Source organism: Lentzea sp. NBRC 105346, from assembly GCF_030269605.1.
Lineage (GTDB): Bacteria > Actinomycetota > Actinomycetes > Mycobacteriales > Pseudonocardiaceae > Lentzea.
Window position 1 is genome coordinate 1 of the sequence record NZ_BSTQ01000019.1, and the last position, 115,343, is coordinate 115,343.

The 115,343-nt window shown below is 67.9% G+C and carries 96 protein-coding genes and 1 rRNA gene; 70 read left to right on the forward strand and 27 right to left on the reverse strand.

The genetic code is table 11. The features are described 5' to 3' along the window. Positions 1-10 precede the first annotated feature (10 nt). The 15 genes from rrf (at position 11) to QSK35_RS33520 (ending at position 14,535) form a co-directional block, all read left to right on the forward strand. Positions 11-127: ribosomal RNA gene (gene rrf / locus QSK35_RS33450) — 5S ribosomal RNA — on the forward strand. Positions 128-216: 89 nt separating this feature from the next. After that, positions 217-2,430 (forward strand): hypothetical protein, encoded by a 2,214-nt coding sequence (locus QSK35_RS33455; protein ID WP_285751662.1) that lies wholly within the window; start codon positions 217-219, stop codon positions 2,428-2,430. A gap of 7 nt (positions 2,431-2,437) precedes the next feature. Then, on the forward strand, positions 2,438-3,232 hold the full coding sequence (locus QSK35_RS33460; RefSeq protein WP_352244167.1) for an HAD-IIA family hydrolase: 795 nt from the start codon (positions 2,438-2,440) through the stop codon (positions 3,230-3,232). Between the two features lie 4 nt (positions 3,233-3,236). Further along, positions 3,237-3,404: a hypothetical protein gene (locus tag QSK35_RS33465; RefSeq protein ID WP_285751663.1), complete on the forward strand. Its 168-nt coding sequence runs from the start codon at positions 3,237-3,239 to the stop codon at positions 3,402-3,404. Between the two features lie 4 nt (positions 3,405-3,408). Further along, on the forward strand, positions 3,409-4,215 hold the full coding sequence (locus QSK35_RS33470) for a TlyA family RNA methyltransferase (RefSeq protein WP_285751664.1): 807 nt from the start codon (positions 3,409-3,411) through the stop codon (positions 4,213-4,215). Next, entirely contained in the window at positions 4,212-5,102 is an 891-nt protein-coding gene (locus QSK35_RS33475; protein WP_285751665.1) for an NAD kinase, read from the forward strand. The genes QSK35_RS33470 and QSK35_RS33475 overlap by 4 nt, the downstream gene beginning before the upstream one ends. 101 nt (positions 5,103-5,203) lie before the next feature. Next, positions 5,204-6,988 carry a DNA repair protein RecN gene (recN, locus tag QSK35_RS33480; RefSeq protein ID WP_285751666.1) on the forward strand — a complete coding sequence of 595 codons (1,785 nt, stop codon included), beginning with the start codon at positions 5,204-5,206 and terminating at the stop codon, positions 6,986-6,988. Between the two features lie 358 nt (positions 6,989-7,346). Further along, a complete protein-coding gene (locus QSK35_RS33485; RefSeq protein WP_285751667.1) occupies positions 7,347-7,955 on the forward strand; it encodes a hypothetical protein in 609 nt (202 codons plus the stop codon). Continuing rightward, positions 7,955-8,401: a hypothetical protein gene (locus QSK35_RS33490; protein ID WP_285751668.1), complete on the forward strand. Its 447-nt coding sequence runs from the start codon at positions 7,955-7,957 to the stop codon at positions 8,399-8,401. Before QSK35_RS33485 ends, QSK35_RS33490 begins: the two co-directional genes overlap by 1 nt. Next, entirely contained in the window at positions 8,398-8,886 is a 489-nt protein-coding gene (locus tag QSK35_RS33495; protein ID WP_285751669.1) for a hypothetical protein, read from the forward strand. The genes QSK35_RS33490 and QSK35_RS33495 overlap by 4 nt, the downstream gene beginning before the upstream one ends. Positions 8,887-8,901: 15 nt before the next feature. Next, positions 8,902-10,086 (forward strand): putative cytokinetic ring protein SteA, encoded by a 1,185-nt coding sequence (gene steA, locus QSK35_RS33500; RefSeq protein WP_285751670.1) that lies wholly within the window; start codon positions 8,902-8,904, stop codon positions 10,084-10,086. Beyond that, on the forward strand, positions 10,083-11,012 hold the full coding sequence (locus QSK35_RS33505) for a copper transporter (RefSeq protein WP_285751671.1): 930 nt from the start codon (positions 10,083-10,085) through the stop codon (positions 11,010-11,012). Before steA ends, QSK35_RS33505 begins: the two co-directional genes overlap by 4 nt. Before the next feature lie 817 nt (positions 11,013-11,829). Beyond that, positions 11,830-13,509 (forward strand): CTP synthase, encoded by a 1,680-nt coding sequence (pyrG, locus tag QSK35_RS33510; RefSeq protein WP_502881757.1) that lies wholly within the window; start codon positions 11,830-11,832, stop codon positions 13,507-13,509. Beyond that, positions 13,510-14,127, forward strand: coding sequence for an NUDIX domain-containing protein (locus QSK35_RS33515; protein ID WP_285751674.1), 618 nt, complete (start codon positions 13,510-13,512; stop codon positions 14,125-14,127). It begins immediately after the preceding gene. Between the two features lie 27 nt (positions 14,128-14,154). Beyond that, a complete protein-coding gene (locus tag QSK35_RS33520) occupies positions 14,155-14,535 on the forward strand; it encodes a DUF2752 domain-containing protein (RefSeq protein ID WP_285751675.1) in 381 nt (126 codons plus the stop codon). Here QSK35_RS33520 and QSK35_RS33525 read toward each other — a convergent pair. After that, positions 14,524-15,135, reverse strand: a complete 612-nt coding sequence (locus tag QSK35_RS33525; RefSeq protein WP_285751676.1) for an NINE protein — start codon at positions 15,133-15,135, stop codon at positions 14,524-14,526. The two genes, QSK35_RS33520 and QSK35_RS33525, sit on opposite strands and share 12 nt — an antisense overlap. Positions 15,136-15,188: 53 nt before the next feature. Between QSK35_RS33525 and ald the strand changes: the two genes are divergently transcribed. From ald to QSK35_RS33570, 9 genes are all read left to right on the forward strand, one after another. Then, positions 15,189-16,262, forward strand: coding sequence for an alanine dehydrogenase (gene ald, locus QSK35_RS33530; RefSeq protein WP_285751677.1), 1,074 nt, complete (start codon positions 15,189-15,191; stop codon positions 16,260-16,262). Beyond that, a complete protein-coding gene (gene xerD, locus QSK35_RS33535; protein WP_502881758.1) occupies positions 16,259-17,146 on the forward strand; it encodes a site-specific tyrosine recombinase XerD in 888 nt (295 codons plus the stop codon). The genes ald and xerD overlap by 4 nt, the downstream gene beginning before the upstream one ends. A 24-nt stretch (positions 17,147-17,170) precedes the next feature. Further along, entirely contained in the window at positions 17,171-17,491 is a 321-nt protein-coding gene (locus QSK35_RS33540) for an ArsR/SmtB family transcription factor (RefSeq protein ID WP_285751678.1), read from the forward strand. Between the two features lie 100 nt (positions 17,492-17,591). Further along, positions 17,592-18,527, forward strand: coding sequence for a ParA family protein (locus QSK35_RS33545; protein WP_285751679.1), 936 nt, complete (start codon positions 17,592-17,594; stop codon positions 18,525-18,527). Next, positions 18,524-18,838 (forward strand): hypothetical protein, encoded by a 315-nt coding sequence (locus QSK35_RS33550; protein ID WP_285751680.1) that lies wholly within the window; start codon positions 18,524-18,526, stop codon positions 18,836-18,838. Before QSK35_RS33545 ends, QSK35_RS33550 begins: the two co-directional genes overlap by 4 nt. Further along, complete coding sequence (locus QSK35_RS33555; protein WP_285751681.1) at positions 18,835-19,647, forward strand: segregation and condensation protein A; 813 nt, start codon at positions 18,835-18,837, stop codon at positions 19,645-19,647. The genes QSK35_RS33550 and QSK35_RS33555 overlap by 4 nt, the downstream gene beginning before the upstream one ends. Before the next feature lie 458 nt (positions 19,648-20,105). After that, entirely contained in the window at positions 20,106-20,906 is an 801-nt protein-coding gene (gene scpB / locus QSK35_RS33560; RefSeq protein ID WP_285751881.1) for an SMC-Scp complex subunit ScpB, read from the forward strand. Next, the gene (locus QSK35_RS33565; RefSeq protein ID WP_285751682.1) at positions 20,899-21,633 is read left to right on the forward strand and encodes a pseudouridine synthase; all 735 of its coding nucleotides are present in this window, start codon (positions 20,899-20,901) and stop codon (positions 21,631-21,633) included. The genes scpB and QSK35_RS33565 overlap by 8 nt, the downstream gene beginning before the upstream one ends. 143 nt (positions 21,634-21,776) lie before the next feature. Then, entirely contained in the window at positions 21,777-24,542 is a 2,766-nt protein-coding gene (locus tag QSK35_RS33570) for an nSTAND1 domain-containing NTPase (RefSeq protein ID WP_285751683.1), read from the forward strand. A gap of 219 nt (positions 24,543-24,761) precedes the next feature. Here QSK35_RS33570 and QSK35_RS33575 read toward each other — a convergent pair whose 3' ends face one another. Next, positions 24,762-25,661 carry an ArsR/SmtB family transcription factor gene (locus tag QSK35_RS33575; RefSeq protein WP_285751684.1) on the reverse strand — a complete coding sequence of 300 codons (900 nt, stop codon included), beginning with the start codon at positions 25,659-25,661 and terminating at the stop codon, positions 24,762-24,764. Between the two features lie 163 nt (positions 25,662-25,824). On the opposite strand from QSK35_RS33575, the gene QSK35_RS33580 reads away from it, so the two are divergent. From QSK35_RS33580 to QSK35_RS33605, 6 genes are all read left to right on the forward strand, one after another. Further along, positions 25,825-28,626: an nSTAND1 domain-containing NTPase gene (locus tag QSK35_RS33580; protein ID WP_285751685.1), complete on the forward strand. Its 2,802-nt coding sequence runs from the start codon at positions 25,825-25,827 to the stop codon at positions 28,624-28,626. 12 nt (positions 28,627-28,638) lie between these two features. Beyond that, the gene (locus tag QSK35_RS33585) at positions 28,639-31,464 is read left to right on the forward strand and encodes an nSTAND1 domain-containing NTPase (RefSeq protein WP_285751686.1); all 2,826 of its coding nucleotides are present in this window, start codon (positions 28,639-28,641) and stop codon (positions 31,462-31,464) included. 93 nt (positions 31,465-31,557) lie between these two features. Next, positions 31,558-32,301 (forward strand): ABC transporter permease, encoded by a 744-nt coding sequence (locus QSK35_RS33590; protein ID WP_285751687.1) that lies wholly within the window; start codon positions 31,558-31,560, stop codon positions 32,299-32,301. Continuing rightward, positions 32,298-33,065, forward strand: coding sequence for an ABC transporter permease (locus tag QSK35_RS33595; RefSeq protein ID WP_285751688.1), 768 nt, complete (start codon positions 32,298-32,300; stop codon positions 33,063-33,065). Before QSK35_RS33590 ends, QSK35_RS33595 begins: the two co-directional genes overlap by 4 nt. Further along, complete coding sequence (locus QSK35_RS33600) at positions 33,049-33,855, forward strand: ABC transporter ATP-binding protein (RefSeq protein ID WP_285751689.1); 807 nt, start codon at positions 33,049-33,051, stop codon at positions 33,853-33,855. The genes QSK35_RS33595 and QSK35_RS33600 overlap by 17 nt, the downstream gene beginning before the upstream one ends. A gap of 240 nt (positions 33,856-34,095) precedes the next feature. Continuing rightward, the gene (locus QSK35_RS33605) at positions 34,096-34,839 is read left to right on the forward strand and encodes an IniB N-terminal domain-containing protein (protein ID WP_285751690.1); all 744 of its coding nucleotides are present in this window, start codon (positions 34,096-34,098) and stop codon (positions 34,837-34,839) included. A 195-nt stretch (positions 34,840-35,034) separates the two neighbouring features. Here QSK35_RS33605 and QSK35_RS33610 read toward each other — a convergent pair whose 3' ends face one another. Beyond that, a complete protein-coding gene (locus QSK35_RS33610; protein ID WP_285751691.1) occupies positions 35,035-36,204 on the reverse strand; it encodes a 4-hydroxybenzoate 3-monooxygenase in 1,170 nt (389 codons plus the stop codon). Between the two features lie 181 nt (positions 36,205-36,385). Between QSK35_RS33610 and QSK35_RS33615 the strand changes: the two genes are divergently transcribed. The 5 genes from QSK35_RS33615 to QSK35_RS33635 all read left to right on the forward strand — a co-directional run bounded on the left by QSK35_RS33615 (position 36,386) and on the right by QSK35_RS33635 (position 42,041). Continuing rightward, a complete protein-coding gene (locus QSK35_RS33615; protein ID WP_285751692.1) occupies positions 36,386-37,396 on the forward strand; it encodes an ABC transporter substrate-binding protein in 1,011 nt (336 codons plus the stop codon). A gap of 227 nt (positions 37,397-37,623) precedes the next feature. Next, complete coding sequence (locus QSK35_RS33620; RefSeq protein WP_285751693.1) at positions 37,624-40,392, forward strand: sensor histidine kinase; 2,769 nt, start codon at positions 37,624-37,626, stop codon at positions 40,390-40,392. Next, the gene (locus QSK35_RS33625) at positions 40,389-40,811 is read left to right on the forward strand and encodes a roadblock/LC7 domain-containing protein (RefSeq protein WP_285751694.1); all 423 of its coding nucleotides are present in this window, start codon (positions 40,389-40,391) and stop codon (positions 40,809-40,811) included. Before QSK35_RS33620 ends, QSK35_RS33625 begins: the two co-directional genes overlap by 4 nt. A 16-nt stretch (positions 40,812-40,827) precedes the next feature. After that, positions 40,828-41,424: a GTP-binding protein gene (locus tag QSK35_RS33630; protein WP_285751695.1), complete on the forward strand. Its 597-nt coding sequence runs from the start codon at positions 40,828-40,830 to the stop codon at positions 41,422-41,424. An 86-nt stretch (positions 41,425-41,510) separates the two neighbouring features. After that, a complete protein-coding gene (locus tag QSK35_RS33635; RefSeq protein ID WP_285751696.1) occupies positions 41,511-42,041 on the forward strand; it encodes a snapalysin family zinc-dependent metalloprotease in 531 nt (176 codons plus the stop codon). An 86-nt stretch (positions 42,042-42,127) separates the two neighbouring features. On the opposite strand, the gene QSK35_RS33640 is transcribed toward QSK35_RS33635, so the two are convergent. The 5 genes from QSK35_RS33640 to QSK35_RS33660 form a co-directional block, all read right to left on the reverse strand. Continuing rightward, positions 42,128-43,972, reverse strand: coding sequence for a diguanylate cyclase domain-containing protein (locus QSK35_RS33640; protein ID WP_285751697.1), 1,845 nt, complete (start codon positions 43,970-43,972; stop codon positions 42,128-42,130). Positions 43,973-44,015: 43 nt separating this feature from the next. Beyond that, positions 44,016-44,816: an SAM-dependent methyltransferase gene (locus QSK35_RS33645; protein ID WP_285751698.1), complete on the reverse strand. Its 801-nt coding sequence runs from the start codon at positions 44,814-44,816 to the stop codon at positions 44,016-44,018. A gap of 104 nt (positions 44,817-44,920) precedes the next feature. Beyond that, a complete protein-coding gene (locus tag QSK35_RS33650) occupies positions 44,921-45,373 on the reverse strand; it encodes a hypothetical protein (protein WP_285751699.1) in 453 nt (150 codons plus the stop codon). Beyond that, complete coding sequence (locus tag QSK35_RS33655) at positions 45,351-45,971, reverse strand: RNA polymerase sigma factor (RefSeq protein ID WP_285751700.1); 621 nt, start codon at positions 45,969-45,971, stop codon at positions 45,351-45,353. The genes QSK35_RS33650 and QSK35_RS33655 overlap by 23 nt, the downstream gene beginning before the upstream one ends. A gap of 54 nt (positions 45,972-46,025) precedes the next feature. Next, complete coding sequence (locus QSK35_RS33660; protein ID WP_285751701.1) at positions 46,026-47,072, reverse strand: S8 family peptidase; 1,047 nt, start codon at positions 47,070-47,072, stop codon at positions 46,026-46,028. A 228-nt stretch (positions 47,073-47,300) separates the two neighbouring features. Between QSK35_RS33660 and QSK35_RS33665 the strand changes: the two genes are divergently transcribed. From QSK35_RS33665 to QSK35_RS33680, 4 genes are all read left to right on the forward strand, one after another. Continuing rightward, positions 47,301-49,880, forward strand: coding sequence for a CHAT domain-containing protein (locus tag QSK35_RS33665; protein ID WP_285751702.1), 2,580 nt, complete (start codon positions 47,301-47,303; stop codon positions 49,878-49,880). A gap of 86 nt (positions 49,881-49,966) precedes the next feature. Further along, positions 49,967-50,797: a DUF5753 domain-containing protein gene (locus QSK35_RS33670; protein ID WP_285751703.1), complete on the forward strand. Its 831-nt coding sequence runs from the start codon at positions 49,967-49,969 to the stop codon at positions 50,795-50,797. Positions 50,798-50,806: 9 nt separating this feature from the next. Then, positions 50,807-50,980, forward strand: coding sequence for a DUF397 domain-containing protein (locus tag QSK35_RS33675; RefSeq protein WP_285751704.1), 174 nt, complete (start codon positions 50,807-50,809; stop codon positions 50,978-50,980). Between the two features lie 4 nt (positions 50,981-50,984). Then, on the forward strand, positions 50,985-51,314 hold the full coding sequence (locus QSK35_RS33680; RefSeq protein WP_285751705.1) for a TfoX/Sxy family protein: 330 nt from the start codon (positions 50,985-50,987) through the stop codon (positions 51,312-51,314). Between the two features lies 1 nt (position 51,315). On the opposite strand, the gene QSK35_RS33685 is transcribed toward QSK35_RS33680, so the two are convergent. Beyond that, on the reverse strand, positions 51,316-52,812 hold the full coding sequence (locus QSK35_RS33685) for an Nramp family divalent metal transporter (protein ID WP_285751706.1): 1,497 nt from the start codon (positions 52,810-52,812) through the stop codon (positions 51,316-51,318). 136 nt (positions 52,813-52,948) lie between these two features. On the opposite strand from QSK35_RS33685, the gene QSK35_RS33690 reads away from it, so the two are divergent. Beyond that, positions 52,949-54,097 carry an endonuclease/exonuclease/phosphatase family protein gene (locus QSK35_RS33690; RefSeq protein ID WP_285751707.1) on the forward strand — a complete coding sequence of 383 codons (1,149 nt, stop codon included), beginning with the start codon at positions 52,949-52,951 and terminating at the stop codon, positions 54,095-54,097. Between the two features lie 23 nt (positions 54,098-54,120). Here the strand turns inward: QSK35_RS33690 and QSK35_RS33695 are convergent, their stop codons facing one another. After that, entirely contained in the window at positions 54,121-55,617 is a 1,497-nt protein-coding gene (locus tag QSK35_RS33695) for a S8 family peptidase (RefSeq protein ID WP_285751708.1), read from the reverse strand. A 164-nt stretch (positions 55,618-55,781) separates the two neighbouring features. Between QSK35_RS33695 and QSK35_RS33700 the strand changes: the two genes are divergently transcribed. From QSK35_RS33700 to QSK35_RS33710, 3 genes are all read left to right on the forward strand, one after another. Next, positions 55,782-58,124 (forward strand): immune inhibitor A domain-containing protein, encoded by a 2,343-nt coding sequence (locus QSK35_RS33700; protein ID WP_285751709.1) that lies wholly within the window; start codon positions 55,782-55,784, stop codon positions 58,122-58,124. A 10-nt stretch (positions 58,125-58,134) separates the two neighbouring features. Continuing rightward, positions 58,135-58,578, forward strand: coding sequence for a nucleoside deaminase (locus QSK35_RS33705; RefSeq protein ID WP_285751710.1), 444 nt, complete (start codon positions 58,135-58,137; stop codon positions 58,576-58,578). A gap of 64 nt (positions 58,579-58,642) precedes the next feature. Next, positions 58,643-58,981 (forward strand): hypothetical protein, encoded by a 339-nt coding sequence (locus QSK35_RS33710; protein WP_285751711.1) that lies wholly within the window; start codon positions 58,643-58,645, stop codon positions 58,979-58,981. Here QSK35_RS33710 and QSK35_RS33715 read toward each other — a convergent pair. From QSK35_RS33715 to QSK35_RS33725, 3 genes are read right to left on the reverse strand one after another with little or no spacing between them, the layout of a single operon-like run. Continuing rightward, on the reverse strand, positions 58,932-59,294 hold the full coding sequence (locus QSK35_RS33715) for an STAS domain-containing protein (RefSeq protein WP_285751712.1): 363 nt from the start codon (positions 59,292-59,294) through the stop codon (positions 58,932-58,934). The genes QSK35_RS33710 and QSK35_RS33715 overlap by 50 nt on opposite strands. Positions 59,295-59,310: 16 nt before the next feature. Further along, a complete protein-coding gene (locus QSK35_RS33720; protein ID WP_285751713.1) occupies positions 59,311-60,021 on the reverse strand; it encodes a heme oxygenase-like domain-containing protein in 711 nt (236 codons plus the stop codon). A 3-nt stretch (positions 60,022-60,024) separates the two neighbouring features. Next, positions 60,025-61,092: a carboxylate-amine ligase gene (locus tag QSK35_RS33725; RefSeq protein ID WP_285751714.1), complete on the reverse strand. Its 1,068-nt coding sequence runs from the start codon at positions 61,090-61,092 to the stop codon at positions 60,025-60,027. 24 nt (positions 61,093-61,116) lie between these two features. On the opposite strand from QSK35_RS33725, the gene QSK35_RS33730 reads away from it, so the two are divergent. Continuing rightward, positions 61,117-62,025 carry a DNA topoisomerase IB gene (locus QSK35_RS33730; protein WP_285751715.1) on the forward strand — a complete coding sequence of 303 codons (909 nt, stop codon included), beginning with the start codon at positions 61,117-61,119 and terminating at the stop codon, positions 62,023-62,025. Here the strand turns inward: QSK35_RS33730 and QSK35_RS33735 are convergent. From QSK35_RS33735 to QSK35_RS33745, 3 genes are read right to left on the reverse strand one after another with little or no spacing between them, the layout of a single operon-like run. Further along, positions 62,006-62,428, reverse strand: a complete 423-nt coding sequence (locus QSK35_RS33735) for a DUF4383 domain-containing protein (protein ID WP_285751716.1) — start codon at positions 62,426-62,428, stop codon at positions 62,006-62,008. The two genes, QSK35_RS33730 and QSK35_RS33735, sit on opposite strands and share 20 nt — an antisense overlap. 43 nt (positions 62,429-62,471) lie before the next feature. After that, entirely contained in the window at positions 62,472-63,191 is a 720-nt protein-coding gene (locus QSK35_RS33740; protein ID WP_285751717.1) for a SigB/SigF/SigG family RNA polymerase sigma factor, read from the reverse strand. A 12-nt stretch (positions 63,192-63,203) separates the two neighbouring features. Next, complete coding sequence (locus tag QSK35_RS33745; RefSeq protein ID WP_285751718.1) at positions 63,204-63,668, reverse strand: SRPBCC family protein; 465 nt, start codon at positions 63,666-63,668, stop codon at positions 63,204-63,206. A gap of 201 nt (positions 63,669-63,869) precedes the next feature. Between QSK35_RS33745 and QSK35_RS33750 the strand changes: the two genes are divergently transcribed. From QSK35_RS33750 to QSK35_RS33780, 7 genes are all read left to right on the forward strand, one after another. Further along, the gene (locus tag QSK35_RS33750; protein WP_285751719.1) at positions 63,870-64,643 is read left to right on the forward strand and encodes an ABC transporter ATP-binding protein; all 774 of its coding nucleotides are present in this window, start codon (positions 63,870-63,872) and stop codon (positions 64,641-64,643) included. Further along, the gene (locus QSK35_RS33755) at positions 64,640-65,428 is read left to right on the forward strand and encodes an ABC transporter ATP-binding protein (RefSeq protein ID WP_285751720.1); all 789 of its coding nucleotides are present in this window, start codon (positions 64,640-64,642) and stop codon (positions 65,426-65,428) included. The genes QSK35_RS33750 and QSK35_RS33755 overlap by 4 nt, the downstream gene beginning before the upstream one ends. Continuing rightward, positions 65,425-67,248 (forward strand): AMP-dependent synthetase/ligase, encoded by a 1,824-nt coding sequence (locus tag QSK35_RS33760; protein WP_285751721.1) that lies wholly within the window; start codon positions 65,425-65,427, stop codon positions 67,246-67,248. The genes QSK35_RS33755 and QSK35_RS33760 overlap by 4 nt, the downstream gene beginning before the upstream one ends. Then, the gene (locus QSK35_RS33765) at positions 67,241-68,128 is read left to right on the forward strand and encodes a branched-chain amino acid ABC transporter permease (RefSeq protein WP_285751722.1); all 888 of its coding nucleotides are present in this window, start codon (positions 67,241-67,243) and stop codon (positions 68,126-68,128) included. The genes QSK35_RS33760 and QSK35_RS33765 overlap by 8 nt, the downstream gene beginning before the upstream one ends. Next, entirely contained in the window at positions 68,125-69,225 is a 1,101-nt protein-coding gene (locus QSK35_RS33770; protein WP_285751723.1) for a branched-chain amino acid ABC transporter permease, read from the forward strand. The genes QSK35_RS33765 and QSK35_RS33770 overlap by 4 nt, the downstream gene beginning before the upstream one ends. A gap of 17 nt (positions 69,226-69,242) precedes the next feature. Then, positions 69,243-70,529, forward strand: a complete 1,287-nt coding sequence (locus QSK35_RS33775; RefSeq protein WP_285751724.1) for an ABC transporter substrate-binding protein — start codon at positions 69,243-69,245, stop codon at positions 70,527-70,529. Between the two features lie 101 nt (positions 70,530-70,630). Further along, on the forward strand, positions 70,631-70,924 hold the full coding sequence (locus QSK35_RS33780) for a hypothetical protein (RefSeq protein ID WP_285751725.1): 294 nt from the start codon (positions 70,631-70,633) through the stop codon (positions 70,922-70,924). Here QSK35_RS33780 and QSK35_RS33785 read toward each other — a convergent pair. Genes QSK35_RS33785 through QSK35_RS33795 form a run of 3 tightly spaced genes read right to left on the reverse strand, consistent with a single transcriptional unit; the run spans position 70,921 to position 74,474 of the window. Next, entirely contained in the window at positions 70,921-71,844 is a 924-nt protein-coding gene (locus QSK35_RS33785; protein WP_285751726.1) for a TolB-like translocation protein, read from the reverse strand. The two genes, QSK35_RS33780 and QSK35_RS33785, sit on opposite strands and share 4 nt — an antisense overlap. Further along, on the reverse strand, positions 71,841-73,043 hold the full coding sequence (locus QSK35_RS33790) for an MFS transporter (protein ID WP_285751727.1): 1,203 nt from the start codon (positions 73,041-73,043) through the stop codon (positions 71,841-71,843). The genes QSK35_RS33785 and QSK35_RS33790 overlap by 4 nt, the downstream gene beginning before the upstream one ends. Before the next feature lie 57 nt (positions 73,044-73,100). Next, positions 73,101-74,474, reverse strand: a complete 1,374-nt coding sequence (locus QSK35_RS33795) for a CBM96 family carbohydrate-binding protein (protein ID WP_285751728.1) — start codon at positions 74,472-74,474, stop codon at positions 73,101-73,103. Between the two features lie 160 nt (positions 74,475-74,634). Here QSK35_RS33795 and QSK35_RS33800 point away from each other — a divergent pair, with 160 nt between their 5' ends. Beyond that, positions 74,635-75,192, forward strand: a complete 558-nt coding sequence (locus QSK35_RS33800; RefSeq protein WP_285751729.1) for a hypothetical protein — start codon at positions 74,635-74,637, stop codon at positions 75,190-75,192. A gap of 10 nt (positions 75,193-75,202) precedes the next feature. Here the strand turns inward: QSK35_RS33800 and QSK35_RS33805 are convergent, their stop codons facing one another. Further along, the gene (locus QSK35_RS33805; protein WP_285751730.1) at positions 75,203-76,189 is read right to left on the reverse strand and encodes a PHP domain-containing protein; all 987 of its coding nucleotides are present in this window, start codon (positions 76,187-76,189) and stop codon (positions 75,203-75,205) included. Between the two features lie 340 nt (positions 76,190-76,529). Here QSK35_RS33805 and QSK35_RS33810 point away from each other — a divergent pair, with 340 nt between their 5' ends. The 5 genes from QSK35_RS33810 to QSK35_RS33830 all read left to right on the forward strand — a co-directional run bounded on the left by QSK35_RS33810 (position 76,530) and on the right by QSK35_RS33830 (position 80,812). Further along, positions 76,530-77,171 (forward strand): TetR/AcrR family transcriptional regulator, encoded by a 642-nt coding sequence (locus tag QSK35_RS33810; protein ID WP_285751731.1) that lies wholly within the window; start codon positions 76,530-76,532, stop codon positions 77,169-77,171. Positions 77,172-77,256: 85 nt separating this feature from the next. Then, entirely contained in the window at positions 77,257-78,024 is a 768-nt protein-coding gene (locus tag QSK35_RS33815; RefSeq protein WP_285751732.1) for an SDR family NAD(P)-dependent oxidoreductase, read from the forward strand. After that, the gene (locus QSK35_RS33820; protein WP_285751733.1) at positions 78,021-78,743 is read left to right on the forward strand and encodes an SDR family NAD(P)-dependent oxidoreductase; all 723 of its coding nucleotides are present in this window, start codon (positions 78,021-78,023) and stop codon (positions 78,741-78,743) included. The genes QSK35_RS33815 and QSK35_RS33820 overlap by 4 nt, the downstream gene beginning before the upstream one ends. A gap of 8 nt (positions 78,744-78,751) precedes the next feature. Continuing rightward, positions 78,752-79,174, forward strand: a complete 423-nt coding sequence (locus tag QSK35_RS33825; RefSeq protein WP_285751734.1) for a DUF3237 domain-containing protein — start codon at positions 78,752-78,754, stop codon at positions 79,172-79,174. A gap of 69 nt (positions 79,175-79,243) precedes the next feature. Further along, positions 79,244-80,812 carry an alpha/beta fold hydrolase gene (locus QSK35_RS33830; RefSeq protein ID WP_285751735.1) on the forward strand — a complete coding sequence of 523 codons (1,569 nt, stop codon included), beginning with the start codon at positions 79,244-79,246 and terminating at the stop codon, positions 80,810-80,812. Between the two features lie 88 nt (positions 80,813-80,900). Here QSK35_RS33830 and QSK35_RS33835 read toward each other — a convergent pair whose 3' ends face one another. Then, on the reverse strand, positions 80,901-82,121 hold the full coding sequence (locus QSK35_RS33835; RefSeq protein WP_285751736.1) for a serine hydrolase domain-containing protein: 1,221 nt from the start codon (positions 82,119-82,121) through the stop codon (positions 80,901-80,903). A 261-nt stretch (positions 82,122-82,382) separates the two neighbouring features. Here QSK35_RS33835 and QSK35_RS33840 point away from each other — a divergent pair, with 261 nt between their 5' ends. Beyond that, positions 82,383-85,157, forward strand: coding sequence for a helix-turn-helix transcriptional regulator (locus tag QSK35_RS33840; protein WP_285751737.1), 2,775 nt, complete (start codon positions 82,383-82,385; stop codon positions 85,155-85,157). Here QSK35_RS33840 and QSK35_RS33845 read toward each other — a convergent pair. Continuing rightward, positions 85,154-86,140: an MASE1 domain-containing protein gene (locus tag QSK35_RS33845; RefSeq protein ID WP_285751738.1), complete on the reverse strand. Its 987-nt coding sequence runs from the start codon at positions 86,138-86,140 to the stop codon at positions 85,154-85,156. The two genes, QSK35_RS33840 and QSK35_RS33845, sit on opposite strands and share 4 nt — an antisense overlap. A gap of 87 nt (positions 86,141-86,227) precedes the next feature. On the opposite strand from QSK35_RS33845, the gene QSK35_RS33850 reads away from it, so the two are divergent. From QSK35_RS33850 to QSK35_RS33900, 11 genes are all read left to right on the forward strand, one after another. Next, positions 86,228-86,977 carry a quinone oxidoreductase family protein gene (locus QSK35_RS33850; protein WP_285751739.1) on the forward strand — a complete coding sequence of 250 codons (750 nt, stop codon included), beginning with the start codon at positions 86,228-86,230 and terminating at the stop codon, positions 86,975-86,977. A gap of 9 nt (positions 86,978-86,986) precedes the next feature. Further along, a complete protein-coding gene (locus QSK35_RS33855; protein ID WP_285751740.1) occupies positions 86,987-89,125 on the forward strand; it encodes a molybdopterin oxidoreductase family protein in 2,139 nt (712 codons plus the stop codon). Positions 89,126-89,153: 28 nt separating this feature from the next. Next, positions 89,154-90,929, forward strand: a complete 1,776-nt coding sequence (locus QSK35_RS33860; RefSeq protein WP_285751741.1) for an AMP-dependent synthetase/ligase — start codon at positions 89,154-89,156, stop codon at positions 90,927-90,929. A gap of 1 nt (position 90,930) precedes the next feature. Next, positions 90,931-91,281 (forward strand): hypothetical protein, encoded by a 351-nt coding sequence (locus tag QSK35_RS33865; protein ID WP_285751742.1) that lies wholly within the window; start codon positions 90,931-90,933, stop codon positions 91,279-91,281. A 231-nt stretch (positions 91,282-91,512) separates the two neighbouring features. Continuing rightward, entirely contained in the window at positions 91,513-93,996 is a 2,484-nt protein-coding gene (locus QSK35_RS33870; RefSeq protein WP_285751743.1) for a LamG-like jellyroll fold domain-containing protein, read from the forward strand. Next, on the forward strand, positions 93,993-94,448 hold the full coding sequence (locus QSK35_RS33875) for a hypothetical protein (protein ID WP_285751744.1): 456 nt from the start codon (positions 93,993-93,995) through the stop codon (positions 94,446-94,448). The genes QSK35_RS33870 and QSK35_RS33875 overlap by 4 nt, the downstream gene beginning before the upstream one ends. Positions 94,449-94,774: 326 nt before the next feature. Further along, positions 94,775-99,676: a LamG-like jellyroll fold domain-containing protein gene (locus QSK35_RS33880; protein WP_285751745.1), complete on the forward strand. Its 4,902-nt coding sequence runs from the start codon at positions 94,775-94,777 to the stop codon at positions 99,674-99,676. A gap of 57 nt (positions 99,677-99,733) precedes the next feature. Continuing rightward, positions 99,734-106,363, forward strand: coding sequence for an RHS repeat-associated core domain-containing protein (locus QSK35_RS33885; protein ID WP_285751747.1), 6,630 nt, complete (start codon positions 99,734-99,736; stop codon positions 106,361-106,363). A 118-nt stretch (positions 106,364-106,481) separates the two neighbouring features. After that, positions 106,482-106,775 carry a hypothetical protein gene (locus QSK35_RS33890; RefSeq protein ID WP_285751748.1) on the forward strand — a complete coding sequence of 98 codons (294 nt, stop codon included), beginning with the start codon at positions 106,482-106,484 and terminating at the stop codon, positions 106,773-106,775. Between the two features lie 128 nt (positions 106,776-106,903). Next, positions 106,904-107,440, forward strand: a complete 537-nt coding sequence (locus tag QSK35_RS33895) for a hypothetical protein (RefSeq protein ID WP_285751749.1) — start codon at positions 106,904-106,906, stop codon at positions 107,438-107,440. Positions 107,441-107,540: 100 nt separating this feature from the next. After that, positions 107,541-108,014 (forward strand): hypothetical protein, encoded by a 474-nt coding sequence (locus tag QSK35_RS33900; RefSeq protein WP_285751751.1) that lies wholly within the window; start codon positions 107,541-107,543, stop codon positions 108,012-108,014. Here QSK35_RS33900 and QSK35_RS33905 read toward each other — a convergent pair whose 3' ends face one another. Genes QSK35_RS33905 through QSK35_RS33925 form a run of 5 tightly spaced genes read right to left on the reverse strand, consistent with a single transcriptional unit; the run spans position 108,015 to position 113,013 of the window. Further along, the gene (locus tag QSK35_RS33905) at positions 108,015-108,998 is read right to left on the reverse strand and encodes a LacI family DNA-binding transcriptional regulator (RefSeq protein WP_285751752.1); all 984 of its coding nucleotides are present in this window, start codon (positions 108,996-108,998) and stop codon (positions 108,015-108,017) included. A gap of 34 nt (positions 108,999-109,032) precedes the next feature. Beyond that, positions 109,033-109,854, reverse strand: a complete 822-nt coding sequence (locus QSK35_RS33910; protein WP_285751753.1) for an ABC transporter permease — start codon at positions 109,852-109,854, stop codon at positions 109,033-109,035. Further along, positions 109,851-110,741: an ABC transporter permease gene (locus QSK35_RS33915; RefSeq protein ID WP_285751754.1), complete on the reverse strand. Its 891-nt coding sequence runs from the start codon at positions 110,739-110,741 to the stop codon at positions 109,851-109,853. The genes QSK35_RS33910 and QSK35_RS33915 overlap by 4 nt, the downstream gene beginning before the upstream one ends. Next, the gene (locus QSK35_RS33920) at positions 110,738-111,808 is read right to left on the reverse strand and encodes an ABC transporter ATP-binding protein (RefSeq protein ID WP_285751755.1); all 1,071 of its coding nucleotides are present in this window, start codon (positions 111,806-111,808) and stop codon (positions 110,738-110,740) included. The genes QSK35_RS33915 and QSK35_RS33920 overlap by 4 nt, the downstream gene beginning before the upstream one ends. Continuing rightward, positions 111,808-113,013 (reverse strand): extracellular solute-binding protein, encoded by a 1,206-nt coding sequence (locus tag QSK35_RS33925; protein ID WP_285751756.1) that lies wholly within the window; start codon positions 113,011-113,013, stop codon positions 111,808-111,810. Before QSK35_RS33925 ends, QSK35_RS33920 begins: the two co-directional genes overlap by 1 nt. 198 nt (positions 113,014-113,211) lie before the next feature. Between QSK35_RS33925 and QSK35_RS33930 the strand changes: the two genes are divergently transcribed. Next, positions 113,212-115,284 carry a PQQ-dependent sugar dehydrogenase gene (locus QSK35_RS33930; RefSeq protein WP_285751757.1) on the forward strand — a complete coding sequence of 691 codons (2,073 nt, stop codon included), beginning with the start codon at positions 113,212-113,214 and terminating at the stop codon, positions 115,282-115,284. Positions 115,285-115,343: the final 59 nt, after the last annotated feature.

Genomic DNA, 115,343 nt, shown 5'->3' on the forward strand with positions numbered 1-115,343 from the left:
TCCATAGTGTTTCGGTGGTTATAGCGTTGGGGAAACACCCGGTCCCATTCCGAACCCGGTAGTTAAGCCCTTCTGCGCCGATGGTACTGCACTGGTGACGGTGTGGGAGAGTAGGTCGCCGCCGAACTTTACTTCCCTGAAGGGGCTTGCGATGGGGGCACACTAGGAGTGCTCTTGTATCGCAAGCCCCTTTCAGCGTGTCCATAGGAGGATTTGGTGTCTAGGTTCGGGGATCGTCCCGGCGACCGTCAGCGTGGCCAGGGAGACCGACCGCGCCGTTCCGAGGGTGGCCGCTCAGCAGGCGATCGCAAGTTCAGCAACAACGACCGCGGTGGCTCCTACAACCGCGATGACCGCAAGGGTGGCGACGACCGGGGCGAGCGCCGTCCGTTCCGTCGCGACGACCAGGGTGGATACCGCCGGGACGACCGTCCGGCCGGCGACCGCGGTGGCTACCGCTCGCGTGACGACCGCGGTGGGGACCGCCGCGACGACCGTCCCAGCGGCGACCGGGGCGGCTACCGCTCCCGCGACGACCGCGGTGGCGACCGGGGTGGATTCCGCCGTGAGGGCGGTTCCCGCGACGACCGCGGTGGGTTCCGGGGCCGTGACGACCGTGGCGGTTTCCGCCGCGGTGGCTCCTACAACCGCGATGACCGCAAGGGTGGCGACGACCGGGGCGAGCGTCGTCCGTTCCGTCGCGATGACCAGGGCGGATACCGCCGGGACGACCGTCCGGCCGGCGACCGCGGTGGCTACCGCTCGCGCGATGACCGCGGCGCGGACCGTCCCAGTGGTGACCGGGGCGGCTACCGCTCCCGCGATGACCGCGGCGGGGACCGTCCGACAGGTGACCGGGGCGGGTACCGCTCGCGTGACGACCGCGGTGGTTTCCGTTCGCGGGATGACCGTGGCGGCTCGTACAACCGCGATGACCGCGGTGGTGACCGCGGCGGTTTCCGCCGCGACGACCGTCCCGCCGGTGACCGGGGCGGCTACCGCTCCCGCGATGACCGCGGTGGCGACCGGGGTGGCTTCCGCCGCGACGACCGTCCCAGCGGCGACCGTGGTGGTTTCCGCCGTGAGGGCGGTTCCCGTGACGACCGCGGTGGGTACCGCGGCCGCGATGACCGTGGCGGCTCCTACAACCGTGACGACCGCAAGGGTGGCGACGACCGGGGCGAGCGCCGCTCGTTCCGTCGCGATGACCAGGGCGGATACCGCCGGGACGACCGCCCGGCCGGCGACCGCGGTGGCTACCGCTCGCGCGACGACCGGCCCGCCGGTGACCGGGGCGAGCGTCGCTCGTACCGCCGCGACGACGAAGGTGGCTACCGTCGCGAGGACCGCGGTGGCTTCCGTGGTGACGACCGCCGGGACGACCGCGGTGGCTACCGCCGTGACGACCGCCAGCGTGACGACCGCCGCGACCAGCGCAGCCGTGAACGTGCTGCGCGGTTCCAGGAGCGCGCCGCGGAGCAGGACCAGGACAGCACCGTCGAGACCGTTGAGCAGGACGAGACCGCTGCCGTGGTCGAGGCGCCGGCGGCCGAGCTGACCGACGAGCAGGCCGAGGTCGCCGAGGAGACGTCCACCGACGAGGTCGACGAGGACGCCGTCGACAGCGACACGGACGACAACGACGACGCCGACGAGCCCGAGACCCAGGAGCCCGAGACCCAGGAGCCCGTCGCCGCGGAGCCCCAGCAGGACGACGAGCCCGCCCCGGTGCGCGGCCGTGCGCCCGAGCTGCCCGAGGACGCGGACCTGTCGCTGCTCGACCCGGAGATCCGCGGCGAGCTGCGCAGCCTGCCGAAGGGGCTCGCGGAGATCGTGGGCCGGCACCTCGCGGCCGCCGGTCTGCTGATCGACAGCGAGCCCGAGCTGGCGCTCGAGCACGCCCGCCATGCCCGCACGAAGGCGGCGCGCGTCGGCGTCGTGCGCGAAGCGGCCGGCCTGACCGCGTACTACGCGGGCGAGTGGGCCGAGGCGCTGTCCGAGCTGCGGGCCGCGCGGCGCATGACGACCGGCCACGGTCACCTCGCGATCATGGCGGACTGCGAGCGCGCGCTCGGGCGTCCGGAGCGGGCCATCGAGCTCGCCCGAGAGGCCAAGGGCCAGCAGCTGCCCGCCGAGGAGGAGATCGAGCTGCGCATCGTCGCGGCCGGCGCTCGCCGGGACATGGGTCAGCTGGACGCCGCGGTCGTGGCGCTGCAGGGCCCGGACCTCGACCCGAGCAAGCGGACCGAGTTCAGCGCGCGCCTCTTCTACGCCTATGCGGACAACCTGGCCGCGGCCGGGCGTACCGAGGAGGCCGTGAAGTGGTTCCTCAACGCCGCCGAGGCGGACGACGAGGGCGAGACCGACGCGGCCGAGCGTGCGTTCGAGCTGACCGAGGACACGCAGGACGCCGCCGCCGAGAAGGAATGAGCGCCTAGTGAGCGACGAGACGTTGCTGGACCGGTACGACGCGCTGCTGATCGACCTCGACGGCACGGTCTACCGGGGCGGTCAAGCGGTTCCCGGCGCCGCCGAGGCGGTCGCCGAGGCTCGCACGAAGGGCGCGGGCATCCGCTTCGTCACCAACAACGCCTCTCGCTCGCCTCAGTCGGTCGCGGCCCATCTCAACGAGCTGGGCTTCGAGACCGCCGAGGACGAGGTCAGCACGAGCGCCCAGGCGGGCGCCGCGATGGTCGCCGAGCGGGTGCCGCCGGGCACGAAGGTGCTGGTGCTTGGCACGAGCGCCCTGGTCGCGGAGATCGCGGCCCGTGGGCTGGAACCGGTGACCACCGCCGACGCGGAGGCGGTCGTGCAGGGTCTGTCGCAGGACCTCGGCTGGCGTGAGCTGGCCGAGGCCTGCGTGGCCATCCGCAACGGCGCGCTGTGGGTCGCGTGCAACGTCGACCGCACCCTGCCGACCGAGCGCGGGCTGCTGCCCGGCAACGGCGCGATGGTCGCGGCGCTCAAGGCCGCCACCGACGCCGAGCCGCTCGTGGCGGGCAAGCCGGCCACGCCGTTGCTCGAACAGGCGGCGAAGAGCCTGGGCGCCCACCGGCCGCTGGTCGTGGGCGACCGGCTGGACACCGACATCGCGGGTGCGGTGAACGCCGGAATGGACTCGCTGCTCGTGCTCACCGGGGTGTCGACGCGGGCGGAAGCCGACGCATTGCCGGAGGAGTGGCGGCCCACGTATGTCGGCGCCGACCTGTCCGTTCTGCATGGGCTACCGTGAAACCGTGAACTATCCCCTGCCCGGCCCTCCGCCGAACCCGGCGGACGCGATCGAAGGTGCGCTGCAGCGGCTCGAGGGACTCGACAATGTCGAGGTCGCCGAGCACGTCGCGCGGTTCGACGCGGTACACGCGACCCTCACCGACGCGCTGTCCAGCATCGACAAGGTGTGATCCGGTGCCACGCAGGGCTCGGCTCGACGCCGAACTCGTGCGCCGCGGCATGGCCCGGTCGCGCGAGCACGCCAGTCAGCTCGTCGCCGAAGGCCGCGTGACGATCCGCGGCACGGTCGCCACCAAACCGGCGACCGCCGTCGAGACGGACACGGCACTCGTCGTCAAGGAAGACCAGGACGACCCCAAGTGGGCGTCGCGTGGTGCGCACAAGCTCGTCGGAGCCCTGGAAGCGTTCCAGGTGAACCCGGAGCACAAGCGCTGCCTCGACGCCGGCGCATCCACTGGCGGTTTCACCGATGTGCTGCTGCGCAACGGTGCCCGGCAGGTCGTCGCGGCCGATGTCGGGCGGGGTCTGCTCGACTGGAAGCTGCAGACCGACGACCGGGTCGTCGTGAAGGACAAGACCAACGTCCGCAGCCTCACGCCCGAGGACATCGGCGGAAAAGTTGAACTCGTGGTGGCCGATCTCTCGTTTATCTCGTTGAGGCTGGTGCTTCCCGCACTGGCCGCGTGCCTCGACGAGGAGGGCGACCTGCTGCCGATGGTCAAGCCGCAGTTCGAGGTCGGCAAGGAACGGCTCGGCTCCGGCGGTGTCGTGCGCGACCCGGAACTGCGCGCCACCGCCGTCATCGAGGTGATCGAAGCCGCGCAGCAGCTGAACCTGCGGGCGTGTGGCGTCACGGCGAGTCCGCTTCCCGGACCCTCGGGCAACGTCGAATACTTCCTCTGGCTCAGGAAAGGCGATCCGGCCGACGCGGACGTGATCGCCGAGATGGTGCGAACCGCTGTCGCAGAAGGGCCCCAATGAGGGAAATCCTGCTGGTCGTCCACACCGGACACCAGAGCAACGTCGATCTCGCGCGTCAGGTCGCCGGCCGGCTCGCCGTCGGCGGCATCACCGTGCGCGTTCTCGACGAGGAGGCGTCCGACCTCGGACCGTCGTGCTGCACGGCGCTGGTCCCGGCCGACGAGCACGCCGCCGTGGGCACGGAGCTCGTGCTCGTGCTCGGCGGTGACGGAACCCTGTTGCGCGCCGCGGAGCTCGCGGTTCCCGCGGGCATTCCCGTGCTCGGCGTGAACCTCGGCCGCGTCGGCTTCCTCGCCGAGGCGGACTCGGACGCGCTGCACGAGGCGGTCAGCCACGTGCTGGCATCCGACTACTACGTCGAGGAGCGCATGACGCTCGACGTCACGGCGCGGGTGAACGGCGACGTGATCACGCAGACGTGGGCGGTCAACGAGGCCAGCGTCGAGAAGAGCATCCGGGAACGGGTGCTGGAGGTCGTCGTCGAGGTCGACGGCAGGCCGGTGTCGGCGTTCGGCTGCGACGGCGTGCTGTGCGCGACCCCGACCGGGTCGACGGCCTACGCGTTCTCCGCGGGCGGGCCCGTGATGTGGCCGGACGTGCAGGCGCTGCTGGTGGTCCCGAACAACGCGCACGCGCTGTTCGCGCGGCCGCTGGTCGTGTCGCCGAAGTCCGTGGTGGCCTTCGAGGTCGAACCGACCAGCCAGCCCGCGGTGCTGTCCGCGGACGGGCGGCGCACGTTCGAGCTGCCGCCGGGTAGCCGGATCGAGATCGTCGAGGGCAAGCTGCCGCTGAAGGTCGCGCGGCTGCGCAAGGAGCCGTTCACCGACCGGCTCGTCGAGAAGTTCACGTTGCCTGTGAAGGGGTGGCGGGGACCATCGGCAGGCTGATCTCACCGCTGGGCTACGCCGCGTTCGCGAGCAGTGTTTTGCGGGACACCCGCACCCGGCCGAGCGAAAGACTGTCAGGGGAGGCAAGTATCGTTCGCCCTGTGCTGGCCGAGATGCGCATCAAAGGCCTTGGCGTGATCGACGAGGCGACGCTCGAGCTCGATTCCGGGTTCACCGTCGTCACGGGCGAGACCGGGGCGGGCAAGACCATGGTCGTGACGGGGTTGCACCTGCTCGGCGGTGGTCGGGCCGAGGCGTCGCGCGTCCGCACCGGGGCCGACAAGGCGGTCGTCGAAGGCAGATTCCACGCGCCCGCGGGCAGTCCGGCGGCCAAGGTCGCCGACGAGGTGGGTGGCGAGCCGGACGACGACGGCACCGTGATCGCAGTGCGGACCGTCGGGTCGGACGGCCGGTCCCGCGCGCACCTGGGTGGCCGGTCGGTGCCGGTCGGCGTGCTTTCCGAGCTGTCCGAACAACTTCTCGCCGTGCACGGGCAGAACGACCAGCTGAGGTTGTTGCGTCCCACCGAACAGCGCGCGGTCCTGGACCGCTTCGCCGGCGACGACGTGTCCGAGCCGCTCGGCCAGTACCAGCGCATCCGCGAGGAGTGGCTGCGCGTCGCGGCCGAGCTGACCGAGCGCACCGAACGTTCCCGCGAGCTCGCGCGCGAGGCGGACCTGCTGCGCCACGGTCTAGGCGAGATCGACGCGGTCGACCCGAAACCGGGCGAGGACAACGAACTGCACGACGAGGCCCGCCGCCTGGCCGACGCCGACCAGCTCCGCGAGGCGGCGCAGGGCGCGCAGTACGCGGTGAGCGGTGCCGTGGACGGCGACCCGGACAACCCCGGCGCGCTGGGGCTGATCTCCGAGGCGCGGCGCCGGCTGTCCACTTCGGAGGACCCGAAGCTGCGCGAGATGGAGCCCCGCCTGGCCGAGGCCGCGACGCTGCTCGCGGACGTCGGTGCGGAGATCAGCGGCTACCTCGACCACCTGGAGGCCGACCCCGGCCGCCTGGAGCAGGTGCTGCAGCGCCAGGCCGAGCTCAAGGCGTTGACCCGCAAGTACGCCGCGGACATCGACGGCGTCATCGAGTGGGCGACGCAGGCGCGCGAGCGACTCAACGGCCTCGACACGTCCGAGGAGGCTTTGGCCGAACTGGCTTCCCGGCGCGACTCGTTGGCCGTAGAGCTCGCGGCTTACGCCCAGCAGGTGACCGAGGCGCGCCTGGAAGCCGCTTTGGAGCTGGGCAAGGCTGTCACCGAGGAGCTCGACGGCCTGGCGATGCCGCACGCCACGGTCGAGGTAGCGGTCCGCCCGCGCCCGGCCGAGCCCAACGACCCGCACGCCCTGCTGGTCGGCAAGCAGCAGCTGCATGCGGGCAACAGCGGCGTCGACGACGTCGAGCTGCGCCTGATCTCGCACCCCGGCGCCCCCGCGCTGCCCGTGCACAAGGGCGCGTCCGGCGGTGAGCTCTCACGGGTCATGCTGGCCCTCGAGGTCGTGCTGTCGCACTCCGACCCGGTGCCCACCCTGGTGTTCGACGAGGTCGACGCCGGTGTCGGCGGCCGGGCCGCGGTCGAGGTGGGCCGGCGCCTGGCGCGCCTGGCCCGCAGCCACCAGGTCATCGTCGTGACGCACCTGCCGCAGGTGGCGGCGTTCGCCGACCGGCACCTCGTGGTGGACAAGTCGGCCGACGGGACGTTCACCCGCAGCGCCGTGCGCAAGCTCTCCGAGTCGGACCGGGTGATCGAGCTGGCGCGCATGCTGGCCGGCATGGACTCGACCGACACCGGGCGTGCGCACGCCGAGGAGCTGCTGGCGGCGGCGAAGGCGGACAAGGAAACCGCGCCCGTGGTGCGCCGCAAGGGCAAGAAGAAGTCCTAACCGAGGGCGCGGCCACGCATCCATCAGGTGGATGGGTGGGTTCTCGCCAGGTGGATAGGTGGGTTCTCGCCGGGTGAGTCGTACGTTCCCGACCGGTGAGTCGTACGGTCCTACCGCCTGGGTTGTGCGTTCGCCCCGCAGGTCAGGCGTTCGAGCAGCGGGTCATGCGCTCCTAGAGCCCGGTTTTCGCGCATCCCCCATCGCGGCATCCGCGCACCCCACCATGGCATCCGCGCGGCCCTCCGCATGCTCAAGCGGGCGTCCCCCCGACCAGGGGGTCCCCCGTTTTTAATTCTCCCAGAAGGCACCGACAATTCCGGGGCCGTCGGGCACCCACGCCACCTGACACACTGGTGCGGTGATCACTCGCAGGGCACTCGGGTCGGTGCTCGTGGTGGTCGCGGCCGGTCTCGCGGTCGCGGCCAGCTTCATGTTGCTGTACTGGCAGTCGTTCGGCGCCGACATCGGTGGCCTGGAGGGCGGGCAGGGGCCGACGGCCTGGGAGTGGGTCATGGACAACTCCCCGTTCGATCCACAGGTGCACCCGACGCGGTATGGCATCCCGATCGTCGTGGCGGCCGCGCTGCTGGTCGGGTCCGCTGTGCTGGCGTTCCGGTCGCCACGCCTGTCGGTGCTGGCCGCGTTCGTCGCCCCGCTGGGCGCAGCGCTGCTCACCGGGGCGGTGTGGTCTGCGGGCGAGGACGTGCTGAGCGTCCAGAGCTACATCACGGCCGGGGGACCGGCGCCGCCCAACGCGGTCTTCGAGGTCGGGCAGGGGCTGTGGGTGCTCATCGTGGCGTCCGTGACGGCGCTCGCCGGGGCCGCGCTGATGATGCAGCCGCTGCCGCCGCGCGAGAAACCGCAGGTCACGGGGCCGGTGGTGATCCATCGCATCGAGGACGACGAGATCCCTCCTGACGACACGGACACGCCGCCGTACGGTATGCCGCGACAGGAGGACACCTGATGAACCGGGCGACGGCGGCTGCTCTGCTGGCGGTGGGCGTGGTGCTCACGGTCGCGGCGCTCGTGCTGCCGTTGTACTCGTCGGCGTATCCCGGCGGCGTCGAGGTGATCGTCCGGGCCTGGGGCACCGAGATCGTCAACAAGCCGGGGGACTGGCCGCCGGGTGAGCTGTCGCCGCTCTACGCGATTCCGCTGACCGTGACGGCCGCGGCCCTCGCGGCAAGTGTGTTCCTCCGCCGGAGGCTCGCCGCGTACACGGCGCTTGGCGGTGCGGCGGCGCAGGTCGGGGCGGTGGGGATTCTGCTGACGCTGCTTCTCTCGGAGAAGGGGCACGTCGACGAGACGGCTGGACAGTCGTTCTCGCCTGGGATCGGCGTGATGTTGCTGGTCGTGGGCACGGTCGCGGCCGTCGTGGGTGCGATCGCGCTCCAGAGGGAGGCGGCGTGATCCGGCGGATCGCGAGCATCGGCGCGCTCGTCGGGGCGGCCGGCCTCGCGTTGTTCGGGACGACGCGCCCGTTGTCGCACCTCAGCATCGCGCTCACACCGGACGAGCCGCGCAAGGACTTCATCACCACCGGGTGGCGCACGGACTTCGCCGGCACTGTCGACCAGCACAGCCCGCTGTTCGGGGTGCCCGTGGCGGTCGCGGTGCTGGTCATCGCGGTAGCGCTGGCCTGGCCCCGGCAGACGAAACGCCTGGCGTTCGCCGGCAGCGCCCTGCTCGCGGGGGTGCTCGGGATGCTGCTCGTGTACCTCGGCAACGCGATCCGGTTCCACCGCGAGGGCAACCTCGCGATCGACCCCGGTCTGCAGGCCGGGTTCGGTGACGGAGTGTGGTTTCTCGCATCGGCCTTGCTGATCGCAGTGCTGGGAACTGTGCTTCACCCGACTCGGGCACGGCGTGCCTCACCTGTCCCGCGTGCACCGTGAGTCACTATCGGACGCATGAAGCTCTCCGGGTTGCTCAGCCGCTCCAGCACCGAACTGCCTGGCGTCACCGGCGTTGCGCGGGTGGACCGGAAGGCGAGCGACCTGGTGCGCCGGGTCAGTCCCGGCGACGTGGCCGTGTTCGACCTCGTCGACCTCGACCGGCGGACAGCTGAGGCGCTGGTCGCGGCCGAGGTCGTGGGCGTGGTCAACGCGTCGCCGTCGATCTCCGGGCGGTTTCCGAACCTGGGGCCCGAGCTGCTGATCGAGGCGGGCATCCCGCTGATCGACAGCGTCGGCGCCGCGGCGCTGCGGGAGATCAAGGAAGGCACCAAGCTCCGCCTGCACGAAGGCGTCGTCTACGCCGGTGAGCGCGAGCTCGCCAAGGGCATCGAGCAGAACGCCGAGTCCATCGCCGACGCCATGATCGAGGCGAAGGCGGGCATGTCGGCGCAGCTCGAGGCGTTCTCGGCGAACACCATCGAGTTCCTGCGCCGCGAGCGCACGCTGATCCTCGACGGTGTCGGCGTGCCCGAGGTGTACGTGCCGATCCGCGACCGCCAGGTGCTGGTCGTCGCGGGCGGGCCGTCGCACGCCGAGGAGCTGCGTCGGCTGCGCAAGTACATCCGCGAGTACCGGCCCGTGCTGATCGGCGTCGACACCGGCGCCGACACGCTGCACGACGCCGGGTTCAAGCCGGACATCGTGGTGGGCGACCCCGATGGCATCGGTACGGCGTCTTTGAAGGCTGCGGCCGAGGTCGTCGTCCCCGCGCAGACCGATGGTCACGCGCCCGGCCTCCAGCGGATCCAGGATCTCGGGATCGGCGCGGTGACGTTCCCCGCGTCCGGCAACGCCGAGGACCTCGCACTGCTGCTCGCCGAGGCGCACGGCGCGTCCCTGGTCGTCACGGTCGGCCTGCGCGCGACGCTGCGCGAGTTCCTTGACCGTGGTCACTCGGGTTCGAATCCCTCGACCTTCCTCACCCGGCTCAAGCTCGGCAGCAAGCTCGTCGACGGGGAGGCGGTCGCGACGCTGCACCGCAGCCGGGTCTCGCTCGGCGTGATCGTTCTGCTGGTGGTCGCCGCTGTTGTTGCGATGGTGTCGGCGCTGGCTGTGTCCGGGGTCGGTCAGGCGTACGTCGACATCGCCGTCGACGGCTGGAAAACCGTAGTCGACTGGTTCGGGGGGTTGTTCTCGTGATCTCGCTGCGCTACCACATCGTGTCGATCACGGCTGTGTTCCTGGCGCTCGCCGTGGGCGTGGTGCTCGGGTCTACCGCTATCAGCGGGCGGCTGTTGTCGGGGTTGTCCAACGAGAAGAACACGCTTGGGCAGCAGGTGTCCGATCTGCAGGACGAGCGCAACGCTCTGAACGCCCGGTTGGCCGAGGCTGATCGGTTCGCTTCCTCCGTCGGGCCGCTGGCCGTGAAGGATCGGCTTGCTGAGCGGACCGTCGTGTTGGTCACGACGTCCGATGCGCGGCCTACCGATCGGGATCAGCTCGTTGCGTTGATCAAGGCGGCCGGCGGGATCGTTACTGGCGAGCTGCAGCTCACCGAGTCTTTTTCTGATCCCAACAAGGCTGATCAGTTGCGGGACCTGGTGGCTCGGTTGCAGCCTGCCGGGACTTCGCTGCCTACCGCTGCTGATCCTGGGACTCGGGCTGGTGGGTTGTTCGGGACGCTGCTGTTGTTGAACAAGGACAATCAGCCTCAGGCCTCGGCTGACGAATCTGCCTCGGCTTTGGCTGGGTTGGCCAATGCTGGGTTTGTTCGGGCTACTCAGGGGGTTAAGGCGGCTCAGCTGGCCGTGGTGCTCACCGGTGGGGCTGCCGTGGGGGACTCGGCTGGGGATCGGGCTGCGACCATTGCCCGGTTTGCTACGCAGATGGATCGGTCCGGGGCTGGGACTGTGCTTGCCGGGTCCGACGGGTCGGCTACTGGGTCCGGGGCTATTGGGGTCGTGCGGGCGGATACTGCCGCCACTTCGATTCTGTCTACTGTGGACAATCTTGATACTGCTGCTGGGCGGGTGGTTACTGTGCTCGCTTTGCGGGAGCAGCTGGAGGGGCGGTCGGGGCGGTACGGGGTGGCTGGGAATGCGGAGGCTCCCTCGCCTGCGGCGTAGTCCTGGGCTTCGCGAGTCCTCAGTTCAGCCCGGCGAGTCCTCAGTTCACGCTCTGGGGCGCGAGTCGTACGTTCCCGACCTGTGAGTCGTATGTTCGTGGGGCCTGAGGTGTGCGTTCGTGGGTCCTGAGGTGTGCGTTCGTGGGCTGTGGGTGGTGCGTTCGCGGGCTCCTGATCTTGTCGGTGGTGCGTGCTTGGATATGTGCAAGGGGTGCTTCGCTCGGGGGGACCTCTGGCTTGCCTTTCCCGGTGGTCGCCTTCCTCGGGTGTTGCGTTGTGGTCGCGTTTGCTCGGCTTGCGTTTGTGTTGACGCGGCGGCTTTTGTGGTGGGTCGCTAGTGCGACGCGCTGACTTTCCTTGGCTGCCGGTTGCGTGCGTGGTTGCGCCTTGGCTGTCGGTTGCGTGCGTGGTCGCCTTTTACTGCTCGGGGCTCCGCCCCGGACCCCGGCTCAGCTCAAAGAGGGGCCCTCCCCGTGGTCCGGTTTCGTAGTGGGTCGCCTTGGGGTGGTGGGCCCTCCCGTCGCATCGCACCAGAGGCAGCCACATCCGGGATCCCAGGTCAAGCGAAAAGCGTGCTTGACCTGGGATCCCGGATGCGGCAGGGCGTTCGCCTGCGATGCGACGGGAGGGCCCACCACCCGCTGTGGTGTGCGCTGGCGCGCTGGGCGTGGGGGACTCGCGCTTCGCGCATCGTGGCTCGGCCAAGTGGGTGATGTTTGTCTGTGGGGCTTGGTGCGCTGAGTGACGGGTCTCGTGTTAGCGTTAGGGCCCGTGGACGTGAGGGAGGACCCTCACCGGATGTCACGGGAGCCCCGTTGGTGCAGCAGGCACGTACGACCAAGCACGTCTTCGTCACGGGAGGCGTCGCCTCCTCCCTCGGCAAGGGACTCACCGCCTCCAGCCTCGGCCAGTTGCTCACGTCGCGTGGCCTTCGGGTGACCATGCAGAAGCTGGACCCGTACCTCAACGTCGACCCCGGCACGATGAACCCGTTCCAGCACGGCGAGGTCTTCGTGACCGACGACGGGGCCGAGACGGACCTCGACATCGGCCACTACGAGCGGTTCCTCGCGCGGGACCTGAGCGCCGACGCGAACGTCACCACTGGCCAGGTGTACTCCGAGGTCATCGCCAAGGAGCGGCGCGGGGAGTACCTCGGCGACACGGTGCAGGTGATTCCGCACATCACGGACGAGATCAAGCGGCGGATCCGGGCTATGGCCGAGCCGGACGCCGACGGGGTTACGCCGGACGTCGTCATCACCGAGGTCGGTGGCACCGTCGGTGACATCGAGTCGCTGCCGTTCCTCGAGGCGTGTCGGCAGGTGCGGCACGACGTGGGGCGCGACAACGTGTTCTTTCTGCACGTCAGCCTGGTGCCGTACCTGGCGCCCAGCGGCGAGTTGAAGACCAAGCCGACCCAGCACTCGGTGGCGGCGCTGCGGAACATCGGTATTCAGCCTGACGCGATCGTGTGCCGGGCGGATCGGGAGATTCCGGACGCGCTCAAGCGCAAGATCGGCCTCATGTGTGACGTGGACACGGACGCGGTCGTGGCGGCCGTGGACGCGCCGTCCATCTACGACATCCCCAAGGTGCTGCACGGGGAGGGGCTTGACGCGTACGTCGTGCGGCGGCTTGGGCTGCCGTTCCGTGACGTCGACTGGACGGTGTGGGGCGACCTGCTCGACCGCGTGCACAACCCGTCGGAGACGGTGAAGATCGCGCTGGTCGGCAAGTACGTTGACCTGCCGGACGCGTACCTGAGCGTCACTGAGGCGTTGCGTGCGGGTGGGTTCGCGCATCGCGCCAAGGTTGAGATCAAGTGGGTGCCGTCGGACGAGTGTCAGACCGCTGAAGGTGCGGCGCGCTCGCTTGCCGGGATGGACGGCGTGCTCATTCCCGGCGGGTTCGGGGTGCGCGGTATTGAGGGCAAGATCGGGGCCATTACCTACGCGCGGACGCGTGGCGTGCCGATTCTCGGGTTGTGTCTTGGGTTGCAGTGCATGGTCATTGAGACCGCGCGCAACCTCGCGGGCATTGCGGACGCCAACTCCGCGGAGTTCGAGGAGGGCGGCGCGCCTGTTATCAGCACGATGGCTGACCAGCAGGACGTCATCTCCGGCGAGCGCGACATGGGCGGCACGATGCGGCTCGGCGCGTACGTTGCGAAGCTGACGCCCGGCTCGCAGGTTGCGAACGCCTATGGCGCGAGTGAGGCGTCCGAGCGGCATCGGCACCGGTTCGAGGTGAACAACGCCTACCGCGGCAAGCTCGCTGACGCGGGGCTCGTGTTCTCCGGGGTGTCGCCGGACGGGCGGCTCGTCGAGTTCATCGAGCTGCCGCAGGAGGTGCACCCGTTCTTCGTCGCGACGCAGGCGCACCCGGAGCTCAAGTCGCGGCCCACCAAGCCGCATCCGCTGTTCGCGGCTTTCGTGCGGGCCGCGATCGACTACCGTGTCGCGGAACGTCTTCCGCTCACGGCAGGAGCCAAGTAAGTGAGTGATCGTCACGAGTTCAAGGTCGCCGGCTCGCAGGACGTCCACGTCGGTCGCGTCGTGGCGCTGCGGATCGACGACGTCGAGATGCCCGGCGGGGAGCACGCCAAGCGCGAGATCGTCGAACATCCCGGCGCGGTCGCCGTGGTGGCGCTGGACTCCGAGGGTTACGTGACGTTGATCCACCAGTACCGGCACGCGCTCGGGCGGCGCCTGTGGGAGTTGCCCGCAGGGCTGCTCGACTCGGCCGGGGAGTCCCCCGTGGACGCCGCACGGCGCGAGCTCGGCGAGGAGGTCGGGCTCGCCGCGCAGTGGTGGTCCACGCTTGTGGACGTCGCGGCCTCGCCCGGTTTCACCGACGAGGTCGTGCGGGTGTTCCTCGCGCAGGGACTGTCCGAAGTGGACCGCGATCACCAGGGTGAGGAGGAGGCGGATCTGGAGATCCACCGCTTCCCGCTGTCCGACGCGGTCCGCATGGTGTTCTCGGGCGAGATCGTGAACTCGTCGGCGATCGGCGGCCTGCTCGCCGCTCGCGAGGTGGTCGAGGGCCGGGCGTCCGCCCGGCCCGCCGACGCCCCGTGGCAGGACCGCCCCACCCGCTTCGCCGCCCGCGGCTGAAGTTGATCTTCCATGAGGGGAGCCTTCATGTACCTGAGGTCCATGAAGGCTCCCCTCATGGTTTTTGCCGCCGCGGCGGCGGGCTGCGGGGTGCTGATGTTCGTCAACCCGAACTCGCCGGACTCGTGGTTGCCGCGCTGCCCGTTCAACTGGCTGACCGGGTTGGACTGTCCGGCGTGCGGCTCAACGCGAATGGTCCACGCGTTGCTGCACGGCGACGTCGTGGCGGCGTGGCATTTCAACGCCGTCATGCTCGTCGCCGGGCTGCCGCTGATGGCCTGGCTGTGGCTGCGCTGGTTCAACGCCTCCCGCAAGGGGGAGAAGCAGAAGCCCGTGCCCAAGTCCGTCGGGGTGACGGTCCTGGCCACGGGCCTCGTGTGGATGGTCGTGCGGAACCTAGTCGCGTAGCTTGCGGCCCTGGGCGTCCGTGCCGCCGTTGACCAGGATGATGATCGCGTCGACCAACGCCCAGATGCCGCAACCGCCGCACGTCAGCAGCTGGGCGACCGCGATGCCCGTGTCGCCCATGTAGAAGCGGCCCACGCCGAAGTGGCCGAGGAACAGCTGCAGGATCCCGGCGACGACCTTCGACTTGTCCGACAGCGGCATCCCCGTGAGCGGGTCGTAGCCGTACGGCGCGTAGACGTTCGCCCCGTACCCGGTCGCTCCGTACCCGGTCGTCCCGTAACCAGGCGGGGGAGGGGGCGGCGGAGGCGTCGCGAACCCCGGAGCCGGCGTGTACGGGGGCGGTGGCGGCGGCGCCATCGTCATCGTCGGGAACGGCGGCGGCGTGGGCGGGGCCAGGAACGGCGGGTGCGGGTGCGGCAGGTCGCTGAACAGGTCCGCCAGCTCCTGATATGTCTGCGCTGTGGTCGCGCGGGTGACCCGGTTCTCGTACTCGCTGATGTCGACTCGCCCGGCCGCGAAGTGGTCGTTCAGGGCGTTGATCGCCTCTTCGCGCTGCTGGTTGCCGATTCTGTGGTGCTCGGGTCCGAAAGGTTGCGACACGACGCGGAACGCTATCCGATGCACCGGACCGGTGTGCGGAATACGCTGCGACGATGTTGGTCGGAGTCCCCAAGGAGATCAAGAACCACGAGTACCGGGTCGCCATCACCCCGGCCGGCGTGGTCGAACTGGTGCGCCGCGGGCACGACGTGGTCGTGGAGACCGGCGCCGGTGCCGGATCGTCCTTCCCGGACCAGGACTACGTCGCGGCGGGCGCGCGGATCGCCGCGACCGCCGACGACGTGTGGGCGCGGGCCCAGCTGGTGCTCAAGGTCAAGGAACCGATCGCCGACGAGTACCACCGGATGCGCGCGGATCAGGTGCTCTTCACCTACCTGCACCTCGCGGCCAGTCCCGAGTGCACGAAGGCCATCGCGGACTCCGGTATCACCGCCATCGCCTACGAGACCGTGCAGCTGCCGGACGGCTCGCTGCCCCTGCTCGCCCCGATGAGCGAGATCGCCGGCCGGATGGCTGCCCAGGTCGGCGCGCACTGCCTCGAACGCGCGCAGGGCGGCCGGGGCGTGCTGCTCGGCGGCGCGCCCGGTGTCGCGGCGGGCAAGGTCGTCGTGATCGGCGCCGGTGTCGCCGGGATGAACGCGGCCACCATCGCGCTCGGGCTGCAGGCCGAGGTCGTCGTGCTGGACACCAACGTGAACCGGTTGCGGCAGATCGACTTCACCTACCGGGGACACCTGCAGACGATCACCAGCAACTCCTACGAGGTCGAGAAGGCCTGCCGCTGGGCGGATCTCGTGATCGGCGCGGTGCTCGTGCCGGGCGCGAAGGCGCCGATGCTCGTGAGCAACCGGCTGGTGTCCGAGATGCGACCGGGCAGCGTGCTCGTGGACATCGCGATCGACCAGGGCGGCTGTTTCGAGGATTCCCGTCCGACGACGCACGCCGACCCCACGTACCGCGTGCACGACTCCGTCTTCTACTGCGTCGCGAACATGCCCGGCGCGGTGCCGAACACCTCGACGTGGGCGCTCACCAACGTGACGCTGCCGTACGCGCTCGCGTTGGCGGACAAGGGTTTCGAGGCCGCGATCGCCGATGACCCGGCGCTCGCGAAGGGCGTGAACGCGGTCGGCGGGCGGATCGTCCTGGAAGGCCTGTCGGGGTGATCACCGAAGTCGTCGCCGGTTATCTGGATCATCTCGCGGTCGAGCGCGGCACGGCCCGCAACACTCTCGATTCGTACACCCGCGATCTGCGGCGGTACGAGGAACACCTGGCAGCACAGGGCGTGACGCGCCTCGACGGCGTGAGCGAGCGGCACGTGTCCGAGTTCCTGGCGGCACTGCGGGAAAGCGGGCTCGCCGCGTCGTCCGCGGCCCGGACGCTCGTCGCCGTGCGCGGGCTGCATCGCTTTGCCTGCAAGGAAGGTTTGGTCCCGCACGACGTCGCGCGCGCCGTGCACCCGCCGTCGCCGCCGAAACGGCTGCCGAAGGCGTTACCGGTCGACGACGTCCTCCGGTTGCTCGACACCGTGTCCAACTTGCGGGACAAGGCGTTGCTCGAGTTGCTGTACTCCACCGGAGCGCGCATTTCCGAGGTCGTCGGGCTCGACATCGATGACATCGACGCGGACGAGCGGACCGTCCTCTTGGACGGCAAGGGCGGCAAACAGCGGCTCGTGCCGGTGGGCCGGCCCGCGCTGGCCGCTGTGGACGCTTACTTGGTGAGAGCGCGACCGGCATTGGCCGCCAAGGGACGTGGCACGCCTGCGTTGTTCCTCAACGCGCGCGGCGGTCGACTGTCGCGTCAGTCAGCCTGGCAGGTCCTGAAAACGGCGGCGGAGGACGCCGGAATCCGCTCTCCCGTGTCACCGCACACGTTGCGCCACTCGTTCGCGACTCATCTGCTCGAAGGCGGCGCGGATGTTCGTGTGGTCCAAGAGTTGCTGGGGCATGCGTCCGTTACGACTACTCAGGTCTATACGTTGGTAACAGTTACGACATTGCGCGAGGTTTATGCGACCGCTCACCCACGTGCCACTGGAATGTGAGGCATCCACGGGTACGGTGTAAACGTGCCGAACTTGGACGAGCCGCTCCTCGAGGCGATCGACCTTCCCGCTGTGTTGCACGCGTTGAGTGATCCGACCCGGCTGGCCGTAGTACGGCAGATCCAGGTCGACGGCGAGCGCCTCTGTGGGGCGTTCGAAGTGGGGGTCGCGAAGTCGACGCTGTCACAACACCTGAGGGTGCTCCGGGAGGCCGGGGTGACGAGGACGCGATGCCGGGGCAACCAGCGATGGGTGTCGCTACGGCGCGAAGACCTCGACCGGTTGTTCCCCGGACTGCTCGACGTGGTCCTGTCGGCTGCCGCCCGATCGGATGTACCTGCTTGACCTCGTTGTGGACGTCCTCGGCGAGGCGCGTTGCCGCTGGCATGTGTGCCGCCTAGGCTGCGCCCGGAGAGACGACTACGAGCAGTGAGGTAAGCAGGCCATGTCGACACCCGAGCACGCCGAGCGCTACGCGCAGCGTCCTCCCGTCGACCTCAGCCTGGCGCCCCACGCCGCGCCCGTGGACGACGTCGCCCCCGAGCAGGTGGACGGCGTCGGCCCAGGTGGGCGGCCTCGTAGGTATGCCCCGGAGCCGCCGGCGATCGTGCACCACGGTCCGGCGAGGATCCTCGCGGTCTGCAACCAGAAGGGCGGCGTCGGCAAGACGACGTCCACCATCAACCTCGGTGCGTCGCTCGCCGAGTACGGCCGCCGCGTGCTGCTGGTCGACTTCGACCCGCAGGGCGCGCTGTCGGTCGGCCTCGGCATCCACCCGCACCAGCTCGACCAGACGATCTACAACGTCATCATGGAGAACGACGTCGGCGTGCGGGACGTGATCCGCAAGACCGTCGTCGACGACATGGACCTGCTGCCGTCGAACATCGACCTCTCCGCGGCCGAGATCCAGCTCGTCTCCGAGGTCGGCCGCGAGCACACGCTGGTCCGCACGCTGCGTCCGGTGATCGACCACTACGACTACGTGCTGGTGGACTGCCAGCCCTCGCTCGGCCTGCTCACGGTGAACGCCCTCGCGGCCGCGGACGGAGTGCTCATCCCGCTCGAATGCGAGTTCTTCTCGCTGCGCGGGGTGGCGCTGCTCATCGACACCATCGAGAAGGTCAAGGAACGTTTGAACCCCAAGCTGGAGATCACCGGCATCCTCGCGACGATGTACGACCACCGCACCCTGCACTCCCGCGAGGTGATGGCGCGCGTCGTCGAGGCGTTCGGCGAAGTCGTGTTCGACACCGTCATCAACCGCACCGTGCGTTTCCCGGAGACCACCGTCGCCGGCGAGCCGATCACCCGCTGGGCGCCGCGCTCGGCGGGCGCGCAGGCGTACCGTGCCCTGGCGCGCGAGGTGATCGCCCGGTGAACCGTCGCCCATCACTGCCGGGCGCGGCCGAACTGTTCCGGCTCACCTCGGCTCCTGACGTCTCCGATGTGCCCGCTCCTCCCGCTCAGCGGCGGGGTAGTGGCCGGACCAAACACACCACGAAGATCACCGTCTACGTGTCCGACGAGGAGCTGCTCGCTCTGGAGCAGGCGCGGCTGGAGTTGCGCGGGTCTCATGCGTTGGGTGTGGATCGCGGGCGGATCGTGCGTGAGGCCATTGCGATCGTGCTCGACGACCTCGAGGCTTCCGGCGCCGATTCGTTGCTTGTGCGTAGGTTGCGCGAGCAGTGACAGACGCTCTTCCTGATGACGGCAGATTCAAGGTCAGGCTGACGAACTTCGAAGGCCCGTTCGACCTTCTGCTGCAGCTGATCTCGCAGCACACGCTGGATGTCACCGAGGTGGCGCTGCACCAGGTGACCGATGACTTCATCGCGCATATTCGTGCCATGGGGGAGTCGTGGGATCTCGACGAGACCACCGAGTTCCTGGTCATCGCCGCTACATTGCTGGACCTGAAAGCGGCTCGTCTTCTGCCCGCCGGTGACGTGGAGGACGAGGACGACCTCGCTTTGCTGGAGGCCCGGGATCTGTTGTTCGCCCGGTTGTTGCAGTATCGGGCTTACAAGCAGGTCGCCGCGTTGTTTGCTGAGCTCGAGCAAGGGGCTTATCGGCGATATCCGCGATCCGTGGCTTTGGAGCCTCGGTTCCTCGGGTTGCTGCCTGAGGTGATGCTCGGGGTTACACCGAGTCGCTTTGCCGAGATCGCCGCGGCTGTGTTCCGGCCCAAGCCGCCCAAGACCGTGTCCACTTCGCACATTCACCAGCACCGGGTGTCCGTGCGGGAGCATGCCAACATGCTGCGCTCGCGGCTCTCCTCGTTGGGGACTGCTTCCTTCTCTGACCTGGTGGCCGACTGTTCGTCGACAATGGACGTTGTGGCTCGGTTCCTTGCGCTGCTGGAGTTGTACCGGGAGAAGGTGCTGGCGTTCGAGCAGCCTGATCCGTTGGGGCCGTTGCAGGTGACTTGGGTCGGTGGGGGTTTGGATTCGGCTTCGGTTGAGGCTTCGGAATTTGATGAGGACGAGGAATACGGATGACCGAGCCGACTGAGCGTCCTGAGTCTTCCGGCTCGTGGGACTTCGCCGCTTTGGATGCCGCCGGGGCTGCGCTCGCCGGGCGGGTTGGGGCGCGCGAGGCTGTCTCGGCGTCCGGGGCTCCGGCTGAGGCTGATCTTGAGGCCGCGGGGGCGCCCCCCGGTTCCAGTCTATCGGCGGGGTCTGACAATTCCGGGGCCGCTGACGAGTCCGAGCCCGAACCGGACGAGCCTGAAGTCACCGAGTCTGAACTGGTCGAGCCCGAACCGGTGGCGCCTGAACTGGCCGAGCTCGAATCGGCCGAGTCTGAACTGGCGGCGCCTGAACCGACCGAGCCTGAGTCCGCCGAGCCCGCCGGTGATTCCGATCTTGGTGGCGAGCCCGCGGGGGCGCCCCCCGGTTCCAGCGTATCGACGAGCACCGACAGTTTCGGGCCCGATCAGGGGTCGGCTGCCGAATCTGTGGACAACTCGCCCGAATCCGCCGCCGAGCCGGAGATCGAGCACGCCGAGCCCGAGCCTGAGCACGGTGAGCCTGAGCCCACGCCCGAGCCGGAGTCCGAAGCTCAGCCTGAAACCGAGCCCGCGCCTGAAACCGAGCCCGAACCCGACGCCGAACCCGGCCCCGACCCGGACGAGGCCGCGGTAGCCGCCGCCCTCGAAGCGGCGGAACTGGCCGACGCCAGCCCGGAGGAGATCGAAGACTCGGGCCTCCCGGACCTGACCGAAGACCGCGAGTTCGATGGCGCCCTGGAAAGCGTCCTCCTGGTAGTGGACAGCCCGATCCACGAGGACCAACTCAGCAGCGCCCTCGAACAGCCGGTTAAACGAATCAAGGAAGCACTGCGTAGGATCAGCGACCGGTACACCGAGTCCGGCAGCGGCATCGACCTGCGCAGGGTGGGTGACGGCTGGCGCTTCTACACGCGCGACCGCTTCGCTCCCTTCGTGGAGAAACTGCTGCTGGACGGCCAGCGGGCGAAGCTCACGCGTGCCGCGCTCGAGACGCTCGCGGTCATCGCCTACCGGCAGCCGGTCACGAGGGCTCGTATCGCCGCGGTGCGTGGCGTGAACGTGGACGGCGTCATCCGGACGCTCGTCGCGCGCGGTCTCATTGAAGAGACCGGCACGGACGGCGACACCGGTGGGATCCTGTACCGCACGACCGAACTGTTCCTGGAGCGGTTGGGGCTGCCGTCGCTCGCCGACCTGCCGCCGATCGCTCCCCTGTTGCCCGAAGTGGATGCGATCGACGATGTCTGACCAGGAAGGCGTACGGCTGCAGAAGGTGCTCGCCCAGGCGGGTATCGCGAGCCGCCGCGCCTCGGAGGAACTGATCGCGGAGGGGCGCGTCCAGGTCGACGGCAAAGTCGTCAGGGAACAGGGCCGCAGGATCGACCCACAAACGGCAGTGGTCCACGTCGACGGGGTCCGGGTCCAGATCCGCGAAGACGTCGTCACCATCGCGATGAACAAGCCGCTCGGCGTGCTGTCCACGATGGAGGACGACCTCGGCCGGCCGTGCGTCGGCGACTACGTGCGCAACCGCAAGGAGCGGCTGTTCCACGTCGGGCGGCTCGACGCGGACACCGAAGGGCTGCTGCTGCTCACCAACGACGGCGAGCTCGCGCACCGGCTGATGCACCCGTCGTACAACGTCATGAAGACCTACCTCGCCGAGGTGCCCGGACCGGTCGAGAAGGGCGTCGGCAAGCGGCTCAAGGCCGGGATCGAGCTGGAGGACGGGCCGGTCAAGGTCGACGCGTTCAAGCTCGTCGACTCGATGCCGGGCCGCGCGCTCGTCGAGGTCGTGTTGCACGAGGGGCGCAAGCACATCGTGCGGCGCCTGCTCGACGAGGTCGGGTACCCGGTGCGCAGCCTCGTGCGCACCGCGATCGGTGAGGTGCAGCTGGGCAACCAGCGGCCGGGCTCCATGCGGGTGCTGAACCGGCAGGAGGTCGGCGGGCTCTACAAGCTCGTTGGCCTGTAGGAGCCCCACCGACCCGTGCACCGGCACCGGTTCGGGGCGAGAGTGCCGGTGGTTCTCCCCCTGTACGAGATCAACGCTAGGGCGAACGGGTTGTTCAGCGGCCTTCCATGGACGCTGAACAAAGTTCTCTGAACAATGACGCCGTGCCCAGGCGCGAGCGCCCCCTCGACGCGGGCGAAAGCGAGTTGCTGCAGTTCGCGGCGGATCTGCGCAGGTTGCGGGAGCTTGCGGGAAGTCCTACTTACCGCGAGCTGAGCAAGCGTGCGCACTATTCCGCCGCGGCGCTCTCGGAAGCCGCGGGCGGACGGAAACTGCCGAGCCTGGCCGTCACCATTGCCTACGTACAGGCGTGCGAAGGTGACGCGCAGGAGTGGGAACGTCGGTGGCGCAACACCCTCGTGCACAACGGGCATGGGGACGGGCAGTCACCGTACGTGGGGCTCAAGCCGTTCCAGGCGTCCGACGCCGATCGCTTCTTCGGCCGCGACCGCCTCACCAGCGAACTGCTCGACCTGGTCGCACAGAAGCGGTTCATCGGCGTCTTCGGGGCGTCGGGCGTCGGCAAGTCGAGTGTGCTGAGGGCCGGGCTGATCGCGCGCACGGACCTGCCGGTGCTGCTGTTCACACCGGGCGCGGACCCGCTGGAGGAGTGCGCGATCCAGCTCGCGGCCCAAAGAGACGAGTCGGTCGTCGACATTCGCACGGCCCTGGAAGACCCGAAGAACCTGACCGAACTGGCCGACGGTCTGCTGGTCGTCGTCGACCAGTTCGAAGAGCTGTTCACGCTGTGCCGCGTCGAGCAGCAACGCGAGTGGCTCATCACCGCGCTCACGCACGGGCCGCACGTGGTCATCGGGGTGCGTGCGGACTTCTACGGCCACTGCGCGCGGTATCCCGGACTCGTGGACGCGCTGCGGGGCGGCCAGGTCATGGTCGGCGCGATGAGCGCTGACGAACTGCGGCAGGCCGTCGTCGAACCCGCCGCGCACGCGGGCGCGAAGGTGGAGACCGCGTTGCTCGCGCGGCTCATGTCGGACGCGGCCGGGCAGCCGGCGGTGCTGCCGTTGCTGTCGCACGCGCTCGCCGAGACGTGGGAGCGGCGCGACGGGATGACGCTGACCCTGCACGGATACGAACAGGCCGGCGGCCTGGAATACGCAGTCGCGCACACCGCGCAGACCGTCTACACGGGCTTCGACACCGCCCAACGCAAGCAGGCGCGGGAGATTCTGCTGCGGCTCATCGCGGTCGGCGAGGACACCGAGGACACCAAACGGCGGGTGCGGCGCAGCGAGCTGGGCGACGGCGGCGAGGTGCTCGACCGGCTCGTCGCCGCCCGGCTGCTCACGCTCGACGGCGACGGCGTGGAGCTCGCGCACGAGGCGCTGATCCGGTCGTGGCCGTTGCTACGCCAGTGGATCGAGCAGGACCGTGAAGGCCTGCGCGTGCACCGAACTCTTACCGACGCGGCCGACGCGTGGGAGTCGCTGGAACGCGATCCGGGCGCGCTCTACCGGGGTGTGCGGCTGGAACTGGCCCGTGAGTGGCACGCGCATTCGCACACCGAGCTCAACGAACGCGAACGGGCGTTCCTCGACGCGAGCGAGGCCGCCGACGCCGAGGTCGCCGCGGCCGCTCGCCGAAGAACCAGGCGCGGGCGCCAGCTGATCGCGGTGCTGCTCGTGTTGCTGGTGGTCGCCGTGTCGGCCACGGTCTACGCGTTGCGGGCACAGCAGACCGCGACCGAGGAACGGAACAAGGCGTTGGCGCTCAAGGCGGTCGGCGAGGCCACGGCGTTGCGCGCGAACAACCCGGCGCTCGCGCTGCAGGTCAACCTCGCCGCCTACGAACTGGCGAAGCTGCCGGAAGCCCGCAGCGGCCTGCGCTACGAGGCGTTCACCGGACAGATCCTGCGCAACGCGGGCAGCGAGGTCACCGCGATGGTGCTCAGCCCCACGCAGCAGCTGCTCGTCTCCGGGCACCGGGACGGCACCGTGCTCACCACCGACCTGCGCGACCAGCCCGGCACCCGCGCGTCCGTGCCCGCGACCAAGCACAACAGCGCGGTCGTCGCGATGGCGATCAGCCCGGACGGCCGCACGGTCGTCAGCGCCGACGCCGGCGGCGTGGTCCGCATCGTCGACATCGCGCTCGGCAAACCCAGCGAGATCGGCACCTTCCAGGCGCACGCCGCCGCCGTCACCGCCCTCGCGTTCCGCGGCGACACCCTGGTCACCGCGGGCCAGGACAACGCGGTGAAGGTGTGGGAGGGCGTGCCGAACGCCACGCAGAAGCTCGTCGCCACCTCCACCGACGTCGTCCCGAAGCTGCGGCACCTGGCGTTCGCCCCGGACGGCGCGACCATCGCCGCCGTGACGCTCGGCGGTGACCTGCTGATGGTCGACGTGCGCGCGGACTGGACGCTGCACGTCCGGGCGACCAGGCCACGCGTCGGCACCACGGTGTCGTTCAGCGACACGGGATCGCTGCTCGCGACGGCGAGCGGGAAAGGCGCGAACCTGTGGTCCACCGCGAAACCGGAACAGCTCGCCACCGTGGCCGGCGACGGCGGTCAGGTCTACGCGGCGCTGCTCAGCCGCGAGGGCAACACGCTGGCCACGGCCAACGAGGACGGCAGCACCCGGCTGTGGACGATCACCGATCCGCGTCAGCCGGTGGAGACCGCCCGGCTGATCGGCCACACCGGCCCGGTCACCGCGGTCGCGCTGATGCCGTTGGCGGACACCGTGATCACCGGCGGCGCGGACGGCACGCTGCGGCTCTGGAAGCTCGACGGGCGCGACCGGCTCGACCGCGTGTGCGAGCGAGCCGTGCCGCGGATGACAGCGGATGAGTGGCGGCACTTCTTCCCCGGACTGGACTTCCAGCCGCCGTGCCCGCCCCTGTAGATGGACGGGTGAGCCCTGGGGAAGCTCACCCGCCACGTTTTTCCCCTGCCAACCCCATATCGGACGGTGCCCCCCGACGGCAGCTCGTCCACCACCGAATGTAGGCGGGGTCGATCGGTTTGCCGAGCGTTTCGTGATCGCTCGAAACGTGGATTGCTATGAGGGGAGCTTTGCAAGCGCTGACCGCCATGAAGGGGCCCCTCATTGCAGATGCACGGGTCAGTTCAGCAGCTCCCAGCCGCGCTGGGTCAGGCGGTGTTTGACCGCTCGCCCGTCCCGTTGGGTGCTGACGAACCCCGCGCAGCGCAACGCCGTGGCGTGCTGCGAGGCGGTGGGCAGGCTGATCCCGACGTGCCGCGCGAGGTCCGTGGTGGACCGCTCGGTCGTCAACGCCCGCAGCACCTCGGTCCGCGTCCGCCCCAGAGCGCCCTCGAGGCTGACCTCGGTGGTCTCCGTGGCCGTGACCGGGTAGCACAGGATCGGCTGCGCCCCCGAGAACAGCGCCGCGGCCGGTCCGGCGGCATTCACCGACGGGACGACCAGCAGGCCCCGGCCGTTGAGGTGCACGTCGCCCTCCCACGACGACTCGACGTGCAGCACCGGCGCCTCCCACCGGATCGCCGGGTGCAGTTTCGCCAGCACCGCGCCGAGCCCGTCGGTGAACGCGTGACGCGCGCGGGACCGGATCTCGGCGTCGAACGTCTGCACGGTCTGGTTCCACGCGGGCGCGAGGCGCAGGCGGTGGTAGTTGTGCAACGCCGTCCGCAGCTCCATGCGGGCACGGGCGTCGCCGCGGGCGAACGACCGCAGCCACGGCGACGTCGTCCCCAGCGACGGCAGCCATGAACCCCCGGACGCGGCCTGCAGCACCTCGCCCACCGCGTCCACGAACTTCGGCTGCGGCGACGAGAAGAAATCCGGCACGCCGTGGCTCGGCCGGATCAGCTCGGCGAGCGGTGCGATCGCCGGCAGCATCGCGCGGTCGAAATCGCGGGCCCGTACTCCGAACACGAGTTCAAACATCGGCAACGGCGTTCCCGCGCAGCGCGTGTTCGCCAGGTCCTCCACGCCGAAGTGGATCCGCAAAGTGCGCGTTCCGCCGTTGATAATCACCGGCATCGACGGTAGGCAATGTGTCGACAGCATCTGAAGTCTCTCTCCCCCTGAGACGTGGACTCCCCGTTGGGTGGCGACGTTAGGGCGATCGGGTTGTTCAGTGTCAGGACGTGGACGCTGAACAACGGGGTCTGAACAATGAGAAGGGCGGAGGGGGAGGCGTCTCATGCCACGTGGCGAGCGCCCGCTCGGCGGCGACGGGGGAGCGTTGTCGCAGTTCGCGGGCGATCTGCGCAAGTTGAGGGACCGGGCGGGCAAGCCGTCGTACCGCGAGCTGGCCAGGCTCGCGCACTACTCGGCCACGGCGTTGTCCGAAGCCGCCGGTGGACGGAAGTTGCCCAGTCTGGCGGTGACGCTGGCGTACGTCAGCGCTTGTAACGGCGACGTCGAGGAGTGGGAGTCGCGGTGGCGGGAAATCGCGGCCGAGGAATCCCAGGAGATCGCCGCCGAGTCGCCGTATGTCGGCTTGTTGTCCTTTCAACCGGAGGACGTTGACCGTTTTTTCGGGCGTGAACGCCTGACCGTCGAAGTGGGTCTCGCGGTCCGCGAACGATCTTTCGTGGGTTTGTTCGGCGCTTCCGGATCCGGAAAGTCGTCGGTCCTGCGCGCCGGTCTCGTGCCCCGCCTGAACGCACCCGCCCTGGTGTTCACGCCGGGCCCGCGGCCGCTGGAGGAGTGCGCGACACGGCTGGCCGAGTACACCGGCACCTCGGCGGTCGACCTCAGGGAGGAGCTCGCGCGGGACCCCGCCAACCTGCGCCGGCGGATCGAGCGGCACTGCCCCGGACTCGTGCTGGTCGTCGACCAGTTCGAGGAGGTGTTCACCCAGGCCGCCGAGCCGGAACGGCAGTGGTTGATCAAGGCGCTGACCGGCGCGCCCAAGACCGTGATCGGCGTCCGCGCGGACTTCTACGGGCACTGCGGCAGACATCCCGAGCTGGTGGACGCGCTGCGCGGCGGCCAGGTGCTGGTCGGCCCGATGACGCCGGACGAGCTGCGCCGCGCGATCACCGAACCCGCCGCGCGGCTGGGCGTGAAGGTCGAGACCGCGCTGGTCGCCCGGCTGGTCGCGGACGTCGCCGGGCAGGCCGCCGCGTTGCCATTGGTGTCGCACGCGATGGCCGAGACGTGGCGGCGCAGGCGCGGCATGACGTTGACGCTCACCGCCTACGTGGAGGCGGGCGGCGTCGAACACGCCGTCGCGCGCACCGCCGAGGCGGCGTTCTCCTCGTTGTCCAACGACGAGCAGCGCTGCGCCCGGCTGTTGTTCCTGCGGCTCATCGCGCTCGGCGAGGGCACCGAGGACACGAAACGCCGGGTGCCGCGCGCCGAGCTCGACATCGCCGACTCATTGCTGGATCAGCTGGCCGCCGCCAGGCTGATCTCGCTGGACCGCGAGTCCGCCGAGCTCACCCACGAGGCGCTGATCCGGTCGTGGCCTCGGCTGCGCGACTGGATCGCCGAGAACCGCGACCGCCTGCGGACCCACCGGCAGCTCGTCGACGCCACCGCCGTCTGGGAGGCCGACGGCCGCGACCCCGACGCGCTGTACCGGGGCGTGCGGCTCACGCAGGCCGAGGCGCTCGGCGATCTGATCGGCTGCCGGGAGCGGGAGTTCCTGGACGCGAGCGCCGAGCTGGCCCGCGAGCACCAGGCGGAGGAACGGCGGCACACGCACCGGCTGCACCAGTTCGTCGTGATCCTCGCCGTCGTCGTGCTGCTGCTCGGCGGCACGGCGGTCTACGCGTTCCTCGTGCAGCGCGAGGCGACGAAGGCCGCCGACGCCGCGATGTCGCAACGAGGTGCGCTCGAAGCGACGCTGCGGATGGGATCCGAACCCCATGCCGCCGCCCGCACCGCGCTGGCCGCCTACAGCGCGGCGCCCACGGACCAGGCCCGCGACGCGTTGCTCAGCGCGTATGCCGCGAGCCGCCGGGCGCTGGCCGGACCGCCCGCGACCTTCGGCGGTGCCGCACCCGTCGTCGCGCCGGGCGGAAACTTCCTCGTGGCGCGGGACGGCTCCGGGATCCTGCGGCTGTGGAGCCTGTCCGGGTACAACCTCGTCACCCGCGGCCCGCTGGGTAACGCGAGTGAGCACATCGTGTTCAGCGCGGACGGCCGGTACCTGGCGGTGCACGACGAGAGCTACAACGTGCAGATCTGGGATGTCGGGGATCCCGACCACCCGCGCAGGATCCGCGACATCGCCGGGCCGATGGCCGTGTCCGGCCTCGACCTGGCGACCGGGGTGGTGGTCGCGAACCGCATGATCCGCGATGCCGATGGCAAATGGCAGCCGCGGTCCCCGGCGATGCTCTGGGACCTGCGCGGTCCCGAGCCTGAGCAGATCTTCGTCGGCGGGGACCTCGTCAAGGCCGTCGCGATCCACGGCGACCTGATCGCGGTGGTGCGCAACGACATGCGGGGCGCCGGCTTCTCGGTCGAGCTCCACCGGCTCGGCGGCGGACGCGTGCCGGAGCACCTGTCCTCGGTCACGGCGAAGATCCCGTACTTCGAGGCCGTCACGTTCAGCCCCGGGGGCCGGTTCCTGGTGGTGCAGGGCAACAATCAGGCCGAGGTCTGGGATCTGTCCGATGTGGACACACCGTGGCACTGGCTCGGACCCGCCGACGTGAGCGCCGGGGGGCCGATCGGGTTCGGCGCCGACGACACCACTCTGCTGGCGATGTCCGGCGACGTGCTGCGGCTGTACTCGCTGCGCGATCAGGGACAGCTGCGCGAGCTGGGGACGATCACCAGCACGATGAGCGGCTTCTGGCGGGTGACCGCGCAGTCGCCGACGAGTTTCGTCGCCCAGAGCACCACACCTTCGGGTGGCCTGCTCCTGTTCTCCACCGACGTGGACCAGGTGGTCCGGACGATGTGCGCGGACCCGTTCTACTACGTTTCGGAGGGGGACTGGGCGCGTCTGTTCCCGGACACGCCCAGGAGGTCGGTGTGTCGATGATGGGGGACGTGGGTGCCACGAGGGGAACGGCCGCTCGAGTCCGAGGACAGCGCGCTGCTGCGGTTCGCCGCGGACCTGCGCCGGATGCGGGAGAAGGCGGGCAGCCCGCCGTACCGTGAGCTGGGGCGCAGGGCCCACTACTCGGCCGCGACGCTCTCCGAGGCGGCGGGTGGGCGCAAGCTGCCGACCCTCGCCGTCACGCTGGCCTACGTCACGGCGTGCGGTGGCGACGCCGCCGAGTGGGAGGAGCGCTGGCGCGAGGTCGCGGCGGATCATTACGAACCCGCGGTCGCCGCTGAGTCGCCCTATGCCGGACTGGCCGCCTTCCAGGCGGCCGACGCCGACCGGTTCTTCGGCCGCGAGCAGCTGACCGCGAAACTGCGTGATCTCGTTGCGGCACAACGGTTCGTCGGCGTGTTCGGCGCGTCCGGGTCGGGCAAGTCGTCACTGCTGCGCGCCGGTCTGGTGCCGTCCCTCCCAAATGCGCTGGTGTTCACGCCCACCGCGGACCCGGTCGAGGAGTGCTCGGTCCAGCTGGCCGGGCTGATCGGCGAGTCTCCCGTCACGTTGAAACGCGAGCTCGCCGCCGACCCGGCGAACCTGTGGCTGCGCGTCCGGCAGCACGACCCGTCGCTGGTGCTGGTCGTGGACCAGTTCGAGGAGGTCTTCACCCTCGTGCCGCCCGACGCGCGCGGCTGGTTCATCGCGGCGCTGACCGGCGGGCCACGCGTGGTGCTCGGTGTGCGCGCGGACTTCTACGGCCACTGTGGACGGTTCCCCGAACTCGTGGATGCCTTGGCGGGCAACCAGGTTCTGGTCGGCCCGATGACACCGGACGAGCTGCGCCGCGCGATCGTCGAGCCCGCGACACGGGTGGGCGCCAAGGTGGAGACGGCGCTGGTGACGCGGCTCGTCGCCGACGTGGCCGGGCAGGCCGCCGCGTTGCCGCTGGTGTCGCACGCACTCGTGGAGACGTGGCGTCGCAGGCGTGGAATGACGTTGTCCCTGCAGGGATACGAGGAGGCGGGCGGCGTCGAACACGCGCTGGCGCGCACCGCGGAGTCCGTGTTCGAGAACCTTTCGGCGGTCGAACAGGAACAGGCGCGGCTGTTGTTCCTGCGGCTGATCGCGCTCGGCGAGGGGACCGAGGACACCAAGCGCTGCGTGGTGCGCGGTGAGCTCGACGTCGCGGACTCGTTGCTCGACCACCTCGCGGCCGCGCGGCTCATCACGCTGGACCGCGACTCCGTCGACCTGACGCACGAGGCGCTGATCCGCTCGTGGCCACGCCTGCGCGACTGGATCGCCGAGAACCGCGACCGCCTGCGCATCCACCGCCGGCTGATCGACGCCACCAAGTCGTGGGAGGCGACCGGCCGCGACCCCGACGCCCTCTACCGCGGCGTCCGCCTGGCCCAGGCGAAGGAGCTCGAAGCCGTGCTCAGCGAGCGCGAGAAGGAGTTCCTGCACGAGTCGCTCGACGCCGAGGTCGCCGAGCTGGCCGAGGCGCTGGGCCGTACCCGCAGGTTGCGGCGGCTCGTCGTCGCGTTGGCGGTCGTCGCGGTGTTGCTCGCCGCCAGCACGGTCTTCGCGGTGGTGTCGCAGCTCAACGTGTCGCGGGAACGCAACAACGCGCTCGCACTGCAGGCGGCGGCGCAGGCCCGCGCGCTCGGAGATCGCGAACGACAGACCGCCGCCAAGGTGGCGCTGGCCGGGTACCGGTTCAACCCGACACCCGACAGCCGCGACGCCCTGCTCAGCGCGGCGGCGCGCAGCCGGATGCTGCCGCTTCCGCCGGCAGCCAAGGGACAACCGCTCGGCATGGCCTCCCAGAACGGCGATGTCCTGATACTCGAGCACGAGGACGGCACGAGCTGGCTGTTCAGCGCCGACGCCCGGCCGCGCGCGTCCCTCGGGCAGATCTACGACTTCGGACTGATCAGTGCCGATCGCAAGACGCTGGTCGCGACCAGCCGGGCGGGGGTCAGCGAGCTCTGGGACATCGGCGACCTCGACCACCCGCAGCGTCGCGCGGTTCTGCCGGGCCTGTTCAAGGTGGTCGGACTGAGCGGCGACGGATCGCTCATCCTCGGTTTTCCCGGCCGGTTCGGGGCGACCCCGTCTCCCGCGCCGAGTGCCGACGTGATCGCCGTGCAGTCCACGCCGCCGGCACCGGTCCTGCTCGACGTGCGCGACCTGCGGCAGCCGCGGGAGATCGTCGTGCCGACGACGACCAAGTACTGGGCGTCGCTGCGCCCGGACGGCAAGCAGCTCGCGACGATCAAGGACGTCGACGGGCGGACCGTCGTCGAGTTCTGGCGCATCGAGAACGGCAACGCGGTGCCCGACGGCACTTTGCCCGGCCGGCTCGACTGGGCCGGGCAGGCGAACTACAGCGCCGACGGCCGTTACCTGGTGACCGCGTACGGCAAGTCCGGGACCATCACCTTCTGGTCGCTCGCCGGTGAGACGCCGGTCGAGTGGGCGTCGATCTCCGACGCCGACAAGCACATGAACGTGCTCGCGTTCGGACGTGACGATCGAGTTCTGCTCGCGTACGACGACAAACTCGAGGTGTGGGACGTCCGCAGGAAGGGCTCGCCCACGCGGACCGGCACGCTCGAGGGCTTCGGCGACTTCCCCACCGGCGAGTACCGGCCGGATACCGACGACTTCCTGGTGCGGACATCGCCCGTTCCGCCGCCGAAGTTGTTCCCGCTGGACCTGGATGTGGAGCAGGTCGTCCGGGAGATGTGTGCCAGGGGTGAGGGCGAGCTGTCCGACAGCGAATGGAGCCAGAACCTGCCGGGCGCCGACCCGATCAAGCTGTGTCCGTGACTATTGCTTCAGTGATGACAAAATTCGGTGTCACCGTGTGAACGTGTCCGCACACTCGTTGTGATTGCAAGATCCACTCTCTAGGGTGACCGAGTGCGTGTGTTCGCAAGGGGACTACTGGGCATCGCCGGATTTCTGGTGGTGTGGGAGCTTTTCGCACGCTCCCCATTGGTCCCCGGCGACGCGCTGCCGCCACCGTCCGTGGTGGCGGGGGAATTGTTCACCCAGCTGGGCGATGAAACCTTCCTCCGTCACGTGATCGCGACGGTCCTCGCGCTGCTCATCGCGGTCGTCATCGCCGTCGTGATCGCGGTACCCAGTGGACTCGTGCTGGGCAGCGTGCCCGCGGTGCGGCATGCGACGCGGGCCGTCATCGAGTTCCTGCGCCCGATCCCGTCCGTGGCGCTGATTCCACTGGCGCTGGTCATGCTGGGCTTCGGGCCGGAAACCAAGATCACGCTCGCGGTGTACGCGGCGCTGTGGCCGATCCTGTTCAACACCATTTACGCGCTGGACGAACTGGACCCGTTGCACGTGGACACGGCGCGGGTGTTCGGCTTTGGACGGACGCGCATCCTCCTGCAGGTCGCGTTACCGAGCGCGCTTCCCTTCGTGCTGACGGGAATCCGCCTCGCCGCGACGACCGCGCTGGTGGTGCTGGTCAGCGTGGAGCTGATGTCCGGCGGTGAGATCGGCATCGGCTACTTCATCATGGAGGCGCGCAGCGGTCCCGGTCGCATGGACCAGGTGCTGGTCGGGACGGTCGTCGCCGGCGTGATCGGGGTTGTCGTCAACCAGGGGCTCGAGCGCGTGCAGAAGCGGTGGGTGGCCTGGTGACCGGCTTCCTGCAGCGGTGGACGGTCTTCGGCGGCATCGTCGTGGGGTGGCAGTTGCTGGCGTGGTTCGGTGACAACCCGTTCTTCCCGCCGCCGACGGAAATTCTCACCGCCGCGTGGAACTGGTGGGTACTCGAACCGTCGAACATCACCGAGCACATCCTGCCCAGCATCGGACGTCTGCTCAGCGGATGGCTCATCGCGTCCGCCGTCGGCATCTCGCTCGGGTTGCTGCTGGGCCGGTCCGAGCGCGCGATGCAGTACGCGGGGCCGCTGCTGACGTTTCTGCGCTCGATCCCGCCGCCGGCGCTGGTGCCGGTGTTCCTGTTGCTGTTCAAGACGGGCACGTCGATGCAGCTCGCCACAATCGTTTTCGGCGTGCTGTGGCCGATCCTGCTGAACAGCGTCGACGGCGCCCGCTCGGTGGACGTCACGAAAGTCGACACCTCGGCGGTGTTCCAGATCCCGCGCTCCCAATGGGTTCTGGGCGTTGTGCTGCCCGCGGCGTCTCCGAAGATCTTCGCGGGACTGCGGGTGTCGCTGTCCCTTTCGTTGGTGCTGATGGTGATCTCCGAGCTCGTCGGCACGACCAACGGCATCGGCTCGCAGCTGATGGTGGCGCAGCGCGAGTTCGACTACACGCGCATGTGGGCCGGAATCGTGCTGCTGGGCGCGCTCGGCTACGGACTCAACACCGTGCTGCTCGCGGTGGAACGCAAGGCATTGGCGTGGCAACCGAGGAGTCTGAATGACCAACATGCTTGAGGTGGCCGATCTCGCCCACACCTATGGCGAGCACCAGGCCATCGCGGGTCTGTCGTTCAACGTGGGGGCGGGCGAGCTGGTGTGCGTGGTCGGACCGTCCGGCTGCGGCAAGTCCACCCTGTTGCGCACCATCTCGGGCCTCATCGCCCCCAGCAGCGGGTCGGTTTCCCTGGACGGCGACCACCTCGCCGTGGTCTTCCAGGACTACAGCCGCTCGCTGTTCCCGTGGCTTTCCGTGCAGGGCAACGTCGAGTTCCCCCTCCGCCGGTCCCTGCGTCGCGCTGAGCGGCGCGCACGGGCCCGTGAGGCCCTGTCGTGGGTCGGTTTGGAGGACGTGGGCCGCAAGTACCCGTGGCAGCTTTCCGGCGGCATGCAGCAGCGGGTGGCCATCGCGCGGGCGCTGGCGTACCGGCCTTCGTTGTTGCTGATGGACGAGCCGTTCGCGTCCGTCGACGCGCAGACGCGGTTCGAGCTGGAGGACCTGCTGCTCAAGGTGCGGCGCGAGCACGGTGCGACGGTTCTCGTTGTCACACATGACATTGACGAGTCGGTGTACCTGGGGGACCGGATCCTGGTGCTGTCCGGGTCTCCCGCGCGCCTGGTGGCGGATCTTCGCGTCGACCTGCCCGACGAGCGGGACCAGATCGCGACGCGGACGGACGAGACGTTCGTGGCGTTGCGTTCCAAGGTGGCGCGGCTGCTGAACCTCGGCAAGGCGCCCACTGTGGACATCGAGAAGTGGGCGGCGGCCGAACGTGAGGCGTTGTCCGAGGCCTTGGTCGACCGCTGAACGTAAGACTCGGGGGCCGGAGCGTAAGACTCGCGCGAGTCTTACGCTCCGGCCCCCCGAGTCTTACCTTCCGGCTCCGTGAGTTTTACGTTCGTGCACCGTGGCGTGCCCCTAAGGGCTCCCTAACGGTCTCGTTTGGCTCTGAACTGGGGCGAACTCCCGATGCTCGGGGGAGGTCCGGACCAATACGGTTCGTGACACATCCCCCGAGATCAACCTTCATCAGGAGTTAGGTTCCACATGAGCACCCAGCAGACCACGCTGCACGACTTCACCCTCAACCTGCTCGCGGACCCGGCTGCGCGCCTGGCGTTCCAGCAGGACCCCGAGGGCGTGCTTGGCGACGCCGGTCTGGGCGACATCACCGCGGGCGACGTCTACGACATCCTCCCGCTGGTTCTCGACTCGGCCTCGATCGTCAAGGTCGACGCCGTCGACAAGGTGATCGCCGAGGCCGGCGACATCACCGCCGTCGACCACCTGAAGCTGATCACCGACAACCTGAACGGTGTCGCGCCGGTCACCGACATCGTCGCCACCACGGGCATCACCGCGGTCGTCAAGGACTTCGCGGACGTCAGCGACGTCTCCAGCACCCTCGACGCGGTCGTGCAGCAGAACGACGTCGTCGCCAAGGTGACCGACAACGAGATCATCACCAAGGTCACCGACAACAGCGTCCTGACCAAGGTCACCGACGTGGCGGACGTCGACGTGCACGACATCGACGCCCTCACCGGTGACGTCGTCGCGAAGACCGCCGTGCTCAACGACATCGAGGCCATCACCGGCGACGTCGACGGCACCCTCAAGGCCCACGACCTCGTCAACGTCGGCGACACGGTCGTCCAGGACGTCGCGCAGGTCGGCGACGTGCACGTCGCCGACACCGTTGGTGACATCACCGTCGGCGAGATCGGCCACGTCGGTGACGTGCTCGACGGTGGCGTCGGCAACGGCAACGACATCGACCTGCACTTCTGATTCGCCCCTCCACAGGGAAACCAGCGGGCGCCCGGCTCTGCCCCCGAGCCGGCGTCCGCTGACACAGACGTACGACTCGCCGGGAACAAGCGGCGGCGGCCGGCGAGTCGTACACCCTCCCCCTCCCGCGAGCCCCGTGTGCGTTGTCGTCGGGGGACAACGCACACGGGGCTCACCCGCGTCTCAGGGCCGTTCTCAGGGGCCTACGTAGTTCTCGGCGAACGAGGCCGCGTACGCGGGGGAACTCGCCAGGTGCTCGAGCCTGGCCGCCGCGAGGCGCGCGTGGAACGGGTCGTTCGTCGGCGCGTGGATCATGCCGATCATCCACTGCGAGAACTCCTGAGCCCGCCACACCCGTCGCAGACAGTCATCCGAGTACGTCTTGAGACCGCTCTCATCACCCGTTTGGTAGTAGTCCGAAAGAGCGACGGACAGCAGTGCTGCGTCGTTCATCGCGAGGTTCATGCCCTTGGCGCCGACCGGGGTGATGATGTGAGCTGCGTCACCCAACAGGTACAGCCGGCCGTACGACATGGGCTCCACGACGTGGCTGCGCATGTCCAGCATGCGCTTCTCGATGATCTTGCCGGTGGTCAGCTTCCAGCTGCCATCGGCCAAAGAGAGCCTCTTTTGCAGCTCCATCCAGACGCGGTCATCCGGCCAGTTTTCCACACTTTCGGACGGGTCCACCTGGAGGTAATACCGACTCACCGTCGGGCTTCGCAACATATGTCCGGCAAAACCATCGGGGTGCATCGAGTAAATGATGGCTTTAGTGGACGGCGGGGCCTCCGCAAGAATGGAGAGCCACCCAATTCCATGGTGATGCACAAGTTCCTGAAGAACGCCTGAAGGAATGCTCGGCCGGGACACCCCGTGGAACCCGTCGCACCCCGCCACGAAGTCACAGGAGACCTGCTCGCGGACCCCATCGGCGCTGGTCCAGACCACGCGCGGGGCTACCGAGGCCAGCCCCTGCAGCGAAACGTCACTGACGGAGAACCGGATGTCCCCGCCGCCCTCCAGGAATGCGGCGATGAGGTCGGTTACGACTTCCTGCTGGGGATACACGTAGTGGGTCCGGCCGCCGTACAGATCCGAGTAGGCGACTCGGAAGGCGCGACCGTTCACCCTGAATTCGCAGGCCCCATGCCGGTCGGCCGAGGCGAGCAGCCGGTCGGCCAAACCATGCCTCGCAAGTAACTCTACGGAGCGGTGTTCCAGTACACCCGCACGAGGACGGGTTTCCACCTCGCGTCGACTCGCCTTTTCGAGCACCACGCAGGGGATACCTGACTGCTGAATCAAGTTTGCCAAGGTCAGACCGGCTGGACCTGCTCCGATCACCGCGACGGCGGTCTTCACGCGTTCCCTCCAACCACTAGACACCCTGTGCTTAGATCCTCACCGAAGGTAGTGGATAAGTACCTTCGCGCGTCGGCTGACTGGGGTCTTGCGGAGCAGCGTAATTACTCTGAGTGGCCCTCGGAGGCCGACTCTCCCCCGCAACCGCAAGCGACACCGCTCCGACAGGAGAGTGCTCCCGATGACTCTTAGAGTCAGCCGAACGATCTTGCGCGGCACCGCCTTGGCCGCGCTGCTCGCCCTCGTGACCAGCTGTGGCCTCCTCGGTGGCAAAGAGGACAAACCCGCTGCTCAGAACAACGGGCCGGTGGAGAAATCCAAGATCGTCGTCGGCGTACTGCCCATCCTCGACGTCGCGGCCATCCACGTCGCGAACAAGAAGGGTTACTTCAAGGAGGAGGGGCTCGAAGTCGAGCTCAAAACGATTCAGGGCGGTGCCCAGGCGATCCCCGGCCTGGTCAACGGCGAACTGGACATGAGCTTCGGCAACTGGGTCAGCTTCTTCGCCGCCGAGTCGAAGGGCGCGGCGAAGGCCGTCGACGGGATCAAGCTCGTCGCCGACGGCTACCAGGCCAAACCCGAGATGTTCCTGATCTTGGCGCCGGGTGACTCGGCGATCAAGAGCCCCAAGGACCTCGCGGGCAAGACCGTCGCGGTGAACACGTTCAAGAACATCGCGGAGCTCACCGCGAAGGCGTCTCTCGAGGCGAACAACGTCGACCCGAAGACGGTCACGTTGAAGGAGATGCCGTTCCCCGACATGCAGGCCGCCCTGCAGAACAAGACCGTTGACGCGGCCTTCATGGTCGAGCCGTTCATCTCCCGCGCGCAGCGCATGGCCGGCGCGGTCACGGTGCTCGACACGGCCTCCGGTCCGACCGCGAACATCCCCATCGCGGGCTACGCGACCAGCGGAAAGTTCGCCAAGGAGAACCCGAAGACCGTCGCCGCGTTCCAGCGCGCGATCGTCAAGGGCCAGAAGGACGCCGCGGACCGGCCGACCGTCGAGCCCCTGCTCGTGGAATACGCCAAGGTCGACAAGGAGACCGCCAGCCTCGTGCACTTCGGCGAGTTCCCGACCACGCTGGACGCCACCCGGCTCCAGCGCGTCGCGACCCTGATGAAGACCTACGGGCTGTTGCAGAACGACATGGACGTCAAGCCCATGTTGCTCACTCCCAGCGGCAGTTGACGAACCGAACGCGGGTGGCCTGTGATTATGCCGTGATCAAGGTCACCCGCGTCCGACTGTTGTAAGCCAAGTGAATTATCCGCGCACGGCCGTTTAGCCCTGCCGGTGACTGAATGAATTGTCAACCAGCGTCAATCGTCGTCCGGATGGCGGTATGACAGTGGAGTGCATTACACCAAGATCCACCAGGTTTGCAGGTATTTCTCGGGGCGGGGAGTGTGCTGACCGTGCGCGGTCGTAGGGGCCAGCAGCGCAAGGGCACTGGCGAGACGTTCAGTCGCTTCCGGCTACGCAACTGGAGGTTGCGCAGCAAGCTCGCGGTGGTACTGCTCGTACCGGCGCTGAGCACCGCGACCCTCGCCGGACTGCGACTCAACACCCAGCTCGACGACGTCGAGCTCTTCTCCAAGGTTCAGCGCGAGCTGGCGCTGAGCCAGCAGGCCGAACGGGTCGAGGACGCGCTGCAGACCGAACGCGACTGGGCCGTCCAGTGCGTCGGCGGCGGGCGCGCCAACAACTGTGCCGAGCACGTCACCCGCGCCAGCCGGACCGACGTCGAGCTGGCCAAGTACCGCGACGTCGCCGAGGCGAACACGGCCATCGATCCCGTTGTGGTGCAGACGTTCGACAAGTCGCTGCAGACCCTCGACGGCCTCAGCAACCTGCGCAACACGCTGCTCACCACGAAGTACCCCGACGTGTCGGTGATCAGCGCGTACAACCAGATGATCGAACCGCTGAGCCAGGTGCACCGCGTCGTCGTGAGCAGCCTCAGCGAGTCCGGCGTCACCCCGATCGCCACCGCCGTGCAGAAGCTCTACGCGGCCAAGGAGCAGCTGTCGCAGCAGAACGCGATGCTGGTCTCCGCCGCGCTGCGCAAGGGCTTCGCGCCCGGCCAGGCGGACGGTCTGCGGGCCGCGCAGTCCCGGCTCGACGCGGCGCTCGCCGAGTTCGACGCGGTCGCGGATCAGAACAACCGCCAGCGCTTCCAGGACATCGTGTCGGGCGCATCCGTCGACGGCCGCAACCGGCTGGTGAAGCTCGCGCTCGTGCAGGACGCCGACAAGCAGCCGCTGTCGATCACCGACACCGAGGTGCTCAAGATCGGTGAGGAGACCGCGGGTCTCATCCGCGACGTCCGGACGTTGCTGGAGGAACAGGCGAGCACGACGACCGTGACGCTCGCCGAGGCCGCCCGGCAGTCGGCGTGGCGCGACGCTGCCCTGGTCGCCGTCTCGATGATCATCGCGTTCACCCTGATGATCATCGTGGCGCAGTCGATGATCCGGCCGCTGCGCGTGCTGCGCCGCAGCGCGTTGGACGTCGCGCGCAACCAGCTCCCCGACGCCATCCGCCGCATCCGCACCCACCGCGACCCCGAGCGGGCCGCGCAGGAGGCGATCGTCCCGGTGCCGCTGCACACCACCGAGGAGGTCGGCCAGGTCGCGCGGGCGTTCGACCTCGTGCAACGCGAGGCGGTGCGACTCGCCGTTGAGCAGGTCGCCTTGCGCGCCAACGTCAACGACATGTTCATCAACCTGTCGCGGCGCAGCCAGGCACTGGTGGAGCGGCAGATCAGCGTCATCGACCGGCTCGAGCAAGATGAGCAGGACCCGGACGCGCTGGCCAGCCTGTTCGAGCTGGACCACCTCGCGACGCAGATGCGCCGCAACAGCGAGAACCTCCTGGTGCTCTCCGGCACCACGGTCAACCGGCGCGTCAATCGGCCGGTGGCCGTCAACGAGGTGCTCGGCGCCGCGGTGTCCGAGGTCGAGAAGTACGCGCGCGTGCAGATCGCACCCACGCCGGACCTGATGGTGCAGGGCCGCGTGATCAACGACCTCGCGCACCTCATCGCCGAGCTGCTGGACAACGCCACGGCGTTCTCCAAGCCCAGCACCAAGGTCACCGTGCGCACCATCGAGACCCGGCGCGGCGAGGTCGCGGTGCGCATCCACGACCGCGGTGTCGGCATGCAGGAAGAGGACATCGCCGAGGCCAACGCGAAGCTCGCCGACCCGCCCGAGGTGGACGTGTCGGTGGCCCGCGAGATGGGCCTCTACGTCGTCGGCCAGCTCGCCAAGCGGCACGACATCCGTGTGACGCTGGCGAACAACGACGACATCGAGGGCGGTGTCACCGCGCAGGTCGTGCTGCCGGTCTCCTTGCTGCACAAGGGCGCGGCGCCGGCGTTGCTCACCGACACGCCGTCCAACCAGGGGCTGGAGGGCGTGCCGAAGTGGACGCCGCAGCCCATCGAACTGCCCGCCCCAGAAAAAACGACCGAGTCGACCGGCAGGCACCGCATCGAGGCCTCGCCCGCGTCGGAGCTGTTCGTCGCCCGCACCGAGGCGACCGAGCTCAAGGTCGGGGAGGGCTACGACTACGAGCCGCCCGCCGAACGTCCGGCCGAGCGCGAATCGCACACCGAGACGATGCCGGCGGTCCAGGATCATCTTGGCCAAGAGGACTACCTGGGCGAACCGCTCTCGCGGTGGTTCCAGAACCCGCAGCCGGAAGTCTTCAACGGGTCCATTGAGGACACAACCGTTCAGCCGCCCGTCAGCGTCGACGAGGAGGTACCGCAGGAGCCGGAGACAGTGGCCGGGCTGCCGAAACGGCAGCAGCGAGCGACCGTCGACCACGAGAAGCCCGCACCGGAGACCGTGCCCAAGGCCGTCGCCGACTGGGCCCACTCCGACTGGGGCTCGGCCGACGACGGCTGGCGAGCCGCGGGCGCGCTCGTGTCCGCCGGCATCGAGACGACCGAGAACGGCCTGCCGAAGCGCGTGCCGCGCGCCCGGCTCGTGCCCGGCTCGTCCCCGAAGGCCACCTCACCCGTGCCGGCACTGGCGCCGGCGGGAGCCGGACGGTCGGCCGACCGGCTGCGCGCACGTTTCGCCACGTACCAGAAGGGTGTCCGGCTCGGGCGCGAGTCCCTGGTGGACTCGGCAGTCGGCCACATCCCCGTGATCGCAGAAAGGGAGCACCAGTGACCACCACCTCGGAAGAGCTGGACAACTTCAGCTGGCTGGTCGAGGACTTCGTCAGCCGGGTCGCTGGTGTGGCGCACGCCATTGTGGTGTCGGCCGACGGGCTTCTCCTGGCGACGTCTGACAGACTGCCTCAAGATCGGGCCGAGCAGCTGGCGGCTGTGGCGTCCGGTCTGGTCAGCCTGAACCTCGGAGCGGCGCGCTGCTTCGAGGCGGGTGAGGTGAAGCAGACGGTCGTCGAAATGGAGCGGGGGTACCTCTTCCTCATGTCCATCAGCGACGGATCCTGCCTGGCGGTGCTCGCCGCGCCCAACTGCGACATCGGGCTCATCGGTTACGCGATGACCCGGCTGGTGGAGCGGGTCGGTCTCCAGTTGACGCCGGAGATCCGTGCCCAGCTGCACGTTTCCATGCGAGCCTAAATAGAAGGAAGTTCCCATGAGCAACGGTGCTCCGGGTCGTCCGGGGTCACCTGGCGCCGACCTGTCCGTCGTGTCCGCGAAGATCGTCGTGGCGGGCGGGTTCGGCGTGGGCAAGACGACGTTCGTCGGTTCGGTCTCCGAGATCACGCCGCTGACGACCGAGGCATTGATGACCGAGGCGAGCGTCGGGGTGGACGACCTGTCCGCGATCCCGGACAGGGTCACGACGACGGTGGCGATGGACTTCGGTCGGGTGTCACTCGACCAGGACCTGATCCTGTACCTGTTCGGCACGCCCGGACAGCACCGGTTCTGGTTCATGTGGGACGACCTCGTGCGCGGGGCCATCGGCGCCGTCGTGCTCGTCGACACCCGGAGGCTGACAGACGCGTTCGCGCCGATCGACTTCTTCGAGGACCGCGAGCTGCCGTACGTGGTCGGCGTCAACTGTTTCGACGGCCTCATGCACCATCGTCCCGAGGAAGTGCGCGACGCCTTGACGATCGACCCGTCCGTGCCGATCATTCCCTGTGACGCCCGGAACAGGCAGTCCACCAAGCAGATCCTCATCAACCTCGTGGAGCACGCGCTTCGTCAACCGACGTTGGTCTGATCTGGTTGACGATTGACTCTTCTTGTGCCGCAAGGGATCGGCGATACAGTCGGATCGCAACTCCCTGCGTTGCAAAGGAGATTCTGTTGATCCTGCGCAAGACACTGGCCGTGCTGGCCAGCGCGGCCGCCCTGACCATCGGCCTCGCTGGCACCGCACAGGCGGCACCGAAGGTGCTGTACTACGAGAACAACGCCGCCGAGTTCAAGGCGGCGGTCGACGAAGGCGCCCAGGTTTGGAACGAGGTCGTCAAGAACGTCCGGCTGGCGCCATGGACTGCGGGCAAGCCCAAGAACATCGTGATCGTCGCGGACAACGGCTGGCCTCGCGCCCAACCGGGCTCGCTCGGCAACGGCCGGGTCTGGATGGGCAGGCAGGCCGTGCAACAGGGCCACTACCCGCCCCGCATCGCGGCCCACGAGCTCGGGCACATCCTGGGGCTGCCGGACATCAAGCCGGGTCCGTGCAGCAGCCTGATGTCCGGCGCCAGCGCCGGTACCACCTGCAAGAACAAGTACCCGAACGCGGCTGAGAAGGCGCGCGTCGAACGGGCCTTCGGCGGCAGCCTCGCGGCCTCCGAGACGTCCTGGAACCGCTACTTCATCGAGGTCGGCTGAACGTAAGACACACGGGGCCGGACGGTAAGACTCGCGCGAGTTTTACGCTCCGGCCCCTCGTGTCTTACGTTCCGGACCGGTGAGTTTTACGTTCCCGCCACGAAGTCGACGCCCAGGGCTCGGTGTTCGTCGAGATCGGCCCGGTGGCCGGCGATCACCTGCAGGCCCGCGCCGTGCAGCAGCGGCACCATGAGCGACAACGCCTGGTGCGCAAGACGTTCCGGCGGGGGAGTGGCGAGCCGGACGCCCCACAGCGGGTTGCGGTCCACAGTGGACATACCGGCGAACCCGCCGCCGAACTCGTGCAGCAGCACGCGAACACCCATGTCGTGCAACACTTCCAGGTTCTCCTCGCCGTCCGGCATCGCCCGGACGTCCAGTGCGAGGAACAACGACTGCGGCGGCAACATCGTGTCGCGCAACGTCCGGCGCACGATCGCCGCGAGGTCCGGGTCGCGCGACTGGTCCGGTGACAGCCGCACCAGAACCGGTTCCCCCAAGGAACAAGCGTCGGACAGCACCCAGCGGCCGATCCGCGACGCCAGTCCCAGTGCCTCCGCGTACCGGGCGCACTCGTCGTGCCCGAGCTCGCCCCACCGCAGGTGCGCCTCCTGCGCCAGCGTGGACCCGTCGGCCAGCCGCACCACCGGCCGGTACCGCACCTTGATGTCGCCGCTCTCGAACGCACCGGGCATCGACGCGATCCGCGCGAACCGCGTGCGATCCAGCACGTCCTGCGCCGCGTCGAAGATGCCCCACTGCCGCTTGCCGCCCGCCTCGGCCCGCCGCAACGTGCTGTGCGCACGGCGCAGCAGCGCGGTCGGATCCGTGCCCGCGCCGCCGTGCACGAAACCGATGGACGTCGACACCGCGACGCCGTGCCCGTCGATGAACACCGGCTCGGCGAGCTCGTCGTCGATCAGCTCGGCCAACGCCGACACGTCCGGCGCACCCTCGATCAGCACCACGAACTCGTCGCCGCCGATCCGGGCGATCACCGCGTCCGGCAACGCGTTGCCGAGCCGTTTCGCCACCTCGCGCAACACCGTGTCGCCGGCGCTGTAACCGAGGCCGTCGTTGACGATCGTCACGCTGTCCACGTCCAGGTAGCACAACGTGACCGTTTCGTCGGGCTGCGCCTTGTTGAGGACCTCCTCGAGCCGGTTCACGAAGCTCTGCCGGTTCGGCAGACCGGTCAGGAGGTCCGTGGATGCCTGACGCCGCAACACTTCCCGCAGCATCCGCTGCTCGGTCACGTCCTCCAGCACGGCGACGTAGTACCGCGGGGCGTCGTCGGCACCGCGCAACACCGACAGCACGACGTTCGCCCACACCGTGTCGTCCGGGCCGCGCGTCAGCTGTCTCTCCTGCCGGATCGTCTCCTCGGTGGAGACCAGCAACGTGCGGCAGTCCTTGAACAGCACCGCGAGATCCGGCTCGGCGAACAGCAGCTTCGGCTCGGGCGTCTCGTCGTGCCCCAGCATCTCGGCGAGCGCCGGGTTCGCCTCGACGACCTCGCCCTCCAGGTCGATGATCGCGATGCCCGCACCGGACGCCGTGAACACCTGCGCGAACCGCGCCTCGCTCTCCAGCAGCGACCGCTGCGCGTCCTCGACCGCCTTCAGCAGCGAGTTCTTGACCTTCTCCTGCTCGTCGAACAGCTGGTTGCGCGTCGCCCGCACGTACCCGGCCGCCAGCGCGCCGAGCATCGCCCACCACCGCGGGCCGGATTCGACGCCGCCGAGCACCTCGAGGGAGCGACGAAGGCTGTCCGGCCCGGTGAACCGCGACTTCACCAGCCACTCGCCGACCGCGTCCGCGGCCGAGTAGTCGTCCGCCTCCAGGGCACGCCGAAGCCGGGCGACGTGCTCGTCGAGCGTGCGCGTGATCTTGCCGCGGGACATCGGCGAGTACGCGCTCTCGATCAACACGGTCGCCCACCGGCCGGCAATGCCCGCGGACGAGGTCACTTGGTTACGGCTTCCGGCCCACCGCTGCGTAGAGGTTCGCCTTGCGCGGATCCTCACCGATGTCCTCCGGGGTCTCCGGGCGCCACTCGGGCGTGAAGACGATACCCGGTTCGATGATCTCCAACCCGGCCAGCATGTCACGCACCTGGTCCTTGGTGCGCGGCGTGATCGGCTCCGCCGTCTTGGCGAAGATCTCCTTACCGGCGGCCATCGCGGCGGGCATGCTGTCCGCGGTGAAGTGCGACAGCGCGACGTGGCTGCCGGACGCCAGGCGGTCGGCGTACCTCTGGATGATCTTCCACGGGTCGTCGGCGTCCGGGATGAACTGCAGCACGCCCACGATCAGCAGCGCGACCGGCTGCGAGAAGTCGATCTGCGCCTCGGCCAGCTGCAGAACCTTCTCCGGCTCGCGCAGGTCGCCCAGGACCGCGGTCACGTTCGGCTCGTTCTCCAGCATGAGCTCGGCGTGCGTGATCGCCACGGGCTCGAAGTCCACGTATACAACGCGCGCGTCCGGGTTCGCCTCGTGCGCGACCTCGTGCACGTTGCCGACGGTCGGGATGCCCGACCCGAGGTCCAGGAACTGGGTCATGCCCAGCTTCGACAGCTCGAGAACCACCCTGCGGAGGTAGGACCGGTTGCGGCGGGCCATGTCCCGCACCGGCAGCACCTTGATCAGTTCCTCGGCCGTGCGGCGGTCAGCGTCGAAGTTGTGGCCACCACCCAGCAGATAATCGTAGATCCGGGCCGAGCTCGGAACATCGACGTTGACACCTTCGGGAACCCAGCTGACTTGGTCGACCACTGCAGACACCTGCCACTCTCAAAAGGAATCCTGAGCGGCCTAACCCTACTGGCGGCACATGTAGGCCGAACGAGCTAATTCTGGGCTCACTCTTCCGGGTCCCGTTATAAACAAACCCAATCGGTGAGTATCGAACCGTCCAGGCGGAAACGGATCGGCCCGCGCGGCGGCGGGCCCATCAGGAAGCACCCGAGCTCGTCGGTGTCGGCCTCCTCACCCACGCCGGACGGCGTCAGCAGCTCGACCCGCGCGGAGCGCGGCGGCACCAGCTGACCCGTGATTCCTGCTTCGGTGACCTCGACCTGCAGCGACACGCCGTCCGCGTCGAACACCAGCTGTCGCGCGGTCATCGTGGCGCGCGCCCGCGCCATCAGTTCGTCGTCCAGGACCGAGTCGTAGGAGATGGCCAGCAGCTCGGCGTCGATGGTGCGCCAGGTGAACGCCGCGCGAGCCGCTTCGATGAACTCCGGAGGTACAGATACTTCTTCCGGGTGACCCATCACCGCGTCACGCAGGTCTTCGAGCAGTGACTCGTCACTTTCCCATGCTTGCCGCACCCAACACACCTCCTCTGCCCCCTGCTGGCGATCCCCCGATGAACCTGCCGATCGCGGCCGTCTTGCGCAGCTTGTCCAGGCATCGGATCCGGGTGGGACCGATGCTGCCGATGGGCATGGCGAGCTCTTCGCTGACGGTTTGGTAGCTGGGCGGAGGGTCGCTCATGAGCTTGGTGAGCAGTCGCTGACACTGTTGCGTCAGCTCGCGGAACCCGTCGCGCAACGCCTGCCGGCGTTCCAGTGCGACGAGTTCCTCCTCGAGGTCCACGGGATCCGCGGCGTCGACCGGCTCCTCCGCCGAGAGCGGGTCGTAGAGGTGGGTGCGCTGCTGGACCCGCAGCACGCGCAGGCACTCGTTGCGGGTGGTCGTCATGATCCAGCCGGGCAGTGCCTCCGGCTCGCGCAGCCGTCCGATCTGCTCCACGAGCCGCAGCCACAGCGTCTGGTTCACGTCCGCCGCATCCGCGGGGCGCAGCCGGTGCTTGTAGATCACCGACACCACCAGCGGCGTGTAACGATCCACGATCTCGTTCCACGCCTGCTGGTCGCCCTCGGCCGCCGCGCTCACCAGCGCGGCGATCGGGGATGCAGAGGTCACGTCCACTCCTTGCCGTCACAACATGCGGAGCACCGAGGTGCCCGCCAGATACAACTACTTGATGAAAACCCCGTATCCGGGGTGGAACTCCGGCCCCGAGTACAGGAGCTTGTCGCGTGCCTGCGGCGCCGTCAGGCCGTTGTCCACCATCGTCGCCGCGATACGACCTGAGACGTACGGGGCCGCGAAGCTGGTTCCCGCCCAGTACGCGAAGAGGTCGAACGGCGTCGGCGCCGGCTCACCCGGCAGTTGCCACTCGCCCTTGAGGTAGGTGCTGGTGCGGTTGCCGATCGCGCACAGATCCACCCAGTCGCCGTGGTTGCTGTAGCAGGCCGGGACGATCGAGCCGTCGCCATTCTCCGCGAGCGCCGCCACCGCGACCACCTGGCGGATCGCCGCCGGGTAGCTGCGGCGCGTCGTGCCCTGGTTGCCCGCGGACGCGACGACCACGACGTCGCGCGGCAGCTTGTTGATCGTCGTGCGCATCGGCTCGGACGCCACGTCGTCCTGGGTGAAGCAGCCCAGCGACAGGTTCAGGATGTTGACCGTCGGGCCGAGCGTCGCGATGAGGTTGACGATGGTCTCCTCGTCGCCGATGCCCTGCGGGTCCAGGCCCACCTCGGGGTTGAACCGCACGCCGGGCGCCGCCTGCTCGACCACGCCCGCGACGAACGTGCCGTGCCCACCCTGCAGCGCGAAGAAGTCCGCGTGGTCGTAGGCCAGGTCGATGTCGTCGGCCTCCAGCGCGTACCGGCCCGCGAACCACTCGGGGTGGTCGGTGCTGGCGTTCTTGGAGATGCCGGTGTCGATCACGCCGACGATGACCTTGCTGTACCTCTCGTCCGGCTTCGGCTTCTCCAGCGGCTTCGCCGGCTTCGGCCGGTCGCCGGGGTGGCCGTGCACGTTGCCGCCGTGGCCGACGACGCAGTGGTGCGGCTGCACGAACGGCACGCGCTCGCCGGGCCACGTGCGCGGGTCGCGCAACAGCCGGACGATGCGCGGGATGTCCTCGGGATTCTGCGGGAGGAGCAGGCGCGCCATTCCCGCGAAACCCTTGCCGACTTCGACCACGAAGCCGTTTTCCCGGAGCTTTCGGATCACGCGATCGCGATCCACCTCATTGACCAGTAGCTGTCCCGGACGGAAAAGAAACTCACGTCCCTGTTCAGCGAAAAGACTGACGTTCTCGTCTTTTGCGACATATTCGTCAAATGCTCTATCGTAAAGTTCCGCGCGTTCCCCTGATATCGACACAACGGCCTCACTAGCAGCGTTGACGGGCACCCCGACCGAGCTTGATCAAGCTACCACAGCCGATAAAGTGGCGAGGTGACCGAGTTTTCCGCGGAGGACGCGCTGGAGGCCAGACAGCGCAACCCCCGCGAGGCCATCGAGATGGCACGCTCCGTGCTTCGGCGAACCAGCGATACCGCCGAGGCGTCCACGGCCGAGCGCGCAATCGGGTTGTCCATGCGCGAACTGCACGACTTCGCCGGTTCGTTGCGGCATCTGCGCCGTTCCATCCGGATCGCCGAGTCCGGCGGGCACGCCCGGCTGGCCGCACTCGCGCGGGTTTCCCTCGCATGGGTGTTGTCCTACACGGGCAAGCACACCGAGGCATTGCGCGCCATCGACCTCGCCGTCCCGCAGCTGCGCGGGGAGGACGCCGACCACGCGGTGATGCAACGCGGCGTCGTCTTCCACTACCTCTGCCGGTACGAGGAAGCCCAGCGCGACTACACCGCCGCGATCGAGGGCGCGCGCCGCGCGGGCGACAAGCTCGGCGAGGCCCGCGCCCGCAACAACCGCGGCCTCGTGCGGTCCTACGTCGGCGGTCTGCGCGAGGCAGCGGCGGACTTCGCCGTCGCCGCGTCGTTGTACGAGGCGCTCGGCCAGGACCTCGCCGTCGCCGACGTCTGGTGGAACGCGGGGATCATGGCCACGCGCGGCGGTGACGTGCCGGGCGCGCTGACCAAATTCGACCAGGCCGACGAGGTGTACCGCCGGCTCGACGTGCCGCGGCCGGCGTTGCTCGTGAACCGCCTGGAACTGCTGGTCTCCGTGCCGCTGCTCGACGAGGCCCGCGTCGCCGCCGACCGCGCCATCACCGACCTCCGGTCGCGCAAGCTCTCGTTCGGCCTGTCGGAGGCCCTGTTCTTCCGCGCCCGCGTGGCGCTGCTCGACGGCGAACTGGACGACGCCTCGCGCTACGCGGCCGAGGCGCGCCGCGGGTTCCGGCGCGAGCAGCGGACCCTGTGGGAGGCCGGCGCGCGCTTCCTGGAACTGCACGCCGCCGTCCTGCGCGGCGACCGGACCCCGGCGTTGCGGCTGGCCCTGACCCGCGTGGCCGACGAACTGGACGCGCTGGACTGGCGGCTCCCGGCGCTGGAGGCACGCGTCGACGCCGGTCAGGTCGCCGTCGACCTCGGCCAGCAGAAGCGTGCGGACGAGCAGTTCTCACTGGCCGCGTCGGCGCGCCGACGCGGCCCGGCCGCGTTGCGGGTACACGGCTGGTACGCGGAAGCGTTGCGGCGCAAGCTCTCCGGCGACGTTCGCGGCACGTCGTCCGCTCTCCGACGCGGACTGTCCCTTTTGGACGAGTATCGCGTTTCCCTTGGCGCCACGGAGTTGCGTGCCGTCACCGGCGCGCAGGGCAAGGCCCTGGCCGCCGAGGGCCTGCGCATGGCCGTCGAGTCCGGCCGGGCCGAACGGGTGCTGGCGTGGGCCGAGTCGTGGCGCGCCGGCGCGTTGCGGATGACGCCGGTGTCTCCGCCCGACGACACCCGCCTGGAAGACGCATTGGGTGAGCTGCGCACGGTGTCGGCCGACCTGGAGGCCACCCTGCTCGCGGGGAAACCCGCTTCGGCGCTGCGTGCGCGGGTGGTTCGCCTGGAAGGACGGGTACGCGACCTGACGCGGCAGGTGTCCGGCGGGGGAGCGGTGCACAAGCCGCCGTCGCTGGCCCGGCTGGCGCTCGCCCTGGGTTCGTCGGCGCTGGTCGAGTACGTCCAGTACGACAACTGCTTGCTCGCCGTCGTGGTCGCCGACGGCCACGCGTCGCTGCACCGGCTCGGCCCGGTCGAGGACGCCGTGCGCGAGATCCGCCTGCTGCGCTTCGCCTTGCAACGTTTGGTGACGCTGCCCGAGTCCATGCCGAACCGCTCGGTAGCCAGGGCGTCCGCTTCCCATGCGGCCAAGTTGCTGGCTGCTCGTTTGTTGACCCCGCTGCGCCTCGAAGGCCGTTCGCTCGTCGTCGTGCCGACCGGCGCGTTGAACGGCCTGCCCTGGGCCGTTTTCGGTCAACAGGTGACGGTCGCCCCGTCCGCCACCGTGTGGTTGCGCGCCTCCTCGGAGAGTTTCGCCGGGGGCGCGTCGGTTCTCGCTGCCGGCCCCCGGCTGGACGCCGCGCCCGCCGAGGTCGAGGCGATCAGCGCGCACGTCCCCGACACCAAGGTGCTCGTCGACTCGTCGGCCACCGTGTCCGCAGTCGCGTCCGCGATGGACGGCGCGCGCCTGGCCCACGTCGCCGCGCACGGCAGTTTCCGCGTGGACAACCCGTTGTTCTCCGCTTTGGAGATGGCCGACGGGCCGTTGACCGTCTACGACCTCGAACGCCTGCACACCCCGCCGTCGCTCGTCGTGCTGTCTGCCTGCGACACCGGGCAGTCCGCCGTGCGGCCCGGTGACGAGTTGATGGGGTTCACCGCGGCACTCCTTGGTCTCGGTACCCGCACATTGATCGCGCCGGTCGTGCCCGTGCCGACGTTCGGTACCGCGCCGCTGATGGTGGAGTTGCACCAGAAGCTGGCCGCCGGCGTGAATCCGTCCGAGGCGTTGGCTTCTGTGCAGCGGGACGACGACGACGGCTACGCCGCCGGTGTCGGCTTCGTCTGCTTCGGCGCGGGGTAGTAGAAGGCCTCCATCCACCGCCTTTTCGGGTTGACCTGACGCGTCGGTGTGTTGTTCGGGCGCGAACGCGTCCTACTTTCGTTGCTATGCCACGGAGAAACTCCACGGTCCGAGGCCGCGAGTTCGGCACCGGACTGCGCGCAGCGGTAGGCCGCAGCGGCCTCGGCCATCACATGCTCGCCGACATGCTCGGCTGGGACTACGCCAAGATGTCCGACCTGATGAACGGCAAGGGCGGCACGAGCGAGATCGAGCTGGCTCAGCTGCTCGGCGTGTGCCGCATCAAGCCAGACGAGTGTGCCCACCTGCTCGAACTCTTCCGGGTGTCACGGGAGAAGGGCTGGTGGCAACTCCACGACGGAGTCATGCCGGTCAACGTACGCACGCTCGTCGAACACGAGGACGCGGCGATCGAGCTGATCTTCTGGAGCCTCAACATGATCCCGGGTCTGTTGCAAACGCCCGGCTACATGCGGGCGGTCATGCGGGTGTGGCCTTCCATTCCCCAGGGTGAGATCGAGCTGCGGGTGGACGCGCGCCTCGCGCGGCAGGAGATCCTCGAGCGGGGACGCGTCTGCACCTTCTACGTCCACGAGCAGGTGTTGCGAGCTGAGGTGGGCGGCCGTGAGGTGATGTCCGACCAGCTGCACCACCTGCTGCGGATGCTGGTGCGGCCGCACATCACCCTGCGGGTCGTGCCCGTGTCCATCGGTGCTCACGCCGGTATGGCGGGCTCGTTCCACCTGATGAAGTTCGCGAGGATCCAGCCGGTCGTCCATGTGGAAGGTGAGAACTCCAGCCAGTTTCTGGAGGACACGGCCTCGATCAAGGTTTACACGAACATCTTGGAGTCACTCGATCGGACGGCGTTGGATGCGGAACAATCGAGGAGGTTGATCACGCACCTCGCGACGTAAGGAGTCCCGATGACCGAGTGGCGCAAGAGCAGCTACAGCCCGAACAGCAGCGACTGCGTGGCGGTGGGGCGAGGCGTCGGCATCCGGGACACCAAGGCACCGGCCACCCACCTCCCGGTCAGCCCGTCGGCGTGGGCCGTGTTCCTCAACGCGGCGAAGTCGGGCGCACTCGACCTATCCTGAGGCCGTGGCGTTCGACGAAGGCCTGGCCCACCGGATCCGCGAGACGCTCGGCGACCTCCCGGACCTGGCGGAGAAGCGCATGTTCGGCGGCCTCGCGTTCCTCTGGCACGGAAACATGCTGGTAGGCGTGCGCGGTGACGACCTAATGGTCCGCGTCGCCCCGGAGACGACCGAGGATGCCTTGGCCCAGCCGGGCGCGCGGAGGTTCGACATGACGGGCCGGCCGATGAAGGGCTGGGTCGTGGTCGACGGCAGCGCCGTCTCCGAAGACGAGCAGCTGGCCGACTGGATCGACCGGGCCCGTGACTTCGTCGAGGCGCTGCCGCCGAAGTAGGTCAGAACTTCACCAGGGCGGCCCCGGTGACGAACTCGTAGACGAAGTTGACGAAGAAGAAGCCGAAGAACAGGAAGTTCAGCACCAGGATCACGTAGTGCCACGGCCGCGGCCGGGCCGCGCGCGGCAGCCTCGAGTTGAGGTACATCAGGGCGAACGGGAAGACCAGCGCGCCGAGGTTCGACATGTTCGCCGAGATCTGCACCAGCTCGGTCGGCAGCGCCAGGTGGATGGCGCCGGCGATGATCGCCAAGACGACCAGCATGTAGGGATAGTAGAACCGGCGCGGGTCGCCTTCGATCAACCTCCGCAGGCGGGGTGACGTGGCGTGCGCGGCGTCGGTGAAGTTGCGCACCAGCGCCTCGAAGATACCGAGCTGCGTGGAGAACAGGATCAGCACGCCCACGACGAGCATCAGGTAGAACATGCCCTGCCCATAGGTGGCGCCCAGCTGCGACGCCGCGAACGTCGGCACGTTCGCCGTCGTCGGTTGCTGGCCGCTGGTCGCGACGACGTGTGCCATGAGGACGGTCGGCAGCAGCATGCCGATCATCGCGCCGACGAAGAACACCGCCCACTGGTCGATCAGCAGCAGCCGGTACCAGCGCCGCCACAGCGACGTGTTCTCCGGTGTGTCCAGGAAGGTCACGCCGACCGGGCGTAGTTCCTGCCTGCCGCCGCGCATCCCGGACAGGTAGCCGACGCGGTGGCCCATGCCGTAACCCTTGTCGCGGTAGTGGTTCATCGCGTACCAGTTCAGGCCGGACGCGAGCGCGGTGAACCCGGCGAGGCCGCCGAGCTGCGTGGCGGTGATGCCGGACGGCGGTGCCGCGGGCGTCACGAGACCGCGGACTCCCTCCCACCACACCGATCCCGGCACGATCGCGATGGTGACGGCGAGCAGGATCAGCAGCAGTGTCCCGACGAGGACCCAGTTGGTGAGCTCCAGCGCGCGCGAGACCTTCTTGGCCAGCACGGTGATCAGGAAGACGACGAGCAGCAACCCGATGGCGAGCAGCCGCACGTACTCGATCTCGTCCGGCCTGTGCACGCGTCCGACGATCAACGCGAACAGTCCCTGTCCGGCGCCCGCCGCCCAGCCACCGAAGATGAACGCGAAGTAGAAGACGACGAGTGCGACCGGGACCCAGAACTTCCAGCCCGGTGGCACGCGGCCCCAGCCGACGATCGGGACCTCGCCGGTCGCGACGACGTACCGCGACACCTCGACGTTGTAGAACGTCTGCAGCAGCGCGGACACGGTGATCACCCAGCCGATGCCGACGAAGCCGAACTTCCCGACGGCCTGCGGGCCGAGCAGCCACTCGCCGCTGCCGATGGAGATCCCGAGCGCGATCAGGCTCGGGCCGATGACGAACTGGACGACCTGGAGCGGTCCGAGCTTGCGGACCTTGAACACGTCCTCGGGTTCCGGCAGGTCGGCCACGTCCAGTGGTGGCCTGCTCACTCCGAGCGGGTAGTGGGTTTGCGTCTCCATCGACGACCTCCCAGATGTGGACATTCCAGTGTCCCGAGGATGCCCGCGATCGTGCTACGTCATCTGGGTGATACCTGTAACTCTCTGTGATGTCCACGCGAGACCTCAATACCAACGGGTGAATCGGGGTGTCGCCATGACCGTCCGGCTGGCTTCGTACAACGTCGAGAACCTGTTCCTGCGTGCCAAGGCGCTCAACACGTCCACCTGGGCCGAGGGCCGGCCGGTGCTCCAGGCGTGGGGCCGGTTCAACCGCATCGCGCAGCACGAGAAGTACTCGGAGCGCGACAAGGAACAGATGCTCGAGGACCTGGAGACGTTGAAGATCCTCGTGCCCACCAGGGCGGGGCTCGTCATGACCAAGAAGCCCTTCGACGCCTGGGCGTTGCTGCGCGAGAACAAGGGCGACTTCATCAAGCAGCCGGTCCGGGGTCCCGCCGAGATCGTCGCCAACGGCCGCGGCGACTGGATCGGCTGGGCCGACCTGATCACCGAGAGCGTCGACGAGGTCGCCACCCGCATGACGGCCAAGGTCATCACCGAGCTGGCACCGGACGTCCTCTGCGTCGTCGAGGCGGAGAACCGCCCGGCGTTGGCGCGCTTCAACGAAGAGCTGCTCGACAGCCGCTACGGGCACGCCATGCTCGTCGACGGCAACGATCCGCGCGGCATCGACGTGGGGCTGTTCTGCACCTCCGCGATCGACATCAACTCGGTGTGCAGCCACGTGGACGACGACAACCGGCTGTTCAGCCGGGACTGTCCCGTCTACCGGCTCGGGCTGCCTTCCGGTGAAGAACTCGTCCTGCTGGTCAACCACCTGAAGAGCCAGTCGAGGACCGGCGGCGACCCGGACGCGCTGCGCACCCGGCAGAGCGCCCGCGTCCGCGAGATCTACGACGAGCTGCGCGTGCAAGGCGCTCGCTTCGTCGCCGTGCTGGGTGATCTGAACAAGGGGCCCACCGACGACACGCCGCCCAAGCACCCGACGCTCGAGGCGTTGTTCATGCCCGGCATCGTCGACGCGACGACGATCGACGGGTTCGACCTCGGCCCGAAGCCGGGCACGTTCGAGACGTGCTCACTGCGCAACCGGCTCGACTACATCCTCATGTCGCCCGAGCTCGCCGAGCACGTGACGGGTGGTGGCATCTTCCGGAAAGGCCTGTGGGGCAATCCGAAGAACCAGAACCCGCCACGCGACTGGGAGATCTTCGACGAGATCACCTCGGCCGAGCAGTCGGCGTCCGACCACGCGGCCATCTTCGTCGATCTCGACCTGTGAAGTGCCCTTCAGGGCATCACCTGTCAGGGGGTGGCGGCCAGCGCGTCGTGGGCGAACACCCAGCCGTGACCCGTGGCGTCGGCGCCCCACGTCTCCGTGAGCGGGGCGCCGGCCCGGTGGGTCACCGTGACCGAGCCGGGCTCGATGGGCGTCGCGGACGACTCCAGGATCCGTTCCAGCGCGCCCGGACCCCACGAGGCCGGGTCGTTCAGCACGCCGAAGGTGGCGTCCGCGTTGGACAGTGCCGGGTTCTTCTGCAGCATCAGCGCGACCACACCCGCGACCGCCGGGCTGGAGAACGACGTGCCGCTCATGAACAGGTACTGGAACGGCGCGGACCGGGCGTTGTCCGGCGTGGCCTTCGAGGAGCACGTGCGGACGTTCGTCCTCGACACGACCTGGCCGTCCTTGTAGAGGTTCACGCAGGGGTAGGGCAGCAGCAGGTAGCGGCCGGTGGACACGACGTCCAGGTACTGGCCCGTCTTCTGCCGGGACGAGAAGCCGGCGATGTACACCTCGTCGACGCCGGTCTCGGGGACGTCGCGCAGCCACCACGTCTTGTCGGGATACGGGGTCCACTGCCGCGTCCAGCCGCCCGCGCCGACGGACACGACCGGCTCGTACGCGGCGGGGAAGCCCATGCCCTCGTCGCCCTCGTTGCCCGCGGACGCGACGATCACGACACCGGCCTTGATCGCGGCGTCCAGGGCGGCCTTCTCCACGGCGTCGAGGCCGGGGCCGCCCAGCGACTCGTTGATCACGATCGGCTGGCGCGGGTTGGCCTTCTTCAACGACGTCACGTAGTCGACGCCCGCGTTGATCGCGCTGGGGAAGCAGCCGATCGGCTCGCACACCTTCACCGGGATGACCTTCGCGCCCGGCGCGACGCCCGGCACCCAGTACGTGCCCGGTGAGCCGGTCGCGTAGCCCGTGCCCCAGCCGCCCTCGTTGAGGTCGTCGACGAAGCGGTGGCCGGTGATCGTGGCGGCGGTGGCCATGCCGTGCGGGTCGCTGCCCGCGTCCCACTGTGAAGTGTTCTCGTTGCCGAGCACACCGGAGAACGCGCGTGCCTTGTCGGTGAGGATGTCGCTCTCGACGAAGTAGTCGCGCCAGTTCGGGTAGAAGCCGCTGTCGAGCACGGCCACCCACACGCCCGCGCCCGTCTGTGTGACGTTCTCCAGGTCGACGATGTCGTGCCAGTACGGGGTGCCCGGCAGCGCTGAGGCGCCCGGCGCGCCCGTCGCGGCGAGCCGGCGGGGCGTGTCGGCGTTCACCGAGGTCACGAACGGCAGCGCGCGCACGGCGGCGACCTTGGTGCTGGGGATGGCGGCGGCCGCGCCGCCGAAGTTCACGTAGGCGTGCTTGACCTGGGCACCCGCGGCGCGCAGCTGGTCGAGCTGGGTAGCCGTGAGCGGGGAGGCGCTGCCGATCAGGTAACCCGAGCTGGTGGGGGCGGCGAAGGCCGGAGCGCCGGCGGTAGCCAGCAGCAGGGCGGTGGCCATCGTCAGGAGACGTCGCATGTGGACTCCCGAGAGATCAGCCCCGACCCGCCATCGTTATACGCCGAGTGGCCGTCATCCAAAAGGTCTACGCGGTTGAACCCGACTTTCGGACGTGTTGCGCGGCCGTTCGACTACGTACGGTCCCTTCGGTTTGTCTTTTCACCCGTTAGTGAGGGGGATTCGTGCGAAGAGTTCTGGCCGGAGCGGCCGCTCTCGCGCTGTTGAGCGTGGGCGTCATGCCCGCCGTCGCGGCGCCGGCGCCGGTTGCGCAGCCCAACGACCAGCAGGCGGTGCAGGCGGTCGACGACGAGCTGCCCAACCCGCTGGAGGAGAAGCGCCGGGCGTCGCGCCAGGAGGCGCTCGCCGAGGTGCTCACCGGCGCGGCCACCGCCGAGAAGCGCGGCGCGAGCACCGTCGTCAAGATCGGCAAGGACAGCAAGCAGAAGAAGGACCAGTACGTCGAGCTCAAGCGCGAGAAGGTCGACAAGATCTTCGTCGTGCTCGCCGAGTTCGGCAACGAGCGGCACGCGGACTACCCGGACAAGGACACGGCTCCGAACGTGCCTGGTCCCAAGCGGTTCGACGGTCCGTTGCACAACCAGATCCCGGAGCCCGACCGCACGGTCGACAACACGACGATCTGGAACAAGGACTTCAGCAAGCAGTACTTCCAGGACCTGTACTTCTCGCGCGCCAAGGACGCCAACTCGGTCGCGAACTTCTACGACAAGTCGTCGTCCGGCCGGTACACCGTCGAAGGCACGGTGACCGACTGGGTGAAGGTCAAGTACAACGAGGCCCGCTACGGCCGGTCCAACGGCTTCCCGTGCGCGGGCAGCGTCTGCAACAACTCCGAGCAGCTGGTGCGCGACGCGGTCACGCAGTGGGTCGCGGACCAGAAGGCGGCCGGCAAGACCACCGAGCAGATCAAGGCGGAGCTCTCGTCCTACGACCAGTGGGACCGCTACGACTACGACGGTGACGGCGACTTCAACGAGGCCGACGGCTACATCGACCACTTCCAGATCGTCCACGCGGGTGGCGACCAGGCCGATGGTGACCCGTGGCAGGGCGAGGACGCGATCTGGAGCCACCGCGGCTACGCGTTCAAGAACTACAACACCGGTCCGGGCCACAACAAGCTCGGTGGCGCGCAGATCGGCGACACCGGCATCTGGGCGGGCGACTACACGATGCAGCCGGAGAACGGCGGCGTCAGCGTCTTCGCCCACGAGTTCGGTCACGACCTCGGTCTGCCGGACCACTACGACACCAGCGGTGGCGGCACGAACGGCGTCAACTGGTGGTCGCTGATGGGCCAGACCCGCGTGGGCCTGCCCGGCGAGCCGCCCGGCACGCGTCCCAACGAGTTCTCCGCGTGGGACAAGCTGCAGCTCGGCTGGCTGGACTACGAGATCGGCGTCGCGGGCCAGGAGAAGACGTTCGACCTCGGGCCGCACGAGTACAACTCGCGCAAGGCGCAGGGGCTCGTCGTGGTGCTGCCGGACGTCACCAAGACGTACGACTACGGCACGCCGCTCGCCGGCTCCAAGATGTGGTGGAGCGACAAGGGCAACGACCTCGACAACTCGATGACGACTCCGCTCAACCTGACCGGGAAGTCCACGGCCGCCCTGGCGTTGAAGACGAAGTTCGACATCGAGGAGGACTTCGACTACCTCTACATCGAGGCGTCCAATGAGGACGGCAGCTGGACGCAGCTCGACGGCACCGTCGACGGCAAGCCGTTCATCCGCGACTCCGGCGACGCGCCCGCCATCTCGGGCTCGTCGGGTGGCAAGTGGGTGGACGTCCAGGTTCCGCTGAACGCCTACGCGGGCAAGAACACCAAGCTGCGCTTCGCCTACCGCACCGACGGTGGCCTGGCGATGCAGGGCTTCTTCGCCGACGAGATCGTCGTGACGGCGGACGGTGCCCCGATCCTGCAGGACGGTGCCGAGGCCGCGGGCCCGTGGACGCTCAAGGGCTTCCGCGCCACCGCGGGCAAGGAGACCAAGACGTACGACCAGTTCTACGTGGCGTCCAACCGGACGTACGAGTCGTACGGCTACTACAACAAGACCGGTCCGTACCGCTACAGCTTCCCGGACAAGCCCGACTGGGTGGAGCACTTCCCCTACCAGGACGGCCTGCTGGTGTCGCTGTGGGACACCTCCCACCTCGACAACAACACCAGCGAGCACCCCGGTGAGGGCCTGATCCTCCCGATCGACGCCAACCCGGCGCCGATCTACAACATCGAGGGCAAGATGTGGTCGCCGACCGTCGGTGGCTACGACGCGACGTTCGGCCGGCAGAAGTCGGACTCCTTCACGCTGCACATCAACGGCAAGGAGTCCTACGTCCGCGGCCAGGCGGCGCAGCCGATCTTCGACGACACCAAGCAGTTCTGGTTCGCCGAGCAGCCGACCGCGGGCGTCAAGCTCCCGGCCGTCGGCGTGGGAATCAAGGTGATCTCCCAGGTCGGTACGTCCATGAAGGTGAAGTTGTTCAAGACTCGCTAGTGTTTCGGGCATGACCCCAGCGGACATGCTCGCCGTCGCCGTCGAAGAGGCGCGGATGGGACTCGCCGAAGGCGGAATCCCCATCGGCGCGGCACTCTTCGGCGGCGACGGTTCTTTGTGGGGCCGCGGCCACAACCGCCGCGTGCAGGACGACGACGCGTCCATGCACGCCGAGACCTCCGCGTTCCGGGCCGCTGGGCGCCGCAAGTCCTACCGCGGCACCACCATGGTCACCACGCTGTCGCCCTGCTGGTACTGCAGCGGCCTCGTGCGTCAGTTCGGCATCTCGCACGTCGTGATCGGCGAGGCGCGCACGTTCGTCGGCGGGCACGACTGGCTGGCCGAGCACGGTGTGTCGATCACGCTGCTGGACGACCCCGGGTGTGTGTCCATGATGGAGGAGTTCATCGCCAACCGGCCCGAGCTGTGGCTCGAGGACATCGGCAAGGACTGACCCGGCACACCGGCGTAGCACGGCGAAACACTCGTGACACACGAGTGGATCAAGATTGCCCGGCATGCGGATCGAAGCGGGTGAGCTGCTCCTCCCCGAAGACGTGGTCGCGATCGACGTGCCGATGAGCTGGGCGGGCGAGGTGAGCCACCAGCTGACGTTCGCCGGCCCACTCGGCCCCATCCTCGGCGTCGGCAACCGGTGGCTTTTCCTGGCGCGCTGGGACACGAGACCGCACACGCCGCCGCCGGACGTCCGCTACTGGCGCGACCGGGTGCCCGAAGGGCGCTGGGTGGTGCGGCCGAACGAGACGTTTCCGCTGGTCAGTGTGGTGAGGTGCGCGATTCGCGCGGTCAGCCCGAGTAGCGCTCCACCGCGAGCTCGACGGAGGGCACGATGGTGAACACCGAGTCCAGGCCGGTCGCCTCGATGGGGCGCAGGGGCGCGCGGGTGTCCGCGACCAGGATGAACTCGACGCCCGCGGAGGCGGCGCGTTGCTGACCGACTACCAGGGCCTCGAGGCCGGCCGAACCTAGGAAACGCACGCCGGACAGGTCGATCACCACGGCGCGGTTCGCCTCGACGACGTGTGTGTTGATCGGACTCGTCAGCTCGGCCGTGCTCGTCGTGTCGAGCTCGCCGGACACGTGCAGCACGACGACATCGGTCGCGATCCGGTCTACGACCACGGACGCCAGAGCGGTGGGGTCGGGCACTCCGGGCTCCTTTCCATCAACAACCCACGTTAATCCTGCCGGGCAGCGGTAGCCACCGGCCGCGTAGCGACGAACGCCCGGCGGACCAGGCCTCCATCACGTGCGCGCACAACAGTGCGTGCAATGAATGACATACACCGAAGCCGAACAACACGTCCTCACCGGGTGACATCGCGAGCTGGGCGTACGGGTCGCCCGCCAGGGTCTCGGCCGCGGTGAGGAAGCCGATGAGGGCGTCGACCAGACGCCGGTGCGAGCCGAGCAACGACACGGCGTTCGCGAGGGCCAACGTCGGTGCGGGCATCTCGTCGACCCCCGGCAGCGCGTCGCTGAACAGCACCGAGCCGTAGAAGTCGAGGTCGCGCATCGCCGAGCGGTACGTCCGGCGGGGGCGCCAGAACGACCGGTGCAGCTCCCACTCCGAGAACTGCGCGTCGGTGGACGTGCGCACGGCCGGGGCGTCGACCGCGCCGAGCGCGCGCAGAGCGGTCTCCCAGCGGACCTCCAGGGCGGCGCGGAACTGGGCCAGCGCCGGGTGGCCGTCCCAGCCGGGATGCGCGCCGTCGAAACCGCGGTAGCAGATCCACAGCGACAGCTGCAGGTCGTCGTCCGCCCACACGGGCCGGGTTCCGGTGCTCACGACCAGCGCCGGACGGTCGACGGGCTCGGACCGCAGCAGGGCGGTCAGCGCGGCGCTCGTGTGGCCGCGGGGTGCGGGCAGGCGCATGAGCTACAGGTCCTCACGGGTCTTGGCGATCAGCATGTCCACAAGCGACTCGGCGTCCTTCGCTCGGCGTTGACGGGCCGCGCCACAGCCCTTGTGGCGCAACCACTCCATGTGCCGCTCCACAGTAGACAGTTGATCACGATCCCGCAGGACGGGAGCGCAGTGCTCGATGAGCGTCGCCACGTGTTCGAAGCCGGGGGTCAGCGCGCCGGTGATCGGGTCGGCCAGCAGTCCGTCGACGCCGTCGCGCGCCGCCCGCCAGAACGCCGCGCGCAGCACGGAGTCCTCGACCCATTCCTCGGGCGCGCTGATCACGACGATCGCGCGGATCAGCTCCGCCAGCACGACGGCCTCGTGCGCCTCGATGGGAATGTCCGCCGCCCGCACCTCGACGGTCGGGTGCTTCGCCGACGGCCGGACGTCCCAGTAGACCATCGCCCGGTCGATCAGCGAACCGCACCTGACCAGCGCGTCCACCACGCGGTCGTAGTGCTCGGGCGACGAGAACTCCGGCGGCGGCCCGCTCACCGGCCAGCGCGACCAGATCATCGAACGCCAGCTCGCGTACCCGGTGTCCTCGCCCGCGGCGAACGCCGAGTTCGCGCTCATCGCCAGCAGCACCGGTAACCACGGGCGCAACGCGTTCGACGCGCGGACCGCCTCCGTGCGGTCAGCGACGCCAACGTGCACGTGCAACCCGCACGCGCCCTGGCCGATGATCAGCTTGCGGTGGGAGTACTCGATCCGGTGATAACGCGGGTCGTCCGTACCGGGTGGGGGACCGGCCTCGCCGAGCACCGGCATTCCTGCGGCGACCAACCGGCAGCCGACGGACTCCGCCGCGTCGACGAGCACCCGCCGCGCCGTGCGCACCTGGTGTTCGAGCTCCTCGGGGGTCTCGGCGATCGGGGTCGCGATCTCGATCTGGTACGGGGTGAGCTCGAACTGCACGTCGAACCCCTCGGGAGCGCGCGCCGCGGCGTGGACCTCCTCGGCTCGGCTCACCGGCCGCCGAGTCGCGGGGTCCACCAGCAGGAACTCCTGTTCCACGCCGACCGTGTAGTCGCTCATCGCGAAAGCGGGTACCCGGTGATCATGCGGATGAAACGCAGCGACCCGGCGGGCCCGGGATGGACGAGACGCCGTCGTGGCAAGGGGTTCACGTACCTCGACTCGGCGGGCGACCCACTCGGTGCCAACGATGTCGCGCGGTGCAAGGCGCTCGTGATTCCACCCGCGTGGCGCGAGGTCTGGATCTGCCCCTTCGAGAACGGGCACATCCAGGCCGTCGGCGTCGACGACGCGGGCCGGCGGCAGTACCTGTACCACGAGCGGTGGCGGCAGGAACGCGACGAGGAGAAGTACGACCGCGTGCTGCGCCTGGCACCCAAGCTGCCGGCCTTCCGGGAACAGATCGAGGCGGACATGAAGGGCCGGGGTCGCAAGCGGCGGCTGGCCATCGGTTTGCGCTTGCTCGATCTCGGCATCTTCCGGGTCGGCCACGAGGAGTACGTCGAGGACGGCACCCACGGCGTGGCGACGCTGCTCTGCCGGCACGTGCGGGTCCGGTCGACGAGCGTGTTCTTCTGCTTCCCGGCCAAGAGCGGCGTTGAGGTCGCCCAGGACGTCGACGACCCGGATCTGGCGCGGGCGCTGCGACCGTTGACGCGCGGGCTGGGGGAGGACGACCGCGTGTTCGACCTGACCGCCAACGATCTCAACGACCGGTTCCGCGAGCTGGTCGGCGACGAGTTCTCCGTGAAGGACCTCCGGACCTGGCACGCCACCGTCTACGCCGCCCAAGCGTTTGCGCGCGCGGGCAAACCCAGCAAGCGCGCGGTCAGCCGGGTCATGAAGGAGGTCGCCGAGGAGCTGGGCAACACCCCGGCCGTCGCGCGGAAGTCCTATGTGGATCCACGGCTGGTCGAGCGGTTCGAACGGGGTGAGGTGATCGGGACGCGGGGCGACCCGGAGCGCGCGACGCTCAGGATGCTGAAGCGCTGAGCTTGTCGCACTGTTTCATCCACACGGCGCCCTGCACGGCGGTCATCCCGGCGAACCCGGTCAGCAGGTGCAGCACGTTGCTGGGCACGTTGACGTTGAACACGTTGGTCGCCGGATCGTCGGCGGCGCCGATCCCGAACATGACGAGGTAGAGCCCGGCGAGCAGCACGGCGGCGGTCCCCAGCCGCTTCACCCCCGGCGCGACGATCATGAACGCGACGCCGGTGACGGCGTGCACCAGGTTGGCGAGCGGGTTGACCCGGAGACCCAGCACGGCCGTGTCGGCGTGCCCGGCGAAGTCGGCGAACCCCGTCACGAGGAAGCCGGCGAGGCCCCACAGCAGCAGAAAGCCGCCGGTGCCGAGAGCGAGCACCTGCGGCCAGCGCAGCCGGGAGAAGTTCATGAACTCAGTATTACCATTAGTGTGGCGCCGATCACATCCGAATTCATTCGTCTGCGAACAGGTCGCGACGCAACTGTTCGAGTGACTTCGTGATCAGGCGCGATACGTGCATCTGTGAGATCCCGACCCGGCGCGCGATCTCGGTCTGGGTCATGTGCCCGAAGAACCGCAGCATCACGATCGTGCGCTCGCGGCGGGGGAGCCCGCGCAGCATCGGCTGCAGCGCCTCGTGGATCTCGACACCCTCCAGCGCCGGATCCTCGACCTCGTTGTCCTCCAGCAGGTCGAGCGGTGCGGGGCGGGTGTTGCGCTCGACGCGCAGGCCCTCGTAGACCTCGCGGAGCGGGATGGAGAGGTGCCGGGCGATCTCCGTGGGGGTGGGAGATCGCCCGGTCCGGTGGGTGAGCTCGACCGTCGCGCCGTCGATGGCGTCGCACAGTTCCTTCAACCTGCGCGGTACGCGGATCGCCCAGCACTGATCGCGGAAGTGCCTGCGCACCTCGCCGGTGATCGTCGGCACGGCGAACGACAGGAAGTCGGTCTGCCTGCCGACGTCATATCGGTCGATGGCGTTGAGCAGGCCGACCACCGCGACCTGGGTCAGGTCCTCCAGCGGCTCGCCGCGCTCGGCGAACCGCCGCGCGATGTGCCGCGCGAGCGGCAGGTACTCGCGCACCAGCCGCTCGCGCAGCTCCTGCCTGCATGGCGAGCTGTCCGGCGTGCGCGCCAGCCGTTCGAAGGCGCGCTGTTGGTCGGGCGTCACTCCACGCTCGTCTCAGCTCTGCGGTGGCGGCGAGACGTCACCGCGCCACGCGCCGGTCTCCGAGCCGCGGTTCTCGATGAACTCCTTGAACCTCTTCATGTCCCCGTTGATCCGCTGCTGCACGACGCCGAGCGCCGTGCCCGCCTTCTCGGTCAGCGTGTCGGGGTCGTACTCCATCTGCAGGTGAACGCGGGTGGTCTCGTTGTCGATCCGGTGGAAGGTCACGACGCCGGCCTGCTGCGGACCGTCCGTTGTGCGCCACGCGACTCGTTCGTCGGGGTGCTGCTCGGTGATCTCCGCGTCGAACTCGCGCTGCACGCCACCGATCTTGGTGGTCCAGTGCGTGCGGGTCGGCGTCAGCTGCTGAATGCGCTCGACACCGTCCATGAACGCGGGGAACGACTCGAACTGGGTCCACTGGTTGTAGGCCGTGCTCACCGGGACGTGAACGTCCACCGACTTCTCAATGGTGGTCACGCAAACCTCCTGACTGTCGGTTGCGGTCACCAGAGGGAGTACCCGTGATCAGTCGAACTACACATCGTGTTGAGTCCACAATGGATGGTTACTCTGTGTGGTGAACCAATCGCCATCTGAACATCACAAAACTGCGCAGAGTGGTCGAAACGGCTGTGATCCAGGTCATACTGATCGCCTTCGATCCACGTGGAGGCGCCGGTGCTCGAGGCCAGCAACCTTGAGGTGGTCTACGACGACGTGATGCTGGTGCTCCGAGGCGTGAGCCTGCGGGTGCCCGCCGGGAAGATCGTCGCCCTGCTCGGGGCCAACGGAGCCGGTAAGACGACTCTGTTGCGAGCTCTCTCCGGCCTGCTCGACGTGCACGACGGCAAGGTCACCAAGGGGTCGGTGACGCTCGACGGTGAACCGATCCACCGGCTTCCACCAGCGAAGATAGCGGCATTGGGAGTCAAGCAGGCCCTGGAGGGCAGGCGGATCCTCGCCGAGCTGACCGTCGAGGAGAACCTGCGGGTGGGCGGGCACGTCGCCGCGTCCCGCGTCCGGGAGAACCTCGACCGGATGTACGAGCTGTTCCCGCGGCTGCGCGAGCGGCGAAGACAGTCCGCGGGGTACCTCAGCGGCGGCGAGCAGCAGATGCTCTCGATCGGCCGCGCGCTCATGTCCGACCCGTCCTACCTGCTGCTCGACGAGCCGTCGCTGGGCCTCGCGCCACTGCTCGTGCAGCAGATCCGGGACCTGATCGTGAAGATCAACTCGCTCGGGACGACCGTGTTGCTGGTCGAGCAGAACGCCAGCATGGCGCTGTCGATCGCGGACCACGGGTACGTCATGGAGACCGGCAAGGTCGTGATGGACAAGCCGGCCGCCGAGCTGCTGGCCGACGAGGACGTGCGCGAGTTCTACCTCGGGCTGACCACCGAGTCGTTCCGCTCCGTCAAGCACTACAAGCGGCGGAAGCGGTGGTTGTCGTGAGCGTGGTTCTGGAAGTGTCGAGCATTCGCCTCGCGTTCGAAGGCGTTGTCGCGGTCGACGACGTTTCGTTCAGTGTTGAGCAAGGCGAACTTTTCGCCGTGATCGGGCCGAACGGCGCCGGCAAGACGTCGATCTTCAACGTCCTGTCCGGCGTGTACCGGCCCCAGCAGGGGACCGTGCTCTTCGAAGGACAGTCGCTCGTCGGCATGCGGCCGCACCGGATCGCCGGCCTCGGTCTGGCACGGACGTTCCAGAACATCGAGCTGTTCTCGAACCTGACCGTCGTCGAGAACCTGATGCTCGGGCGGCACAACCACATGCGGTACGGCGCGCTGTCCGCGTTCGTCTGGGCGGGCGGGGCGCGGCGCGAGGAGCTGGCCAACCGCTCCGCGGTCGAGGATGTGATCGACTTCCTGGAGCTCGAGCAGTGGCGCCGGTTCCCGGTCGGGCTGCTGCCGTACGGCGTGCAGAAGCGGGTCGAGCTCGGCCGCGCGCTCGCGATGGAGCCGCGGCTGTTGCTGCTCGACGAGCCGGTGGCCGGCATGAACGTCGAGGAGACCGAGGACATGGCGCGGTTCATCCTCGACATCCGCGAGGAGCTCGGCATCCCGATGGTCATGGTCGAGCACGACATGGGACTGGTCATGGACCTCGCCGACCGCGTGATGGTCATGGACTTCGGCAAGCCGATCCGCACCGGCACGCCGCAGGAGGTCCAGGAGGACCCGGACGTGATCCGGGCGTACCTGGGGGAGCAGCACCGCACCGCCGGAGGTGTCTCGTGACGAAAACCGTCGTGACTCGGGTGCGTGACCGGGCCTCCTCGATGCCGGACCGGGTCGCGTTGCGCGCCAAGGACTTCGGCATCTGGCAGGAGGTGACGTGGGCCCGCTACTGGGCCAATGTCGAACTCGTCGCCCACGCCCTGTTGAAACTCGGAGTCCAACCGGGTGATCGTGTTGCCGTTCACTCAGAGAACCGTCGCGAGTGGCTCTACGCCGACCTCGGCACCGTGGCCGTCCGGGCGATCACCGTCGGGCTGTACCCGACGAACCCGCCGTCCGAGGTCGCCTACCTGCTCGGCCACTCCGGTGCGCGCGTGCTGATCGCCGAGGACCAGGAGCAGGTCGACAAGGTGCTCGCGGTCATCGACGAGCTGCCCGAACTGGAGTGGATCGTCTACCTGGAACCGCGGGGTATCCGGAACCGTTACGAAAACCCGAAGTTGCTCTGGTGGGACGACTTCCTCGCGCTGGGTGCCGCGCACCGCGACGAGTTCCCTGCCGAACTGCCCGCGCGGATGGCCGAAACGTCGCCGGACGACATCATGACGTTGATCTACACGTCCGGCACCACCGGGCCGCCCAAGGGCGCCATGCTGACCGTGGCGAACGTCGAGTTCGCCATCGGCGTCCTGGTGGAGGGCGGTGGGTTCACGTCACCGCCACCGTCCGAAAAGGACATGACGCTGTCGTACCTGCCGCTGTGCCACGTGGCCGAGCGGATCTTCACGACGTGGTTCAGTGCGTCGTCGGGCGTGCAGGTGCACTTCGCGGAGTCGATCGAGACCGTGCAGGCGAACCTGCGCGAGGTGCAGCCGACGATCCTGTTCGGAGTGCCCCGGATCTGGGAGAAGGTCCTGGCGGGGGTGACGATCGGCGTCTCGTCGGCGTCCTGGCTCAAACGGACCTCGACGCGGTTCTGGCTGCGGGTCGCGGACCGGATCGGTGCCGCTCTGGTCGAGTCCGGTGGCAAGCACACCGGTTCGTCTCGACTTCTGTACGGGCTGGGCTGGTTGTTCTGCTTCCGGGCGTTGCGCGCGCGGATCGGGATGCGGCGCGTGCGGTACGCGTCGTCCGGCGCCGCGCCGATCGCGCCCGAGGTGCTGAAGTTCTTCATGGGCATCGGGGTGCCGATGCACGAGGTCTACGGCATGACCGAGAACAGCGCCATCGCCACGGCGAACCGGCCGGGCCGCGTGAAGGTCGGCACGGTCGGCGAGCCGCACGACGGCGTGGAGCTCCGGATCGATCCTGAGACCGGAGAGATCCAGACGCGGCACGCCGGTGTGTTCGCGGGCTACTGGCGTGACACGGAAGCAACTTCCCGTGCCGTGTCGCCGGACGGCTGGTTGCACACCGGCGACGTCGGCGAGTGGGTCGACGGAACGCACGTGAAGATTACCGACCGGATGAAGGACATCATCATCACCGCGGGCGGCAAGAACATCTCGCCGTCCGAACTGGAGAACGCGCTCAAGACCTCGCCGTACATCAAGGAGGCCGTGGTGGTCGGCGACCAGCGCGCGTACCTCACCGCGTTGATCGGCATCGAGTACGAGACGGTCGGGCACTGGGCGCAGCAGCACCGGATTCCGTACACGACCTACCGCGACCTATCCGAGAAACCGGAGGTGCTCAAGCTCGTCCAGGAGATCGTCACCTCGGTCAACTCGCGGTTCGCGTCCGTGGAACAGATCAAGAAGTTCCGCATGTTCCCCAAGGAGCTCGACCACGAGGACGGCGAGCTCACCGCCACCCAGAAGGTGAAACGGTCTGCCCTGCACAAGATGTTCGAGCCGCTGGTGGAGGACATGTATGGGTGAGTTCCTGCAGTCGCTCGTGCGCGGCCTCGGCACCGGGTCGATCTACTCGCTGCTGGCGCTGGGCTTCGTGATCATCTACAAGTCCACGCAGGTGATCAGCTTCGCGCAGCCCGCCTTCATGCTCGCCGGCGCGGTGCTGGTCTCCTATCTGGCTCCGGTAACGGGGTTCTTCGGCGCGGTCGCGGTGGCCGCGGTGATCATCGCGTTCCTGGCGTTGGGTGTGGAACGCACGGTGTTGCGGCCGATGGTCGGCAAGCCGGTGTTCGTGGTCGCGATCATCACGATCGGCGTGGACGTCGTGGTGCGGGTGGTGACGAACGCGTTCATCGGGTTGGAAGTGCGGCAGGTCGGTGATCCCTGGGGACTGTCCACTGTGACTTTCCTCGGGGTCGACGTGCAGTCGCGGTACCTGGTGATGTTCGGGACGACGGCCGTGGTGACCGTCGCGCTGTTCGCGTTCTTCCAGTACTCGCGCGTCGGTCTCGCGATGCGGGCCGTGGCGTACGACCAGGAAGTCGCGCTGGCGCAGGGGATCTCGGTCGGGTCGGTGTTCGCGTTGTCGTGGGCGCTGGCCGGTGGGCTCGCGGCTCTGGCGGGCGTGTTCGTCGCGACCGGTGCCGGGGTCGACCAGCAGCTGTGGATCGTGGCGTTGAAGGCGTTGCCCGCGATCATCCTCGGCGGGCTGGAGTCGTTGGGCGGCGCGGTGATCGGCGGGCTCGCGGTCGGCGTGATCGAGTCTCTTGTCGGTACGTATCAGGGTTCCTTCGCGCCGTGGCTCGGGCCGAACTTCGCTCTTGTGGCGCCGTACGCGTTGATGTTGCTGGTGCTTCTGGTTCGCCCGTACGGGCTGTTCGGCAAGAGGGAGGTCGAGCGGCTGTGAGAGGACGTCCGGAGCTCTACACGTCTTACGCGCAGGACATGGCGTTCCTGAACACGCGGCCGAAACGGATCGCTTCCGGTGCGCTGCTGATCGTGGCTTTGCTGCTGCCGTTCATGATCACCGACGATCTGCTACAGCTGCTCGCGACCGGGTTCGTGGCGGCGATCGGCGCGATCGGGCTGAACATCGTGACCGGATACGCGGGTCAGGTGTCGCTGGGCCACGCGTTCTTCCTCGCGATCGGTGCGTACACGGGTGCGGCGCTGTCCGGGAACCCGAACGGCCGGGTGATCGGGTTCGGCATCACGTCGTTGCCGATCTGGTTGCTGGCCTCAGGATTGGTGGCGGCGTTGTTCGGCGTGCTGGTCGCGCCGCTGGCCGTGCGGTTGCGCGGGTTGTATCTCGCGATCGTGACGCTGGGCCTGGTCTTCCTGGGAGACCACGTCTTCCGGGAGTGGACCGAGCTGACGGGTGGGCCCGGTGTCGGCCGTCCCGCCGCGGTCCCGGAGTTGTTCGGTGTCAGGCTCGATCGCAACAGTGCCTTTTTGACGGGCCCGCAGCAGCTGTACCTGTTGATGTTCGTGCTGCTGGTGATCTTCGGTGTGCTGGCGCGGAACCTGGTCCGGTCGCGGATCGGCCGGGCGTTCGCGGCGGTGCGCGACCGTGACCTGGCCGCGTCGGTGATCGGCGTGGACCTGACGAAGTACAAGGTGCTCGCGTTCGCGATCTCGTCGTTCTACGCGGGTGTCGCGGGCGCGTTGTTGTTCGTGGTGAACGGGTTCTTCGATCCTGGCTCGTTCAGCTTGTTGTTGTCCGTGCAGTACATCGCGATGGTGCTCATTGGCGGCGCGGGCACCATCTCGGGCGCGATCATGGGTGCCCTGTTCATCACGTTGCTGCCACGCATCACCAGGGAGCTGCCCGCGGTGCTGCCGTTCATCAGTGGCGACGCCACCGGGAACTTCACGGTCTTCCAGCTGGAGGCCGTGCTGTACGGGGTGCTGCTGATCGTGTTCCTGATCGTCGAACCACGTGGGTTGTTCGGCATCTGGGTGCGTGTCCGCAACTACTGGCGCACCTGGCCGTTCTCGTACTGAGCAAAGGGAGAAAGCCCATGTCCCCCAGTCGATTGGCGGCAGTGTTCGTCGCGCTGCTCGCACTGGCTTCCTGTCGAAGTGGTGACGGCGCCCAACCCAATGAGGGTAAGGGCGGCATCAAGGTCGACGCCGGCGTCACTTCGGAAGCGTGTCCTCAGGCCAAAGACAAGTCCAAGGGCTGTATCTACCTAGGTACCATCTCGGACCTGACTGAAGGTCCATTCAAGACTCTCGCGGTACCGATCACCGACGCGCAGAAGGCGTTCTGGAAGCGCGTGAACGACCAGGGCGGCATCGGCGGCTACGAGATCGACGTGACGACGTACGTCAAGGACAACAAGTACAACCCGCAGATCCACAACCAGGTCTACCAGGAGATCAAGCCGAAGGTGCTGGCGCTGACCCAGACCCTGGGCTCGCCGACGACCGCGGCGATCCTGCCGGACCTGCAGAACACCTCGCTGGTGTCCGTGCCCGCGTCGTGGACATCGTTGTGGGGCCACGAAGAGGTCGTGCTGGAGTCCGGCACGAACTACTGCATCGAGTCGATGAACTCGGTCGACTACGCGGTGGACAAGATGGGCGTCAAGTCCGTCATGGCCGTGCACTTGGCCGGTGACTACGGCGACGACGCCGCCGCGGGCACCAAGCGCGCCGCCGAGAAGCGCGGCCTGAAGTTCACCGACGTCAAGACCCAGACGGGTCAGGACAACCAGGGCGGCGCGATCGACGCCATCGTGTCCGGCAAGCCGGACCTGGTGATCCTCACCACCGGCCCGACCGACGCGGCCGTGATCGTCGGCCAGACCGCCGCGCGCGGCTTCACCGGCCGCTTCATCGGCACGTCGCCGACGTGGAACCCAGGGCTCCTGAAATCGCCGGCCGCGCCCGCGATCAAGGCGCTGTACATGCAGTCCGCGCCGTGGAAGGCGTGGAACACCGAGTCCGTCGGCCACACCGCTATGCGCGCGGCCCTGCCCGGTGTGACGCCGAATGACGGTTACACCGCGGGCTGGGTGTGGGCGTACCCGTTGAAGGCAGCGCTGCAGAAGGCCGTCGACAACAAGGACCTCACGCGTTCGGGATTGCTGAACGCCGTTCGACAGCTCGACTCGGTCGACTACGAGGGAATGTTGCCGGCCGGTGCGGGCAAGCAGAAGGGCAAGCCCGACGAGAACGTCGTCCGACAGTCGTTGATCTACCGCCCGGATGACGGCGCTCCCACGGGTGTCACCCTGGTGGAGGATTTCTTCACCGGGTCCACCGCGAAGGACTTCAAGTTCGAGAAGCCCTGTTACCAGTGAACGTCACGGGGAGCCACCGGTGTGAGGTGGCTCCCTTTCGTTCCCGCGAACGGGTGAGTTGAGCTGGCCGTCGTTTGATCGCGAAGAGTACGTTGACGTTCGTGCATGTCGAGATCCGTCGTGCGACTGGTGGGTTACGGCTCTTCTTCCGCGAACCGGCTGCTCCGCAGTGGAGCGCCAGGTTGCCGTACCCGCGAGCCGGCCAATTGATCGAAGCCATCAACGGCGCTTGTCCCTGCTCCGTCCCGGAGTTCCGCTACGAGCCTCTCGCCGCGGGCGAGGCGACTCTGGTGTGCGGTGCGTCCGAGGTTCTGCTGGACGCTCTCGACGTGGAGACATTGCGGGACTCGTTACGCGCGCACATGCCGGACCGGATGAGGCCGCTGCCGGGTTAGAGCGGCGCGGGGGAGTTCGCCTCGGGGACCAGGACGCTGGGCGTTCCGGTGCCGTCGGCTGGCACGGCCCACACGTCGTTGACGCCGTCGCTGCGCTGCATGCCGTAGGCGATCGTGTGGTCGTCCAGCCACGCCGGCTGGTCGTCGACACTGCGGGTCTCCGCCGTCGCGGTGACCTTCTTGGTGTCGAGGTCGAGGACGCTCAGGCGCCAGCCCTTCTGTGGGTCGCCGTCGACCGCCGCCTTGTACGCGATGCGCTTGCCGTTCGGCGACAGCGAAGGGCATTCGACATTGTCGAACAGTTGCTTCGTTGTGCGCGCCGCGAAGTCGCCTTCGATCAGAAATCGGTGGCCCCCGGTCGACATTGTCGCGTAGAACCGGTTGTCGTCGTCGGCGAACGTGACGCCCCAGTAGTTGGTGTCGGTCGCCTGGTCGGGCGTGAGTTCTTCGAGACTCCTGACGAGCGTGCCGGTCTTCGTGTCGAGGATGCCCGCGCTGGTGGAGAAACCGTTGGCGGCGTAGGAATGCCCGTCGACGAACAGCGTCCACGCGACCATGCGCCCGCTCTTCGACACGCGGGCGCGGTTGGGGAACCCGGTCAGCGGGATCGTGCGCTGCTCCTTGAGGTTCGCGTCGAGCACGGCCAACTCGCCGGCCTTGAGCGCGCCCACCGGCCGCAGGCACGCGATCGTGCCGCCCGACGCGTACGCGCGGTCACAGCGCTGGTCGGTGATGTCGCGCGGACCGCCGGGATCTTGTCGGTTGACCGTGGAGAGCCGGCCGTTGCTGAGCACCATGAGCTGTTGCCCGGTGACTTTGACGGAGTCCGCGGTCGCCTTCGGGCCGGCGTTCAGCTTGGTGTAGCCGATGGCGACGGCCGCCAGGAGGACGGCCGACACCACGGCGATCACGATCTTCACTTGGTGCTCCTCAGCAGGGCCGCGGTGGCGGTTGCCGCTACGACCACGGCGGCCGCGGCGATCCGGGTCGCGGTCTCCGGTCCCCAGAACTGCCACGCGAGCCCGAAAAGCACGCTCGAACCGAGATAGGCGAGTGCCTGTCCACTTTGGATCAGCGCGATTCCGGTGGTGCGCAGGCGTTCCGGCAGCACCGGTCCCGCCAGCGCCATCAGCACGCCGTCCGTGGCCGCGTAGAAGACGCCGTAGAGGGCGATGACCATGACGACCAACGGCCAGCCGGTAATCGGGCCGTGGATCAGGAGATACGCGACGGCCAGCGCGCCGTAGCCGCAGAGCAGCATCTTCTTACGGCCGATGCGGTCGGCGAGCGCGCCGAGCGGTGCCGCGAGCAGCAGGTAGCCGAGGCTGGTGCCGACCGCGAGCAGCGGGAACCAGCCGATGGTGAGGTTCTCGCGCTTCTGGATGAGCAGGTAGACGAACCCGTCACCGATGGTCGCCATGCCTAGGATGCTCGCGGCGAGAACGAGTTTCTGAACCTTGCGATCCCTGAGCAGACCGAGTTTGAGGCGTTCCTTCGGTGCGGTGACGGCTTGCTTGTCCTGGACGAAGAGGATCAGGACGATGACGCCGAGCGTCGCGATGCAGAAGCTCGTGACGAACACCGAGTCGAACTGCTGGTTCGCCGCGGCGAGCACCGCGAGCGCCACGAGTGGTCCGGCGAACGCGCCGATGCCGTCCATGGCGCGATGCACGCCGAACGCGCGGCCGAGGTCCTTCTCCGGTGTGGACAGGGTGATGAGCGCGTCGCGTGGTGCGGTCCGCAGGCCCTTGCCCGCGCGGTCCGCGGTGATCACGAGGCCGAGGACGGTGGTGGCGTTGCCCGCGGCGAGCAGTCCTAGTTTGGCGACGGCGGAGAGCGCGTATCCGGTGCCCGCCACGGCTTTTCGCTTGGTGGTGCGATCGGCGACGTACCCGCCGACCAGACGCAGGAGTGTGGTGGCGCCGGTGTAGAGGCCGTCGATCACGCCGTACGCGGCGGGGCTGAGCTGGAGTCCGATGACGAGGTACAGCGGCAGGATCGACGCGACCATCTCCGACGACACGTCGGTGATCAGGCTGACCGTGCCGAGCGCGAAGACGTTGCCGCTGATGCCCTTCCAGTTGGTGGTCTTCGGCTTGTCCAATGTGGATAGATACACGCGGCGGCTCCTCCGGGGAACCGTGCCCCCGTTGGTCCGGGGGCACGGCAGCGGGTGTCAGTGACAGTTGGTGGTGCCGCTGTCGGAGTAGCTCTTGCCCGCCTCGGGGACGAACTGCCAGTCGAAACTGTTGCTGTGCAAGGTGAACTTCAGGACGCCGTAGGTGTCGCTGTTGCGCGCCTCGCTGTTGGGCTGGATGGTGCCGAAGGAGTAGTGGCTGGCGCCGCCCATGCCCGCGACGAAGCTGCGGATGCCGCGTGCGGTGTCGAGGCCGCCGGTCGGGTTCATCGGTGCGAACCGCTCGTACTGGTGGTTGTGCCCGGTGATCACCAGGTCGGCGTTGAAGTCGTACAACGCCTGGAAGAGCGGCCGGGTCGAGGTGGACGGCGCGTGGTTGGCGCCGCTGGTGTACAGCGGGTGGTGCCAGTACGCCGCGGTGCAGGGTTTGGTGCTGGCGGCGAGGTCCTGGCGCAGCCACTGCTCCTGCGCGGAACCGGCGGCCATGCTGATGTTGGAGTTGAGGCTGACGATGTGCCAGTTGCCGAGGTCGTAGGAGTAGTAGCCGTTGGCGCCGGCCACTGAGCCGAAGTAGTTGAAGTAACCGGAGGCGCCGCTGGTGTTGTAGTCGTGGTTACCGGGCGACGGCTTGGTACGCGCCTTGTGCCGGCCCCAAGTCGGGTTGTAGTAGGTGTTGAACTCCGTGGTGGTGCCGCTGTCGTAGACGTTGTCGCCCGCGGTGAACACCGTGCCCTGGATGTTGTCCAGGAGCGCCGCGGTGGCGCTGTCGCCGGAACCGGAGTTCGAGATGTCGCCCGCGCCCACGAGCACGGGGTCGCCGCTCGGCGGAGGCGTCGTGGTCGTCGTCGTGGTGCCGGTGGTGATCACCAGCTGCGGCGCGGTGGTGCCGCTTTCCCGGGAGTCGTAGTCGGCACCGTCACTGCTGGTGCTGGTGATGCCGAACGAGAACGTGCCGTTCGCGCTGACCTGGCTCGTGACGTCGACCTCGTACCAGGCGTTGCGCGCGACGCTGCCCAGGGTGCTGATCGTGGCCCCGTCGATCGCGGGCTGGTTGTTCCAGGTGACGCCGGTTTCCGACCACGCGGTGTCGGTCAGCGTCCTGAACGTGCCCCCGTTGGAGCTCTGGGAGCCCGCGACGTCGTCGGTGTGGAGACGCAGCTTGGCGCTCGTCACCGTGCCGCTGACGTTGGTGACGTTGAACTTGAGGAACGTCCGCTTGATCGGCGAGTTGTCCACGCCCAGCTGACCGGACGTGCCGAAGTTCGTTGAGGTTGCGGAGTTGTCGACGTAGGTGTCGGCGGTGGGGGTGAAGGTGGTGGCGGCGGCTTGGCTGTTCGAAGCGATCACGGTGATGGTGGTGGCGGTGAGCACGGCGGCGGCCAGCGTGGGGAGCAGGACCCTACGACCTAACATGCCTGTTCGCTTCCTGTTGCCGGACAAGGGCGACGGAGACGGTGACAGCTCCCGATGATCGCACGGGGGACCTGCGGTGAACACGCGGCGAACTGTCCGGGCTTCGCCCGTTCGGACTCAGAATCGATTTACCGTGTATCTGCCGCGGTTGCCGCTCCTCATGTCCGGCATGTTGGAGGTCCGCTCTCCGCGCTGGCAGTCGGCCGGCGCGTCGCTGGTCGTGCCCGTCGAGTCGTATGCGGGTGCGGGGATCGCAGAGATCCGGTCGCTCACCGATGTCATGGGTTCGGCGGCGCACGCCGTCGGCGCCGGCGCGCGGCGGATCCGCGTTTTTCCCGTGGGAGCCGATGCCGTCGACCTGATTCGGGCTTCGGTGTTCGTGCGGCGGATCGCCGAGGAGTACGCCGTCGACGTCGAGTTCTCGGTCACGACCCGCGCGGCGCTGTTGACGCGCCAGGAGTCGTTTTTGCGAACCTCACCGCTGGTCGTCGAGGCGGATGGAACCGTGGTGCCTTTGTGTGCCGGGATTTCGCGGCGGTACGCGCTCGGTTCGCTGGCGGATTCGCCGCTTTCGGATTTGGTCGCCGCCTGGGATCCGGAGCCGGTGCTGGAACTGTGCCGGGCGGCGTGGCGGCGGGCAGTGGAGCAACCGGGACCGCTGATCTCCTGGCACGACCACCTTTTGCAGGCGTCCACGGAAGCCGAAATCGCCTGCTGACCTCACCCCGTCAGCCGGTCAGCAACCGCGCCGCGGGCCGCGTGTTGATCACCCGATCGGCCTCCACGCCACACTCCTCGGCCCGTGCACACCCGTACCCGAGCCAGTCGAGCTGCCCTGGCGCGTGCGCGTCGCTGTCGATCGAGAACATGCACCCGGCCTCAACGGCCATCCGCAGCAACCGCCGCGGCGGATCCAGCCGTTCGGGCCGCGAGTTGATCTCCACCGCCGTCCCGTGCTCGGCACACGCGGCGAACACCGCGGCGGCGTCGAAAGTGGACTCCGGGCGCCCCTTGCCCACCACCAGCCGGCCGGTGCAGTGCCCGAGGATGTCGACGTGTGGGTTCGCGACCGCGGTCAGCATCCGCTCGGTCATCTCGGCGTGCGGCATGCGGAGTTTCGAGTGGACGCTCGCGACCACGACGTCCAGTCGCTCCAGCAACTCGGGGTCCTGGTCGAGGCTGCCGTCGTCGAGGATGTCGACCTCGATCCCGGTCAGGATCATGAACGGCGCCAGTTCGACGTTCAGCTCGGCGACCACCTCGAGCTGTTTCAGCAGGCGATCCCGGGACAGGCCGTTCGCGACGGTCAGGCGAGGGGAGTGGTCCGTGAGGGCCATCCACTCGTGGCCCAGGTCGCGAGCCGCCTCGGCCATCTCCCGGATGGGGCTGCCGCCGTCCGACCAGTCGGAGTGCGTATGGCAGTCGCCGCGCAGCCGGGCGCGGAGCTCGTCTCCTCCGGCGATCTCCACCTTTCGCAGCTTGTCGAGGTACGCGGGTTCGCGGCCGGCCAGCGCGTCGGCGACGACGCCCGCCGTCGCCTTGCCGATGCCGGCCAGGTCCGTCAGCGAACCCTGCCGCGAGCGACGGGCCACCTCGTCCGGGTCGAGTGAGCCGAGCACCGCCGCGGCCTTGCGGAACGCCTGCACTCGGTAGGTCGGCTCGCCCGCGCGTTCCAGCTGGAACGCGACCTGCCGCAGTGCCCGTAGCGGATCCACGATCCATTCCTACCCGGTGTGGCCGGATTACGCACACCAGTTGTCCACAGGCCCGCGTGCTTCCCGCTTGCCCCCCGCGCGCTTCCTCCTGGCGCAACGATCGGCAGGGCCGGTTCGTTCCGCGAAATCCCGGACCGCGCGAGCGAACGGGCCGTTGACAACCACGAACCCGACAGGGGGCGCGGATTACCGGGCCGCAAGACGGTTTCGCGCCAGGACGACAGTCGGTTTCGTGCCGAACGACATTCTTAAACCATTCTGGTCAGCATCTTTCCGTCTGAATCGATCCCGTAGGAGGGTCGCTTTCGGTGATCCGGCGGCATACATCAAGATGTGCTGCATGTCCCAGCGCGCCCCGTTGAGCTCAGCCGGTTCGAGGAGGAAGCGAAGTAAAGGTGATCTTACTTCGCAGGCCATTCTCGACACGGCCGAACGGCTGCTGGAAACGAAGTCCCTCGACGAGATCGCGGTGGACGAGCTGACTTCGGGCGCGGGCATCTCGCGATCGACCTTCTATTTCCATTTCGAATCACGTGAGGCGGTGCTGTACGCGCTGTCCGAACGCGTTTCCGAAGGCCTCTACGAGTCCGCCGCCATGTGGTTGCGCCGCGGCAGCGAACCCCCGGCGGACTCGATCCGCCGCGCGATCGCCGCGACCGTCGCACTGTGGCGCCAGCACGGGCCGGTTTTGCGCGCGGCCGTTCGCGCTCGAGACACCAACTCGATGATGCGCGACTTCTGGGCGGACGTCGCGCACCGCTTCATCGACTCGACAGCGCAGCAGATCGAGATCGAACGCGCGGCGGGCGTCGCCGTGCCCGGACCGCCCAACGCGCGGATGCTCGCGAACGTGTTGATCAGCATGAACGAGTCCGCCTGCTACAACATGTCGCTCGGCCGGAAGTCGGCGGCGCGCGACCGCGAGCTCGTGGAGACGCTCACCTCGGTGTGGCTCCGCAGTGTGTACGGGGCCTCGGACTAGCGGCCCTCCGGCGGGTGTACGGGGTTTCGCAGCAGATAAGGCGCACGACTTCTGAGTCGACACGGTGTCGATTACTTTCGGCGACATGTCGAGCAATCCGTTCTCCCTGGTAGGCCACGTCGCCCTGGTCACCGGTGGTACCCGCGGCATCGGCCTCGCGACAGCGCGCGGCCTCGCCCGCGCCGGCGCAAGCGTCGCCGTCGTCGCGCGCACCGCCGAGGCGACGAAGACCGTCGTCAGCGACATCGAGCGGGAGTTCGAGGTCGAGGCGCTGCCCATCGTCGCGGACATCAGCCACGAGGACGAGATCCCCGGTGTCGTCGCGAACGTCACCGACCGGTTCGGCCGGATCGACGTCCTGGTCAACAACGCCGGCGCGAGCGCGCCCTTCGCGCCGCTCATCGACGTCACGCCCAAGCTGTTCGACAAGATCATGAACGTCAACGTGAGGGCCCCGCTGTGTCTCACCCGCGCAGCGGTCAAAGCCGGCCTCGGACACGGCGGCGGTTCGGTCGTCAACATCGTGTCCGCGGCCGGCCTCAAGGCCGAGCCGTTCATGGGCCTCTACTCGGCGGCCAAGGCGGCGATGATCAGCGCGACGAAGACGCTCGCGCGCGAGCTCGGCCCACAGGGCATCCGGGTCAACGCCGTCGCGCCCGGAGTGATCAACACAGACTTCTCCAAAGCCATCGTCGAGACGCCCGAGCTGCACCAGAGCGTGATCGCGAAGACGGCACTCGGCCGCGTCGGTGAGGCCGACGAGGTCGCGGGCACCGTCGTGTGGCTCGCGAGCAAGGCGGCGAGCTACACCACGGGATCGATCATCGTCGTCGACGGCGGGACGATCGCATGACGACCGCGGTGGTCACGGGTGGCGGCTCCGGCATCGGCGCCGCCGTGTCGCGCAGGCTCGCGAAGGACGGCCACAGCGTGGTGGTCGCGGACCTCAACGGCGACAATGCCGAACGGATCGCCGACGAGATCGGCGGTGTCGCGATCACGCTCGACGTGACCGACACCGACGCGGTCTACGAAGCACTGCGCCACCGGGAAGTCGACATCCTCGTCAACAACGCGGGCAACTCGCACTTCCAGTTCTTTGTGGACACCACACCCGCGGACTGGGACTTCATCCTCAAGGTCAACCTCGTCGGCGCCATGGCGTGCACGCACGTCGTCCTCAAAGGCATGCAGCAACGCCGCAGCGGCGTGATCGTGAACGTCTCCAGCGAGGCTGGCCGCGGCGGAACCGTTGCGGGAGCGCCTTATTCGGCCGCCAAGGCAGGATTGCTCGGCTTCACCAAGGCGATCGCGATGGAGGCCGCGCGCTACAACGTACGGTGCAACGCCGTCGCGCCCGGCCCCGTAGACACACCGATGTTGCACGGCGAGGCGGCCCACGCTGGTGAACTGGGCAAGCGACTCGCCCAGGCCATGATCGACTCGACCGTGCTGAAGCGCGCGGGCTCCCCGGACGAGATCGCCGGCGCGATCGCGTTCCTGGCGTCCGAGGACGCCTCGTTCATCACCGGGCACACGCTGGCCGTCAGCGGCGGCCTCTCGATGCTGTGAAGGAAACCATGACCATCGAACTCGTCCCGCTCGGCACGATGACCGCGGTGCTGCGCAAACCGTTCGTACTGCCCAAAACGCCCGTCGGCGACCGCCTGGTCTACGAGGTCGAGTCCGGTGACATCGCCGGAGAACGCCTGCGCGGCAAGATGAAGGGCACCTCGACCGCCGACTGGCTGGTCATCGGCCCGGACGGCACGGCGACGCTCGACGTGCGGTCGGTGCTCCAAACCGACGACGGCGCGCTGATCTTCATCCACTACAGCGGTCGCACGGACGTGTCGAAGGGCCCCGGCACGTCGCCGCTCTACGCCGCGCCGTTGTTCGAGACCGGTGACGACCGCTACCGCTGGCTGAACAAGGTCCAGGCCATCGCGAAGGGCCGGCTGGACGGCGCGATGTTGGTATACGAGCTCTTCGAGGTGCGCTAGCGACGATCGGAGGGTTTTCTGACGCGCGAGTCAAGAATACGTTTTCGCCGACGTTGATCGGAGGAAAACGTGCGCAGATCCCGTTGGGGCGCGGCGGCGCTGGCCGCCCCGCTCGCCGCATCACTGTTAGTGACACCCGTCCAAGCCGCAGCTGATCACCCGAAGAACCTCGACTCCTTCTACACCCAGCCGGTCAACTGGGCCGAATGCCCGGCCGGCTGGGTGACCCCGTCCACGGGCGTCGAGTGCGCGACCGTCGTCGTTCCGTTGAACTACAAGAAGCCTGACGACGGCAACCTGGAGATCGCGATCTCCCGGAAGAAGGCCGCCGATCCCGCGCGCCGGCGCGGCATCCTGTTCACCAACCCAGGCGGTCCCGGTGGCAGCGGCCTGCGTCTGGTCAACTGGCTCAACGGCCAGGAGGCGCAACAGGTCTACGACGTCATCGGCATGGACCCGCGCGGCGTCGGCCGGTCGACGAATCTCTTGTGCATCACCACGTCCAGCGACGACGAGTTCCCGACGCGCCCCACCGAGGCACAGCTGTCCAACTGGACGGACTACGCGCGGGCGCAGGAGACGAACTGCCAGCGCGGCGGCGGTGACATGCGCCGGTTCATCAACACGATGAACACCGCGCGCGACATGGACGTCATCCGCGGCGCGCTGGGGGAGAAGAAGCTCAACTACCTGGGCTACTCGTACGGCACGCACCTCGGTTCGGTGTACGGGTCGATGTTCCCGGCGAAGCTCGACCGCTCGGTGCTCGACTCCGCGCTCGACCCCAACAAGACGTGGCACGGTTCCGATCCTGATGTCGTCGACGCCATCGTCTGGAACTTCCGCAAGTGGACCGAGTGGGTCGCCGCGCGCAACAGCACTTACGGCCTGGGTACCACGGCTTCCGCCGTACGCGGCGAGGTCGAGAAGATCGCGCAGCGGCTGGTGTCCGGTCCTTACGGCGGTTACCAGGACCAGTCCGGGTTCGACAACGCCATCGGGCCGGCCACGCGGTACCGCAACACGTGGGCTTCGTTCGCTCGGCACGTTCAGCAGCTCAAGGTCGGGTCCGCTGACCCGGCGCAGACGCACGCCATGACCGCGGCCCTGGCGAAGATGGACATCGAGCCGACCTCGCCTGGGACTTACTACGCCGTTACGTGCGAGTGGGACTGGTCTACCGACGTGCAGTCGTACTACGCGGACATGCGGCGTTACCGGGACAACCACCCGTACGGCGGCACTGTCGAGTATGGCGCGCCGCAGAACTGCACGTTCCGGTCGTTCGAGCGGCCCGAGCTGATTCCGCCGATCACTCGGAAGTATCCGACCGGGTTGGTGATCAACTCCGACGGCGACATTCAGACTCCGTATGCCAACGGGCAGGCGATGGCCGAGCACCTGCGGGAGCCGTTGATCAGTGTGTCCAACTCCGGGATTCACGGGCACTATGCGTTGCGCGGCAACGCTTGTGTGGACAAGCTCGTCAACAAGTATCTGGTGTCCGGCGTGCTGCCGGCTTCGCGGACCACGTGCCCTGGGACCGACGTGGCGGAGAACGTGCAGCCCGGCATCCAGTCGGAGAAGCCGCTGGCCGAGCTGTTCACGGAGATCGCGACGGCCGAGCAGCCGTACTGAACGTAAGACTCAAGGGGCCGGAGGGTAAGACTCGCGCGAGTCTTACCCTCCGGCCCCTTACGTCTTACCTTCCGGCCACCCGTTCAGGTCAGGCGAACCAGGTGCCGCCGCCCGTTTGCTTGTACCCCAACGTCCGGTACACGGCATCGATCAGCGATTGGCCCCGCTCGTTCACCGACAGCCCAGGCCCCTGCCGGTTCATGGTGTACCCGAACGACAGCCGAGCCTTGGGGTCGGCGAACCCGTACGAGCCACCCATCCCGGTGTGCCCGAACGCCTCCTCCGGCACCAGCCAGCCCTCACGGTCGTTCGGTGCCAGGTAAGAGTTGTCGGTGGCCTTCTGGAACCCGAGCCCGAACCGCGAAGGCACCATCACCACGGCGTCGAGGCCGGACACGGAAACGGCCGACATCTGCGGAATCTGTTCCTCGGAAACGAGTCGCACGCCGTTGTACGAACCACCCAAAGCCAGCGGCCGGTACATCCCTGCCAGGCCCCGCGCATTCGAGATGCCACCGATGGCACCCATTTCGGCGGCGTGCGCGGCGCGCGAGTCGGACTCGCCGGGCGCCATGTAGCCGCCGTTGTTGAGCAACATCAGGCCGGGTACCGACTCGGGTTGCGTCAATGCGGTGATGAACAGTGACGGCAGCAGGATTCCGGGCTGCGTCGGGTCCACCGGAATGGTCGGCGCCACGTTCGGCTCGAGATCCTCGGGCAGGCCCAGCCAGAAGTCCAGGCCCAGCGGGCCCGACACCTCCTTCTCGAAGAACTGGCCCAGCGACACGCCGGTCACGCGGCGGACGACCTCGCCGACGAGGAAGCCGAACGTCAGGCCGTGGTAGCCGTGGCGGGTGCCGGGCTCCCACAGCGGGGCGGCGGCGGCCAGCGCGGAGGTCATCACGTCCCAGTCGTAGAACGCGCCCGCGGGCAGCCAGTCGCGCAGCGCCGGCAGACCCACCGAGTGGTTCAGCAGGTGCCTGACCAGCACGTTCTCCTTGCCGTTCCGGGCGAACTCCGGCCAGTAGTAGGAGACCGGCTGGTTCAGGTCCAGCAGCCCGCGCGAGGCGAGGATGTGCGCGGACAGCGCCGTGGCGCCCTTGGTGCACGACCACACGTGCACGACCGTGTCCTCGGTCCACGGGCGTTGCGTGGCGGGGTCGGCTACACCACCCCAGAGATCGACGACGGGTTCACCGTCGATGGTCACGTGGACTGAGGCTCCGACCTCGCCCCGCTCCGCGAAGTTGCGTTCGAATTCTGCGCGCACCTCGCTGAACTGCGGGGCACAGGTTCCCTGGATCGACATTGACCCTCTCCTCGTCCGGGGCTGCGGCGGCGGCCGTCGGTTACAACTGAGAGAACGACATCACTCAGAGGAACCACGGATTAGTAGGGAACACTTAGCGGCTAACGTGTTTGACCTCACACGGACGAACAGGCACACGCTGCGTGTTCGTCTGGGTACGCAAACCGCTACTTGTCGAACAGATACACCCACATGGAAGACTGAGTAACCCACCGCCACGGCTGCCGGGAGGTCATCGTCGACACGCCGATCAGGAATGCGGTGTTGCCGCTCGTTGGACGCGAACCAGAGCTGAAGGCCGTGCTCGACTGCGTCGACCGCGCGCCTGCCACGGGGTTGGTCGCGGTGCGCGTTTCCGGCGAGCCCGGGATCGGCAAGACGAGCCTTCTCGGCGAGCTCGCCCGCCGGCTCCGGGAACGTCGCTACGGCGTGCTCGTGTCGGACTCCGACGTGCTCGGCAGACGCATTCCGTACGGCGCGATCGTGGCGGCGCTGCGCAGTGCCAGCTCGCGCGGCCCGATCGACAAGGTGCGGGCCGAAGCGCTGCAGGCCCTGGACCTCTCCGACGTCGAGGACACCGGCGCGTGGTTCGGCCGCGCGGCCGAACGCTTGGTCCGCGTGCTCACCGAGATGGCGTCGGCGCACCCGACCGCGTTGCTCGTCGACGATCTCGATCACGTCGACGACGACTCTCTCGCGCTGCTCACCCTGGTGCTCCGTCGAGTCTCAGCCGCTCCGCTGGTGCTGGTGGCGGCGAGTCGTTCGCATCCGAACGATGATAACACCGCGGCCGAGGAACTGATCGACCGTTTGGAGCAGCACGCAGAGGTTATGCGGATCGAGCTCGCCCCGCTGACCGGGAGCGATGTCGCCCGCATCGTCGAGGCCGTCCTGGAGACGCCGGTCGACGAGGTGCTCGCCCACGAGGTGCACCAGCGTGCCGACGGCAACCCGTTCTTCGCGACCGAGATCGCCCGATCGCTCAAAGAGCTCGACCTGGTCACGGTCGACGGCAACCGTGCGCGGCTCGCGGTCAGCCCGAACGCCATCCGGCTCACCCGGCGGGAGGCCGTGCTGCGCCGCGTCGCGCCGCTGACCCGCGACAGCCGGGCCGTCGCGCGGGCCGTCGCGGTGTTCCGCCGCGTCCGGCTCGACCAGATCGGCTTGCTCGCGCGCGTCGCCTCACTGCCCGAGGGCACCGTCGTCGAGGCGTTCGACGACCTGTTGCGCGCGGCCATCGTCGTGCGCGACGACGACCAGGGCTACCGGTTCTCGCACGCGCTCGTCGGCGAGGCGCTCTACCAGGAGGTCGGGCCCGCGCAACGCCGCCACCTGCACAGCCTGATCAGCTCGCGGCTGCTGGACGACCGCGAGCAGGGCCTGCCGGTCGACCTGCTGCAGCTGGCCTGGCACCTCGCCGAGTCGGCCGCGCCCGGCGATCTCGTGGCGGTGGGCGTCCTCGCCGAGGCCGCCCAGCTGGCTCGCGGTACCGCGCCCGAGACCGCCGCCGCGCTGTGCGGTCGCGCGCTGCAACTGTTGCCGCGCAACGCACCCGAACGCGCCGAACTGCTCGCGTTGCAGTGCCGCGTGCTCGCGCGGGCGTCCCGGCCGGCCGCCGCGATCGAACCGGGCGAGATCGCCCTGCAGGAGCTGCCGCCGGGCACCGAACGCGGCCGCGTCGCCACCGCGATGATCGCGAGCCTCTTCTCCGTCGGCCGGTTGACCGAGGCCATGGAGCTCGCCGACCGTGAGGTCGAGGCGGGCGAGGTGCCCGCGACGCTGCACGCCCAACGCGCGCTGCTGCTCGTGTTCCACGGCCGCTACGACGACGCGCTCGCCGAAGCGAAGCGGACCGAGACCCTGCCGATCTCCTCGCCCGCCGAGGGGGTCGTGGTCAACGAGCAGCTCGCGATGCTCACGTCGATGCTGTTCCGGCACGACCAGACCATCGAGTACTCGAACCGGGCGTTGCGCGCCTCCGAAGGCCAGCCGGTGCTCGAGTTCCAGGCGCTCGCGGTGTGCGCGTCGACCGGCGCGCTGGCCGGACTGGTGCACGACGCGTCGTGGCGGGTTCGCCGGGCCGAGGAACTGATGGAACAGGTCGGTTCCCACGCCTTCCGCGGCGAGCTCAACACGGCCCGCGTCGCGCTGGACTGGCTCGGCGGGCGCTGGGACGCCGCGCTCGACCGGATCGGCCGGATGGTGCCCGAGCTGGAGGCGAGCCGCGAGGTCATGATGCTCGGGGCCATGCAGGCGATGGAACTGGACATCCGCACCTGGCGCGGTGAGCTCGACGTGGCCGCCCGCCTGGCCGAGCTGAGCCCGCCGACGGCGGCGAACATGTCCCGGCTGCACGCGCTCGCCATGTCCGGTTACCTCATCGCGAAGGGCGACACCGAGCAGGCCCGCGAGCTCATCGACCTGGCCGTCGGAATCCACGTCGAGGCCGCGTACAGCTGCGTGCTGCTCGCCCGCCTGATCGAGCTCGACCTCGAGATGGGCCGGCTCGACGACGCGCGGCGCACGCTCGCCCAGCTGCACGAGGTGTCGGCGACCAGGGTGTCGCCGTGGTCCCGGACCGCGATCCGCAGGGTCACCGGACTGGTCGACCAGGACGTCGACGCGTTGCACAGCGCGATCAACGAGGCCACGACCGGCGGTCTGGAGTTCGAGAAGGCCCGCGCCCAGCTGGCGCTCGGCGAGGTCGACGGGTCCGAGGTCCCGACGCTGGTCGAGGCGTACACGACGTTCCAGCGGCTCGGCGCGCACGGCCTGCGCCGCCAGGCGGGCAACCGGTTGCGCGCGCTCGGCGCCAAGGTGCCGCGCGCCCGGTCGAAGACGCCGGGCCTGCTCACCGAGGCCGAGGAGAACGTCGCCCGACTGGTGCAGCAGGGCATGCGCAACCGCGACATCGCAGCCGCGCTGCACTACAGCCCGCGCACCATCGAGGTCTACCTGTCGCGCATCTACGCCAAGCTGCACGTCTCGTCACGGCTGGAGCTGGCCCGCGTGCTCGACACGATGCACCAGCGCTAGGACGTCGACGCCGGCGGCACGATCTGGCCGAGCGAGGTGCGCACGCCGCCGGACTGGTAGCGCGCCACGGTGTCCGCGAGCTGCTCGCACGCGTGCTCGATAGCGAGGCGCGCGTCGTTGCGCTCCTGGGTGATCGCGGACAGCAGCAACGACGTCAGCGCCACGCTGCCGTTGAACAGCTGCAGCACGAGCATGGTCGTGAGCAGGCCCGCGTTCGGCGCGAAGTACCCGTTCGACGCGGCGAGCACGGCCATCGTCGAAACGATCAACGCGCACGGCGCGGCCAGCGCGTGCTGGAACCGCAGCGCCGCCCAGATGAGCAGCGGGAACACCAGGAAGAGCAGCTTCATCGTCGTCTCGGTCACGAAGTTCGCGACCCCGGTCGTCAGCACGAGGAGCAGGATCGCCTCGAGCAGCCGCTTCGGCGGCGCCACCCGCCACGTGCGCGGCATCGTCAGCAGCAGCGGCGCGAACACCAGCACACCCATCGCGTCGCCGGTCCACCACACCGACCAGGCCACGGGGAACTGGCTCCACGGCAGCGCCCCGGCGAGCTTCAGCGCGCCGACGCCGATCGTCGCGCTGACCGCCATGGCCCCGAGGGCGCCGACGAACACCAGCGCCAACGCGTCGCGCAGCCGGTCGAGCTCCACGCGGAACCCGATGCGTCGCAACAGGTAGACCGCGATGACGGGGGCGAGCGTGTTGCCCGCGGTGATGATGAAGAGGCTCACGATGGTCGGCGACAGCGTCAGGTTGACGGCGAACGCGCCGAGCGCGATGCCCGGCCACATCCGCCAGCCCGCGATCAGCAGGGCCGCGATGCAGATGCCGGTCGGCAGCCACAGCGGGGTGACCTGGTTGCGGACGAGCGCGAGAACGAGTCCAACCTGTGCGGTGGCGTAGTACGCGACTGCCACCGCCAGGATCTTCAGTGCGGTCCTGACCACCGCGTTCGGGCCGGGGGCGTTCACCGATCTCATGCTGCTCCTGCGTCCTGCGACCCGCCAGCGTTAGTTGTCGTGGAAGCCGCACTACTGGCCGGTACGCACCCGACGTTCGATGGATGGATGCGCACAGGCCAGGGGAGCGGTCACGAAACCATTCGGGTCAGCCGATCAGGTGGTACCGAGGTCGTCGGCACCACCGAGGACGGACGCCGCGTGGTGGCGCTCGCGCTCGATTCCCCGGAAGGCGCGACGGTCACCGTATCGGAGCGGCTTGTCTTCCCCGTTTCGACGGGGATAACGGACGGTCAGGCACTCGTCCTGGTGCGGGATGGCACGACGGCGTGGCATCTGCTGCGCACGTGCGCCCACCTGAGGCCGGACGAGTCGATCGTCGTGCACGACGCCATGGGGGGCGTCGGTTCGCTCGCGGTCCAGCTCGCGCGGTCGTTCGGCGCCGGCAAGGTGATCGCCACGGAGACGTCGCAGCTGCGCCGCCGGCGAGCCGTGAAACTGGGCGCCGACATCGCGGTCGAGGCGGGTGTCGAAGGGCTGTGCGAACGGCTGGTCGAGGCCAACGACGGCCGTCAGGTCGACGTCGTACTCGATCCAGGAGGCATGTTCTCCCCGTCTATCGACGCCGTCGCCCCGTTCGGCCGGGTCGTCTGCCACGGCGCCGACCGGGCGGAGTCCGTTGAGCTCAAACGCATCCACGGCGGGTCGCGCGCGGTCATCGGGTTCTGGTTCGCGCACTGCCTCGAACGGCCGGAGATGATCGCCCGTGCACTCAGTGAGCTGTTCGGGTTGACCTCGGCTGGGCGATTGCGTCCCCTTGTGGATGACGACTACTCGTTGACTGAGCCCGGCCGCTGAAGGGGAAGCATGAGGACCGAATACACGACCTGTCCGCTGTGTGAGGCGACCTGCGGGCTCGAGCTCACCATCGAGGGTGACCGCATCACCCGCGTGCGCGGCGACCGGCAGGACGAGTTCAGCAAGGGCTTCATCTGCCCCAAGGGCGCGTCGCTGGGGCAGCTCGACGCGGACCCGGACCGGCTGTCGGCGCCGCTGGTCAAGCGCGACGGCGAGTTCGTCGAGGTCAGCTGGGAAGAGGCGTTCGAGATCATTGATTCTCGGTTGAACGCCTTCGAGGACCGCAACCAGATCGCCATCTACCTGGGCAATCCGGTCGTGCACTCGCTGGCGGGCAGCTTCTACGCCGGGCCGCTGCGCAAGGCGCTTCGGTCGCGCAACGTGTTCACGGCGTCGACCGTCGACCAGATGCCCAAGCACGTGTCGTGCGGGCACATGTACGGCAGCATCTTCTCGATCCCGGTGCCGGACATCGACCGCACCGACTTCATGCTGATCCTGGGCGCGGACCCGTTCTCGTCCAACGGCAGCCTCTGGACCGTTCCGGACGCGCCGGGCCGCCTGAAGGCGCTGCAGAAGCGCGGCGGCTCGTTCGTCGTCGTGGACCCGCGGCGTTCGCGCACCGCGGCCGCGGCCGACCAGCACGTCCCGATCCGGCCCGGCACCGACGTGTTCCTGCTGCTGGCGTTGATCAACGAGCTGTTCGCCTCTTCGCTGGTGTCGCTCGGGCGGCTGGAAGAGCACGTCGTCGGCGTGGAGGACGTGCGCGCGCTGGTCTCGCCGTTCACTCCCGAGGCGGTTGCTTCTCGCTGTGAGGTGCCGGCGGACGTCATCCGTTCGCTGGCGCAGCGGCTGGCTTCGGCCGAACGCGCCGTGGTGTACGGCCGGATCGGCACGACGACCGTGGACTACGGCACGGTCGGCAGCTGGGCGGTCGACGTGCTGAACGTGCTGACCGGCAACCTCGACCGGCCGGGCGGGGCGATGTTCCCGCTGCCCGCGCACTCGCGGCGCGGTTCCGGTACCGGCAGGGGCTTCACGACCGGACGCTGGACGAGTCGCGTGCGCGGCTACCCGGAGATCATGGGCGAGTTCCCGGCCGTCACGCTGGCCGACGAGATCGAGACTCCGGGGCAGGGGCAGGTCCGCGCGCTGATCACGGTCGGTGGCAACCCCGCGTTGTCGCTGCCGAACTCGACGCGCATGGAGGCCGCGCTGTCCTCTTTGGACTTCATGGTCTCGGTGGACCCGTACCTGAACGAGACGACGCGGCATGCCGACGTGATCCTGCCGACGCCGCCCCCGTCCCGTCGCGTGCACTACGACCTGGCGTTCTTCAACAACTCGGTGCGCAACGTCGCGAAGTACTCGCGTGCCGTGATCCCGCTGGAGGACGGTCGGCTCGACGAGACGGACATCTTCTTCCGGCTCATCACGATCCTGTCGGGCATGGGTCCGTCGGCCGACCTGGACGCGCTGGCCTCGATGCAGCTGGCGGCGTTGAAGGAGAAGGCGGGCGTCACCTGGGAGCCGTTCGGTGAGACGCGCGAGGAGCGGCTGCTGGACTTCAAGCTGCGCACCGGCGCGTACGGCATCTCGTTGCAGCAGCTGCTCGACAACCCGCACGGCATCGACCTGGGGCCGTTGTGCGAGCGGATCCCGGAGATCCTGCGCACACCGTCCGGCAAGATCGAGCTGGCCCCTCCGGCGATCGCCGCTGACGTACCGCGCGTGCTGGCCGGTCTGTCCACTGTGGAAGAGGGCATGGTGCTGGTCGGCCGCAGGCACCTGCGCACCAACAACTCGTGGATGCACAACGTGCCGACGCTGGTGAAGGGCAAGCAGCTGTGCACGTTGCTGGTCAACACCTCCGACGCGCGCGAGCTCGGCCTGACCGACGGGGGACAGGCGCAGGTGTCGTCGAGGGTGGGGAAGATCGAGGTCACCGTCGAGGTGACCGACGACATCTCGCGCGGCGTGGTGAGCATGCCGCACGGGTGGGGGCACGACCAACCGGGCACCAGGACGACCGTCGCCCGCGAGCACGCGGGCGTCAACGTCAACCTGCTGACCGACGATCTCCGCTTGGACCCGCTCTCGGGAACCGCCGTGCTCAACGGCACCCGAGTGCAGGTCATGCCCGCCTGACAGTCCCCTTTCTGGTTGAGGAGCCGCCATGACTGCCGGTGTCGTCAGTTCCGTCAAGACCGTCCGCCGCATCGCGGACCTACCGTTCCTTGCCGAGCAGTCGTTCGGTGACCGCGAGGCGTGGCGGTTCAAGGCGGACGGAACATGGCAGTCAAAGTCCTTTGTGGACGTAGCGGAAACGGTGCGCGAACTGGCCTCCGGCCTGGTGCACGCCGGCCTGCACGCGGGCGACCGGGTGTGCGTGCTGGCGAACACCAGGTGGGAGTGGCTCGCGGTCGAGCTGGCCGTGCTGGCAGCCGGCGGCATCGTCGTGCCGATCTACCCGAGCAGCACGCCGGAGGAGATCGCCTGGGTGGCAGGAAACTCGGGCGCCTCCTTCGTCGTCTGTGAGGACGCCGACCAGGTCGCGAAGGTCGAGGAGGTGCGTTCGTCGCTCCCGGACCTGCGGCTGATCATCGTGATCGATCCCGTTGGCGCGCATACCTCTCTGGCCGAGGTGATGGACACCGGCCGCACCAACCCGTTGCCCGACGAGCTGGACGACCGCCGAGCGGCGATCAAGTCGGACGACCCGTCGTTGATCATCTACACCTCGGGCACCACGGGCCCGCCCAAGGGCTGCGTGCTGACGAGCGGCAACTGGATCGCGTTGTGCCGCCTGTGCGAAGAGGTTTCGATCGAGGCGATGGAAGGCGTCACGTACCTCTTCCTGCCGCTGGCACACGTGTTCGCGCAGATCGTCCAGTTCGCGGCCATGTACGCGGGCGGCTCGCTGGCGTTCTTCGGCGGCGACATGAAGGCCATCGTCCCGGAGCTTTCCGAGGTGCGTCCGACCTTCTTGCCTTCCGTCCCACGCATTTTCGAGAAGATCTACACCGTCGCGACCGCCGGAGCCGATCCCGCTCAACTGGCGGGCGCGGTCCAGTTGGGTCTCAAGGTCCGTGCGCTGCAGGCGGCCGGTTCGCCGGTTCCTGCCGAATTGGCTGGTCCTTTCGCTGCTGCCGACGCGATGTTCGCCCGCGTGCGCGCGATCTTCGGCGGCCAGTTGCTGCAGGCGATCTCCGGCGCGGCCCCGATCTCCAAAGAGGTGCTGGAGTTCTTCCACGCGGCGGGCGTGCCCGTGCTGGAGGGCTACGGCATGACCGAGTCCACCGCGATCGGCACGATCAACTCGCTGACCAACTTCAAACTGGGCTCGGTCGGCACCTTCGGCCCGGCGGGCACCGAGGTCTCGATCGCCGAAGACGGCGAGATCCTGTTGCGCGGCCCGCACATCATGGCCGGCTACTGGAAGAACCCTGAGGCGACCGCCGAGACGATCGTCGACGGATGGCTGCACACCGGCGACCTCGGCGAGATCGACGCCGATCGCTTTGTGAAGATCACGGGCCGCAAGAAGGACATCATCATCACCGCGGGCGGCAAGAACATCGCGCCGGCCAACGTGGAGAACGTGCTGCGCCAGTCGCGCTGGATCTCGCACGCGGTCCTGTTCGGAGACCGCCGTCCCTACGTGGTCGCACTGATCACTTTGGACGCCGAGGAGATCGTTCCGTGGGCTGCTTCCCGTGGTCTGCCAACCGATCTTGACGTCCTGGCTTCGCATCCGGACGTAGTTGCTCTTGTGCAGTCCGTTGTGGACGAGGCCAACTCGCATTTCGCCTCGGTGTCGCAGGTGAAGAAGTTCCACATCCTCGGGCGTGACCTGTCCCAGGAGGACGGTGAGCTGACGCCGACGTTGAAGGTGAAGCGCAACGTCGTTCACAAACTTCACGCGCCCCTGTACGACGGCCTGTACAGCTAGCATGTCGAACAACTTCGATGCCGTCGTGCATGAGGTGCTGGTGGAGGGTCTTGACGACTGGGTTCCCATTGATCGGGTGATCGGCAGTGCCTGGGAGGTAGCTCAGCGTTCGGGTGGTGTGCCGGTAGAAACAGCCTCAACGATCATTCGTCTTCTCGTTGAGGGCGGCCAGATGGTTCCCGGGGTGATCGAAGCGAACGGGTTCGAGGCCTGGCGGGGGTCACCTTCCGAACTCGCGACGCGGATCATCCAACAGTGCGAGGAACTGAACTGGGAGCCGTTCGGAGCCGGCTGCTGGCTGGCCAACACTCAAGACGGGGATGTGTCCGCGCGCGACGGTCTGCCCCAGTGAGGTCCTGCGCGGTCCGTTGTGGACGAGGCCAACTCGCATTTCGCCTCGGCGTCGCGGGTGACCGTTGAAGGTGCAGCGCAACGTCACGCACCGCTGTAGGAGGCCTGCACAGCTGACGAAATCTGTGACGCGGTCCGTCTTGCCAAGGCGGGCCGCGTTAGTCATGCTTCCCGTCAGCAAAACTGGGGTCGCGGTTGTCGGGGGGCACGCGCCTGACCTGGGGAGTACACCGTGGCACGCGCCCGAGCGGCGCAGCGCTTCTGCCTGCGCGCGTTGACAACACTGATCTTCTTCGGCCTGCCGGCCACACCGGCGGCGGCGGCTTCTCCGCCTGACGTGCCCACCCAGCTCACTGCGGACGGCAAGGACTGCTCCGCACCGCGGTTCGTTCCGACCCTGACGCCGACGCTGCGCGCCCGGCTCACCGACCCGGACCAGTCCGACACGCTGCGTGCCCGCTTCGAGTGGGACCGCGTCGGCGGCCCGGTCGCGGATGTGCTGGAGCGGGGTCCATACGGGAACGGCAGCACCGCGGACGCCACGCTCCCCGCGGGTGTCCTCGACAAGTCCGAGACGATCGTCGCCACGGCCGACTGGAACCTGGACGGCCGCGCCGACGTGCTGGCCCGCTCCGGCGACGGCCTGTACCTGTTCCCGAACGACGGCACGAAGCTGGGTGAACGCGTCCAACTCGGCACCGGCTGGGCTGGGCTGACCGTCGCGGGCCTCGCGGATCAGAACAAGGACGGCAAGCTCGACGTCATCGCCCGCGACGGCGACGACCTCTACGCCTACCCCGCTCCGTCGCTGGCGCCACGCGTCAAGCTCGGTTCGGGCTTCGGTGGCCTCACGTTCGCCGGCATTCACGGCGCCGACCTATACGCCAAGGACGGCGCGGGCGTGCTGTGGCGCTATCCGAACCTGACCGGATCGCGGGCCTTCGCGGGCGCCGGATGGCGCCATCACACGTTCATCGGCGTCGCCGACCGCACGGGCGACGGCCTCCCGGACCTCTTCTCGGAACGCGACGGCGTCCTCTGGCTGTCGTCCGGGCCGTACTTCGGCACCCGGTACCAGCTCGGCACCGGTTGGGCGGGCGTCACCGCGCGGACCATCGCCGGCGCCAACGGCGTGGTCGACGTGATCGCCCAGGCCCGTACGACGTGGCAGCTGCACCCCGGCGTCATCGGTAGCACCCCTGGCGGCCAGCCGCGTGCCGTCGCCAACGTCGGCCTCACCGAGGCCGGCACCTACGTCTACCGCGTCTCCGCAGGTGACGGCACCTCGTGGAGCGCGCCGTCGTCCTGGTGCGAGTTCACCGTGGACATCACCGCGCCTGCGGCACCCGTGGTGACCGGCGACGTGTACAAGCCGTCCGGCTGCGCCCCGGAGGGGTGCGGCGGCGTGGGTGTCGAGGGCACCTTCACCTTCACTAGCAGCTCCGCGGACGTGGTCCGCTTCGACTGGAGCATCGGTACGGACGCCGGCAGCGCCGCACCCGGTACCCCGGTGAAGTGGACGCCGACGTCCAGCGGCCCTCGTAGGATCTCGGTCCGAGCCCTCGACCGAGCGGGTCTGCCCGCAAGTACCGAGTACGACTTCTACGTGGCGGCACCGGCTTCGATCGCGGGTTGCTGGCTGGAGGAGTCCACAACGGACTGCAGCGGCAACGGTCACGACCTGGTCGTGACGGGCACGCTGGCCGAGCGGCCGGGCCGGGTGGTCGGCGGTCAGTCCGCTTACGGCTTCGCCGACGCCGTCGCTTCAACGGGCAAGGTCCTCGCGACGGATCGCAGCTTCGCGGTCACCACCTGGGTCAAGCTGACCGGGGACACCGACCAGACCGTCATCAGCCAGCCGGGCTTCCGCCTCGGCTACGACAGCGCTTCGCACAAGTGGGTGTTCTCGCCGGGTTCGGCGCTGTCCGACGCTCCCGCCGCACCGGGCGCGTGGACGCACTTGATCGGCGTGTACGACGCTGCGCGCCACGAGGCACGCCTGTACGTGAACGGCAAAGCCCAGCAGCCCGTGGCCGCGACCGCGACCGACGCTCCCGGCGACTTCCAGATCGGTAGTGCCTGGCGGGGCGACGTGAGCGAGGTCAAGGTCTGGAATCGCACTCTCACGGCCGCGGAGATCGCCGAGCTGACCACTCCGTGGCGCGTCGGAAAGTGGTTGTTCAACGAGGGCTCGGGCGACACCGCCTACGACTTCTCGCAGTTCTGGCACGACCTCTCGCTCACCGGCGGCGCGGGGTGGGGAGAAGGCTCGACGGGTCCGGGCCTGCGCTTCACCGGTCCGGGATCGGCGGACACCGCGGAACCCGTGCTCTACACCGACCAGTCCTACACCGTGGACGTGTGGGTGAAGCTCGCGGAAGCGGGCACCGCGCGCACCATCGTCGTTCAGCGCGGACCGTCCGAAGTGGACCCGTTCGTGCTGCGCTACGACGGTGCCCGATGGAGTTTCGACGTGTCGACCGCACCGTCCGACCCGACGTGGGCCAGCGCCAAGGCCGATGCCGCGATCGGCACCTGGACCCACCTCACGGCGACCTACGACGCCGCCGCGCGGACCGTGAAGCTGTCCGTCAACGGCGAGCTGAAGAGCACCGTCACCGATGTCACCGCGTGGAACTCGGAAGGAGTGTTCTCGGTGGGCGAATCGTGGCTCGGCGGTATCGACGAGCTGAACGTCTACCAGGGAACGTTGTGAGGGTCGTCCTCGCGATCGTCATCTTCGCGGTCACCGCATGCGGTGCCGACGTACCCGCCGGGCTGGCCGACAAGCTGAAGGCCTGCCCGGCGGATATACCGATTGATCAGGTCGCCACCATTACCAAAGGCCTTGAGGTCACGGAGGCGAAGTCAGATCGCGATGACCGCTGCGTGCTCGTGACCAGCGAGGGCCGAGAGGTGCTCGACATCTGGCTGATGCCTGCCGTGGAGGATGTGTCCAATCTCCACCACCTCCTGGACATGCTCTGCGACCGCGGGCCGAAGGTGGATGGGCCGGAGCACTCGTGTGGGAAGCCCGATGGTGACCAGGTGTTCACCGTCCATGGCGCCGTCGGAAACCGGAGTGTTCGCATCGGCGTGAAGAACATCTCCATAACCGAGGAGATTCGCAGGGCGGCCTTCGGCATCCTCGAGAGGATGCGCGACTGATCAGTACGTCGTGCACAAGGCCCATGCATCCTGTGCAGCCAACCAATTGAGACGCGCCGCGCCGCACCTATGTGGCGCGGCGTGCTGTTATCCGGAGACTTGATCGGTTGTCTCGTAAAGAAGTTTCACGTTTCTGTCTAGTTAGGACGATGGTCTACTCCAAGTAGTTCGACGTGTGCCGCACATCACCCGTTCGGCCTCATTGCTTTTGGCCACAACGGAAGGCATGCTGCGCGGGCACATCGGGTTTGCGTGGTTCGTCGGGGACACGCGCGAATACTGGGGGCTCCACCGTGAGACGCGCCGCGCCGGCGCATGCCTTTGGCGTGCGTACATTTCTGACCATCGTCGCCCTGGCGGCGGGGATGCTCGTTCCACCGTCCGCGGTCGCCGAGCCCGCGTGCACCGAGGCGCAGGACAGCGCACCGGCCGCCATCGAGATGGCGAAGCGGTGCGGCAAACGCGTCGAGATCACCACTCTGCGTTCGGAGAACTCGCAGACGTTCGCGAAACCCGTTGGCGGCTACACCACCGAGCGCTCCGTCGAGCCGCGCTGGGCCCGCAAGCCGGACGGCACGTGGGCCGCGATCGACACGACGCTCCGTAGCGCGAACGGTGTTGTGGCGCCCCAAGCTTCGGCGCTTCCCGTGGAGTTCTCGGCTGGTGGCACGGGCCCCGCCGCACGTCTGCGTGACGGCGACCGCGAACTCGCGATCACCTGGCCGCTCGGCGCACTGCCGAAGCCGACACTGTCCGGTTCGGACGCGACGTACCCCGAGGTGCTGCCCGGTGTCGACCTGAAGCTCACCGCGTCCGCGCTCGGCTTCTCCGAGATCCTGATCGTGAAGACCCGCGAGGCGGCGAAGAACACGAAGCTGGCGACCGTGAAGTTCGGCTTCACCACGAAGAACGTGGCGGCCGCGACGACCGGTACGGGCGGTGTCGAGGCCAAGGACGCCCAGGGCAAGGTCGTCTTCAGTTCCCCGACTCCGCTCATGTGGGACTCGACGCCGGCGTCGGCGGCCGGGTCGATGTCCGTGCAGTCCACGACGACGCCCACGCGACCGGTCGCGATGCCGGTCAGCGTGACGAGCAGCGAACTGTCCGTCACCCCGGACGCGGCGATGATGGCAGACGCGGCGACGCAGTTCCCGATCTACATCGACCCATCGTGGACCGGCAGGCTGTGGAACAGCGGCTGGACCTTGGTGACCAGCAAGTCGGGCATGGCCAACACGGCGTTCTGGCAGGGCGGCGGGTTCCTGCAGAACGCCGGCAACCAGGGGAACGCTGGCACCGGCCTGGTCTGCGACAACCCCGACATCTACGGCAACTGCGGCTCGAGCCCGCTGTACAACGTCCGGTCGTACTTCCAGCTGGACCTGACCGGCGTCAAGGGCAAGGTCATCAACGGCGCCTCGCTGCGCATCCAGCAGCAGTGGGCGTGGACTTGCAACGGCGGTGGCTCGGACGCCGTGGTGCGAGTCAGCGGCAACATCAGCGGTGCCACGACCTGGAACAACCAGCCCAACTGGTGGGGTGACGGCTACTGGGCGTCGGCGCCGGCCAATCACAAATACGGCGCGTCCAACGGGTGCCTCGGAACCGGCGACGTCGAGTTCAACGTGACCGACATGGTCCGGCACGGGGCGACCGACCAGTGGGACGCGCTCACCGTGGTGTTGCACGTCTGGAACGAGGGCACGGTCAACCAGTGGAAGCGCTTCAACGCCTCCACACCGGTGCTTGCCATCGACTACAACACCCCGCCGGGCCAGCCCGCCGACCTGACCGCCGACGCCAAGGCGTGCGCGACCGGCGCGAACCGGCCCTTCGTGCCCACCGCGACCCCGACGCTGCGCGCCCGTGTCAGCGACCCCGACGGCGACTCCCTGACCGCCCGGTTCGAGTGGGCGCGGCTGCGCGAGGACGGCACCTACACGCCGGTCGCCGAGACGAGGGACCAGACCAGCGTGAGCAGTGGCGCCGAAGGGCAGGTGACGCTGCCGTCCGGCGTGCTGGACCACTCCGAGACCATCGTCGGAACCGGCAAATGGGACAACGACTCCTACCCGGACGTCATAGCGCGCGACAGCGGTGGCTACCTGTACCTGTTCCCAGGTGATGGCACCAAGCTGGGCAACCGTATCCTGATCGGCACGGGCTGGAACGGCGTCACCATCGCCGGCGTCGCGGACTGGGACGGCGACGGCAAGCGCGACATCCTCGCCCGCATCGACTCCAGCGGTGAGCTGTACGTGTACCCCGGCGAAGGCACCCGCGCGCCGTCGAACCAGCAGCGCGCGTTGATCGGCACCGGTTTCGGCACCTACGCGTTCGCCGGCGTCGCCGACTTCGACAAGGACGGCAAGTCCGACCTGATCGCCCGCGACGGCGCCGGAACCCTTTGGCTCTACCCAGGCGAGAACAAGCGCTCGCCGTCCAGTCAGGCCCGTGCCCAGATCGGGGCCGGCTTCGGCGCCTACACCTTCCACGGCGTCATCGACCGCACCGGTGACGGCGCACCGGACATCGTCGCCGAATACGGCGACACCCTATGGCTGTATCTCGGCAGCGGCACGCGGGCTCCGTACGGCGGCACCCCGTACCGCTACGACATCGGCTCGGGCTGGACTGGCGCTGTCGGATTGATGACCCCGGACTTCAACGGCGATGGTGCGGTCGACATGGTCGCCCAGCGGCCGGGCCAGGCGAACTGGTTGCTGTACCCCGGTGTTGTCGGCACCGGCTACGGCGGCAACCCGTCGACGGTCGCGTCGGTCGGTCTGACCGAGGGCACCTATGCCTACCGCGCGACGGCGGGCGACTGGCAGCCGCTCTGGGGTCTCACGTCCGGCTGGTGCGAGTTCACGGTCGACGTCACCGCTCCCGCCGCACCCATCGTGTCGGCGACTGTCTACAAGTCACCCGACTGCATCCAAACGGCGTGCGGTTCGCTCGGCGTCGCTGACACGTTCACGTTCTCCAGCACGGCGACCGACGTGGTGAAGTATCGGTGGGGCTTCACCGATCCGCCGTCAATGACGGTGCCCGCAGGTACACCGGTTCGATGGACTCCGCCGACGACCGGTTTCAAGACGCTCTACGTCGAAGCCGTGGATCGCGCAGGCATCAGCAGCTCCCGAATCAGCTATCAGTTCAACGTCGCGAGTCCGACGCTTCCGGTCGGACAGTGGATGAACGACTACGACCCGTCGGCCGACACCAGCGGGAACGGACACGATCTCGCCCTGAACGCGGCCGAGCCCGGTTATCCCAGCCGGGTCCTCGGCGGGCTGCCCGCGGTCGACTTCAACGGCAGCACCGCGAGCAGGGCGACCACCACCAAGGTCCTTGACACCGGCCGTGGCTTCTCGGTCTCGGCCTGGGTACGCCTGTCCGGTGACACGGTCGACCGGACGGTGGTGAGCCAGCAGGGCAGTATCACGTCGGCGTTCCGGCTGGGCTACAACGCCGCTCAACGCAGGTGGGTCTTTGCTCTGGCCGAGTCCGACGTGACCAACGCCGCGCAGCGGTCTGCAGTATCGGACGCACAGGTGACGCCGGGCGTGTGGACTCACCTGACCGGTACTTACGAGACGGCCAACCGCGAGGTTCGGCTCTACGTCGACGGTGCGCTTCAGCAGGCCGTGGGCGTGGTCACCAGCGGTTTCGATGCCGCCGGTGAGCTCTGGGTCGGTGGCAGATGGCACAACGGCGCGACCGTCGAGCCCTGGCTCGGCCAGGTGATCGATGTGAGTGCGTGGAACCGTGCGATCACGCCCGAGGAGGTGGCCGCGCTCGTGCCCGCGGCCGAGGTCGGTGCATGGAAGTTCAACGAGAACCAGGGCTCCACGGCACACGATTCCGGGCAGTTCGCGCACGACCTGACCCTGACGCTGGCTCAGGGAGCGAGCTGGGGACAAGGTCTGAACGGGACTGGCAGCGGTCTGCACCTGAACGGCACCGGATCGGCCAACAGCAGTGAGGCTGTGCTTAACACAGATCAGTCGTTCACCATCGACGTGTGGGCGCTCCTCGCTGAGGCCGGTGCCCAGCGCACGATCGTCGTGCAGCGCGGACCATCGGGAGTGGATCCGTTCGCACTCAAGTACGACGGCACCAAGTGGGTCGCCGAGATGCCCAACGCATCGGAGAATCCGACGACCTGGTGGCGTGTGTCATCGACGGCTGCGGCGCCGGTGAACGACTGGACCCGTTTGACGGTGACCTATGACGCCGCGGCTCGCACCCTCCGCCTATGGACCGATGGCGTGTTGCAGGGCACCGCGACCGGAGTCGTGGGATGGAACTCGAGCGGTGTGCTCTCGGTCGGCCGCGGCAGTGCCGGGGCGTACTGGTACGGCGACATCGATGAGCTGAAGGTCTTCCAAGGATTGCTGGCCCCGACGACGCTGAACGCCGCGCCGCGGACCGGTGCGTCGGTGTCCGGCGACGCCAAGTCCGAGATCATCTCAGTCGACGCGGATGGCAGCGTCAGGGCGTTCCTCAACGTCGATGGGACCTACCCGAATCCCGCACAGACCATCGGCGCAGGTTGGACCGCGGAACGCACCTGGTTCGCCGACATCGACGGCGATGGCAAGACGGAGATCATCACCCTGGATCCGGACTCCACAATTCGCGCCTTCAAGAACCTCAACGGCATGAACGGCTTCCCCTTCGGCGGTGCGGTCACGATCGGCAAGGCGACTTCAACGGATCCGAGCAGGTTGCGCTTCGCGGACGTCGACGGCGACGGCCGCGCGGATCGCGTCTCGATCGACGCGGACGGTCGGGTGCGGGTCTACCGGAACCTGTTCGGGCTGAACGGGTTGGGGCAGTCGACAGCCTTCGCAAGCTCGCCCGTCGAGGTGAAGGTGACAGCGGCGACTCCGGACCGGATCCGGCTCGCCGACATCGACGGTGACCACAGGGCCGAGTTCATCACGATCAACGACGACAAGACCGTCTACGGCTACCGCAACACCGCCGGCCTCGGGTACGGCACCTACGACAGCTACCAGGAGATCGGTTCCGGCTGGACCGCGGACCGCACCCGGTTCGGTGACATCAACGGCGACGGTCGCGCTGAGATCATCGGCCTGCTCGCCGACGGCACGGTCTGGTCGTACCCGAACTTGAACGGTCTCAACGGTTTCCCGTATGGAGACGGTGTCCAGATCGGCTCTGGGTGGAACGAACCCGCACGGGTCTTCTTCGGCTGATCGGTCAATCCGCAGAACTGGAGTTGTGCAATGTCTACTGCCCTTTCCAAGCGTGGAGTGACCGTCGCCCTGGTGGTCTCACTCGCGGCGACGATGGTGGCGGGAACGCCCGCGCTCGCCGCACCGTTCGAGCATCCGAAGCCGCAGAAGGAACGCATCGTTCACGGCGAGAGCCTCACGCCGGGTAAAGCGGAGGAGAAGCGGACCGGTACTCCCTTCAAGGGTGCTGCGGCCACCTGGCCGAAGGCGCGGGTCACCGAGATTGACCCCGGCGCGGTGAGAACCAGTCGAACACCGGAGTTGCCAAGCCCGGTCAAGGTTCTGAGCACGGACAGACAGGGTCAGAAGATCAAGGTTGAGACGTTCGACCGGGCCAAGAGTCTCGCCACCGGTGTGGACGGCGTCGTCTTCCGAGTCTCGGGTGGTAAGGCCAAGATCAGCGTGGACTACTCGTCCTTCCGCTGGGCCTATGGCGGCGACTGGGCGGCGCGCCTGCGCCTGGTGAAGCTGCCCGAATGTGCTCTGTCCACACCGGACAGAGCCGACTGCAAGGGCACTGTGGTGCCCTCGACGAACAACGTGGCGAAGGGAACGATCACGCCCGCCGAGGCGACGTCCGCGGACGGGGCGTTGATGGCGTTGTCGGCAGGCACCTCGAGTGGCTCGGGTTCCTACACCGCGACCAGCCTCTCACCGTCGGCGACGTGGTCGGCCGGGAGCAACACCGGTGGGTTCACCTGGAACTACGACCTCCGTACGCCGCCGGGGCTGAACGGGCCGGCCCCCAAGCTCTCGCTTGGCTACTCCTCAGCGAGCGTCGACGGTCAGATGGCGGCGTCGAACAACCAGCCGTCCTGGGTCGGTGAGGGATTCCAGCTCGGCGCCAGCTTCATCGAGCGTCGCTACAAGCCGTGCGCGGACGACATGGTCAACGGTGCGACGAACACGGTGAAGACCGGTGACCAGTGCTGGGCGACGGAGAATGCGTCGCTGGCGATGGACGCCCATGCCGGTGAGCTGATCAAGGACGCTGGCAACCCGAACCGCTGGCACCTGCGCAGCGACGATGGCACCTTCGTTGAGCGACGCACCGGCGGCGGCGTCACCAATGGCGCCAAGGACAACGAGCACTGGGTCGTCACCACGACCGACGGCACGCAGTACTGGTTCGGTCGCAGTGGCCAGTCGACGCTGACCGTTCCGGTCGCGGGCAACCATTCCGGGGAGCCGTGCGCGGCCGCGACGTTCAAGGACTCGTTCTGCACCCAGGCATACAGGTGGAACCTCGAGTACGTCGTTGATCTTCACGGCAACACGATGACGTACACCTACGAGAAGGAAACCAACAAGTACGCCAAGAACCTGACCGACACGGATGTTGTGTCGTACGACCGTGCGTCGCAGCTGAAGCAGATCGACTACGGCACGCGGGTCGATCGGACCGAGACCGCGCCGATGCAGGTCCTGTTCGGCACGGCTGATCGCTGCCTGAGCGATTGCGGTGTTCACGACGCGACGCACTGGAGCGACGTTCCGTGGGACCAGGCATGCGACACCAGTCCGTGCCGCAACTTCGCCCCTACCTTCTGGACCACGAAGAGGCTCGCCACCGTCACCACGAAGGTCGGCGGCAACCCAGTCGAGAAGTGGACCTTCACGCACTCCTTCCCCGATCCCGGTGACGGCACCCGCGCCGGCCTCTGGCTTGACCGGATCTCCCATGAGGGCCTGGTCGGTCAGTCGACGACCGTGCCGGACATCACGTTCTCCGGTGTGCAGCTGAGCAACCGCGTGGATACCTATTCCGATCAGTACGCGGCAATGAAGTGGTGGCGTCTCGCAACCATCTCCACGGAGACCGGTGGACGTATCAATGTCAACTACTCCGCCCCGGACTGCGTGCCCGGCTCGCGGATGCCGAACCCCAATGCCTTGCAGGACAACAATCTGCGGTGCTACCCGGTCCGATGGACGCCAGAAGGCCACCAGGATCCGATCCTCGACTACTTCCACAAGTACGTCGTCACGGACGTGACCGAGGAAGACCTCACGGGTCGTGCGCCGCACGTCCTCACGAAGTACGACTATGTCGGCGATCCGGCATGGCACTACACGGACGATGACGGCTTCATCAAGGAGGAGTACAAGACCTGGTCCGTCTGGCGCGGCTACGAGAAGGTCAGGACGACTAAGGGCGATCCCGGTGAGCAGACGCTGACCGAGACTCGGTTCTTCCGCGGCATGCACGGCGACAAGCTGCCCTCGGGGACCCGAGACGTGGTGCTACCCGCGATCGCGACAGGTTCCGTTCCCGAGGCCGCAGACGAGGACGCCTTCGCGGGAATGACGCGTGAGGAGATCGTCTACAACGGCCCCGGTGGGGCAGAGGTCTCCGCGACGGTCAACGAGCCGTGGCAGTCGCCGCCGACGGCGAGCCGGACGATCAACGGCTTCACAGTGCACGCGCGTCACGCCAACACCTCGGCCAAACACACCCGCACCACGCTCGACGGTGGCCGCGGCGTCCGAACCACGACCAGCACCAAGGTGTTCGACGACGTCTACGGCATGGCTGTCCGCGCCGAAGATCGCGGAGACGACGCAGTCGCGGGTGACGAGAAGTGTGTGCTCACCGACTACGCCCGGAACACCAGTGCCTGGCTGGTCAGCGCTGTCTCACGCAGCCGCAGGTTCGTGACGGATTGCACGAAGGCGATGCTTCCCCGCGACCAGGACGTCGCGGGCGACGACCGGATGTACTTCGACGGCCAAGCGTTCGGCGTGGCGCCCACGAAGGGTGACGTGACCACGCAGGAGACTCTGAAGTCGGTCAACAACGGCGTGCGGGCCTATATCCCTCAGGCTGTCAGGGAGTTCGACGCATACGGCCGGGTCACCAAACTGACCGATCCCAAGGGCCCCACGAGCACGACCTTCACACCAGCAGCTGGTGGTCCAGTGACGCGGACGGCGGTGACCAACGCGCTCGGCTGGACCATTACCTCGGACCTGCAGCCGGCGTGGAACGTGCCGCTGTCCGTCACGGACTCGAACCAGAAGCGTACGGACATCAGCTACGACGGGTTCGGTCGCACAACGGCGGTGTGGCTCGACGGGCGTCAGACCGAAACCACACCGGCCAGCAAGACGTTCACCTATCTGGTCCGCACGAACGGCCCCGTCACCGTCACCACGAAGACGATCAACCAGGACAACGGTTACGTCACCTCGTACCAGTTGTTCGACGGTCTGCTCCGGCCCCGGCAGACGCAGACATCGGACGCCGCGGGCGGTCCGAACGCGGTCACGACCGACCAGTACTACGACTCGTCCGGTCGCGCGGTACGGACGAACAACCCATACCTGGCGGATGCCGCTCCGGGCACGAACCTGTTCGTGCCCGCGGACACCGTGCCCAGCCAGGCGGCGGTCACCTTCGACGGCACCGGTCGCCCCGTGGAACAGGTTCTCAAGAAGGACGCCCCACCGACGTCTCCCGGCGGCTCAGTGGTCCAGAGGACGACAACGGCCTACGGCGGTGACCGCACCGACGTGACCCCGCCAACCGGCGGCGTCCGCACGTCTACCCTTGTTGACGCGCTCGGTCGCACCTCGGAGCTTCGTCAGTATCACGCCGGAGCGGCCGCGGGCTCGAGTGACCCGTCGACGTTCGACGCCACCAAGTACACCTATGACCTGCAGGACCGGTTGAGGAAGGTGGCGGCACCTTCGGGTCACATCTGGGAGTACGACTACGACGTCCGCGGCCGTCAGGTTCGCACCCTTGACCCCGATCGGGGCACGACCACGTCCACCTACGACGATGCGGATCAGCTGGAGTCCACAACGGATCAACGAGCTGTGACGCTCGCGTACACGTACGACGCGCTCGGCCGCAAGACGAGCGTGCGCGAAGGCTCGACGATCGGGCCGAAGCGCGCCGAGTGGGTCTACGACACCCTGAGCGATGGCACCACGTTGAAGGGCGTGCAGGTCAAGTCGATCCGCTATTCGGGTTCCAACGCCTACATGACGGAGAACCTGCTCTTCGACGGGCACTATCAGCCGACCGAAACCGTGGTCACGATCCCGGCTGCGGAAACAGGCCTGGCGGGCTCGTACAAGTACGTCAACACGTACTACGACGACGGAACTCCTCTCACAACGAGAATTCCCGCCGCCGGCGATCTCCCGATGGAGACGCTGGAGTATCACTATGACGGGCTCGCCAGGCTGCGCTCGGTCAACAGCCTGTACGGGGCAACGGCGGCGACCACTCTGGTCACCGACACCGCGTACACGTCCTTCGGTGAGCTGGCCGGCTACACGCTGCGCAATCAGGGCCGCGGCAAGGTCTCCGTCAACCGCGTCTATGACAAGACAACGAGGCGTCTCGACCAGATGGTGACGTCTCGGGACACCGCGCCCAACGTGCCCGCGGATGTGAGGTACGGCTACGACGACGCCGGCAACGTAACGAAGATCGCGGACGTGGTCAGCGGGGACACGCAGTGTTTCCGTGCGGATCATCTGCGCCGGATGACCGAGGCGTGGACTCCGTCATCGGGCGACTGCGCGGCTGATCCGACGGTTGCCGGTTTGGGTGGTCCGGCGAAGTACTGGCAGTCGTTCGGTTACAACGTCGCGGGTGATCGGACGTCGTTGGTCGAGCACGGCACGTCGGCGGGTGACCGGACGACGACGTACACACCTGTCGTCGGCAAGCACAGTCTGGCGAGTACGTCCACAACGGACAGCACGGGTACGCGAACCGGGTCGTACACCTATGACGAGGTTGGCAATATGCGTACCCGGCCGGTTGCGGCTGGCACGCAGACGATGACGTGGGATCTCGATGGCCGTGTTGCGACGTCGGTGGATTCGACTGGTACGACGTCGTATCTGTATGACGCAGATGGCAACCGGTTGATCCGTCGTGACCCGTCGGGCAAGACGTTGTACTTGCCGGGGCAGGAGCTGCGATACAAGACGTCGGGCGCCAAGAATGCCACGCGGTACTACTCGCACGCGGGCCAGCCGATCGCGGTGCGGACCTCGACGACATTGCAGTGGATGTCGTCGGATCACCACGGTACGGCCGAGCTCACGATCGCTAACACCGATCAGACGGTGCGTCAGCGGCGGATGACGCCGTTCGGGGAGCAGCGTGGCGACAGTTCGTGGTTGGCGTTCCTGGACAAGGGGTTTGTTGGCGGGACGCTGGACAACACCGGGTTGACGCATCTGGGGGCGCGTGAGTACGAGCCGTCCACGGGTCGGTTCGTGTCGGTGGATCCGATCATGGACCTCAAGGATCCGCAGCAGATGCACGGGTACATGTACTCGAACAACAACCCGGTGACCTACAGCGATCCGACTGGGTTGGCTTACTGCGACTACAACGTGTGTCAAGGGGATGGGGGGTATAACCCGAACGGGCCGCAGAACAACCGTGACGGCAAGTGCGTCGTTAACTGTCACAACAAGCACGACAACTACACCAACTACACCCTGGGGAGCGATGCTCCTGCGGGCTGGTCGCCGCCGACCAAGCCGAAATCGTGCTCGTCGAGCGGCTATCCCGCGTCCACACAGTCCTGCGGTGGCACAGGATATGACGGTTCGGGGAGTGCCTACCCGGTTTGCAAGAGTTGCCCGAGCTATTCCACGCCCGAGAAGGTTCATTTCATTTTCGATGCCCTTGGCATGCTGCCGTGGGTGGGCGAGGGTTTCGACGCCATTAACTGTTTTGCATATGGGATCGGCGGGGACTCCGAAAACGCCTCCATGTCTTGTGCTGCCGCGGTGCCGGGCCTCGGTCAGGCCGTCACTGCTTACAAATGGGTCCAGCACTCTGACGAGATAGTCGACATATTCAAAGCTGGTGGCAAATGCTTCAACAGCTTCAGTGGTGACACCTTGGTGCTCATGGCCGACGGTTCGACCGAGCGCATCGACGAGATCAAGGTTGGTGACAAGATCGCCAACAGTCAGCCGGAGAGCGACAAGATCGAGTCTCATGAGGTGCTGATTGTCCATGTCACGGAGGCGGACAAGGAGTACGTCGACCTCACGATCGCCACGCCCGATGGACCGAAGACCATTACCGCGACGGCGCACCACCCGTTCTACAACGCCACCACTCACACTTGGGTCGACGCCAACGTCCTCGTGGCAGGTCAAGAACTCAACACGCCAGGTAATGGACGTGTCGCGATCCTGGCCGCCCGTCACTACGCTGCGACCCTACGCACCTACAATCTCACCATTGACGCCGTCCACACGTACTATGTACTCGCGGGAAATACGCCGGCATTGGTGCATAATTCCAATGTCTGCGGGGGGATCGCACTCGGGCTTAGCGAGGTCGATGGCGATCCGATGGCTCTTCACGGATTTGCGGATGCGGTCGGCGCGAAATCGTACCACGATTGGCCCTCTGCCGGTGATAAATGGGTAAGCGAGTTCAAGGGCTACGTCAATGATGGAAAGACGCCGATCCACTTCAACTTGAATGGTATCGACGATCCGATGTCGGCCGCTCGTACGGGTAGGGGCCTGGATCCGATCTTCGATGGGCATGCGACTGCATGGGAGCTAAGCTACATCCAGGACAACCCTAGCGCGTGGTCTCGCGTGACCTTCTACAGAAACGGAAGCCCCGTTGCCAACCCATTCGGTCCCTGACGAGGAGCCACCACAGCCAGTTGCGAGCCTTCCCATCTCCTTTGATCGGAAGTTTCGGCCGTGGCGATACAGTGTCAGCCATTCGGAGCTCAAGCTGCGAAGCGTCGACACAGCTTCCGTGCGCGATTTCATTGAGGTGACGTTCTACGGCGTCATCGGAATGAAACTGAAAACGGTGTACCAGCCGCTCACTATCGCCATTGCAGAGCCGGCGCAGGTCGAGGAGATGATGAAATTCTCTGGCGTGCGAGAATCTCAAGCCTCGCGTGTTCGTTGCTTGGCGCTGAAGTCGGACGGTGGAGACGGCCTTGTGGCGTGTCTCAGTTACAGCATCTGGTTGCATGCGGGAGGCTCAGATGATGAAGTTTCGAGGGGGTTGAATCAGGAATCCGTGCTGATTCTTAGAACGTAGCCAGGTGTCTATGAGGAGGTGGGTCGGTTTATTAGTATTCGGTAAATCTGAAGGTTTCGGTCATCTTTGCGGCCGGAATACTTGGTCGGTGACGTCGAGGAGTTGCGCGTGTTCCATGGGATTCTCAGATGAGGGCCATTGCGGCGACGCTTGTTCTGCTGGCGGTGGCCGCCTGCGGTGTTGACGTGCCCTCTGCGCTCGCCGACAAGGTTCGGTCGGGCTGTGCCGGTGCAGTGAAGCCGGAGCCCGTTTCGGTGATTATCGAAGGGCTCGAGGTTGAGGACGTGACTGGCGAGTGGTCCCAAGACGGTCCGGTCAACCATTGCTCGGTCCAGGTGCAGGCCGGCGGTGGCAGTCGCAAGGCACTTGAGGTGTCGGTGAACTTTGTGGGTGCGGAAATGGCCGAGAAGCAGCAGCGGCTGCTGTGCCGCGAGCGCAAGGAAGGGCAGCTGATAACCGGACCGGACGGCTCGTGCGGGCTCTTCCTTGCGAAGTCGCGTCGCGAAGGCGTCTCGGGTGGTGACTTCAGTGTCTTCGGTGCTGCGGGCGACTACGCGGTGACGATCACGGCCGCCGGGGTTTCGACCGTGGCCGACGAGGAGGGCAGAGATGCTGCGTTCCGGATCTTCAGTGACCTGCGAGCGTCCGACCAGTTCCGCAAATGATCAGGCGTGTGGCGACAGCCGCTCGTGGCTCAGCAAACCGCCGCTTTGCTTGCGGTGTTTTCGAGATCACTTCGGCCACGTGTCGAACCGAGGAGATCGCGTGAAGTTCAGATCTGTGGCCACCCTGGCGGTTGTGCTCATGTCCGCGGGATGCGGTGTCAACGTGCCCGCCGGGCTTGAGGACAAGCTCAAGGCGTGCCCCGACATGCTCAAGCCTGAGCCGGTCGCGGTCATCACCAAGGGCCTTGAGGTGACCGAGGCGAAACTGGAGCGCGACACGAGGTGCTCGGTCAAGGTGCAGGGTGATCGCACGGTGCTCGACATTGGTCTCATCGCCTATCCCAGCCCGGAGCTGGCAAAGCAGAACACCGGCGCTCTGTGCCGCGGTAGCGAGCTGGACTCGAACCAGTCATGCGAGGTCACCTCACCCGGTGGCGGAAGGTTCATCGTGCACGCCACGGCGGGGCGGTGGGAGGTGCGGGTTGCGGTCTACGAGGTGGAAATAAGCGATGACGTGAAGGACGCCGCGCGCCAGATCCTCAAGAACCTCAGGAGCTCCAGCAAGACCAAGTGATCAGCGGCGCGGGGGAGTGGTCGTCCCCCGCACGATGAGCTGCGTCTCGAGCACCACGTGCGGCACGTCCGTGTTGTCCGAGTCCAGCCAATCCAAAAGCAGGTTCACGGCAGTGCGCCCCGCCGAAGCCACCGGCATAGCGACGGTGGTCAAAGCAGGCGAACAAAGAGCCGCATACGTCAGATCATCGAACCCGGTCACGGAAACATCCCCTGGCACGGAGATCCCACGATCCCGCAACCGAGCCAGAACGCCCAGAGCCATGATGTCGTTGTAAGCGATGATCGCCGTGGTGTCCGCGGCCACGGCGAGATCAGCAGCCTGCAACCCACCCTCATACCGAGGCGCGAACGGCCCAAGATCCACCAGGTCGACCTTGTGCTGCGCCACGGCAGACAGCAGCCCCCGACGGCGCTCCTGGTTCGACCAAGAAGTCCGAGGTCCGTTCAGGTAAGCGATACGGGAATGCCCCAAAGCCACCAGGTGGTCCACGATGGCGTGCATCCCACCAGCGGAATCCATCAGAGCAGCAGGCACCCCAGGCAACCGCCGGTTCAACAACACCAAGGACGTAGCCCCGGCCACCTCGTAAACCTGAGAGTCCTCGAGTCCAGGAGCACACAGAACGACCCCGTCGACCTGCTTCGCCATGGCGTGCACGAGCTTGGCCTCGGCGACGGGGTCCTCGTCCGAGTCGGCGACGAAGACCGCGTAGTCGGCCTGCATGGCCCGAGCCTGGACGGCCTTCAGCACCCCGGTGAAGAAGGGGTTGTCCAGGTCGGGCACGACGATGCCGATGTTGCCCGTCTTGCCGGTGATCAGGCCGCGGGCCGCTCGGTTGGGCTGGTAGCCGAGGTCCGAAGCGGCCGCCAGCACCCGCGACCTGGTCTCCGGGCGGACCAGTTCGGGGGATGTCAGCGCACGCGAAACGGTGGCTACCGACACGTGCGCCCTGCGTGCCACGTCGCGGATGGTGACTGCCACTTCAACCTCACCCTCAGCCAGCTGGATCAATCAATCATGACGCAGGTTCTTTGAGCCTCGTAACTAGCTGTGTCGGGTTCACGAAGCGGAGTGCGACTACCAGTAGTAGCAGCATCGAGCTCGTGTAGATCACGGCCATCGCGTCCACGGTCTGCGTGGCGCGGATGCCGGCCGCCGAGACCGAGTAGAACAGGGACACGACCAGGGTCTCCGAGTCCGGGCCCGCCGTGAGGAACGTCAGCTCGAACATGCCCACGGTCCGGACCAGGACCAAGATCGACGCGGCCAGGATTCCGGGGACCAGCAGTGGCGCCAACACACGAGTAAAGATCGAGAACGTCGAGGCACCGCACATGCGCGCCGCGGACTCGATCTTGGTGTCGATCTGTTCGATGAACGGGGTCATCGTCATGATCACGAACGGGACCGCCGGCACCAGGTTCGCCACGATCACGCCCGTCACGCTGCCCGCCAGGTGGAACTTGTAGAGCACGGTGGCGAGCGGGATGCCGTACGTCATGGGCGGCATCAGGATCGGTAGCAGGAACAGCACGTTCAGCAGCTTCTTGCCGGGGAACTGCCTGCGCGCCAAGGCGTAGGCGGTGGGTACGCCGACCAGCACCGAAATGAGGACCACGGCGACCGCCACCTGGAAGGTCACCAGCAAAACGCTGAACAGGTCGAACTCGCGCCACGCCTCGGTGTACCAGGAGGTGGTGTAGCCCGTGGGCAGCCACGTGTCGAACCACTGGACCGCGAACGAATTCAGCAGGGGTGCGCCGACCACGCCCAGCAGGTTGATCATGAAGAAGATCAACAGGCCCCAGGTGATCCACGCCGCCGGACGCGCCGTCATCCCTTGCCTCCCGTCGCGCCGCGGTACAGGGTTGCCCGCCAGATCAGGACCAGGCCGATCACGACCAACATGACCAGCGCCATCAACATGGCGATCGCCGCTCCCATCGAGTAGTCGAAGTCGCGGAACGCCGTCTCGTACGCGGCGATCGACATCACGTGCGTCTCGCCTGCCGGGTTGCCGACCATGATCGCCGACGGGAAGACCGAGAACGCCAGGACGAACGTCAGGCAGAACGTGATCGCCAGGCCCGGCGCCAGCAGCGGCAGCGTGATGTAGCGGAACCGGTCGCGGCGGGACGCGCCCAGCGTTGCCGCCGCCTGCTCCAGGGACGGATCGATGCCGGACAGGTACGACAGCGTCAGCAGGAACGCGAACGGGAAACCCGTGATGATCAGGGAGAACAGCACTCCCCAGTAGTTGTGCACCAACCGGACGGGCTCGTCGGCGCCCAACGACATCAGGATCCGGTTGAACCAGCCGGCGCGCCCCAGGTACTCGATCAGGCCCTGTGCGGTCAGCACGGTGCCCAGGGTGATCGGGACGACGAGGAGCGTTGTGATCGTGCGCTTGCCACGGAACTTGCCGCGCAGCTGGAACGCGATCGGGATCGACGCCAGCACGTTGATCAACGCGGCGGGCAGGCCCAGCCGCAGCGTGATCCAGATCGTGTCGAACAAGTAGGAGTCGCTGAAGAACCGGATGTAGTTGGCGAACGGCCCGCCGCCGTCCTTCGGCTGGAAGGACAGCTGCAGGCCGTACAGCACGGGGTACAGGAACAGCACCACCACGAAGATCGCACCCGGCACGAGCAGCCACAGCGTCCGGTCCACGCCCTTCTCGGCGAGCCGGTGCTTCAGTGAAGCCTTCTCCAGGACCGCGGTCATGAGAACACCAGCACACGCTCGAGCGGCACCTTCAAGAAGACCTTGTCACCGGGCGCGAGCCGGTTGTTCGTCCGCACGTGCAACTGCTCCCCGGACGACAACCGGGCCTCCACGGCCTGCTCACGCCCGTGGTACTCGACGATCTCCACAGCAGCGGACACCGTGTTGTCCTCGTCAGGCGAGGAAACGACCGTGAAGTCCTCGGGACGAACCGCGGCCACCGCCGCCGCGCCCGCCGGCAGCGACTCGCGGTTCACCCCAGCCAGGCGGACGCCGTCACCCGTGACCACCGCGTGCTCGCCGTTCACGGACTCCACCGTCACCCGCAACATGTTGCGGTAGCCCATGAACCCCGCGACGTACGCGTTGACCGGGTGCGCGTAGACGTCCTCCGGCGAGCCGATCTGCTGCACCTCGCCCGAGCGCAGCACGACCAGGCGGTCGGCGAGAGCCAGCGCCTCCTCCTGGTCGTGCGTCACGTACACCGTCGTCAGGCCCAGCGACTGGTGCAGCCGCCTGATCTCGGTGCGCATCTCCAGGCGCAGCGCCGCGTCCAGATTGGACAGTGGCTCGTCCATGAGCACCAATGGTGGCTCAAGAACGATCGCGCGCGCGATCGCGACACGCTGTTGCTGGCCGCCGGACAGCTGCGCCGGGAACTTGTGCTCGTGCTCGGTCAGCTGGACGAGCCGGATCGCCTCGTCCACCCGCCGGTTGAGCTCCGCCTTGCCCACCTTGCGCATGGACAGGCCGAAGCCGATGTTGCGCCGCACGGACATGTGCGGGAACAACGCGTAGTTCTGGAACACCATGCCGAAGCCGCGCCGCTCCGGCGGCAGCGTGTCGATGCGCTTGCCGTCCATCGTGATCCGACCGCCGGTCAGCGGCAGCAGACCGGCCAGGCAGTTCAGCGCGGTCGACTTGCCGCAGCCGGACGGGCCGAGCAGGGCGACGAACTCGCCACCCTTGATCGTCAGGTCCATGCCGCGCAACGCGACGGTGTCGCCGAAGGCCCGCTGCACCTTGTCGATGTGCAGCTCCGCGAAGCGTTCAGCTTGTGAGTTCACTACTTCGTCTTCCCGCTTCCGACCTCACGGTCCCACTTCTGGAATGCGGCGACCTGTTGCTTGGCGGGCAACGAGGTCTCCTTCGGGTTGCTCTCGATCAGCTTGTCGTACTCGGGCCGGCCGAACTTGGCGAGCGCGTCCTTGGACTCCTGCGGCGCCATGTCGAGCGTGACGTCCTTGACCGCCGGGCCGGGGTAGAAGTAGCCGCGGTCGAACGCCTTCGCCTGCTGCTTCGGCTCCAGCATGAACTTGATCAGCGCCAGGTTCGCCGACAGCACGTCGGCAGACACGCCCTTCGGGATGACCGCGTAGTGCGCGTCCGTGACCCAGTGGAAGCCCTTGAACGTCGAGATCTTCATGCCCTCGGGCACGGTGCCGAGCACGCGCGGGTTGATGTCCCAGCCGGTCGTGGAGGCGACGATCGTGGACGTGCCGTTCGCCAGGTTCTTCATCGTGTCGGTGGTGCCGCCGGGGTAGTAGTCGACGTACTGGCCCAGCTCCTTGAGGTACGCCCACGTCTTGTCCCAGCCGTTCACCGGGTCCTTGGGGTCCTTGTCACCGAGGATGTACGGCAGTCCCATGAGGAACGTCCGGCCGGGACCGGAGTTCGCCGGCTTGGCGTACTGGAACTTCTTCGGGTTGGCCTTCGCCCAGTCCAGCAACTCCTGCGGAGTGGTCGGAGGATTCGGCACCTTCGCCGGGTCGTACTCGAGCAGCGGACCGGCCGGGTAATAGGTGACCGTGACTCCCTGGTTCTCGGCGAGCTTCTGCATCTCGGCCGCGGCCGGCAGGTAGTTCTGCTCGAGGCTGGGGAACTTCGCGGAGTAGTCCGGCAGCAGGTTCAGCACGAGCTTCTGCTCGACGACGGCGGCGAGCCCGTCGGTGCCGGTGAGCACGAGGTGCGTCTGGGACTGACCGGCGTTCTGCTCCGCCTTGAGCTTGCCCGGCATGTCCGGCGCGGTCGCCTTGGTCTTGTTGACTTTGCTGACGATGTCCGGATGGGTCTTCACGAACTCGTCGATCATGCCCTCGGTGAGCTGGAGGTTCCCGGCGACGTCGAGGATGTTCAGTTCGACCGGCTTGGACGGTTTGTCCGGGACGTTCGAGACGGTGTTCTGGGCCGGCGCGCCTGCCGGTGCGCCGCAGGCTGTGGTCGCGACTAGCAGGGCTGGGACGACGAGCTGTAACTTCCTTGTCCAGCGCATCTCGGGCTCCCCTAACTGACTCTGGACCTGGCGCTCGAAAACGTTTACGGTTTTTCTGTAACGGTCGAATGCCTACACCTCAAAGCCCACGTGGTCAACAGTCAGAGGTGAGCATTCCTCCGATGACTGGCCCGCCGCCCCCAGTCGAACAGCAGTGCCGCCGCACAACCCATCCCCCAACGAAAGTGGGAGGCTCCTGTGGCACCCCGTTCACGGCGGTTGCTGGCGAAGTCCAGCATCCTGGCCACCGCGATAGCGGTGGCGGTGACCTCTCTCGTGTCCGCAGCGCCGCAAGCCGCGGCCGCGGACACTCTTCTGTCCCAGGGCAAGCCGACGGCCGAGTCCTCGTCCGGTGGCGCGAACTACGCGCCGAAGAACGCGGTCGACGGCAACTCGGGCACGCGCTGGGCGAGCAAGGCCAACACGGACCCGGCGTGGATCCGCGTCGACCTCGGCGCATCGGTCAACATCAGCCGGGTCAGGCTGCAGTGGGACCTCTCGTGTGCCAAGGCGTACCGCGTCGAGACCTCTGACGACGCCACGGCGTGGACCAGCATCCACAGCACCACCGACGGAAAGGGCGGGGTCGAGGACCTGACGGTCACCGGCCACGGCCGCTACGTCCGCGTGTACGGCACCACGAGATGCCGTACCGGCACGAGCTACGGCTACTCCCTGCAGGAGTTCCAGGTCTTCGGCAACAACATCGACGACCCCGTACCGCCGACGCCGCCGACCAACCTGAAGGCGTCCGAGATCAAGTCGACCTCCGCGAAGCTGACCTGGACGGCGTCGACGGACAACGTCGCCGTCACGTCGTACGAGATCTACAACCAGGGTCAGTTCGTCAAGTCCGTCCCCGCGACGCCGACCTCGACGACGATGACCGGGTTGAAGGCGAACACCCAGTACGGCTTCTACGTCAACGCGAAGGACGCCGCGGGCAACATCTCGCAGGCCTCCAACACGGCCGAGTTCAAGACCCCGCCGGCCGAGGACGACCCGATCCCGCCGACCGCGCCGAAGAACCTGCGGTCGCCGTCGCAGACCGCGAACAGTGTCTCGCTCGCGTGGGACCCGTCCACGGACAACGTCGGAGTCACCCGCTACGAGGTCTACGCGGCCGGTGAGGGCAAGGTCGGCGACTCGACCGGCACCACCGCGACCATCGGCGGCCGTAAGGCGAGCACCGAGTACGCGTTCACCGTCAAGGCGTTCGACGCGGTAGGCAACCCGTCGCCCGCGTCCAACGAGCTGAAGGTCAAGACCAAGTCCGGTGGCGACCAGGTCGGCGCCGTCACGCAGATCGCGACCGACACGGACGTTCCGTGGGGCCTCGCGTTCCTGCCCGACGGCAGCGGCATCTACACCCGCCGCGACGCGCAGGACGTCATCAAGATCACCGCGTCCGGCCAGAAGACCAACCTGGGCAAGGTTCCGGGGGTGTCCGGTACGAACGGTGAGGGCGGTCTGCTCGGTCTCGAGCTGTCGCCGACGTTCGCCGTCGACCACTACGTGTACATCTACCACACGTCCGGCAGTGACAACCGGGTCGTGCGCGCGAAGCTCGAGAACAACGCGTTCTCCGGCTGGCAGACCCTGCTGACCGGCATCCCGCGCAACAAGTTCCACAACGGCGGCCGGCTGCGCTTCGGCCCGGACGGCAAGCTGTACGCGTCCACCGGCGACGGTCAGAACGGCGCCAACGCCCAGAACAAGCAGAACCTGGGCGGCAAGGTCCTGCGCCTCAACCCGGACGGCTCCGCGCCGGCGGACAACCCGTTCATCGGCGAGGGCGGCAACGCGCGCTACGTCTGGTCGTGGGGCCACCGCAACGTGCAGGGGCTGGCGTTCGATTCCCAGGGCCGGTTGTGGGAGGCCGAGCTCGGCAACTCCAACATGGACGAGATCAACCTGATCCAGAAGGGCGGCAACTACGGCTGGCCCAAGTGTGAGGGCACCTCGGGCGACTGCGGCGGCTTCATCGCGCCGAAGAAGACCTTCCCGGTCGGCTCGGCGTCGCCCTCGGGTCTGGCGATCGTCAACGACGTGCTGTTCCTCGCCGCCCTGCGCGGTGAGCGGCTCTACCGGATGACGATCAACGGCTCGTCCATCGGCTCCACCACGCAGCACTTCCAGGGCACCTACGGCCGTCTGCGGACGCCCGAACCCGCCCCGGACGGCTCGCTGTGGGTCACCACGTCCAACGGTGACAAGGACAGCACCGCCAACAACAGCAACACCAAGATCCTCAAGGTGGCGCTGAACTAGCCCGTTCGAGTGAGCCATGAGGGGAGCCTTCATGGACCTGAGGTCCATGAAGGCTCCCC

Bases quoted from the DNA above. Each gene is read 5' to 3' on its own strand.
- QSK35_RS33475 (WP_285751665.1), top strand. From the start codon at position 4,212: ATGAGGGAAATCCTGCTGGTCGTCCACACCGGACACCAGAGCAACGTC.
- QSK35_RS33490 (WP_285751668.1), top strand. From the start codon at position 7,955: ATGAACCGGGCGACGGCGGCTGCTCTGCTGGCGGTGGGCGTGGTGCTC.
- steA (WP_285751670.1), top strand. From the start codon at position 8,902: ATGAAGCTCTCCGGGTTGCTCAGCCGCTCCAGCACCGAACTGCCTGGC.
- QSK35_RS33520 (WP_285751675.1), top strand. From the start codon at position 14,155: ATGTACCTGAGGTCCATGAAGGCTCCCCTCATGGTTTTTGCCGCCGCG.
- ald (WP_285751677.1), top strand. From the start codon at position 15,189: ATGTTGGTCGGAGTCCCCAAGGAGATCAAGAACCACGAGTACCGGGTC.
- QSK35_RS33545 (WP_285751679.1), top strand. From the start codon at position 17,592: ATGTCGACACCCGAGCACGCCGAGCGCTACGCGCAGCGTCCTCCCGTC.
- QSK35_RS33565 (WP_285751682.1), top strand. From the start codon at position 20,899: ATGTCTGACCAGGAAGGCGTACGGCTGCAGAAGGTGCTCGCCCAGGCG.
- QSK35_RS33575 (WP_285751684.1), bottom strand. From the start codon at position 25,661: ATGCCGGTGATTATCAACGGCGGAACGCGCACTTTGCGGATCCACTTC.
- QSK35_RS33580 (WP_285751685.1), top strand. From the start codon at position 25,825: ATGCCACGTGGCGAGCGCCCGCTCGGCGGCGACGGGGGAGCGTTGTCG.
- QSK35_RS33600 (WP_285751689.1), top strand. From the start codon at position 33,049: ATGACCAACATGCTTGAGGTGGCCGATCTCGCCCACACCTATGGCGAG.
- QSK35_RS33605 (WP_285751690.1), top strand. From the start codon at position 34,096: ATGAGCACCCAGCAGACCACGCTGCACGACTTCACCCTCAACCTGCTC.
- QSK35_RS33615 (WP_285751692.1), top strand. From the start codon at position 36,386: ATGACTCTTAGAGTCAGCCGAACGATCTTGCGCGGCACCGCCTTGGCC.
- QSK35_RS33630 (WP_285751695.1), top strand. From the start codon at position 40,828: ATGAGCAACGGTGCTCCGGGTCGTCCGGGGTCACCTGGCGCCGACCTG.
- QSK35_RS33670 (WP_285751703.1), top strand. From the start codon at position 49,967: ATGCCACGGAGAAACTCCACGGTCCGAGGCCGCGAGTTCGGCACCGGA.
- QSK35_RS33675 (WP_285751704.1), top strand. From the start codon at position 50,807: ATGACCGAGTGGCGCAAGAGCAGCTACAGCCCGAACAGCAGCGACTGC.
- QSK35_RS33685 (WP_285751706.1), bottom strand. From the start codon at position 52,812: ATGGAGACGCAAACCCACTACCCGCTCGGAGTGAGCAGGCCACCACTG.
- QSK35_RS33690 (WP_285751707.1), top strand. From the start codon at position 52,949: ATGACCGTCCGGCTGGCTTCGTACAACGTCGAGAACCTGTTCCTGCGT.
- QSK35_RS33695 (WP_285751708.1), bottom strand. From the start codon at position 55,617: ATGCGACGTCTCCTGACGATGGCCACCGCCCTGCTGCTGGCTACCGCC.
- QSK35_RS33705 (WP_285751710.1), top strand. From the start codon at position 58,135: ATGACCCCAGCGGACATGCTCGCCGTCGCCGTCGAAGAGGCGCGGATG.
- QSK35_RS33710 (WP_285751711.1), top strand. From the start codon at position 58,643: ATGCGGATCGAAGCGGGTGAGCTGCTCCTCCCCGAAGACGTGGTCGCG.
- QSK35_RS33720 (WP_285751713.1), bottom strand. From the start codon at position 60,021: ATGCGCCTGCCCGCACCCCGCGGCCACACGAGCGCCGCGCTGACCGCC.
- QSK35_RS33725 (WP_285751714.1), bottom strand. From the start codon at position 61,092: ATGAGCGACTACACGGTCGGCGTGGAACAGGAGTTCCTGCTGGTGGAC.
- QSK35_RS33730 (WP_285751715.1), top strand. From the start codon at position 61,117: ATGCGGATGAAACGCAGCGACCCGGCGGGCCCGGGATGGACGAGACGC.
- QSK35_RS33735 (WP_285751716.1), bottom strand. From the start codon at position 62,428: ATGAACTTCTCCCGGCTGCGCTGGCCGCAGGTGCTCGCTCTCGGCACC.
- QSK35_RS33765 (WP_285751722.1), top strand. From the start codon at position 67,241: ATGGGTGAGTTCCTGCAGTCGCTCGTGCGCGGCCTCGGCACCGGGTCG.
- QSK35_RS33775 (WP_285751724.1), top strand. From the start codon at position 69,243: ATGTCCCCCAGTCGATTGGCGGCAGTGTTCGTCGCGCTGCTCGCACTG.
- QSK35_RS33795 (WP_285751728.1), bottom strand. From the start codon at position 74,474: ATGTTAGGTCGTAGGGTCCTGCTCCCCACGCTGGCCGCCGCCGTGCTC.
- QSK35_RS33800 (WP_285751729.1), top strand. From the start codon at position 74,635: ATGTCCGGCATGTTGGAGGTCCGCTCTCCGCGCTGGCAGTCGGCCGGC.
- QSK35_RS33810 (WP_285751731.1), top strand. From the start codon at position 76,530: ATGTCCCAGCGCGCCCCGTTGAGCTCAGCCGGTTCGAGGAGGAAGCGA.
- QSK35_RS33815 (WP_285751732.1), top strand. From the start codon at position 77,257: ATGTCGAGCAATCCGTTCTCCCTGGTAGGCCACGTCGCCCTGGTCACC.
- QSK35_RS33820 (WP_285751733.1), top strand. From the start codon at position 78,021: ATGACGACCGCGGTGGTCACGGGTGGCGGCTCCGGCATCGGCGCCGCC.
- QSK35_RS33825 (WP_285751734.1), top strand. From the start codon at position 78,752: ATGACCATCGAACTCGTCCCGCTCGGCACGATGACCGCGGTGCTGCGC.
- QSK35_RS33835 (WP_285751736.1), bottom strand. From the start codon at position 82,121: ATGTCGATCCAGGGAACCTGTGCCCCGCAGTTCAGCGAGGTGCGCGCA.
- QSK35_RS33845 (WP_285751738.1), bottom strand. From the start codon at position 86,140: ATGAGATCGGTGAACGCCCCCGGCCCGAACGCGGTGGTCAGGACCGCA.
- QSK35_RS33850 (WP_285751739.1), top strand. From the start codon at position 86,228: ATGCGCACAGGCCAGGGGAGCGGTCACGAAACCATTCGGGTCAGCCGA.
- QSK35_RS33855 (WP_285751740.1), top strand. From the start codon at position 86,987: ATGAGGACCGAATACACGACCTGTCCGCTGTGTGAGGCGACCTGCGGG.
- QSK35_RS33860 (WP_285751741.1), top strand. From the start codon at position 89,154: ATGACTGCCGGTGTCGTCAGTTCCGTCAAGACCGTCCGCCGCATCGCG.
- QSK35_RS33865 (WP_285751742.1), top strand. From the start codon at position 90,931: ATGTCGAACAACTTCGATGCCGTCGTGCATGAGGTGCTGGTGGAGGGT.
- QSK35_RS33895 (WP_285751749.1), top strand. From the start codon at position 106,904: ATGAGGGCCATTGCGGCGACGCTTGTTCTGCTGGCGGTGGCCGCCTGC.
- QSK35_RS33910 (WP_285751753.1), bottom strand. From the start codon at position 109,854: ATGACGGCGCGTCCGGCGGCGTGGATCACCTGGGGCCTGTTGATCTTC.
- QSK35_RS33915 (WP_285751754.1), bottom strand. From the start codon at position 110,741: ATGACCGCGGTCCTGGAGAAGGCTTCACTGAAGCACCGGCTCGCCGAG.
- QSK35_RS33925 (WP_285751756.1), bottom strand. From the start codon at position 113,013: ATGCGCTGGACAAGGAAGTTACAGCTCGTCGTCCCAGCCCTGCTAGTC.